This is a genomic window from Streptomyces sp. NPDC015131, from assembly GCF_043079975.1.
Taxonomy (GTDB): Bacteria; Actinomycetota; Actinomycetes; order Streptomycetales; family Streptomycetaceae; genus Streptomyces.
In genome coordinates this window covers 510,108-623,199 of the sequence record NZ_JBIBVB010000005.1, presented here as the reverse complement: position 1 = coordinate 623,199, position 113,092 = coordinate 510,108, and the positions used below count along the sequence as shown (strand labels likewise).

Here is a 113,092-nt window from a genome sequence, read left to right as displayed (position 1 = left end):
AGGTACGCGTGATTGACCCGGTTGTTCCGCAGGGCCTGCTGCAACGGGTCGGTGACATGCTCCTGCCCGATGACCTCGGCGAAGGACTCGGGGCGATAGCGGCGGTACAGCGCAAGGGACGACACCCTTACGACGATATCGGGCCCCACCGACAACCGGCCCGGCCCACCGGACCACCCCGCCCGCCCACGCAAACGCCCCCCACGCACCCGCCAGAGCCGACCTACCCTTGCTGCCTTCCGGCCCTGGGGGAGTTCAGTCAGATAGCGCCACGTGAGGGGCTGCGCCCAGCCTACCCGATCCCCGGCGGCCCCGGTCCACCCCCGACCCGCCCCGGACGCCCCCCGGGGATCGGGTTCGCGAGCACTCCTCAACGTCTTGTATTGTTTGCGGCGGAGGATTCGCCTAGAGGCCTAGGGCGCACGCTTGGAAAGCGTGTTGGGGGCAACCCCTCACGAGTTCGAATCTCGTATCCTCCGCCAGTGCCTCACCGGGCACGTTGTCGAAGGGCCCCACCGTTCGCGGTGGGGCCCTTCGACGTTTCCCAGACCTCTCATGGACTGGGACGAGCGCGCCGCGCAGTTGCGGCAGTGGACCAGGGGCGGGGGCGCGGGCGCCGCACAAGCCGTTGCTGGCTGCCTTTACGCCCTCGGGCGGTTCCAGCGGGACGCCGGGGGCGAGTTGCCGTAAAGCGCGGTCGAGGGGACCTCAAGCGGCCGCCGGACGAGTACGGTCCGGCCCACCGGACGACGCCCGCATCCGTTTCACCATCTGGTGAGTGACGGGGTGTGGGAGGTGCGCACCCGGCACGGGGCGGACAGGCTCCTCGACGGGGGCGTCCTCGGCCTCGGTGACGGGCCGCGCATCCTCGTCTCGCGGCGGTTCGCCGGCCGGAGCGCCGCCGCGCGGCAGCAGGTCACCGCGCTCGCGGGGCGGCCGCTCGTCGGGCCCCTGCCCGGTGCCCGGGCCGTCGCCGACGCGTACCGGGCCTGGCACACCGAGCAGGTCTTCCGCGCCCGGGCGCGTCGGCAGGGCGCCGGGCGGCCGGGTCAGACGGTGGAGTCGAGGTCCTTGGCGTAGAGGCCGATGGACCGGCGGTACTGGCGCACCGAGGGGTCCTCGCTCGTGGTGGCCAGCAGGTCCAGGAGGATGCCCATCGCCTCGTGGTGGCCGCCCGTGTTGTAGAGGGCCATCGCCAGGAAGGTCCGCAGGCCGCCGTCGTCCGGGTACTCGGCCACCCCGCGGCGGAGGGTCTCCACGGCGCGGGCGTACTGGCCGAGCACGCGGTAGGTGCTGCCCAGGCCCAGCAGGGCGCCGCGGCGGTCCTCGTCCGGGAGGCCGGGGGCGGTGGCGGCCAGGCAGCGCTCGTAGAAGGGGACCGCCTCGGCCTCCAGGCCCAGCCGGTCGTGGACGCAGGCGGCGCGGTACTGCACGCGCGCGTCGTCCGGGTTCCGGGCGGCCAGGTCGAGCAGTTCGCGGCGCGTCTCGTGGAGCCGGTCGTCTTCCGTCGTACTCATGCGCACATCGTCGCAGCGTCCGCTTCCCGGAGGGGCCGGAACCGCGAGGGAACGGATCGGGAAGCCGCCCCGCCAGACTCGCCGCGAGTCGACGGAGGAGGCCGGCCACATGACGGACACCCCGCCCGGCACCCCACTGGTGGGCACGCCCGCCGCCCGGGACGCGGGACCCCCGCCGGTGGGCACGCCCGCCGGCCTGGGGGCGGAGCGCGTGCTGATGGTGCTGCCCTCGGAGCGGCTGGTGCGCGCCGCCGCCGCGGCGGGGTGCCGGGTCTGGGCGGTGTGGGACCCGGCCCTGTGCCCGCCGGCGTACCCCGGCGCGCTGGCCCCGCACTGCGCGCGGCTGCTGCCGGCCGACCTCGGGGACGAGGCCGGGCTGCGCGCCCTCGTCGCCCGTACCGTCCGCGAGCACCGGATCACCCAGGTCCTGCACCTGGGCGGCGCCTCCGGTGTGGTCCCCGTCCTCGCCGAGGCCCAGGCCCTCGGGCTGGGCGGCAACCCCGCCGAGGCCCTGCGGCTGCTCGGCGACCGGGGCGCGATGCGGGACCTGCTGCGGAGCCACCCGCGGCTGCGCGTACGGGCCGAGCGGGCCGCCGGTACCGCCGCCGTCCGGGACGCGGTGGCGCGGTTCGCGGGCGCCCCCGTGGTGATCAGGTCCGCGCGTGTGCCGGGCGCCTGCCGGGCGGCGCTCGTCCGGGACGTGCACGGCCTCGACGGCTGGGAGCGGGCGGTGGCGGGCCGCGGCACCCCCGGGCCCTTCCTCGTCGAGGAGTACCTGCCCGGCCCGCAGTACGCCGTGGACACGCTCAGCGTCGACGGGATGCACCAGGTCGCCGGGATCACCGCCACCCGCACCACGGGGCCGCCGCGCTTCGAGACGGTCTCCCACACCCATCCCGCGCCGCTCGGCGACCGGGCCGAGGCGGAGATCCGGTCGGCGGTCTGCGCGCTGCTGGACCTCGCCGGGTTCGAGAGCGGCCCCGCGCACACCACGGTGGTACGGGCCCCGGCCGGCACCCGTGTCCTGTCCGCCCGGCCGGGGATCGGCGGGGACGGCATCCCCCGGCTCGTGGAACTGGCCGGCGGGACGGACCTGGAGGCGGAGGCGTTCCGCGCGCTGGGCGGCGGGCTGCTGCGCCCGACCGCCGCCCGCCGCACCGCCCTGGCCGGCTTCCTCCCGGAGGGCGCGGCGTCCGGTGAGTGCGCGGCCGCCGCGCTGCGGGCCCTGCCGTACGTCCACGACGTCGAGGTACGGAGCGGCCGCGCGCCCGTCCGGTCCCGCCGCGCCCTCCGGGTGGTCGTCACCGGCGACGGCCCCGGCGAGGCCGCCCGGCACCTGGCCGCCGCCCGGCGGCTGTGGGAGGCGGGCACCGGCCGGCGCCCCCGGCCCGTACGCACGGCACCGGCCGCGCCGTGAGCACCCCGCGATCGGCCGGGGCTCCCCGGAAGCCGCACGACCGACCCGTACGACCGACCCGCAGGAAACCGCACCAGGAAGGCGTCCGAACGCCACGATCCGGAGGACACACGACAGGTGGACATTCGCCAGCTCACGACCTTCCAGAGGGCCGCCACACTGCTCAGCTTCAGCCGGGCGGCGGCCGAACTCAACTACGCGCAGTCCAGCGTCACCGGACAGATCAGGGGGCTGGAGAACTCCCTGGGAGTCGAGCTGTTCGAGCGGCTCTCCGGCCGGCAGGTCAGGCTCACCCCGGCCGGGCAGCGGCTGCTGCCGTACGCGGAGAGACTGCTGTCCCTGGCGGACGAGGCGCGCGGGGCCACGGCCGGGCCGCCCGAACCGTCGGGCCAGCTGGTCATCGGCACCATGGAGACGCTCGCCACCTACCGGCTGCCGCCCGTCCTGGAGTACTTCCACCACCGGTATCCGGGGCTCCAGTTGGTGCTCAGGCCGGGCTCGGGGGCGGAGATCCTGCACGCCCTGCGGCAGGGCACCGTCGACCTCGGGCTGGTGATGTCGGCCGAGACGCGGCACAGCGGGGTGGACAGCGAGGTCCTCGGCCCCGAACCGCTGGTCGCGGTCGCCGGCCCCGGGCATCCGCTGGCCGGGCGCGCCCGGGTCACCTCGGCGGACCTGCGCGGGGTCCCTGTCCTGGCGCCGGAGTCCGGGCGCGGCCACCACCGGCTGCTGGCGGCGGAGTTGCGCGGCCGGCCGGGGGCGGGGGCCGGGGCGCCCGTACCGCTGCTGGAGTCGGGCACCGTCGAGTCGACCAAGCGGTGGGCGGCGGTCGGTCTCGGGGTCGGGCTGCTGCCCGCCGTGGCCGTACGGGAGGACCTGGCGGCCGGCACGCTCGTGGCGCTGCCCTGGAGCCCGCCCTTCGAGGTGTTCACCCAGCTCGTACGGCGCCGGAGCAGCTCCCCCACCCGGGAGATGCGGCTGTTCGCCGACCGGGCCGGGGCCTTTCTGGCCCAGGAGCAGAACGCCGCCGCGGCATGACCGGCGGCCGGCACCGGACCACGGGCGAAGCATCCCGCGCCGCCCACCCATCGGGATGTCCGAATTCCGGGTTGCCATAAGCCGATGAGGGATTCATTGACCGGCCCCGCGCCCGCTGATGAAATTGTCTCACCAACACGGACCGCCCCAAAAAGCGGAAATACCGTGACCGTGCTCGGCGAAAAAGGAGTCGACCATGAACACGCAGGCGATCACCACCGAGGCCCACCAGATGCTGACCGGTCTGTACGCCTCCGGCGCGCAGTTCGACGCCGACTGGAGCGGTGTCGACGACGCCACCGTGGCGAAGCTCCGCGAGGCCGCCGCCTCCGGCGACGAGGCCCTCCAGACGCTCCTGACGAACCTGGCGTTCACCAAGTTCGAGGGCGCCGACCAGGCCGCCCGCCTCTCCGCCTCGCTGGCCGGCATCAAGCAGGCCGCCGTCGCGGAGATCTTCGACGAGCTCCCGACCACCTCCATCGAGGACCTGCGCGCCGCCGCCGAGGCCGCGGGCTACGAGGTCGAGATCCTCGCCTGACGCGGCAGGGGGCGGCACGGTCCGGGCCCGGACACCACGTCCGGGCCCGGGCCGCCCCGGGGCCCGCGCCGATCCGGATTCGGAATTTCCAGAGAGCAGGAAAGCGCGCGGGAATTGTTTCCGGCCACCGCCCCGCCGCCGGCCGGCACCATGAAATCCGGCCGCCACGACGAAAGAAAGAGGGACCATTGTGAACGAGTCGTTCTCCATTGATGGACTGTGCTGGCAGGAAAACTGGCGTATCGAGAACGGGAACGATTCCTATGTCGTCCCCTTTCCGACTCTGCGGCCGGCCACCCTCGTCTTCCACGGCGAGACGAAGTTCAGCTACGGGCACTACGGGATCCACCTCGGCCAGGCGGACGTCCTGACCTTCCTCGGCCCGAGCACCGGGACCGTCACCGGCCACTTCATCGACTGCCGCGAGGGCTCCCCCACCGCCGGCGTCCGCGAGGTGCACACCTGGGCGCCCGGCTCGGCCCGCGCGCTCTACATCCCGCCGGGCGTGGCGCACACCTTCGACGGCCTGGAACACGTCAACACCATCAACTCCTACGAGCTGTTCCTGCCCGACCCCGAGCAGTGGGTGCACGGCACGCTCGACTGGCAGCCCGACGCGGACATCATCAACCTCCCGCTGGACGTCGCCGACGAGGACCTGCCGCTCTACCGGCCCAACTCCCACCCGGCCAGCGAACTCTGGTACGACATGGTCGCCGCCCAGCAGCGCGCGATGATCCCCAAGGTCGCGTACGAGTACCCGGTCACCCGCGACGTACGGCTCGCCGACGGCACCGTGCGCCGGGTGGAGCTGCGCCGGCTCGCCCAGCGCGACGCGCGGAAGAACTGGGAGCCGCTCGCCGACGTGTTCGGCGTCGGCTGGGTCCAGCACCCGGTCATCTCCTCCGGCCCCGAGTCCGGCTTCTCCGCCCTCCTGGACCGGCACCCGCTCTACTTCATCGACCACGGCGAGATTGGCTACACCCACGACGCGTACGGCATCCACCTGGGCCAGGAGGACCGGCTGACCTTCGCCGGGCCCCGCGACCAGGAGGTCACCCTCCACCTCATCGACACCCGGGTGGACTCGCCCACCTACGGGGCCGACGTCACCTACCGGTTCTTCCCCGACCCGGAGCGCTACCTGCTGATCCCGCCGGGGGTCGGCCACGCCTTCGAGCACCTGGAGAACGTCTACACGATCAACCGGCCGCGCACCCTGCTCCCCGAGGACGGCAGCGAGTACCAGCCGGGCAACGACGTCATCGACTGGCCGGTCGAGAAGCGCCCGATCCCCTCGCTGCGGGCCAACACCGTGCCGGCGGGCCGCGAGTACTACGAGGCCAGGGTGGCCGACCAGAAGCAGCTGCGGGCGCTGCCCGTCACCCACTCCACCCCGTCCGTGATGATGATCAAGGGCAAGGACGGCAAGGAGATCCGGGTCGCGCTCCGCAGGAAGGTCCCCGCCGCCTCCTGACGCACCCGCCCGCCCAAAGCCCCACGACCCGACCCGAGTTCTTCCTCTCACCCCTCCCACACCGTGGGCGCGGCCGCCGCGACACCGCCGGCCGCGCCCACGGCGCCACGCGTTGCCCGTCGCGCACCCCTCAGACGCCCTCCCGGAGTTGGGAATCCGATGCTGTCCCTGTCCACGTCACTCGCCCCGCTGCGGCACCGGAACTACCGGCTGCTCTTCGTCTCGTTCGTCATCAGCATGCTCGGGGACGGCGTCTGGCTGGTCGCCCTGCCCTGGGTCGCCATGGAGCTGGGCGGCGACAGCTCCGACCTGGCGATGGTGGTGGGAGCCGAGTCGGTCGGCCTCATCTCCTGCGTCCTGATCGGCGGCGCCCTCGCCGACCGCTACCCGCGCAAACGGGTCATCGGCTGGTCGTACGCGGCGGCCTTCACCGTCCTGGCCGCGCTCGCCGCCGTCCATCTGACGGGGCGTCTGGAGATCTGGCAGCTGGTCGGCGCGGCGTTCGTCCTGGGCGCGGCGGCGGCGATCAGCGGCCCGGCGTCCGACGCCTTCACCCCCGACCTGGTGCCCATGGACGCCCTGCACGCCGCGAACGCGCTGGAGTCGGTCGTCCGGTCCCTGGCCGTCCGGATGATCGGCCCGGCGGTCGGCGGCGTGCTCATCTCGCTGATCGACGCGCTGAGCATCATCGTGCTGAACGCGCTCAGCTTCGGTGTCGCGGCGGCGTGCGTGGCGATGATCGTCGTGCCCCGGTCGCACACCGCCACCGCCGACGAGGAGTCCGGGACCGGGACGGCCGGGGCAGGGACGGCCGGGGCCGACGGTGTCCCGTACCGCGAGGCGCTGCGGTATCTGTTCAGCGAGCGCTGGCTCTGGGTCCTCATCGTCTGGTCCGGGCTCGTCCTGCTGCTCCAGTCGGGTCCGCGGCAGGTCCTGCTGCCGTTCGTCATCCACAACGACCTGGGCGGCGACGCCCGCGACTACGGCACCCTGATCGCGGTCACCGGCATCGCCGCGGTGGTCGCGTCGATGCTGCTCGCCTCGCACCGGCCGCCCCGCGACTACCCGCGCCGGATGCTGCTGGCCTGGACGGCCGGCGCCGCCCCGCTCGCGCTGATGGTCTTCGTCCCGTCCTTCTGGATGCTGCTGCCGCTGGGCGCGATGTACGGGTTCTTCTCCACCGTCGGCAACGTCTACTGGTCGACCCTCGTCCAGACCTCGGTGCCCAGTGCCGTACGGGGGCGGGTCATCAGCATCGACTGGCTGGGGTCCCTCGCCCTCGTCCCGCTGTCGGCGGTCCTGGCCGGCCTGAGCCCGGACCGCTCCTTCGTCATCTGGCTGTTCGTGCTCGGCGGGGTCCTGCCCGTCCTGCTGACGCTGGCCACGGTGCGCTGGGTCGACCTGCGGTCGCTCGGCGCGGAGGACAAGCCCGCGGAGCAGCAGCCCGCGGAGCAGCGGGAGCAGGAGCAGGAGGAGCAGGCGCACGAGCGGGCCACCGTGACGACGACGTCCTGACCGGCGTACGGAAGAGGGGGAAGCGAAGGGGACCCGTTCGGGAACTCGCCCCAGCAGTATCCGGAGTGCCAGGAACAAGCCAAGGTACTGATCCGGAACGTACTGATCCAAGGGGTGGGACATGCGGAGCAAGGTGGCCAGAACGACGGCCGGGGCGATCGCCATGGTGTTCGCGGTCGCGGTGGGGGGTACGGCGACGGCGGCTTGGACCGCGTACGACGGACCGGCCTCCGGCGCGACCGCCCAGGTGCTCGCGGGCGACGAGGGGCCGTCCGGCCCGAAGCCCCGGCAGCCGCTCGCGCCCCGGACCGCCACCGGGGCGTAGGCCCGGGCACGGTGCGCCGCCGTCAGGCCCAGGCGCGGTGCGCGGCCGGTACGCCCAGGTCGTCCAGGAGCGCGTCGGCCGCGCGCCGGTGCTCCCCGGCCGCCCGGGTGTCCCCCGCCTCCTCGGCGGCGCGCGCCAGGCCCGCCAGCGCGCAGGCGGCTTCCACCCGGTAGCCGAGGTCCGTGCAGCGCCGCAGCGCGCTGGTGTGCAGCCGCAGCGCCCCGGCCGGGTCCCCGCTCCGGCGGTGGACCCGGCCCACGATGTTCTCGACCTCGGCGGAGCGCAGCCGCGCCCCCGAGCGGGCCACCAGGTCCAGCGCGCGGCCGGCGTCCGCGAGCGCGCGGTCCCGGTCGCCGAGCGAGAGCCGGGCCTCGGCGGCGAACGCCAGGGCCAGGGCGTGGTTCTCCGACCTGCGCGTCTCGTCGGCGAGCGCCAGCGCCCGTTCGAGCGTGTCCAGCGCCTCGCGCGCGTCGCCGGTGGCGAGGTGGGTGGCGGCCAGCTCGATCAGGGCCATCTTCTCGTTGTCGTACGAGCCGATCCGCCGGTTGATGGACACCGCCCGCCGCGCCGCCCCGGCGGCCTCGGCGAAGCGGCCGAACCAGCGGTGCACCGGGCTGAGGTTGGTCCAGCTCTCGGCCTCGCCGACCTCGTCGCCGCTCTCCCGGCGCAGCACCACCGCCCGTTCCAGGTACCGCTGGGCGGTGCCGAGGTCGCCGAGGGCGCTGTGCAGGAGGCCGAGCCGCCCGACGCTGATCGCCTCGTGCTGCCGGTCGCCGGTCCGCCGGGAGATCTCCAGCGCCTCGGACGCGGCGGCCACCCCGTCGGTGAACCGCCCCAGTCGCCAGTGCGCCACGGCCAGGTTGTTCAGGCTCAGGCTGAGCAGCGTGGGGTCGCCCAGGCGCCGGGCGGCGCGGACGGCGGCCACGCCCTGCGCCGCCTGCTCCTCCACCCGGCTGCGCGTATAGAAGTAGAAGGCCAGGTTCCGGGAGAGGTGGAGCGTGCAGGCGGGGTCGGCCACGTCCCCCGCCCGGTCCAGGGCCGCCCGGATCGCGTGCTGCTCGCGGTCGAACCACGCCAGCGCGTCGTGCGCGCCGGTGAAGACCGGCAGCTCGGCCGGCACCCTGACGCCCGTGGGGTAGCGCAGCCGGTCGGGGAACAGCACCGCGCACGCGGCCTCCGTCGCCCCCAGGTAGTACGGGAGGAGGCGGCCGGCCACGATCCCGGCGCCCTCCTCGTCGTCCCCGCCGCTCCCGCTCCCGGGAGTGCCGTCCCCGGAGGCGTCGTCCCCGGGGGTGCGCAGGGACCGGGCGAAGCTGCGGACCAGGTCGTGGAAGGTGTACAGCTCCTCCGTGTGCTGCTGGAGGAGGTGGACGTCCAGCAGGTGTTCCAGGACGCCCTCGACGTCCCGGGCCGGGACGCCCGCCAGCGCCGCCGCCGACCAGACGTCGATCTCCGTGCCCGGGTGCTGCCCGAGCAGCTGGAACACCGCCCGCTGCCGGGCCCCGAGCGCCTGGTACGACAGCTCCAGCGCGGCCGTGACGCTGCGCTGCCCGGCGCTCAGCTCGTCCAGCCGCCGGGTCTCGTGCCGCAGCCGCTCCACCAGGTGGCGCACGGTCCACCGGGGCCGGTTGCGCAGCCGGGCGGCGGCGATCCGCAGGGCGAGGGGCAACCGGCCGCACAGCTCGGCCAGTTCGGCGACGGCGTCCGGCTCGGCGGCGGTACGGGCGGAGCCGAGCGTCTCGGCGAGCAGCGCGGCGCTGTCGGCGGGCGCGAGCATGCCGATGGAGAACCACTCGGCGCCGTCGAGGTCCACCAGCCGGGCCCGGCTGGTGACCAGCACCAGACAGCCCGGCGACGCGGGCAGCAGGGGCAGGACCTGGGCGGTGTCGGCGGCGTTGTCCAGCAGGATCAGCACGCGCTTGCCGGCCAGCGCCGCCCGCCACACCCGGGCCCGCTCCTGCACACCCTCCGGCAGCGGCCGGTCGGGCAGCCCGAGCCCGCGCAGCAGGCTCTCCAGGGCGGCGCCCGGACCGTAGGGGCTCTCGGCGGGCGAGAAGCCGCGCAGGTCGATGTGGAGCTGGCCGTCGGGGTAGTGCGGGGCGAGCCGGTGGGCGGCGTGCACGGCCAGGGCGGTCTTCCCGGCGCCGCCCATGCCGTCGATGGCGATGACGCGCGTCGACTCGCCGCCGGGCCGGCGGGCGTGGGCGAGGAGCAGCTCCAACTCGTCGTCGCGGCCGGTGAAGTCGGGGAGGTCGTACGGCAGGGCCCGCACGCCCTGCGGCTGGTCGGGACCGGGCGCCGCGACGGGGCCGGGCGCCGCCACGGAACCCGGGGCCGCACCCGGACCGGCCGCCGCCACCGGACCGGCCGCCGCCACGGAACCCGGGCCCACACCCGGACCGGCCGCCGCCACCGGACCGGGCGCCGCCACGGGCCCTGGACCGGCCACCGCTACGGGCCCCGGGCCGGGCGCATCCCCCGCGTCCCCCGCACCCGCCGGGTCCCCGAGGCCCCGGGAGCCACCGACGCCTCCGGCGCCCCCCGCGCTCCCCGAGGGGACCGGGGCCGCACCGCCACTCCACAGGGGCGCCGCGAGCGACGGGTCCTCCCGGAGCATCCGCTCGTGCAGGGCCACCAGTCCCGCCCCGGGGTCGATGCCCAGCTCGTCGGCCAGCAGCGCCCGTACCGTACGGAACTCCTCCAGCGCCTCCGCGCCCCGGCCGGACCGGTGCAGGGCCAGCATCAGATGCCCCCGCAGCCCCTCCCGCAGCGGGTACTGGGACACCAGCCCGCGCAGGTCGCCCACCAGGTCCCCGGCCTCCCCCAGGGCGAGGCGCAGCTCGTAGTACTGCTCGGCGGCGGCCAGCCGGCGTTCCTCCCACACGGCCGCCGCCGCCTCGATCACCCGCCCGCCGCGCCCCGCCATCACCGGCCCGCGCCACAGCGCCAGCGCCCGGCCCAGCGCGTCGGCGGCCTCCCGCCGCCTCCCGAGCGGGACGGCCTCCCGCGCGGCGCGCAGTTCGCCGGCGAACTCGATCAGGTCCAGCTCCAGCACGGAGCTGTCGGCGCGGTATCCGGGGCCGTCCGTGACCAGGACCTCCGCGCCGCCCGGGACGCGCCGGCGCAGGTCGGAGACCGCCTTGCGCACCTGGTGCCCGGCGCTGGAGGGCGGTGTCTCGTCCCAGGCGGCCTCGACGAGCCGTGCGACGGGGACGACCCGCCCGTGTTCGAGGAGCAGGGTGGCGAGAACACGCTCCTGGATCACACCGCCGAGGCGCAGCCGCGTGCCCGCGTACCAGCCCTCCACCGTGCCGAGGACGTGAAAACGAAGACCTGCCCCCATGGCCACACGCGCCCCCCTCTCCTGGCGCGATCCTAGTGCGGAGGGTGCCCGTGGCAAGGGTGCGGACCCCCGGCTCGTCCGGTCCTGATCAGCGCAAACGAGCCGGGCGGTGCCGTCAGTCGCCGGTACGGGCCCGGCGGCGGCCCGCCGCGAGGACGGCGCCCGCGCCGACGGCCACGGCCGAGGCGGCGGCGAGGGCGAGCTCCGGCAGGGCGGAGGAGGAACCGGTGGCGGCCAGGCTGCCGGAGGTGGCCGTGGTGGTGCCGGTGGTGACCGGTCCGGTGGACACCGAGCCCTGGGCCTGGGGGCCGGGCGTGGCCGCCGGGGTCGCGGTCGGGCCGGGCGCGGGCGCCGCGGCGGTGACGTCGAAGGCGTACTCCAGCAACTGCGGCATCCGGCCGCACGACTCGTCGTCGTTGAGGTAGTCGGCGGCGAGGCCCACGGTGCCCGGGCCCGCCGGGGTCGCGGCGGGCATCTTCAGCCGCAGCCTGACGTCCGCGTGGGCGCCGGCCGCCAGCTTCTCGACGGCCCCGGCGAAGTGGTCGGCGTCCGCGTCCTGCCACGCGGGCGAGGCGGCCGTGGACCACTGGACGTCCAGCGGGCCGCCGGACGCCTCGGCCTCGACGTACGGCCAGACCTCGTCGAGGGTCCGGCCGGTGCCGTTGGTGACGCGGACGGTGAAGTCGACCGTCGTACCGGCCGGGATCTTCGCGGGCAGTCCGGTGGCCGCGACCGTGAGCCGGTCCTCGGGGACGCACGCGCCCGCCCCGGCCTCCGCCTTCGCGTCGGCGAGCGCCTTGTCGGCGGTCTCCTTGGCGGCGAGCGCCTTCTGCTTGTCCTCGCGCGCCAGGTGGATGCGCCGGGACGCGGCGACCATCGCGTCGCTCCAGGCGGTGCCCGCCTTCTCGGCGGCAGCGAGGGCCTCCGCCTCGGTCGTGGCGGCGGCCTCGGCGGCGGCCAGGGCGTCCGCCACGGCCTTGTCGGCGGCGGTACGTTCGGCCTCCGTGGCGGTGCCGGGCAGCGCGGCGAGCGCGGCCCGGGCGTCGGCGAGCGCGGTGTCGGCCGCCTTCCTCGCGGCGGTGGCGGTCGCGGCCTCCTTCTTGGCGTCCGTCCACGCCTTGCGGAGGGGCGCGTCGTCGGCCTGGAGGGCGTGGAGCGCCTGGAGCGCGGCGGCCTCGGCGGCGACCGCGTCGTCGTACGCCTTGCCGGCCGCCAGGGCGGCCTTCTCCAGCTCGGTCAGGGAGGGCTTGGCGGCGCCGGCGGCCGGGAGCGCCCGGCCGAGGGGCCTCTCCGCCGGGCGCGGCGCGGGCGAACCGGCGGCGGGTGAACCGGCCGCGGTCGGCGCGGTGGCCGTGGGCGCGGCGGGCGCCGCGTACGCGTCCGTCCGCGCGTCCGCCGCGGCGGCGGGGGTGGCGGAGATCAGGGCGGCGGGCGCGGTGACGGCGGCGACGACGGCCGTCGCGAGGATACGGCGGATCTTCACAGGAGCCCTTTGGTCAGGAGGGAAGCGGCTCGCCGTCCTGCGAACCGGCGATGATCGTATGACCGGTCCGGTGGCGGGTGAAGGCGTTTGTCGCCCCATTGGGCGCGCCTCCGTTCTCCCGCGAGCGACAAACACCGCCAAGCGGTGCAGTTGCCCTCCCCGTCCCGGGTGCTTCTGTGAGGCTTGTCATCACCTTTTCCGCATCCCGCCGTACATCCGGTGTCGAGAGCGCGGCACCGGCTCCGACGTCCCCTGTGAACGCGCGGAGAACCGCGAAGAGCATCGCGAAGAGAGAAGAGAGGAACGGACCACCATGAAGTACCTGGTGATGGTGCAGGGCACGCAGGCGGACTACGAGGCGATGAGCGGCAAGGCCTCCCCGGACAGCCCCGCCTGGAGCGAGGAGGACATGCGGAAGATGTTCGCCTTCATGGAGGACATCAACAACGACCTCGCCGAGTCCGGCGAGATGGTCGACGGCCAGGGGCTCGCCGAGCCGCGGCAGACCCGGTTCGTCAGCCTGGGCGAGGACGGCCGGCCCGTGATCACCGACGGGCCGTACGGCGAGACCAAGGAGCTGCTGGCCGGCTACTGGGTGCTGGACTGCGAGAGCCTCGACCGCGTCACCGAGATCGCGGCGCGGATCGCCCGCTGCCCGCAGCCCGAGGGCGCGCCCGAGTACCCGGTCGTCATCCGGCCGATCATGGAAGAGGGCCCGGAGCTGCCCGCGTAGCCCCGGTGGCGACCCCCTCCCCCCGGACCGAGGACCTGCTGCGCCACCACGCGCCGCAGGTCCTCGGCGCGCTCGTCCGCCGGTACGGGCACTTCGACGCGGCCGAGGACGCCGTGCAGGAGGCCCTGCTCGCCGCCGCGCGGCAGTGGCCCGGCAGCGGCGTGCCGGACAATCCGCGCGGCTGGCTGATCCGGGTGGCCGCGCGCCGCCTGACGGACCAGCTCCGGGCGGACGAGGCGCGCCGCCGGCGGGAGGAGCGGCAGGCCGCGCTCACGCCCCGGGACGCCTTCACCGCGCCCCCGCCCGGCGAGGGCCGCGCCCCGTCCGAGGACGACACCCTCACGCTGCTCTTCCTGTGCTGCCACCCGGAGCTGACGCCCGCCGCGCAGGTCGCGCTGACCCTGCGCGCGGTGGGCGGCCTGACCACCGCCGAGATCGCCCGCGCCCATCTGGTGCCCGAGGCGACGATGGCCCAGCGCATCAGCCGGGCGAAGCGCAGGCTGCGGGGCGTCCCCTTCCGCCCGCCCGGCCGCGAGGACCGCGACCAGCGGCTGGCCGCCGTCCTCCAGGTGCTGTACCTGATCTTCAACGAGGGCCATACGGCGACCTCCGGCCGCACCCTGCACCGCGCCGACCTCGCCCGCGAGGCGATCCGCCTCACCCGCGCGGTGCGCCGCCTGCTGCCGCGCGAGGGGGCGGTCACCGGGCTGCTGGCGCTGATGCTGCTCACCGAGGCCCGCAGCGCCGCGCGCACCGGTCCGCACGGCGAGCTGATCCCGCTCGACGAGCAGGACCGCACCCGGTGGGACCGGGAGGCCGTCGCGGAGGGCACCGCCCTGGTGGAGGAGGCCCTCGCGGAGGGGCCGGCCGGGGCGTACCAGCTCCAGGCGGCCATCGCCGCGCTGCACGACGAGGCGGAGCGGGCCGAGGACACCGACTGGCCGCAGATCCTGGCGCTGTACGACCTGCTCCTGCGCGGCGCCCCGGAGCCGGACCCGATGGCGGAGCTGGGCCGCGCGGTGGCGGTCGCCATGGTGGACGGGCCGGAGGCGGGCCTCGCCGCCCTCGCCGCGCTGGAGCCCCGGCTCGCGGGCCACCACCGGCTGGACGCGGTGCGGGCGCACCTGCTGGAGCGGGCGGGCGACACCGAGGGCGCGCGGGCCGCCTACCGGGCCGCCGCCTCCGGGACGCTCAGCGAACCGGAGGCCCGCTACCTGCGCATGCGGGCGGCCCGCCTGCGGGCGTAGGCCGTGTCGTGCGGGGCCTCGGCCCGCCTGCGGGCGTAGGCCGTGTCGTGCGGGGCCTCGGCCCGCCTGCGGGCGTAGGTCGTGTCCTGCGGGGCCTCGGCCCGCCTGCGGGCGTAGCGCCCGTCGTGCGGGGCTTCCCGCCGTGCGGGGCGCCGCGACCGGCGCGATGATCGGATCATGACCACCACGATCCACCTCGCACAGCAACCGGAGGCCGACGAACTGCTGGGCCGCAGCCCGCTCGCCGCGCTCGTCGGCATGCTCCTGGACCAGCAGGTGCCCATGGAGTGGGCGTTTTCCGGCCCGTTCACGATCGCCCGGCGGCTGGGCGGCGACGACCTGGACGCGCACGAGATCGCCGCGTACGACCCGGAGTCCTTCGCCGCGCTGCTGTCGGCGAAGCCCGCGGTGCACCGCTACCCGGGCGCGATGGCGAAGCGGGTGCAGCAGCTGTGCCGGTACCTGGTGGACGAGTACGGCGGGGACGCGGCGGCCGTGTGGGCGGATGCCGCCGACGGCCGGGAGCTGCTGGACCGGCTGCTCGCGCTGCCGGGCTTCGGCCGGCAGAAGGCGCAGATCTTCCTGGCGCTGCTGGGCAAGCAGTACGGCGTACGGCCCCGGGGCTGGCGGGAGGCGGCGGGCGCGTACGGCGAGGAGGGCGCGTACCGTTCGGCCGCCGACATCACGGGGCCGGAGTCGCTCGCCCGGGTCCGCGCGTACAAGCAGGAGGCGAAGCGCGCGGCGAAGACGGCGAAGACCGCGCCCACGTCCAAGGCGTCCACCGACAGGACCAAATCGACCACGAAGCCGGGAACTTCGGCGGCGGAGTGACATGTTCCCTGGCCAAACGTACGGAATGCGCCATGACTTGCGGCACATCTGTTCACAGGAGCGTGGGAGATCGCTAGCTTCCCTTCAACCTCGTTCGCACCGGGAAGGACCTCTGTGAACGCATCCCATCGCAGAGCCGTGGCCACCCTGGCCGCAGCCGCACTCGCGACCCCGCTCCTGCTGGCTTCCGCATCCCCCGCCTCCGCCGGACGGCACAACCCCGGCGAGGAGGCGGCGAAGGACGCCGCGAAGCTGTCCAGGAAGCTGGTCCGCGAGGCGTCCGCCAAGGACGCCTACCAGCACCTCCAGAAGTTCCAGCAGATAGCCGACTCGGCCGGCGGTCACCGCGCGGCCGGTTCGCTCGGGCACGACGCCTCGGCGGCGTACGTGTACCAGCAGCTCAAGAAGGCCGGGTACCAGGTCTCGTACCAGAAGTTCGAGTTCGTCTACACCCAGACCCAGGCCGAGAAGCTCGCGGTCGTCTCGCCCTCGCCGCGGGACGTCACCATCGGGGCGATGACGTACACCAAGTCGACGCCCGTGGGCGGCATCAAGGCCGGCCTCGCCGCCGTCCCGGCCCCGGCCGACGACACCACGCCCGGCTGCGAGGCCGCCGACTACGCGTCCGGCACCTTCACCGGCAAGATCGCCCTGATCAAGCGCGGCGGCTGCACCTTCGCCGACAAGCAGGCCCAGGCCGCCGCCGCGGGCGCGGTCGGCGCGATCGTGTACAACAACGTCCCCGGCGCCGTCGGCGGCACCCTCGGCGGCCCCGAGGCCGGCAAGATCCCGACCGGTGGCATATCCCAGGCCGACGGTGAGAAGCTCGTCGCCGACCTGGCCAAGGGCCCGGTCGAGGTGAACTTCGAGATCCGCCAGCTCCAGGAGAAGCGGACCACCAACAACGTCATCGCGGAGACCGCGCGCGGCAACGCCGCCAACACCGTGATGCTCGGCTCGCACCTGGACTCGGTCACCGCCGGCCCCGGCATCAACGACAACGGCTCCGGCTCCGCCGGACTGCTCGAAGTCGCCCTCGACCTGGCCAAGTCCAAGGAGAAGCCCACCAACAAGGTGCGCTTCGCCTGGTGGTCGGCCGAGGAGAACGGCCTGCTCGGCTCCGAGCACTACGTCGAGAACCTCAGCGAGCTCGACCGCAAGGAGATCAAGCTCTACCTGAACTTCGACATGATCGCGTCGCCGAACTACGGCCTGTTCGTGTACGACGGCGACAACTCGGACGGCGTCGGCGAGCCCGCCGGCCCCACCGGCTCCGCGCAGCTGGAGCGCGACATCAACGCGTTCATGGACAAGCGGGGCCTGCCGCACGAGGGCACCGACTTCACCGGCCGCTCCGACTACGGCCCCTTCATCGCGGTCGGCATCCCGTCCGGCGGCACCTTCACCGGCGCCGAGGGCCTCAAGACGGCCAAGCAGGCGGAGAAGTTCGGCGGCACCGCGGGCGTCGCGTACGACGCGTGCTACCACGCCAAGTGCGACGACCTGAAGAACGTCAGCATGCCGGCGTTCGACGCCAACGTGGACGTCATCGCCAACGCGGTGGGCGTCTACGCGCACGACCTCAGCTCGCTGCGCAAGCCCGTGGAGTTCGTCCCCACCGAGGGCGACGCGGGCAGCGGCGGCGGCCTGCACGACGGCCACGACCACGACGTGACCGAGTAACAGGAGAAATCGCCCGCACGGTACGACACGGGCACCCCGCGACGCCCCCGCCCGGCCCCAGCGGCCCGGACGGGGGCGTCCGTCGTCCCGGATCCCGCAGCACACCGGTGCCGCGAGGCTGCGCCGGTGGCCGCTCGCCCGGTAGGCTTTCCGTGTGATCTTCAAGCGCATCGGCAACGGGCGGCCGTATCCCGACCACGGCCGGGAAAGCACCCGGCAGTGGGCGGATGTCGCGCCGCGCCCGGTCCGCCTCGATCAGCTCGTGACGACCAAGGGCCAGCTCGACCTGGAAACCCTCCTCGCCGAGGACTCCACCTTCTACGGCGACCTCTTCGCGCACGTCGTGAAGTGGCAGGGCGACCTGTACCTGGAGGACGGGCTGCACCGCGCCGTGCGCGCGGCCCTGCAGCAGCGCCAGGTGCTCCACGCCCGCGTGCTCGAGCTGGACTGAACGACCCGGCACGATACGGACCGGTGACGCCCGGCGCGTACACCGCCCGACGGCCGCGCCCGGCGATGTCAGCCTTTCGGGCCCATTACCACCCGTCCGGCCCTCATCCGCTGATCGTTTAGTAGGCATAGTCACCGGGTCGCATTACGCTGCGCCCATGAGCATGCTCACTCCCCCCGGTATGGGCGGAAAATACCGCATCACGGGTGATGCCTACCCGCGTATGCGCCGCCCGCGACGCCGACGCCGGATCGTGGTCGCGGCCCTCGCCGCAGTGGTCGCCCTCGGCCTGGCCGGCTGGGGAACGCTCCAGCTCATCGACGTCTTCGGCGGGGGTGGCGGGGACGCCCGCGCGCGCACCGCGGCGGGCCCCGCGTGCAAGCCCCGCAAGGCGGCCGTCACCGCCGTGCACGTCCCGCTCAAGCCCGCCCAGATCACGGTGAACGTCTACAACGCGACGCCCCGCTCGGGCCTCGCCAAGTCGACCGCCGACGAGCTGAAGAAGCGCGGCTTCGCCATCGGCAAGGTGGGCAACGCCCCGGCCGCCTACGACAAGAAGGTCCCGGGCCCCGGGCTGCTGATCGGCGCCCCGGCGGCCGGCCAGAACGCCCTCCCGGTGCTGCGTACGCAGCTGAAGGGCGCCTCGCTCAAGAACGACACGCGCCCCACCGCCGACGTGGACCTGGTCATCGGCACGGCCTTCAAGAGCCTGACAGCACCGAAGGACGCGACCGCGGCCCTGACCGCCCTGGCCAAGCCCGCACCCGCGCCCTCCGGGAAGTGCTGAACGGCGCACCCGGACCGGCGCACCCGGACCACCGGACGGCCGGGCGGTCCGACCGCCCCGCGCGGCCGGACGGCCGGGCCCCGCGCCGGGGCGGTCCCGCGCCGCGTACTACTCGGCCGTCCCGTACATCCGGTCGCCCGCGTCACCGAGGCCCGGCACGATGTAGCCGTGCTCGTTGAGGCGCTCGTCGACCGAGGCCGTCACCACGGTCACCGGCGTACCGGCCAGCTCCCGCTCCATGACCTCGACGCCCTCGGGGGCCGCCAGCAGCACGACCGCCGTCACGTCGTCGGCGCCCCGCTTGATCAGCTCGCGGATCGCGGCGACCAGCGTGCCGCCCGTGGCCAGCATCGGGTCCAGCACGTACACCTGGCGCCCGGAGAGGTCCTCCGGCATCCGGGTGGCGTAGGTGGACGCCTCCAGCGTCTCCTCGTTGCGGATCATGCCGAGGAAGCCCACCTCGGCCGTCGGCAGCAGCCGCACCATGCCGTCGAGCATCCCGAGGCCCGCCCGCAGGATCGGCACCACCAGCGGCTTGGGGCTCGACAGCTTCACGCCCGTCGTCCGGGTCACCGGGGTCTCGATGTCGACCTGCTCGGTGCGCACGTCCCGGGTGGCCTCGTACGCGAGCAGGGTGACCAGCTCGTCGGCGAGCCGCCGGAAGGTCGGGGAGTCGGTGCGCCTGTCGCGCAGCGTGGTGAGTTTGTGCGCCACCAGCGGGTGGTCGACGACGTGGATCCGCATGTCCCCCACAGTAGCCCGCACTGGCATCATCCCCGGCCCCGGAGGGAAGGTGGGAGGGACGGACCCAGCCTGGGGGTGGTCGCGATGCCGGACGGGGAAGCGCCGGAGCGGAGGACGGACGGCCGGGCGCCGGACCGCCTGGAGAGCGATGCCGAGCGCCGGCGCCGCCGCGCCCAGTTCCTTCGCGAGCTGAACGAGGCCAAGGCCCTGCGCGACCGGGTGCAGCCGCGCCGGGCGCGGGCCGCGCGGATGCGGCAGCAGATGCGGATGCGGACCTTCCGCTGGTGACACGGACCGGGCACCGGACTCAGACTGGTGCACGACGCAAGACCGGAACACCCTTCCTGAGGGCCATGTATCTGCCACGATGCCGAGTGGGCGGGGCATTCAGGAGCGTGCCGCCCGATCGTCACACCTCTGATCAGTGGGAGAGTCACGGTGTACTTCGCCGCACTGCTCGCGCGCACCGAAGACGGGTGGGAAGCGAGCGACACAGAGCTCGACGATGTGGAGACCCTGTCGGATCTGACCGAGCTGGCCCGCGAGGCCTCGGTGGACGACGACACGGTGATCGTCTTCATCGAGCAGGAGGACGCATGGTTCGGCATCGTCCGCGTGGAGGGTGAGGACGACCCTCGGATCTACGTCTCCGACGGAGCGGCCGCCGCCCGCTCCGCGTACGGGGAGATCCTCACCAAGGAACTGCTGGGCGACGACCAGGACGACGACGGCCCCGACCTGGACGCGCTGGACCTCGACGGCACCGAGGACGGGGAGCCGGACGAGGACGACGACGAGGAGGAATCGGCGGTGACGGCCGGGGCCGTACCCGCGGAGCCGGTCGGCGACCGGCTGGTCCTGGCCGACCTCGGCATGTCCGAGAAGGAACTGCTGAGGCTGGACTCCGACGCCCTGTCCGAGATCGCGGACGCCCTCGGCGCCGCGGAGATCCTGGAGACCGTGCGCTAGACGTACGCCACGGCGCCTCCCGGAGGCCGCCGGCGGACCATGACATCCATCCATCCCACGACCTCCCTCCACCGCGCCGGCGCGGTGGACCGCACCGGATCCATGACACCCGACACCCCGACACCGCCCAACCCCCCAACCACACCCAGTTCACCGAGTTCACCGAGTTCACCGACAACACCCGTCGCACCGGACGCACCCACCGCACCGGACGCATCCGGCACCGTCGTGCCGGATCCCGTCCGGGAGCCGTGGCGGGCTGCCATGCGCCGGGCGATCGAGGAGGCCGGGCGGGCCGCGCTGGCCGGCGACGTGCCGGTCGGCGCGGTCGTCCTCGGCCCGGACGGCGCGGTGCTCGCCACCGGTCACAACGAACGGGAGGCGACCGGCGACCCGACCGCGCACGCCGAGGTGCTGGCGCTGCGCCGGGCGGCCGGGGCGCACGGGCAGTGGCGGCTGACCGGCTGCACGCTGGTCGTCACGCTGGAGCCGTGCGTGATGTGCGCGGGCGCGCTCGTCCAGTCCCGGGTGGACCGGCTGGTGTTCGGGGCGGCGGACGAGAAGGCGGGCGCGGTCGGCTCGCTCTGGGACCTCGTACGAGACCGGCGGCTCAACCACCGGCCCGAGGTGGTCCGCGGGGTGCTGGCGGAGGAGTGCGCCGACCAGCTCACCCGCTTCTTCCGCGACCGCGCGGCACCCTGACCCACGCCCCTGACGACGTTCCCGGCGCCGCCCCTGACGACGTCCCCGACAACGGATTTCTTCGTAGCGGCACCTGTGGGCTAAGCTCTCTCTCGGTAGCGTGTCCGAGCGGCCGAAGGAGCTCGCCTCGAAAGCGAGTGTGGCGTAACCCGTCACCGAGGGTTCAAATCCCTCCGCTACCGCTCTTGTACGTAGGGCCCCGGCGCATCGCGCGCCGGGGCCCTACGTGTGTGTCCGGGTGGTGGACGGGGGGAGCGGCATCGGGGGGACAAGCCGCTCCCCCCGATGAGAACCGGTCCCTCACGCCCGCGCCGCCCTGGGGGGAAGCATGCGGCGCGGACGGCCGCAGTGGGCCGGTTCACGCGCCCCGCGGTTCCTGCCGTGCCCGCGAGGCGCACCGTCCATCCTCCCTCCGGGCCGGTGCCGGGCGGACCGGCAAAGGGCCCGGACCGGCGGGGCCTTGGTCCTTAAAGGCTCGGTTAGACTCACCCGACCGCCGAGGGGATCACAGGGGAGAGACGGGGAGACCGGGTCGATGGTGCAGGCCAAGAAGATCACGCTGTACGTCGTCGTCGTCTTCGTGCTGTACACGATCATCAACTCCCCCGAACGTGCGGCCGACCTCGTGCAGGTAGGGTTCGAGGGCATTTCGAGCGCCGCGCAGGGCGTCGGCGACTTCATGACCCAGCTCGTCAACTAGGAGTCCCCGTGATCCGCCACCTGGTCCTCTTCAAGCTCGACGACGGGGTGCGGCGCGACGAGCCGCGCGTGGCCGCCGCCGCCCAGGCGTTCGAGGAGCTGGGCGGGCTCGTCCCGGAGCTGGAGTTCTGGGAGTGCGCCTGGAACATCACCGACCGGGACATCGCGTACGACTTCGCCATCAACTCGGCGGTCGCGGACAAGGACGCGCTCAAGCGGTACATCGAGCACCCGGCCCACCAGGCCGCCGCCGGTCAGTGGCGCGAGTTCGCCACATGGGTGATCGCCGACTACGAGTTCTGAGCCACCCCCGGCACAGCCGGACGCCGTCGCCGGCCCCGCCCCCGCGTCCGGAACGCGTCCTGGGCGCGTCCGTCCCATGAGCCCCGCACCGCTCGGTGCGGGGCTTTTCGGTGTCCCGGCACCCCCGAGCGCCGACAACACGACGTTATCAGGTGCTTGCACACAGTGGACATGTCTTGTGATGCTATGACCGCTTTTGACGGATGAGTTGACCGTAATTGACCGCGCGATCCTCCGCGCGATCCACCGCGCAAGCGACCGCGAAGGGGTGGCGTGAACGTGCCGGCCAGTACGACCCCTCAGCAGGTGCCGCCCCAGAACGAGCCGGAGGCCCGCACCGTGGCACAGGGGCGGGCCGCCGACACCCGAGCGCTCACCCAGGTGCTGTTCGGCCAGCTGAAGACCCTGGAGCCGGGCACCCCGGAGCACACCCGGGTGCGCGCGGCCCTCATCGAGGCGAACCTCCCCCTGGTGCGGTACGCCGCCGCCCGCTTCCGGTCCCGCAACGAGCCGATGGAGGACGTCGTCCAGGTCGGCACCATCGGGCTGATCAACGCCATCGACCGCTTCGACCCCGACCGGGGCGTGCAGTTCCCGACGTTCGCCATGCCGACCGTGGTCGGCGAGATCAAGCGGTACTTCCGGGACAACGTCCGCACCGTCCATGTGCCCCGGCGGCTGCACGAGCTGTGGGTGCAGGTCAACGGCGCGACCGAGGACCTGACCACGGCCCACGGCAGGTCGCCGACGACCGCCGAGATCGCCGAACGGCTGAAGATCTCCGAGGACGAGGTGCTGTCCTGCATCGAGGCGGGCCGCTCGTACCACGCGACCTCGCTGGAGGCCGCACAGGAGGGCGACGGGATGCCCGGCCTCCTGGACCGGCTCGGCTACGAGGACCCGGCGCTGGCCGGGGTCGAGCACCGGGACCTCGTCCGGCACCTGCTGGTCCAACTCCCCGAGCGCGAGCAGCGGATCCTGATGCTCCGCTACTACAGCAATCTGACGCAGTCCCAGATCAGCCAGGAGCTGGGCGTCTCGCAGATGCATGTGTCCCGGCTCCTGGCGCGCAGTTTCGCCCGGCTCAGATCCGCAAACAGGATCGACGCGTAACCTGATCGGGTAGACCCGTTCGGCCCCTGATCGAGCGACCCAAAAGCCCCACACCCCCTGTTTCCTGCGCATACTTGCCGCATTCTTGTCGACAAGTCACTACAGCGCGTTGCCGACATGTGACATTCTGCTGGAACCGCGTTTGCCGCAGTCTCGGCTCCGGTATTCAGGTGGAGGCTGCGTTCCTCCGATGGTCGTGGCCACGCGACCGTCCGCGACCTCAAGGGGGTGGCATGTCCGCAGAACAGGGCAGCTCGAAGGTGCTCACGCTCACGCCCGTGCCGGCGTCCGTGCCCGAGCCGGAGTCCGCGCCCGTGCCCGTGCCCGCGCAGAGCGGACCGGCCACGGCCCCCGACACGGCACCGCCGGCCCCCGAGGCCATCGACACCCGCACCCTGTCCCGCTCCCTGTTCCTGCGGCTCGCCGCGCTGGACGCCGAGGGGGTGGAGGGCCCGGAGCGCACCTATGTGCGCGACACGCTCATCGAGCTGAACCTCCCCCTCGTGCGGTACGCCGCCGCCCGCTTCCGCTCGCGCAACGAACCGATGGAGGACATCGTCCAGGTCGGCACCATCGGCCTGATCAAGGCGATCGACCGGTTCGACTGCGAACGGGGCGTGGAGTTCCCGACGTTCGCCATGCCGACCGTGGTGGGCGAGATCAAGCGCTTCTTCCGCGACACCTCGTGGTCGGTGCGCGTGCCGCGCCGCCTCCAGGAGCTGCGCCTGGCGCTCACCAAGGCGAGCGACGAGCTGTCGCAGAAGCTCGACCGCTCGCCCACCGTGCCCGAACTGGCCGCCGTGCTGGGGGTGTCCGAGGACGACGTGGTGGACGGCCTGGCCGTCGGCAACGCGTACACCGCTTCCTCGCTGGACTCGCCCTCCCCCGAGGACGACGGCGGCGAGGGCTCGCTGGCGGACCGGCTGGGCTACGAGGACACCGCCCTGGAGGGCGTGGAGTACCGCGAGTCGCTGAAGCCGCTGCTGGCCAAACTCCCGCCCCGGGAGCGGCAGATCATCATGCTGCGCTTCTTCGCCAACATGACCCAGTCGCAGATCGGCGAGGAGGTCGGCATCTCGCAGATGCACGTCTCACGGCTGCTGACGCGTACGCTCGCGCAGCTGCGCGAGGGGCTCATCTCCGACTGACGTACCGCGCGCGGTGATTGACGGCCCGTCACCCGGCCCGGGGGCCAACCCCCGGAGTCGGTGCGACGGGCCGTCGTCATGAACCGGACCGTCCGGGCCGCCGCGCACCGGCGCCGCCCGCGGGCCGGGCCGCCGCGAAAGAGGTCAGCGCGAAGGAAGTCAGCGCGAAAGAGGTCAGCGCGAAAGAGGCCGGCCGCGAAGAGGTCAGCCGAGCGCGAGCCAGGCGACCGCGGCGACGATCACCACGACCGCCACGATGCCGGCGATGAGACCGAGCCGCGGACCCGACTGGGCCGCCGCGGGCTGCCGCTGCTGCTGCGGGGCGCCCTCGTCGACGAAGGCGCGGAACATCTGGGTGCTGCCCGCGGGGTCGTAGTTGCCGTCGGGGCCCTGGGGGTTGTGTGCCATGGGTCAGGACCCTAGCGAACCTGCCCCCGCCGCCCAACCCTCGCCGTCCTTTGCCAGGACTTTAGGCGTCTTCGCCCGCTTTTCGTTTGCCTGTAGCAACCAACAGCTTCTATGGTTGCCCTAAGCAACAAGATGTGTGGGGGTGCCATGGCCGAACGGAGCCGGTACGAGGAACTGGCCCGGCATCTGAGCGCCATCGGCGCCGTCAAGCGCGGACTCTCCCGGGCCCTGCCCGCCGAGTGCCCGGGCGGATCGGCGGCCGTGCTGTCCCTGCTCGCCCACCACGGCGACATGCGGATGAGCCGGCTCACCGAGCTGCTCGCCGTCGACATGTCGGTCACCAGCCGCCATGTCGCGCACGTCGCCGACCGGGGCTGGATCGAGCGGCTGCCCGACCCGGACGACCGGCGCTCACGCATCCTGCGGCTGACCCCGGCGGGTCAGGACATGCTCGACGACCTCGGTCGCCGGACCACGGACATGTTCGCCCGCACGCTCCAGGATTGGTCCGACGACGACGTCGGACAGCTGACCGCACTGCTCGCCCGCCTCCGGGACTCCTTCGGGGACTGCCGGGCGCATGCCACCCGTACACCCGCGGACACATAAGTAAGGAAGTACATGGCTACGACCACACCGGCCGGTGTGCGGGGCGGCCACGCCAGGACCCACGAGGCCGGCGCGCCGATGACGCACCGGCAGATCATGGAGGCGCTCTCCGGGCTGCTGCTCGGGATGTTCGTCGCCATCCTGTCCTCGACGATCGTCTCCAACGCCCTGCCCGAGATCATCTCCGACCTCGGCGGCGGCCAGAGCGCCTACACCTGGGTCGTGACCGCCTCGCTGCTGGCGATGACGGCGACCACCCCGCTCTGGGGGAAGCTCGCGGACCTCTTCTCCAAGAAGCTGCTGGTCCAGATCGCCCTGATCATCTACGTCCTGGGGTCGGTCGTCGCCGGTCTCTCGCAGAGCGCCGGCATGCTCATCGCCTGCCGGGTCGTCCAGGGCATCGGCGTGGGCGGGCTGTCCGCCCTCGCGCAGATCGTGATGGCCGCGATGATCTCCCCGCGCGAGCGCGGCCGTTACAGCGGCTACCTCGGCGCCACCTTCGCCGTCGCCACCGTCGGCGGCCCGCTGCTCGGCGGCGTGATCACCGACACCGACTGGCTCGGCTGGCGCTGGTGCTTCTACGTCGGCGTACCCTTCGCGGTCATCGCGCTGATCGTGCTCCAGAAGACGCTGAAGCTGCCGGTCGTCAAGCGGCAGGTCAAGGTCGACTGGGCGGGCGCCTTCTTCATCAGCGCGGCGGTCTCGCTGCTGCTGGTGTGGGTGACCTTCGCCGGCGACAAGTACGACTGGGCGTCCTGGCAGACGTACACCATGGTGGGCGGGTCCGTCGTCCTCGGTGCGCTGTTCCTGCTGGTGGAGTCGCGGGCGAGCGAACCGATCATCCCGCTGCGGCTGTTCCGCAACCGCACCATCACGCTGGCCTCGCTGGCCTCGCTGTTCGTCGGTGTCGCGATGTTCGCCGGCACGGTGTTCTTCAGCCAGTACTTCCAGCTCGCCCGGGACAAGTCGCCGACCATGTCCGGCGTCATGACCATCCCGATGATCGCCGGACTGTTCCTGTCGTCCACCGTCAGCGGCCAGATCATCACCAAGACGGGCCGCTGGAAGGCGTGGCTGGTCAGCGGCGGTGTGCTGGTGACGGCGGGCCTCGGCCTGCTGGGCACCATCCGCTACGACACGGAGTACTGGCACATCGCGGTCTTCATGGCCGTCATGGGGCTCGGCATCGGCATGATGATGCAGAACCTCGTGCTGTGCACCCAGAACCAGGTCGCCCCCTCCGACCTGGGCGCGGCCTCCTCGGTCGTCACCTTCTTCCGGTCCCTCGGCGGCGCCATCGGCGTCTCGGCGCTGGGCGCGGTCATGGCCAACCGGGTCACCCACTACGTCCAGGACGGCCTGGCCGACCTGGGCCCGAAGGGCGCGGCCCTGGGCCACGGCGGCACGGGCGGCGGTGGCATCCCCGACCTGGACGCGCTGCCCGCGCCGCTGCGCACGGTGATGGAGACGGCGTACGGGCACGGTGTCGCGGACGTCTTCCTCTACTCCGCGCCCTTCGCCCTGCTCGCCTTCCTCGTGACGCTGTTCATCAAGGAGGTCGCGTTGAAGAGCCACGCCACCGGACCGGAGCAGGCCGGACCGGAGCAGGCCGGACCGGAGCAGGCCGGACCGGCGGCCCCGGTGCCGGCCCCCGCCCCGGCGGGCGCCGCCGCGGCACAGTCCGCCCCGGCACCCGAGGCCACCACCCACGAGATCCCCGCCGCGGCTCCCGCGGCGCCCGGCACCCCCGTCCGCGGCACCGTCCGCACGGCGGAGGGCACCCCGGTCGCCAGGGCCGCCGTGACGCTGATCTCCCTCGGCGGGCGCCAGCTCGGGCGGTCGGTCGCCCAGCCCGACGGCGGTTACGCGCTGGACGCGCCGGGCCCCGGCTCGTACGTGCTGATCGCCTCGGCCGACGGCTTCCAGCCGCAGGCGTCCACGGTCGTCGTGGCCGGGGAGCCGGTGGCGTACGACATCCTGCTGTCCGGCACCAGCGGCCTGGCGGGTGTCGTACGCGCCGCCGCCGGCGGCGAGCCGGTGCCGGGCGCCATGGTGATCGTCACGGATGTGCGCGGTGACGTGCTCGCCACCGGGACGACCGGCGCGGACGGCGGCTTCACCTTCGCCGAACTGGTCCCGGGCACGGTGACCGTGGCGGTGAACGCCGAGGGCCACCGGCCGCTCGCCCTCCCGGTCGAGATCGCCGGCCAGGGCGTGACCCGGGTGGAGGCGCTCCTCCAGTCCGGCGCGCGGCTCCTCGGCACGGTCCGCGCCGGGGCGGAGGGCCGCCCGCTGGCGGACGCCCGCGTGACGCTGGTCGACGCGGCGGGGAACGTCGTCGCGACGGCCACCACCGGGGAGGACGGCGCCTACGCGTTCGCCGACCTCGACGCGGGCGAGTACACCCTCATCGCGACGGGCTACCCGCCGGTGGCGGGCGCCCTGACGGTGACCGGCCAGGGCGTCGACGGCCACGACATCGAGCTGGCCCACCCCGGCGCGTAGCGGCGGCGGGGCATCGAGACCCCCGGCCGCGCGTCGAGCGGAGGCGCGGCCGGGCGGGGCGGCAGGCAGGGGACGGCCTGCCGCCCCCTTTTCGTACGAGGAGAGAAACGGGAATGGGACTGCACGCACAGGTACGGACGCGGGACGGCTGGGCCGTCCAGCACGCCGTGGTGACCGTCACCGACATGACTGGCGCGCAGGTGCTGCGGGCCGAGGCCGACCCCGAGGGCGTCGTCGCCACGGACGCGCCCCTGGCCCCCGGCCCGTACACGCTGATCGTCACGGCCGTCGGCTACGCCCCGGCGGCGTCGACCGCGCTGGTGACGGCGAGCGGGCGGGCCGAGGCCGGCAAGGTGGTCCTGGCGCGGGCGGGCGGCGCCGAGCTGCCCCCGCCGGGCACCTGGACGCTGGACCCGGCGCACTCGTCCGTCGCGGCGGTCGCGCAGCACTTGGGCATCTCCAGCGTGCACGGCCGGTTCACCGAGTTCGCCGGCCGCATCGAGATCGCCCCGGACCTCGCCGCGTCCCGGGTGGACGCGGTGCTGTCGGCCGCCTCCGTGGACACCGGCAACGCGCTGCGGGACAAGCACCTGAAGTCGCCGGACTTCCTGGACACCGAGGCGTACCCCGAGATCCGCTACACCAGCCACGGCCTGAGCCCCGCCGGCCCGGACCGCTGGACCGTGCACGGCGCGCTGTCCCTGCACGGCGTGGTGCGGGACGTCGACCTGGACCTCACCTACCTGGGCACCGGCCCGGACCCGTGGGGCGGCACGCGGGCGGCCTTCCGCGCGACGGCCGAGCTGCGCCGGGACGACTTCGCCATGAACTACAACCAGGTGGTGCGGGCGGGCATCTCCGCGATCGGCACCACGCTGCGGGTGGAGCTGGACATCCAGGCGGTACGGGGCGAGAGCCTGCCGCAGGGCTGAGCCCGGGCGCCGGACCGGGGCGGGCCGGGCCCCGGGCCTCGGGCCTCCGCGGCCTCCGCGGCCTCCGCGGTCTTTCAAGCGCCGCGCGGGGCTTTCGGGCGCCGCGCGGGCTTTCAGGCGCCGCGCGCCACCATGGCCTCGATCCCGGCGATCTGCACGTCCAGCGCGAAGTGGAAGTCCCGGTCCCGCATCTCCCCCACCGTGTCCCCGCCCCGGGCCTCCATCATCCGCTCGGCCTGGGCGAAGTCCTCCGCGTAGCCGGGCCGGAGGCGGATCGTCCCCATGGCGTTCTCGAAGTACTCGTCCTGGGTCATCCCGGCCTCGGCGCACCGCTGCCGGAAGTGGCCCTCGATGGTGCCGAAGCCGTACACGAACTGGAAGACCGACGCCATGGCCCCGGTCTGGAGGTGCATCGGCAGCCCGGTGTCACCGATCACCCGCTGGACGGTGCGGGCGAACCGCATCGAGTGCGGGCCGATGTTGAGGAAGTGCCCGAGCAGCGAGGACGCCCACGGGTGGGCGACGAGCAGCGCACGGTAGGAGGTGGCCAGCTCCCGGAGCCGCTCGCGCCAGTCCGCCTCCGGCGCGGCCGTTGCCCCGGCGGCGGCTACCGGGTCGGTGGCGGCGGCCAGTTCGCCCATCACCCGGTCGAGCGCCAGCTCCAGGAGGTCGTCCTTGGTGTCGACGTACCAGTAGACCGACATCGCGGTCACGTTCAGCTCGGCCGCGAGCTTCCGCATCGAGAACTTGGCGAGGCCCTCGGCGTCCAGGAGCCGTACGGCGGCGCCGGTGATCCTGTCGCGGTCGAGGCCGGACGGCTGCTCGGCCTTCCGGGACCTGACCGACCGGGGCGTGCCGCCCTCCAGCCACACGCTGCTCCGTCGCGCCGACGCCATGGGCTTTCCTCCTCGTTCCCCGCCCGATGCTATGCCCCTGCGGACGGCGTCCCGGCCGACGTCCCGGCCGACGTCCCGGCCCCTGCCTCCTGCGCCGGGGTGTCCTTCCGCTCCGCCCGGCGCAGCAGCGCCGCCGCCAGCAGGCCGCCGGCGAGCACCGCGACCGCGCCGACGAGCTGGCTGGTCTCCAGACCGGAGGCGAAGGCACCGGAGATCCGGGCCCTCTCGGCCGGCCCGTCGGCGGCGGCGAGCGCGGCGGGCAGGGAGGCGGCCGACACGGACACCAGCGCGGCGAACCGCGAGTTGAGCACCGCGCCGAGGACGGCGACACCGAGGCCGTTGCCGAACTCGGCGAGGGTGCCGTTGATCCCGGCGCCGACGCCCGCCTTCTCCGGCGGGATGGCGCTCATGATGGCGTTGGCCATGGCGGGCATGGACAGGGAGACGCCCGCGCCCATCACGACGAGCCCGAGCAGCATCCCGCCGTACCCGTGCGCCCCGCCGAGGACCGCGATGGCGGCGAGCCCGGCCGCGACCAGCGCCATGCCGAGGGCGATCGTCGCCGGCGTACCGAGCCGGGACAGCAGCCGCGCGCCGACCCCGGTGAGGTTGAGGACCACCACGGTCAGGGCGAGGGGCGCCGTGCGCAGGCCGGCGTCGAGCGGCCCGTACCCCAGCACGAACTGGAGGTGCTGGGTCAGCAGGAACAGCGAGCCGGTCATGCCGAAGGCGACCAGGATGGCGCCCGCGACCGCGCCGGTGAACCGCTGGTCGCGGAAGAAGTGCATGTCCAGCATCGGGTGCGGGGTGCGCAGCTCCCAGGCGGCGAACGCACCGAGGACCGCCGCGCCGAGGACCGCCGGGACGAGCACCTGACCGGAGGTCCAGCCGTGCTCGGGGCCCGAGATGATCGCGTACACGACCGCCGTCATGCCGACGGTGGACAGCAGGGCGCCGGGGAGGTCGGGCCGGTCGCCCTGGCGGTGCCGGGACTCCGGTACGAGCGCGGCGACGGCGACGAGGCCGACGAGCGCGACCGGGATGTTGATCAGGAAGATCGCGCCCCACCAGAAGTGGTCGAGCATGAACCCGCCGAGCAGCGGCCCGGCCGCGAAGCCCAGCGAACTGACCGTGGACCAGAGGGCGATGGCCTTGACGCGCTCGGTGTCGTCGAAGATCTGGACGACGACGGCGAGGGTGGTGGTCATCAGCAGCGCGCCGCCGACGCCCATGCCCGCCCGCGCGGCGATCAGCTGGCCGGAGGACTGGGCGAGTCCGGCCGCGAGGGAGCCGACGCCGAAGACCGCGAGGCCGGTGAGGAGCATCTTCCTGCGGCCGTAGCGGTCCGCGGCGTTGCCCGCGGTGAGGAGCAGTCCGGACTGGACGAGCGAGTAGGCGTTGATCATCCACTGGACGTCGGCGGTGGAGGCGCCCAGCTCCGTGGTGAGGGAGGGGATCGCCACGCTGAGGACGGTGTTGTCGAGCAGCACGGTGAGCTGGGCGAGGCAGATCACGCCCAGGATCAGCCAGCGCTGCGGGTGCCCGCCGCCGGTGGTGGCCGCGGGTGCTTTCCGGTCGTTCCCGGCGGTGGGGGCCGTCATGGACACTCCTTGTACGGCGTACGAGAGATTTCCCGTACACCGTACAGCGACAGCCTTACGCCGTATAACTTATTTTCCGCCACCCGGTCTCCCGGTCTCCCGGTCACGCGGCCACCCGGCCATCCGGCCGCCCGGCCGTCACCCGGTCCCGGTCACGCGGCCGGTGGGGCGATCATTCGCCGGGCTTGATCAGGTAGCCCGCGCCCCGCCGGGTGTGGATCATCGGCGGGCGCCCCGCGTCGATCTTCTTGCGCAGGTACGAGATGTAGAGCTCGACCACATTGGGCCGGCCGCCGAAGTCGTAGCTCCACACCCGGTCCAGGATCTGCGCCTTGCTCAGCACCCGGCGCGGATTGCGCATCAGGAAGCGCAGCAGCTCGAACTCCGTGCCCGTGAGATGGATGTCGCGCCCGCCCCGCCTCACCTCACGGCTGTCCTCGTCCAGCACCAGGTCCCCCACCTCCAGCAGCGACCCGGTCCGGCCCGCCACCGCTGCCCCGGACCGCCGGACCAGCCCGCGCAGCCGCGCCACGACGTCCTCCAAGCCGAACGGTTTGCCGACGCACTCGTCCCCGCCCGCCGTCAGCCCCGCGAGCCGCTCGCCGGCCTCGCCCCCGGCCGGGTCGCCCGCGGTCAGGAACAGCACCGGTACGCAGGGCAGTTCGCGCCGCAGCGCGCGCACCACGGCGGGCCCGTCCGTGCCGGGCGCGGTCAGGTCCAGCACGACGGCGTCCGGCCGGAACGCGCGCGCCGCGCCCGGCGCCCCGCCCGTACCGTCCTCCGCGGTGCGCACCTCCCACCCCTCGTACCGCAGGGCCATGGACAACAGCTCGGCGGGCGCGTCCTCGTGGCCGGCGACGAGCACCCGTACGGCGGTCCCGTCGGGCCTGAGCAGGTCGGTGCGCCCCTGGGGCGTGGAGACGGTCATGCCCCGACGCTGCCGGTGGCTCCTGAGAGAGTCCTTGCGCCTTTCTGTGAATTCACTGAGAAAGCGAGAGCCGGAACAGCCGGGCCGCGTTGTCGTGGCAGACCGCGCGCAGCCAGTCGTCGCCGAGGCCGAGCCGCTCCAGCGCGTGGAGCTGGTGGAGGTAGCCGTACGGGATGTTGGGGAAATCGCTGCCCAGCAGGATGCGGTCCCCCAGGTCCGCCAGCCGCCCCCGCTCGCCCGCCGGGAAGGGCGCCATCCGCTCGCTGAAGTCCGTGAACACCATGGTGGTGTCCAGCCGCACGCGCGCGTACCGCTCGGCGAGGTCCAGGAAGTCCGTGTACTCGGGCAGGCCCATGTGCGCGACGACCAGCCGCAGCCGCGGGTGCCGGGCCAGGACCCGCGCGACCGGCCCCGGCCCGGTGTGCGCGCCCGGCGCGGGCCCGGAGCCGCAGTGGATCACCACCGGCACGCCGGCCTCCGCGAGCAGCCCCCAGGCGCCGTCCAGCAGCGGGTCGCCGGGGTCGTACGCGCCGACCTGCACATGCGCCTTGAACACCCGGGCGCCCGCGTCGACCGCCTCGGCGACGTACCGCTCCACGCCGTCCTCGGGGAACAGCGTCGCCGTCCGCAGGCACCCCTCCACCCGCGCGGCGAAGTCCCCCGCCCACCCGTTGAGCCACCGGGCCATGCCCGGCTTGTGCGGATAGACCAGCGACGTGAAGCCCAGCACCCCGAAGTCCCGCAGCAGCGCGACGCGGCGGTCCTCCTCCTCGCGGTACGTGATCGGCCACGGCGTCCCGGTCAGCGGCCCCACGGCGTCGAAGTAGGCCCACACCTTGCGCAGGACGCGCTCCGGCATGAAGTGGGTGTGCACGTCCACCAGCCCCGGCAGCCCCAGCCGCCCCCAGAACGCCCTGACCTGCCGGGCCTCGTCCTCCCCGGCGTCCTCCACGGCACGGGCGGCGTACGGCGGTTGAGGACCGCTCACGGGGTGATCGCACATGCGGCCCACCCTGCGCCGGGGCCGGCCGGGCTGTCCACCCCCGCCCCTTCAGAAGAGCCCGTCCTGCACCCCGGTGCCGAGGGCGGTGACCGGCACGGTCGTCCCCGCGTCCGCCGCCCCCGCGACGAGCCCCCAGCCGGTCATCAGCCGGGTGTCGAGCACCAGCGCCCGCCCGTCGGGCGCCCGCAGATGCAGATCGGGCCCGGCCGCGGCGACGACCGTCCCCCGGACGCTCCCGCCGTCCACCAGCTCGGTGACCACCCCGTCGATCCGGTCCACGCCGCCGAGCCGGAACACCTCCGCGTGGTCCACCACCTCCGGCGCCACCGGCTCCAGCGTCTCGGCCCACCCGGGCACCGCCGCCGCCCGCCGGTACAGCGCCGTCACCTCCGCCGCCCGCTCCCGCGCCCCGGGCAGGTCCACCCGGGCGGCGCGCTTGGCGGCGTACGGGATCCGGTCGGGCACCCCCAGCGCCGAGCCGAGCACCTCCTCGGTCCGCCGCGCCGCCATCAGCGGCCCGCGCCCCAGCCACCCGTACGCCACGGCACCCTGCTCCAGCAGCCGCGCGTCGCCCCGCTCCTCGGCGGTGATCCCGACCTTCACCATCCCGGCCCCGAACCACGCCAGGTACACCCGGTACGTCCGGGGGTCGTCCGCCAGGGTGTCGGCCGCCACCGACCGCGCCCGCTCCAGCCGCGCGCACTCCGCGCACCGCCCCCCGGTGGCCCGCCCGGCCACCACGGCCCGCACCGGACACGGATTCCCCCGCGCCCCGGCGCACCCCCGCTCGCCCACGACCCCGAACCCGATCACCCGCCCGGCACCGACGGCACTGCTCCGCCCGCCCTCCCACACCAGCACGGGCCCACCCCCCGCCCCGCCCCACCGCAACCCCCGGCACCGCCACACCATGCGGCCACGGTACGACCCCGCGCGGGAGCCGGTGCCGGGGACGCGAGAGGCCCCGGATCTCTCCGGGGCCTCGTCCGGCCGGAGCTGTGGGGCTCCGCGGATCACGCGTCGGGGTTCATGCCCTGAGCCGTCTTCTTCAGCCGGTCGATCTGGAGCTTCGCGAGGCCGTTGTAGTCCGGCTTCGCCACGAAGGTGCCGTCACCGTTCACCACGGCGACGACGCTGCCGATCCTCATCATGACCACGGTCTCGCCGTCGGCGGCCTCGAACGCCTCGGTCTCCTCGGCGCCCGCCTCGATCTTGACCAGCTTCGCCTTCTGCCCGTCCTTCTCGGCCTTGCCGCGCTCCTCGGTGACCACGGCCTTGTAGGTGGCCCTGGCATCGTCCGGGCTCTGGAAGGCCATGATGCCGAAGACGACCTCACCGCTGTAGTCGGAGCTGTCGCCGCTGCCGCTGTCATCGGTGTCGAAGTCGGTGTAGCCCATGCTGAGCAGCCCACCGCAGTTGGCCTCGGTCGCTTCGCTGCACGCCTCGACGGCCTCGTCGCCGACCTCGACCTCGATGTCGTCGCCCCGGAAGCCCTCCGGGGCGCTCGCCTTGCTGGGAAGGGCGGTGCGGACCATGTCCGGCGTCAGCGTGACCGGCGGCTTGTCACCGTCCCCGCGGAAGGCGTCCAGACCGTCGTCCGAACCACCGCACGCCGTCAGTACAGCCATCAGCGCCACTCCGGCCACTATCCCCCGTGCTGCCTTGCTCAACGTCAACCCCTCGTCGTTGCTGCTCGTTTGACGTGGACACTCAAGCGCACAAGGCATGGGCACACCAAATGGGCGGGCAGCCGGCTGCCGGACCCGCCACGCAGCACGCCCGGCCCCACCCCCCGACAACGCGAGAGGCCCCGGATTTCTCCGGGGCCTCTCGCTTGCTGTGCACTCGGCAGGATTCGAACCTGCAACCTTCTGATCCGTAGTCAGATGCTCTATCCGTTAAGCTACGAGTGCTTGTGCTTCCCGGGCTTTTCTGCCCGGTCGGCGTTGCGGGAACAACATTACATGACCTGCGCCGTGACGCGAAATCCATTAGCTCCACCCCCTCTGACCTGCACAAACGCCCTTCGGGCGGCCATCTGGCGGTCGGCGCGGCCGGGGCGGGGGCCGAGTCGGGGGCCGGGCCCGGGGCCGGACGCGGGTCCCTCGGACGGGCGAAGAGGGTCAGGAACGGCCGAAGCCCCGGCCGTGGGGCCGGGGCTTCGGGTGGTGCTGCGGAGGCGGAGGGATTTGAACCCTCGATGGGCTTTAAGACCCAAACCGCATTAGCAGTGCGGCGCCATAGACCGGACTAGGCGACGCCTCCAGGGGTTGCCCGCACCCGCGCGGACGCGAGTGGTGCGTGCAGATGATGACACAGCTTTCGGCGGCGTCACCAATCGGTGTCCACCGTACTAGGCGAGCGGCACGCGGGGCAAAGGCGTTCCCCCCGCGCCCCCGGTGGCGTCCGGGTGCCAGGCGGCCGGGTTGCGCAACGCGGCGCGGGCTGGAGCGTTAGTGGGGTGAGGGATGCCGGGCATCCCGACGGATCCGTACCCCCCAGGAGTTCGTATGCTGCGCCGCCTCGTCCTCGCCTCAGCCGCCTCCCTCGCCGCCCTGGGTGCCGCCGCGCCCGCCGCCGTGGCCCTCGGGCCGCTGCCCGTGCCGCTGCTCGCCGGGACCGACACCCTCACCGTGACCGTGAACGACTCCGGCAACCCGATGGCGGACGGCACCTTCGACCTGAAGTGCGGGCTGCGGACCGCCGAGGGGAACCACCCCAGGCTGCAGGGCGCGTGCGACCGGCTGGACGAGCTGGCCGAACAGGGCAAGGACCCCTTCGCCCCCGTCGGCAAGGACCAGATGTGCACCCAGCAGCACGGCGGCGCCGCCACCGCGCACATCACCGGCACCTGGCAGGGCCGGCAGGTCGACGCCCGCTTCGCGCGGACCAACGGATGCGAGATCGCCAGGTGGGACACCCTGAAGCCGGTGCTGCCGATGGCCCGGTCGTAGAGGAACAGGCACACAACCGCCGCCGGGCCCACACCACCTGCCTTTAGACTCCCTCCAGTGACAGGCCGAGTGGGAGGAAGCGTCGTCGTGAGCAGCAGGCCATCCCGAGGCGCTGCTCGCCTCGCAGCCATACTCGACGCGCTGCCGGACGGGCTCGTACTCGTCAATTGCAACGGCACGGTCGTCAACGCCAACACCATCGCGCTGGAGATGTTCGAGGCGCCCGGGACGGCGCTGGTGGGGCGCGGGCTGCTCGACCTGCTGCCCGCGTTCGACTCCCGGCTGATCCCCGGCTCGATGCGCCGCCCCGAGGCCGCCGACGCGCGCGGGCGCACCAAGCCGGCCCGGATGATCGCCCGCCGCACGGACGGCAGCGAGTTCCCGGTCGAGGTGACCAGCGCGAGCCTGGAGGACGGGCGCGAGGCGTACGACTCGTACGGCAGCGCCTACACCGGCGACGAGCTGCTGATGCTCGTGGTGCGCGACCTCTCCGGGACCATCGACACCGAGGCCGAGCTGGCCCGCTCCCAGCGGCAGACCGAGATGATCCTGCGCGCCGCCTCCGAGGGCGTCGTCGGCACCGACACCGACGGGCGGATCGTGCTGGTCAACCCGGCCGCCGCCCAGATACTGGGGTGGCGCGCCAGCGACCTGGGCGGCAAGGAACTGCACCCGCTGATGCTGCACTCCAAGGCGGACGGGGAGCCCTTCCCGTTCGCGGAGTCGCCGCTGGCCGACACCCTGCGGTCCGGGCGCAAGCACCGGGTGCGCGGGCAGGTGGTGTGGGCCAAGGACGGTTCGCCGGTGCCGGTCGACCTGACGACCGCGCCGGTACGGGACGGGGACCAGCTCGTCGGCGCGGTGATGACCTTCACCGACCGGCGCCCCTACGAGGAGCAGGAGACCCGGCACGCCGCCGAGGTCGCCGAACTGACCGAGCGGCACACGGCGCAGGTCGCCGAACTGACCGAGCGGCACGCCACCGGGATGGCCGACCTCAGCGAGCGGCTCTCCGTGGAGGTCGAGCGGCGCGAGGAGCGGTACGCGGCGCTCGCCGCGCGGCACGCCCAGCTCAGCGCCGTCCTGGGCGAGTCGCTGCGCGGCCCGCTGGAGGAGCTGCGCTGCGAGCTGGGCACCCTGGCCGCCGACCCGGCCGGCCAGCTGTGGCCCGAGGCCAACCAGGTGCTGCACCACCTGGCCGCCGGGTACGCCCGGATGACGACGCTCGTCGACAACGTCCTGGGCTACCAGCGCCTCGACGTCGGCGAGGAGTCGCTGAGCAAGACCAAGGTGCTGCTCGACGCGGTGGTGGCCGCCGGTGTCGAGGGCGCGGTGGAGCTGATCGGCCCGGGGCGGGTGCAGTTCGCGGTGCACGCCCCGCCGATAGAGGCCGAGGTGGACGGGGTGCGGATCTCCACCGCGCTCGCCCATCTGATCGCGGACGTCGCGGGCGTGGACTCGACCGGCAAGGCCCGGCCGGTGCCCGGCGGCGGATACGCCGACTCGACGATCGTGGTCGCGGCGGCGCAGCGCGGTGATGTCGTACGGATCGAGGTGCGCGGCCCGTACGCCGGCGGCGACCCGGTCCACGAGCCGATCGTGCGCGGGATCGTCCGGGCGCACTCCGGGGTGCTTCAGACGCACGAGCTGCCGGGCATGCCGGGCAGCGCCTATGTGCTGGAGGTGCCGCTGGGCGGCGGCGCAGGGACGGTGAAGCCGGAGCCGGAGCCCGCCCGGATGGCCGCGGACGAGACCGGTGACGCACCCGCGGGTCCCCCGGCGGTGGCCGCGGCCCCGATGGTGCCCGCGCAGCAGACGGGTGACACCGCCGGTGACACTGCCGGCGGGGTGCCGTCCGGTGGCGGCGGGCGCCGGCGTGCGCGGCGCGCTTCGACGGACGCGTTCCTGGCGCCCGGCGACAGCCCCGTGCGGGCCGAGGACCCGGTGGCGGCCCGCCCCACGGGCCGGCGGCGCGGGCGGCCGAGCCCGGCGGAGGCCGGCGCGGTGGTGCCCGGGGCGCTGCCCCCGGGAGCGGTACCGGCCGGGGCGCCGGCCGAGGGCGCGGTCGTGACGGCCGCGGAGAGCGCACAGGGGCGTGCCGCGCTGGGCGAGACGGTGCCGCCGCAGGGCGTGCCCGCCGACGCGATGCCGGTCCCGCCGGGCGGGCGGCGGGCGCGGCGGGGCGGCGAGGGCGCGATGCCCGCGCTCCCCGCGGGCGCGAGCGCGCCGTCGCCGGGCGCGTCGTCCCCGGGCGCCTCGTCCCCGGGAGCCGGTACGAGCGCCTCGGGCGCCGGGTCGGCCGCACCGGGTGGCGGGTCGGCCGCACCGGGTGGCGGGTCGGCCGCACCGGGTGGCGCGCTTCCGGCGGGCGCCGGGGTCACTGGGGTCACCGGGGCCCGGGGTGACGCTCCGGCACCGGGCGCCACGCCCGACGCACCCGTACCCGTACCCGCCGCTGTGGCCGCGCCCGGGGCTCCCACCGCCGAGGACCGTGCTCCGGGCGGCGAACCGGCCGGGGGCCGCCGTGCCCGCCGGGCGCTCGGTGCCGCCCAGGACCGGACCGCCCAGGCGGCGCCGCCCGAGGGCGGGGCCCGTACCGCGTTCGCGCTGCCGCCCGCCGAGGCGGACCGGCGCCCCGAGCCGCCGTACCCGGGCGGCCCCGCCGGGGACGGCCACCACGCACCCGTACCGACCGCGCCGGACGCCGGGCACGCACCGCCGCAGCCGCACCCGGTCGAGGCGCCCGCGCCCACCGGACGCCGGCGGGCCGTGCAGGAGACCACCGCCGGAACCGGCGCAAGCACCGGGACCGGGACGGACACCGGCACCGGATCCGTACCGCTGCCGCCGGAGATGCCCGCGCCCACCGACCCGGGCGCCTCCAACGGCCGGGGCCGGGCCTTCAGCGTCCGCACCCTGGGCCAGGGCGTGCCCTTCGCCCAGCAGATCGCCCAGCAGCAGTCCTCGGGCTCCGGGCGGCGGCGCAAGCTGGCCACGCCCCCGGCGGAGGACGACCGCCCGGGTGTCACCCCGGGTGCCGTCCCGGCCGCCGGGCCCGACACCGCCGCGCGCCCGCACCCCCAGACCCCGGCACCGGCCACGCCCACGCCGCCCCGGCTGGGCGCCCCGGCGGAGGGACGGGCGTACGAGATAGGAGCACCGGACGAGGGCGCGGCCGAGGGCCCCGAGCCGCTGGACGGTCCGGGCGGCGCGGTCGAGGTGGCCAACGAGCCGCCGCCGCTGCCCGTCGACGACGAGCTGCCCCCCGAGCCGCTGGACAACCCGCGCCGGCTGCTGGTGTGGCCCGCGCCGGACGTCTCCACCCAGGAGGCGCTCAGCGAGCGCGGCTACCGGCCCGTCATCGTCCACTCCCGGGAGGAGGTGGACGCGCAGATCGCCGCGTTCCCGGCGGCGCTGTTCGTCGACCCGCTGACCGGGCCGATCACCCGCACGGCGCTCCAGTCGCTGCGGCAGGCGGCGGTGGCGGCCGAGGTGCCGGTGCTGCTGGCGGCGGGCCTGGGCCAGGCGACCCGGGAGGCGGCGTACGGCGCCGATCCCGCCGTACTGCTGAAGGCGCTGGCTCCCCGGGACAGTGAGCAGCACCCGTCGCGGGTCCTGCTGATCGAGGAGCAGGAGGAGATCGCCCTGGCGCTGGCGGCGACGCTGGAGCGGCGCGGGATGCAGGTCGCGCGGGCGGCCACGGACGGCGAGGCGGTCACCCTGGCGGCGCAGACGCGGCCGAACCTGGTGGTGATGGACCTGATGCAGGTACGCCGCCGGCGCGCCGGGATCATCGACTGGCTGCGGGCCAACGGGCAGCTGAACCGTACGCCGCTGGTCGTCTACACCTCGGCGAGCCTCCAGCGGGCGGAGCTGCCGAAGCTGTCGTCGGGCGAGACGGTGCTGTTCCTGGCGGAGCGGTCGACCAGCGCCGAGGTGCAGTCGCGGATCGTGGACCTGCTGGCGAAGATCGGCACCAACTGACGTACGGCGCATGGCATGTTGAAGGGGCGCCCCGAGGCCCGGGGCGCCCCTTCAACATGATCAGAGCTGTGTGACGTCCAGCTCGCCGGTCGCGTACTGCTTGCGGATGACCTTCTTGTCGAACTTCCCCACGCTCGTCTTCGGCACCGCCGGGACGATCGCCCAGCGCTCGGGCAGCTGCCACTTGGCGATGGACCCGGCGAGGAAGGCGCGCAGCTCCTCGTACCCGGCGGTGGCGCCCTCCTTGAGGACCACCGTCGCCAGCGGGCGTTCGCCCCACTTGTCGTCGGGGACGGCGACGACCGCCGCCTCGGCGACGTCGGGGTGGGCCATCAGCGCGTTCTCCAGCTCCACCGAGGAGATCCACTCGCCGCCCGACTTGATGACGTCCTTGGCGCGGTCGGTGAGGGTGAGGTAGCCCTCCGGGCTGATCACTCCGACGTCGCCGGTCTTCAGCCAGCCGTCGGCGGTGAACTTGTCCTCGGGCCGCAGCGGTTCGCCGGCCGCGCCGCCGTAGTAGGCGCCGGCGATCCACGGGCCGCGCACCTCCAGCTCGCCCGCCGACTCGCCGTCCCAGGGCAGGATGTCGCCGCCGGGCCCGGCGAGGCGGGCCTCCACTCCGGCGGGGAAGCGGCCCTGGGTGATGCGGTAGGGCCACTCCTCCTCGGCGGTCAGGCCGGCGGGCGGGTTGGCCATGGTGCCGAGCGGGGACGTCTCGGTCATGCCCCACGCGTGGCAGAGGCGGACGCCGAGCTTGTCGTACGCCTCCATCAGCGACGGCGGGCAGGCGGCGCCGCCGATGGTGACGGTCGACATGCAGGAGATGTCCCGGGGGTTGGCGGTCACCTCGGCGAGCAGGCCCTGCCAGATGGTGGGGACGGCCGCGGCGTGCGTGGGCCGCTCGCGCTCGATCATCTCGGCGAGCGGGCCGGGCTGGAGGAAGCGGTCCGGCATGAGCATGTTGACGCCGGTCATGAAGGTCGCGTGGGGCAGGCCCCAGGCGTTGACGTGGAACTGGGGCACGACGACCAGGGTCGTGTCCTTGTCCGTCAGCCCCATGGACTGGGCCATGTTGACCTGCATGGAGTGCAGGTAGATGGAGCGGTGGGAGTAGACGACGCCCTTGGGGTCGCCGGTGGTGCCGGAGGTGTAGCACATGGCGGCGGCGGCGCGCTCGTCCAGCTCCGGCCAGGCGTAGTCGGTGGGGCGGCCGGCGATGAGGTCCTCGTACTCGTGGACGGTGGGCGCGGCGCCGTCGAGGAGCGAGCGGTCGCCGGGGCCGGACACCACGACGTGCTCGACGGTCGGCAGGTGCGGGAGCAGCGGGGCGAGGAGCGGCAGGAGGCTGCCGTTGACGAGGACGACCCGGTCGGCGGCGTGGTTGACGATCCACACGAGCTGCTCGGCGGGGAGCCGGAGGTTGAGGGTGTGCAGCACGGCGCCCATGGAGGGGATCGCGAGGTACGCCTCGACGTGCTCGGCGTTGTTCCACATCAAGGTCGCCGTCGCCTGTCCCTCGTCGACTCCGAGGTCGCGCAGGGCGTGGGCGAGTTGCGCGGCGCGGGCGCCGATCTCGGCGTAGCTCCGCCGGTGCGGCTCCGCCTCGCCGGTCCACGTGGTCACCGTCGACTGTCCGTGGATCCTGCGTCCGTGCTCCAGGATCCGGCTGATCAGAAGCGGTACGTCCTGCATCGTGCTGTGCACTGCATCCTCCTGGGGGCGCCGTCGCCACGTCGCGACGAGGTGGGAAGATTCTGCGCACATACCACGCGGTATGTCACTACCCGGGCGCCCGCGGAACGCCCCGGGAAGGCCCCCGTTCTGCGGATTTCGCAGCTCCGCTTCAGCGCACCGGGCACAGCTCGGGATCGTCGCGCAGCTTGCCGAGCGCCCGGGACACGGCGCTCTTGACCGTGCCGACGGAGACCCCGAGCACCTCGGCCGTCTGGGCCTCGCTGAGGTCCTCGTAGTACCGGAGCACCACCATCGCACGCTGGCGGTCGGGCAGCCGCATGACCGCCCGCCACATCGCGTCGCGCAGCACCTGCTGCTCGGCCGGGTCGGGCTCGGGCAGCCCGGCGGGCTCGGGCAGGTCGTCGCAGGCGAACTCGTCCACCTTGCGCTTGCGCCACTGCGAGGTGCGGGTGTTGAGCAGGGCCCGGCGTACGTAGCCGTCCAGCGCGCGGTGGTCCTCGATGCGCGCCCAGGCGACATACGTCTTGGTCAGCGCGGTCTGGAGCAGGTCCTCGGCGTCGCAGGGGTTGGCGGTCAGCGACCGGGCGGTGCGCAGGAGCACGGGCCCCCGTGCCCGTACGTACGACGAGAACGACGGATAGGAGGCGTGCCCGGCGGCGGCCGTGGAGGCGCCGGTGCAGACGGGCGCTGTTCTCGTCCCAGTAGTCGCGGTCATAGGTCCACGCTATGAGCGGGCGCCGCGCGGGGGATCGCCCACAGGTGCCGAACCGGGGTCCCCCTGAGGTTGTAGGGCCGCGCCCGGCCACACCTCCTGTGGGTGGAGGCGCCGGAGCGGGCGGATCAGGGTCCGCCGGTGGTGGCGGGAGCGGGTACGGGGGGTACGGGTACCGGGGCCCGCGCAACGGCGGACGGCCCCGGCCCCCGCCCATGGGGCCCGCGCAACGGCGGGCGGCCCGCGCGCCGGTACCGGAGTACCGCCGCGCGGGCCGCCGCCCACCTCTTCCTCACGGTGCGGGGGGGGGCCCCACGACCCCCTTCGGCCCCCGCGGGCCGGTCCGCTCCGCCGTCCGCCGGCCGCCGGGGTTCCGGAAACACCGGGAGTACCGGGAGTACCGGGAGTACCGGGGTTCCGGAAGTGCCGGCCTACCAGAAGTAGCTGAAGTCCACCGCCGGGGTGCTCTGGCCGACGACCGTGAAGCCGGGACCGTTCACATTCGTGGTGTTGCTCTGGTTCGACCCGCCGCCGTTGGCGACCTGCTGGCCCGTGTGGGAGTTGCCCGCGTTGCTGCCGCCGACACCGCTGCCGCTGACCGACGCCGCGGACGCGTTGGATCCGTCGTTCGCGAGACCCCCGGTGTCGGCGTGGGCCACTCCCGCGAAGAGACCGGCGGCGAGGGGCAGGGCGGCGACGGCGGCGATGACGCGAGCGGTACGGATGCTTGCCATGAATGTCCTCCAGGAGCCACGTGCGTAACTTCGGCTTGTTCCGGGGCAGTTGGCCGACCGCCTCGGCGAGTTCTCGACGTCGTGGTTCCAGAGTTGCCCACCGGATCCCCGGCGAACCAGCCCGGACCGCCACTTTCCCTCGCAAGCGTGAGGACATGTCGATAAACCACCTCAGCGACCGGAAATGCCCAGCTCAGGGCTTGATCGCGCCACCGGTGGACGCGAGGAGGGGGCGCCGGGGGCGGTACGGGGGCCGGAACCGGGGCGCGTACGGGCGAAGAATCGTTCAGGCGCTTTTCCGGCCAATTCGGCCCCCTTTCCTCGGTCGAACTTCTGTACGACCATGGGTCCATGGCCGCTGCATCACGGCGTACCACCACCCTCGCCCTGGCCCACGCGCTGGCCGCCGCCGAGCGCGGGCTGCCCGTCTTCCCGCTGTCGCCGACCAAGCTCCCCGCGCTGCCGTCCCCGCACCGGGAGGCCCCCGGGCCGGTGCCCTGCCGCGGGGAGTGTGGCCGGCCCGGGCACGGCGTCCACGACGCCACCACCGACCCGGCCGCCGTCCGGGCGCTGTTCGCCCTCGCGCCCCGGGCGACCGGCTACGGCATCGCGTGCGGACGCCCGCCGCACCACCTGATCGGCATCGACCTCGACACCGACCCGGCCGTCCTGCGGCGCCTGGCGCGGGCGCACGGCTTCACGATCCCGCGCACGGTCACCGTCCTCACGCCCCGCGGCGGACGGCACCTGTGGCTGAGCGGCCCGCCCGGCGCCGCCGTGCCGAACTCGGCCGGGCGGCTGGCCCCCGGGGTCGACGTGCGCGGCGCGGGCGGGTACCTGGCGGGGCCCGGCTCGGTCACGGCGCGCGGCGCGTACCGGCTGGTCCCCGGGAGCGCGGTCCTCCCGCCGGCGCCCTGCCCGCCGGCGCTGCTGCGGCTGCTCAGGCCGCCGTTGCCCCGCCGCCCCCGCCCGGACCGTTCCGGCTCACCGCAGGGGCGCGGCCTGGTCGGGTTCGTCTCCGCCGCCGCGCCGGGCGAGCGCAACAGCCGGTTGTTCTGGGCGGCCTGCCGGGCGTACGAGAACGGGATCGGCGACGCCCTCGCGGACGCGCTCGCCGGCGCCGCCGTACGCACCGGGCTCACCGCCCGCGAGGCGCGGGCCACCGTGGCATCGGCGGCCCGGTTCACGGCGGCGGCCCCGTACACCACAGCTCCGCACACCACGGCCCCGGACGCCATGGCCCCGCACACCACGGCCCCAGGCGCCACGGCCCCGTCCAGCACAGCCCCAGGCACCACGGCCCCGCACACCACAGCCCCGGGTGCTCACGACAGCAGCAGGTGACCGGCGAGCACGGTGATCAGCGTGCTGGAGGCGAGGGCGGTGACGAGCCGCCCCCGGCTGCCGGTCAGCGCCCGGCCCAGCAGCGCGCCGCCCCCGGCGAGCAGCAACTGCCAGCTGGCGGACGCGAGGAAGGCGGCGAGCACGAACAGGGCCTGCTCGACCGCGCCCGGCGCCGCCCCGGCGCTGCGGCCGCCGATGACGAGGGCGGTGAAGTAGACGACGGTCATCGGGTTCAGCAGGGTGATCCCGAGAAGGGTGAGGTACGCGCGCAGCGGCCCGACCGGTGTGCCGTCGTCCCGCCGCGCGGCCCGGCGCCCCCGGTGGCGGGCGACCGCCGAGACGGCGCCGTGCACGGCGAGGGCCACCAGCAGGGCGGCCGACGCCCACCGCAGGGGCGTCGCGAAGGGCTGCACCAGGGGCACGAGCACGCCCCCGCCGAGGGCGGCGACCAGCGCGTACAGCCCGTCGGCGGTCGCGACGCCCAGTGCGGCCGCGGCGCCGACGCGCAGGGAGGTGCGGGCGGTGAGCGCGACGAGGTAGGCCCCGACGGCCCCCACCGGTACGGCGATCCCGTACCCGGCGAGCGCCCCGGCGACCAGCGCCCCGATCACGGGACGGCGGCGGCCGGCTCCCACCTCGGCCCGCGGCGCTGTCGCCCGTACGACGACCGGCGCACGGCGGAGGGCGACAGGGAGCGGGTGCGAGAGGTCATGGCGCGATGCTGGCGCGCCGGCGGGGTCACCGGCAAAGGGATTTCCGGCTTTCCGCTCCGGAAAATCTTCACTTGCCACAACGGAAACTCACCCACTACTGTTTCCGTCATGGAAACCAACGGGGAAACCATCCGTCCGACCGCCGAGCAGGCACTCGCCGCCCTGGCGGCCACCGAGGAGGTCAGGACCTCCACCACCGCCCTGTCCGCCACCCCCTGGCCGCGCTGGTTCGCGGTCGCGCTCACCGTCTACATCGCCGCGATACCGCCGCTGTACGGAGGCACCCTGGCCGAACCCGCCTGGCTGATGCCCCGCGCGGCGTGGAGCATCGCCCTGGTGGCGACGACGGGCTCGTACCTGGCCCTGTTCGCAGTGGCCGCCGCCAACTGGCGCAGGAAGACCGGCGTGGCGCTCCGCTTCGACGTCCTGCCCAAGCGGGTCACCCTGCCCCTCGCCACGGGCCTGCCCGCGATCCTGCTGGGCTCCGCCCTGGTCTTCCGCTCCACCGGCGAGCCCCTCTGGCTGTTCGCCGCCTCCGCGATCGGCGCCGCCGTCTCGGTCGGCTTCCACCTCACCTTCGTACGCCTGCACCGGAGGGCCTCGTGAGCGCCACCGGCCCGGACCCCATGGCCGGCTTCGACACGACCATCCACGCCCCCAACCGCCTGCGCATCTGCGCGCTCCTGGACACGGCGGACGAGGCCGAGTTCAGTACGGTGCAGACGCAGTTGAACGTCTCCGCCTCGGTGCTCAGCAAGCACGTCACGGTCCTCATGGACGCGGGCTACGTGGAACAGCGCAAGGCGGTCCGCGACACTCGCCAACGCGTCTGGCTCCGCCTCACCCGCCCGGGCCGCACGGCCTACCACGCCCACCTGACCGCGCTGAGAGCCATCGTCGGCACCCCCGCCCCCGAGTGACGGCGCCGCAGGCGTCGAGAGGAGCCGCAGCGATGCAGTGGAAGATCCACGGGGAACGACCGGTCTACGAGAACCCCTGGGTGAACGTGTGGCTCACCGACATCGAGACCCCGGACGGAAACCGCTGGGAGCACCATGTCGTCAAGCTCCGTCACCTGGCCGTGGCCGCCGTGGTCAACGAGCGGCGCGAGGTCCTGATGATGTGGCGCCATCGCTTCATCACGGACGCCTGGGCATGGGAACTGCCCATGGGCCTGGTCGAGATGGGCGAGACCCCCGCCGAAGCAGCCGCGCGCGAGGTCCTGGAGGAGACCGGCTGGCGGCCCGGCCCGGTCACACCACTCCTCTACGCCGAGCCGGCCAACGGCATAACCGACTCCCAGCACCACGTCTTCCGGGCCGACGGGGCGACGTACGAAGGCCCGCCGACCGAGAAGAACGAGTCGGACCGGGTCGAGTGGATCCCGCTGGCCGACGTCCGAGGCATGATCGACCGCCGCGAGATCGTCAGCAGCGGCTCCCTCGTCGGCCTGCTCTACGTCCTCATGGACGAGGCGACCCGCTGACCAGCCCCGGCGGCCCCCCGGGCACCGCGCATGCCGAAGACCTCCGACCGGTGGTGCCGGGCAGAGGTCTTCGACTCGCGCGACGGGTGCGGGCGGCTCGAACCAGCCCGCGAAGGAAACGATCAGCGCTTACGGCGCAGGGCGCCTGCCCACCATGCGGCCAAGGCGGCCCCGGGAACGGCAACGAGCGCGAAAATCAACAAGGCCCGGCCGAGTTCACCGCTGGGCGAGGTCATCTGATCGTGGATGAGCAGCCCCAGGAAGAAGATGAAGATCGCGGCCAGAACCCCGACCCGTGTCGACGACTGACGACTGCTCATCGGACCCGACCTCTTAGTAGCACTTCGCGCCGCGCGCCTTGCCCGTGTAGGTGAACTTCATCTCCACCCCGTGCTTGCACTTGGCGATGCCCTCGGCGCCGAGGGTCGCAATGTAAGTGTAGACACCAGCCGCGACGGCGCCTCCGATACCGCCGGTGATGGCCCCGATGATGCCGGCCGCGGTGGCGGCGCTGCCGTAGTTGATGGCGGTGGCCTGAGACTTGCTCAGCTTCACGTAGACGTACCAGCCGAGGGAAACACCTCGTGCGACCTTCTTCGGCCCCTCGCCCTGGCTCTCGTCCGGGATGTCACCGCGTACGACCGTGACGACAGTCGAGTTCTTGAAAGCCTCGACCGCTTCCTCGTAGGTGTAGCCCTGAGACGCCAGGTCGAGGAAAGCCCCGCCCTGACTGTCGGTGGCGACGACCTGCGCGGGCCGCTCCGCCGGCCGCTCCATAGCGGACGCTGTCGGGGCTATGGTCGCCAGGGTGGCGCCGGCCAGCAGCAACGCGCACGTGGTGGTGAACGTGCGTGACGTGGAAATGGACAAACTTCCCCCAAAGATGTGCGCGGTGGTGCCGCGCTGTCTCTTTCCAAGCGCGGAGGTCAGCCGCGCGTGGACGGACCATGAGGATCACACAAAGATCACCATGGATCGCCCAAGTACCCGCACAAGGGTTCATATTCGGCCGAGTACGCCAACCTGATCCCTCCGCTCCCCATACTCACCAGTCCGGCCCTGGCCCGCTTGGGGACCAGCTCAAGATGGCTCAAATGCCCTGGTAGTCAGCTTGTGGCCGTCCAGGTCTTCAACGCGACCGGCCAGACGAGTGGGCCCACGGTGAACATCCGGGGGGCAGTCTCCGAGCGCCACACGTCCACGGCCGGATCCTCAGCCGTCGCCGCGCCCGGTTCTCCGCAGGAGGACAGGAGCCAGCCACCGGCCGACCACCGCGCTCACGGTCACGGACAGCGCGAAAGAGAGCGAGTCGTCCCACGAGTTGCCCATCGCCCCATGCCACACCACCGCAGAGAGCCCGAACACGGCACCCGTGTATGCCAGCACTGCAAGCCACCGCACGCACCGGGAGCGGTGCCACAGCGCAGCAAGAGTCTCACCACGCGCTCGCCGACGACCCATCATGAGTCAGCGAATACCCGCTCCCCACTACGCCAAGGGCGGTCCCCGAGCCGCCAGGAACACGGGACCGCGCTCCTCCACCGGCCCGGTGCGGACCGGGGCCGGCTCCAAGTCGACCACGGCAGGGCTTGGCGTGTGTGTGGCACCCGAGCGATCCGACGGGATCTACCGCCGTGGCCCTTGGCAGACGAGCATGCCGCCCAGGCACGTCACGCGAAACGCGCCCTCTGCCTGAATGGTCTCGTTGACCCGCTCCCGCGCGCGCTCGATCGTCTCCCGGAACGGAACGCCCATCTTGTCCGCCCAGGCTTCGTACGAGGCCAGGTGCGCGACGACCGGTTCAGCGTCGGTCACCTCGATCACTCCGGGAAGGGGGATCGTACGGATGTCGCCGAAGACCGTACCGAGGATCGCGGGCGCGTCCTCCAGGGTGAAGCGAGCAGAGAGCTGCACTCGGGCCGGGCCCTCCTGGATGCCCAGCACATCGCCCGCGGCCCGGCGCCAGAGGTGCTCCAGTTCCCGCTTGTCGGTCCTGCTGTTGGTGGAGACGATCGCGATTCCGCCGGGCGCGAGTACACGGCCCAGCTCTCGCACGGCCTGGGCCTGGTCCTCGACGTGGTAGAGCATGTGCAGCGCAAGGACCGCACCGAGGGCTCCATCCGCAACGGGCAGTTGCTGGACGTCCGCGACGGCCGCTCCCGGAATAGCACCGAGGATGCCGCGAGAGACGTCCATGGGAAGCACCACCAGGTCGGGACGCTCCTCCCGCACCCGGGCGACGAACTTCCCGTTTCCGCACCCCACGTCCGCGACCGCACCGCGCACGCCGGCCAGTTCGTCCACAACGATGCCCGGCAGGTCGTGGCTGGGGGTCTGCCATTGGTAGAGGGACTGACGGGCGGCCAAGTGCTGACCCGTGCCGTACGCCTTGGTCGAAAGGAGGCTGCGATCGGTGACCAAGTGATCGTGCGCGGGCTGGGCGGTCATCGGGGCTCCGTAGGATTGCTGACGAGAGCGGGCCGGACGGTCACCTCGTAAATGTGCGCGCGGAGATCGACTGCCGACTGTGCGCCACGGTACGGCTACCTGCCAAGGAGCGCGGCCAGCCAGACTGCGGAGCCTGATGAAGATGCCGGGCCGTGTATCCCTTGGCGTGCCGGATCTGCTCATCGCCCCCGACGGCCAAGAGGGTGGACGGTGGTCCCGGCGTAGGCCCACTGCTTGGCCTCCGGGCACGAGAAGACCCCCGGCATCTCGTCCCGCCCCGCAGCGCCGCGGGGCGCGGGAGGCGTTCCGGCGCGTCTGCCAGTTGTGAGTCTCGCAGCACGCGGTGAGGCGCTGGAGGCGAACCCAGGGTGAGACACGGTGAGCACAGAGGGCGGGCCCCGGGATCCGGGGCCCGCCCTGTGACTTGCTGCGCGGTGGGTGTGGGATTTGAACCCACGGTGACTCGCGCCACGACGGTTTTCAAGACCGTTCCCTTAGGCCGCTCGGGCAACCCACCCGTGCCCCGGGGGTGGTGCTGTGGGGCGGCTACAGCCTACCGGGTCGGGTGGGGGGCTCAGGGGGGTGATTCCGCCCAGACCGCCGGGCCGCCACCCTGCCAGTGGATCAGGGGCGTGGTGGCCACGTCGTCGGGGCCCAGGTCCAGGCCCGTGCGGCCGAGCAGGTCGACCAGGTCGGCCACGCTGTGCGCGATGCCCAGGGTGGTGTCGTCGGCGCTGATGGTGCGGCCGCCCGTCGGGGTGGGCGGGGACACGGTCACGGGCGGCGGGGTCGCGGTCATGGACCCACTGTGCGGCCGTACCCGGCTCCGGGCACGCCGGGAGCCGGGTACGGGTGACGGCGGGCGGTCAGTCGCTGTCGCCCTTGCGCTCGCCCAGCGTCACGTCGACCGTCGACGACCGGCCGTCCCGCTCGAAGGTGAGCGTCACCTTGTCGCCCGGCCGGTGGGTCCAGATCTCGCTGATGAGCGTCGGGCCGCTGTCGATGGTCCGGTCGCCGAACTTGGTGATCACGTCGCCGGCCTTCAGGCCCGCCTTCGCGGCCGGGCCGCCCGGGACCACCGCCGGCGTGCCGTCCTCGCCCTGGGCGGCGATCCGGGCGCCGCCGCTCTCCTCCGCCATGTTCACCGTCGCGCCGATCACCGGGTACACCGGCTGGCCCGTCTTGATCAGCTGGTCGGCGACGCTCTTGGCCTGGTTGACCGGGATGGCGAAGCCGAGGCCGATGGAGCCCGCCTGCGAGGGGCCGAGCCCGCCGCTGCCGGCCGACTGGATCGCGGAGTTGATGCCGATCACCGCGCCGCGCGCGTCCAGCAGCGGGCCGCCGGAGTTGCCCGGGTTGATCGACGCGTCCGTCTGGAGCGCGCTCATGTACGAGTTGCCGCCGGAGCCCGTGCCGTCCCCGGACGCGACCGGCCGGTTCTTGGCGCTGACGATGCCGGTGGTGACCGTGTTGGACAGCCCGAAGGGCGCCCCGATCGCGATGGTCGAGTCGCCGACGGCCACCTTGTCGGAGTTCCCCAGGGCCAGCGGGGCGAGGCCCGACGGGGCGTTCTTCAGCTTCAGTACGGCGACGTCGTAGCCCTGCGCCCGGCCGACGACCTCGGCGTCGTACTTCTTGCCGTTGGAGAAGGTCGCCGAGAGGGTGCCGCCCTCGGCCGCGGAGGCCACCACGTGGTTGTTGGTGAGGATGTGGCCCTCCTTGTCGTACACGAAGCCGGTGCCCGTGCCGCCCTCGCCCTCGGCGCCACCGCCGGAGCCGCCCGACTTGGCCTCGATGGTGACGACGCTGGGCAGGGCCTTGTTCGCCACCGCGGCGACCGTGCCCGGCTCCCGCTTGAAGCCGGCCGGGGACTCGCCCGCCGCGACGGTGGTCGAGCTGGACGAGGAGTCATTGCGCTCGGCCGCCCAGTAGCCGACGCCCCCGCCGACGCCGCCCGCGACCAGGGCGGCCACCAGGGCGGTGGCGATCAGCCCGCCGGAACGTTTGCGCGGCGGCTCGGGGGCCGGCGGGTACGACGCGCCCCAGCCCGCCGGGGGCGGCGGGGGCGGCGGCGGCCAGCCGGTGCCGGGCGGGACCGGGGGCGTGTGGTGCGGCATTACCTCGGGGGCGTGCGCCGGGGCGTGCGGGGGCGTGTGGTGCGGCATGGCCTCGGGGGTGTGCGCCGTGGCGTGCGGGGGCGGCGTACGCGGCGGTTCCGGCGCCGCCGGGCCCGTACCGCCGTGGGCGCCCTCCGCCGGCGCGGAGGACGAGGGCGGCACGGGAGGCGTGGACGGGGCGGAGGGTGCGGACGGGACCGCGTCGCCCTCGTTCTCAGTGCTCACAGCTCGTTCTCCTCGGGTCCACGTGTCGTCTGCGTCGTCTGCGTCGTCCGGGCGGTCCGGGGCGGCCGCACACAGGTGTCTCCAGTCAGCTTTTCCCACCGCCCGTCAGGCCACTGTAAGCCGGACCTGTGCGTCTTCGGGCCATCCTTTATTTACGACAAAAAGGATGCCTGTCGAAGAGGGCCGAACAGCGGTGGCACCATGTCGCGGTGACCCACGCACGGCAGCACACGATCCAGGTCGTCGCCCACCGCGGCGCCTCCGAGGACGCCCCCGAGCACACCCTGGCGGCGTACATGAAGGCCATCGAGGACGGCGCCGACGCCCTCGAGTGCGACGTACGGCTCACCGCGGACGGCCACCTCGTCTGCGTGCACGACCGCCGCGTCAACCGCACCTCCAACGGCCGGGGCGCCGTCTCCACCCTGGAGCTGGCCGACCTCGCGGCGCTGGACTTCGGCGCCTGGAAGGACCCGAACGAGAGCCCCGACTGGGGCGACCCCCAGTTCACCTCCGTCCTCACCCTCGAACGGCTCCTCGCGCTGGTGGCGGACGCCGGGCGGCGCATCGAGCTGGCCATCGAGACCAAGCACCCCACCCGCTGGGCCGGACAGGTGGAGGCGAAGCTGGTGGAGCAGCTGGAGCGGTTCGGCCTGGCCCGGCCCCGTACCGGCACCACCACCCCCGTACGGATCATGAGCTTCTCCGCCCGCTCCCTGCACCGGGTGGCTGCGGCGGTTCCCGAGGTGCCGACGGTCTACCTGATGCAGTGGATCACCCCCCGGGTGCGGGACGGGCGGCTGCCCGCCGGGTCCCGGATCGCCGGGCCGTCCATCCGGATCGTCCGCAACCACCCCTCCTACATCGCCCGGCTCCGGCGGGCGGGCCACCGCGTCCACGTCTGGACGGTGAACGAGCCGGAGGACGTCGACCTGTGCGCCCGGCTCGGGGTGGAGGCGATCATCACCAACCGCCCCCGGCAGGTCCTGACCCAGCTGGGACGCCTGTAACTCCCGTACTCCCGCGCCGGTTTCCCCTGGCGGGCTGCCTCGGCGGGCGTGCTCGGCGGGCGTGCTCCGGCGCGTTCGGCGCCGGCCGGGCCGTCCCGAGTGCCTCACCGCACACCGGTTGGCCGGTTTCCGGTCCAGTCCATTGGGGCATTCACTCCGTGGCGTGGGGGCAAAGGAGGTCTCGGGGGTGGCGTTGGTGGTGGCACAGGAGGTGCCCACGTCGTCGAGCATGGCCGTACCCCATGGTCCTGCGGGCGTGGGTGAGGCGCGGCACCGGATGCGGGAGCAGCTGAACCGCAGCGGTGTGGCCGAATCGGTCGTCGACGACGCCGTACTGGTCCTTTCCGAACTGCTCAGCAACTCCTGCCGGCACGGCAGGCCGCTGGGCCGGGGCGTGGAGGTCGGTGACGGCGACATCCGCGCCGCCTGGCGCGTGGACGCGCACGGCGGGCTGACCGTCGAGGTGACGGACGGCGGTGGTCCGACCCGGCCCGTTCCGTCGACGCCCTCGGTGACCGCGCGCGGCGGCCGGGGGCTGAACATCATCAGTGCGCTGGCCCAGGACTGGGGCGTGCGTGACGGCGCGGCCGGCGAGGTGACGGTCTGGGTGGTCCTCACGGGCGGCCACCGGCGCGACGACTTCGCTACGCGCGTCACCGCCCCGGCGTTCGACATCCTGGACGCGTACGGCGTCTACGACGCCCACGACGAGGCCGGCTGAGGCACGGCACCGGGCCCGGCCCCGCGCCGCCCCGGGCATGAGCCCGCTTCGGGCCCGGCCTCGCGCCGCCCCGGGCATGAACCCCGCTCCGGACCCGGCCCCACGGCGTTCCGGACGGGCGCCCGCGCCGCTCCGGAGGTGAGCTACGCGCCTCCGGACGCCGGCCCCGTGGCGCTCCGCCGTCGGGGACGGGCGGGGGCGGCTAGGCTCGCGGCCGACACAGCAGTGCCGCACCGCCGTTACGGGAGAAGTCGAACCATGGGCAAGAAGCGTCCCCAGACCAAGGCCGGGAAGCCGCAGGCGACCGACACCACGATCCCGGTCGTCGGGGCCCGTGAGCCCTGCCCCTGCGGTTCGGGCCGCCGCTACAAGGCGTGCCACGGCCGGGCCGCCGCGCACGCGGTGACCGAGCTGGTCCAGCGGCCCTTCGAGGGGCTGCCGGGCGAGTGCGACTGGGTGGCCTTGCGGGAGCTGGTCCCCGCCGCGACCGCGCCGCTCCACCTGAAGGACGGGCTGCCCGAGGGCGTGCCGTCGGTGTCACTGGCGACCGTCCTGCCCATGGCGTGGCCCGCGCTGCGCCGCGACGACGGCTCGGTGCTGCTCGCGCTGCAGAACGACACGTCCTCGGGCGACCTGAGCCGCGACCTCGCGGACACCCTCCAGCGCGCGCTGGCCGCCGCGCCGGGGACGCCGGTCGCCGCCCAGAGGGTGCCGGCGGACGGGCCGCGCCTCCAGGACCTGCTGGACCCGGCGGCGGGCTTCGAGCCGGTCGTCCACTCCGGTTTCGAGTTCTGGGTGCCGGACGCGGAGCAGAGCGCGTCGCCGGAGGTGGCCGCCTCGCTGGAGCGGGCGAACGCCGCCGCGATCCCGACGGTCAAGCTGTCCGGCGTGGACGCCGCGTACTGGTGCGAGACGCCGGAGAAGAACCACCTGCGCTGGGTCATGCCGCACCCCGAGGAGCGGCTGCTCGACGCGTTGGCCCGGCTGCACGCGGCCGGGTCGTCCTCGCTCGGCGAGGGGACGCGGCTGGTCGGCTCCTTCCGGGCGCACGGCCTGGTGGTCCCGGTGTGGGACCTGCCGACCGGGATGGGCGCCGACGAGTGCGAGAAGCCGGCGGCCGAGTTCGCCGAACGGCTGGCGGGCGCGCTGGCGGCCGACACGCCGCTGACGGCGGAGGAGCGGCGGGCCCGGGGCGGTCTCACCAACCGCCAGGTCACGCTGAGCTGAGGCGCCCGGCGGGCCTCCCGGACACCCCGTCCGGGAGGCCGGTGATCTCCGCCACAATGACCGGTACTCGTCGGTAATTCCCTGTCCGAATACCTGAGATCGAATTTGCTCACAGCCGATCTCTTGTTACGGTGCTGGAAGCCCGGTCGCTGGTGCATCCCCCGTCGCCAGCGACCGGGCGCTTTCATACGCGCGGAATGCGATCTTCCGCTTACCGCCCTCAACTCGGCGCGGCGCCCGGTGAGTTGCTCCCGGACCGCAGCAGGAGCGGACTTTCCCCGTCCTCCGCGAACTCCGCCACCGCCGTGTATTCCTCCGCCGGCCCGCGCGACGGCTCCCGGGGCGTCTCGCACACTCCCGGCTCGTCGTCCGCCGGCACCTCGCAATGCGCTTGTACGGTGCGGCCGCCGGGGCCCATCAGGGTCAGTACGGCGGTGAGTTCCCCGCCCGTCGCGTTGCGGTAGTAGGTGCGCGCCCAGGTGTCCGGCCCCTCGGTCAGCACGCACGTCTGCGCCTCGACCCCGTCCGGCGAGGCGACCTCGGGCCCGCACCCGGCACGGCCCCCGAAAGCCGGCCCGGACGACGACTCGGACGACGACTCGGAAGATGACTCCGAAGACAGCTCGGAGGGCGGCGCGGAGGCCCGCTCCGACGACGGCGCGGACGGTGGGGCGCCGTCCACCGCACCGATTCCGGCCAGAAGCGCCTCCGTCCCCGGCCGCGCGTCCGGACTGCCGGCCGGACGGTCCGCCGGGCTTCCGGCAGGGCCCGCGGAGGCGGCCAGCGGCAGCAGCGCGGTGAGCACCACGACGGTCCCCAGCCCGATCACGCGGCGATTCATGGGACCCCACCTGTCCGACGACGCGGGTTTCTTGACGGTGAGGCGACGATAGCGGCGGGGGGCCGCCGATTCCGGGGCCGTGCGCCCGATTCCCGTACAACGGGGCCCCGCCTACACCCGTACGAGTGACAGCGGGGCCGGAGGGACGTCAGTAGCGCAGCCGGCTCCCGCCGTCCGGCGCGCTCGTGCTCGCCGCCACCAGCGCGTCCACGACCGCCTCGACATCGGGCAGCCAGGGCGTCGCCGACCCCGCGAGGGGGGCCCGCTCCCAGCGCACCTGTCCGGTGCCGGTCTCCGAGGGCGGCAGCACCAGATAGCCGCCCTCCCCGTGGAACCGCAGCGAGCTGGGCACGCAGTCCTTCGCGTACAGCAGGTCGCCCAGCCGTTCGAGGGTGTACGGGGCGACCAGCAGCGACCAGCGGGTGGGCGTGGCGATCACCGGGCCGAGCCGCATCTCCCTCCGGTCCAGCTCACCGAGCGCCCGCGCGCCGGCGACGGCGGGCAGGCTCACCGCGCACGGGGCGCGGCCCCCGGTGGCGAGCAGCACGGGGGCGTCGGGGCGGTTGCCCCACCACCAGCGGATCATGCGGGCGTCGGTGGAGGCCGCGAGCAGCCCGGGGTCGAAGGGGTGTGCGCCGGGCACCACGCAGTCGGGGTCGGGGCAGGCACAGCCGCGTTCCCGCGCGCCGCGGCCCCCGGCCGCCTTCAGTCCCACGCCGGGGAGCACGGGCCAGCGCCACGCGCCGGCGCACAGGAGCGCCGCGTCCAGGTGGGCCGGCCGCTTCTCGCGCCAGAACCGGAGCCTGCGTCGCCTTCCGAGGATCTCGCGCATGAGCGCTCGTTCCTTTCCGTTGAACGCCGAGGTCATCCACATCACACAACAGGTGTGCGTCACTTCACTGTGCGTACGGTCCGGCGCGGCGAGGACAACCGCCGTGCCGGGGCCGGCGTGGGGACCGGCCTGTCTTCACCCGCGGCAGGGAACACCGCCGGAGACCGCCGGGCGTGTGCCGGGCCATGGCCCGGGCCGGCTGTCCGTCCGTTCGTCCATTCAACGCGTGGCGAGGGGGTGGCGCGCCCATGGCGCGCACTGGCTGTTCCGCTTGCTGCGCCGGTTCCGCTGTTCCTCGTCCCGTGGCCGGGGCTCGGGGCACGGCTTCCAGGGTCAAGGACGCCAGGGCTCCCCGCCGGGTTCCGGAGCCGTCCCAACTGCCTCCGGACGACACCGATTACGTACCCAGCACGCTGGGAACGACGCCCCCGCCGGCCGCGCCCGGCGGCGCCGCCACCGGGACGTGCCCCGTGTCGAACGGGGCTCAGTCGACCGCAAATCCTGTTCATGGGGGGCATTTTTGAGCCACATTGGCCCTCAGGTAAATACCCCGCGTCAGGCCCGTGACAATGCTGGACATCTCCTCACTTGTGCGTGTAGATGTGGGTGCAGTGACAGCGGCGCAGATTGACATGGGGGTTTGCGATGCTATCCAGCGAAACGCACCCGTCGAAGCTCCGGCTGCCATGAGCGCCCCTCACCTGCCGAAAGTGGCTGGAATCGATCCCGCTGTTCCGGCGCCCGCGCACACTGCCGAGCCTCTCCCCGACCTCCCCGCCCCGCCGGCCGCCCCCGGCGTGATGCTCCAGGACAAGCTGGCGGGCTGGGTCTCCGACCTCACCACCCTCCACGAACTCACCGAGCGCCTCAGCCGTACGGGCACCCTCGACGACGCGCTCCGGGAGCTGCTGCGCGCCGGTGCCGCCCTCGTCGGCGCGCGCCGCGGCATGGCCGTCCTCGAACCGGCCGACGGCCTCGGCCCCGCCACCACCCTCGGCCTCGGCCTCGCCCACGCCGACCTCGGCACCATCGAGACGGTGCCGCGCAGCGCCACCGCCCACGGCCGCTTCCTCGACGGCACCGCCGACGGGCCGGCCGCCGGGGCCCGCCCCGGGCCGGTGGCCGTCCCCGACCTCTTCGCCGACGAGGCGCTCGACCCCCGCCACCGCGAGGTCGCCGCCCGCCTCGGCTACGCCGCCAGCTACGCCGTCCCCCTCGCCACCGACGCCGCCGGCCGGCTGGGCGCGGCCGTCTGGCTGTACGACGAGCCCGCCGAGCCCACCGAGGGGCGGCGCCACCTCGCCGGCCTGTACGGGCGGTACGCCTCCGAGCACCTGGCCCGGCTCCTGGAGCTGGAGCGGGCGCGGGACCGGATGGCCACCATCGCCGAGGAGCTGCTGCCGAGCCGGCTGCCGCGCGTCCCGGGCGTCCAGCTCGCCGCCCGGCACCGGGCCGGGGAGCGGGGCGGCGGCGACTGGTACGACGCGCTGCCGCTGCCGGAGGGCGCGCTGGGCCTGGCGGTCGGGTCGGTCTCCGGTTCGGGGCCGAGCGCGCTGGCCGCGATGGGCCGGCTGCGCGCCTCGCTGCGCGCGTACGCGGTGATGGAGGGCGAGGACCCGGTCGCCGTCCTGTCCGACCTGGAGCTGCTGCTGCGGCTGACCGAACCGGCGCGCTCGGCGACCGCGCTGTTCGCCTACGCCGAGCCCGCGCGGCGCGGGATCGTGCTGGCGGGCGCCGGGCACACCCCGCCGCTGATCGTGGGGGAGCGGCGTACCGAGTACGTCGAGACCTCGCTGTCGGCGCCGCTGGGCATGCTCGCCTGCTGGGAGGCGCCGAGCGTGGAGATCTCCCCCGAGCCGGGCGAGACGGTGCTCCTCTACACGGACGGGCTGCTGCGCCGCACCGGGGACTCCATGGACCGGGCGTTCGCGCGGCTGCACGCGGCGGCGGCGTCCGTGCCCGGCGCGGACCGGGCGGACCCGGGCGCGATCGCCGACCATGTGCTGCGCACGGTCCTGCCGGACGGCGGGCCGGGCGACGAGGACGTGGTCCTGCTGGCGGCCCGCTTCGCCTGACCGACTGAGCCCGGGCGGGCGACACCGGGCGGAGGACGCCGGGCGCACCGCCGGGCGGGCGACACCGGGCCGGGACGTCGGGCGGGCGACGCGGGCGGGGGCCTCGGGCCGGGGGGACGTAAGTCCCTGGGGCGGTCTTCCGCACGACCGTACGATGGGGACGGCACCCCTGCTCGACCACAGTCGGGAGCTCGGGGACATCGTGTGTCGTACCTACAGGAGGCGGACCGTGGCCGAAGAGCTCACCCCGGCTGCAAGTGACCCTGCTGCCGCAGCGGGCCCGGACGAGTCGGAAGAGCCGATCAAGCAGCGGAAGAACGGCCTGTACCCGGGCGTGTCCGACGAGCTCGCGGAGAACATGAAGTCCGGCTGGGCCGACACCGAGCTGCACGGCCTGGCGCCGATCCCCCAGGCGGCGCACACCGCCGCCCGCCGCGCCGCGCTGTCCGCGCGCTTCCCCGGCGAGCGCCTGGTGATCCCCTCGGGCAACCTGAAGACCCGCTCCAACGACACCGAGTACGCCTTCCGGCCGTCGACGGAGTACGCCTACCTCACCGGCGACCACACGCACGACAGCGTGCTGGTGCTGGAGCCGGCGAAGGCGGGCGGCCACGACGCGACGATCTACCTGCTGCCGCGCTCCAACCGGGAGAACGGCGAGTTCTGGCTGGACGGCCAGGGCGAGCTGTGGGTGGGCCGCCGCCACTCCCCCGCCGAGGCGGAGCAGCTGCTCGGCATCCCGGCCAAGGACGTGCGCGAGCTGTCCGCCGCCCTGGCCGAGGCCACCGGCCCGGTGCGCCAGGTCCGCGGCCACGACGCGGGCATCGAGGCGGCCCTGACCGACAAGGTCACCGCCGAGCGCGACGAGGAGCTGCGGGTGTACCTCTCCGAGGCGCGCCTGGTGAAGGACGACTTCGAGATCGGCGAGCTCCAGCGGGCCTGCGACGCGACCGCGCGCGGCTTCGAGGACGTCGTCCGCGTCCTGGACAAGGCCGAGGCGACCAGCGAGCGCTACATCGAGGGCACCTTCTTCCTGCGCGCCCGCGTCGAGGGCAACGACATCGGCTACGGCTCCATCTGCGCCGCCGGCCCGCACGCCACCACCCTGCACTGGGTGCGCAACGACGGCGCGGTCCGCTCCGGGGAGCTGCTGCTGCTGGACGCGGGCGTGGAGACGACGACGCTCTACACGGCGGACGTCACCCGCACCCTGCCGATCAACGGCCGCTTCAGCGACCTCCAGCGCAAGATCTACGACGCGGTGTACGACGCCCAGGAGGCGGGCATCGCGGCGGTGCGGCCGGGCGCCGGCTACCGCGACTTCCACGACGCCGCCCAGCGCGTGCTGGCCGAGCGGCTGGTGTCGTGGGGCCTGCTCGGCGACATGGACGTGGAGAAGGTGCTGGAGCTGGGCCTCCAGCGCCGCTGGACCCTGCACGGCACGGGTCACATGCTGGGCATGGACGTCCACGACTGCGCCGCCGCGCGGACCGAGACGTACGTGGACGGGGTCCTGGAGCCGGGCATGTGCCTGACCGTCGAGCCGGGCCTGTACTTCCAGGCGGACGACCTGACCGTGCCGGAGGAGTACCGGGGCATCGGCGTCCGGATCGAGGACGACATCCTGGTCACCGAGGACGGCAACCGGAACCTCTCGGCCGCGCTGCCGCGCCGGTCCGACGAGGTCGAGGCGTGGATGGCGAGCCTGAAGGGCTGACCCCGCGGAGCTGTGACGGGCCCCTCGCCGGTACGCCGGCGGGGGGCCTTGTCGGTACGCGGGCGGGGACTTCGCCGGTACGCCGGCGGGTGGCCTTGCCGGTACGCCGGCGGGGGGCCTTTGCCGGTACGCGGGCGGGGGCCTTTGCCGCGCGTGCGTCAGGAGGCCACCAGCGGGGCGTCCGTACGCCACTTGACGATCTTGTCGAAGCTGACCACCGCTCCGCCGCGCCCCGATCTGTTGCCGAAGTGGACGTGGTCGGCCAGCTCCTCGATGAGCCGCAGCCCCCGGCCGTTCTCCGCCTCCAGGGGCGGCCGGCGCACCGCGGGGGCGGGCCCGGCGGGGAAGCCCGGCCCCGAGTCGGCCACTTCGATGCGGCACTTCTCGCCGTCCAGGTAGGCGGTCACCCGGTACTCGGCCGACACGTCGCCGGTCCCCGTCCGGCCGCCGTGCTCCACGGCGTTGGCGCACGCCTCGGTGAGGGCGAGCGAGAGGTCGTAGGAGATCTCCGGGTCGACGCCCGCGGTCTCCATGGTGCCGAGGAGGAGACGCCGTGCGAGCGGGACGCTCGCGGCCTCGCGCCGCAAATGGAGTGACCACCAGATGCTCATGCTCCAGCCTCCTGGCTGCGGCTCGACATACCGATACGTATTGCCCCCGCCCACCGGTCGTAAGCGCCGCGTTGACGCGACAGGCCCCGTTCGGCGGATATGCGTAGCCCGGACGCCGGTGTATGTCGGGGCGTGTCGGGCGGTGTCCGTCCCTGTCGGGTCGTTGCGGACTCCCGAGACGAAACGGTGACCTTCCGGACCTGCCGTGTGGTAGTGAGGCGCGCAGTGCGATGATGGCCCGGCCATGTCTGCCCCTTCCGCTGGTCCGCGACTGCTGAGGGCCGCGGTGTTCGCCGCGGTCTGCCTCGTGCTGTCCGCGCTGGGGCATGTGCTCGCGGCCTGCGAGACGGTCCCCTGGTGGACGCTGGCCCTCGGTTTCCTCGGTGTGCTGGTGCTGACGGTGCCGTTCGCCGGGCGCGAGCGCTCGTTCCCGGTGATCGTCACCGCGCTGGCCGCCGGCCAGCTCGGGCTGCACGCGCTGTTCGGGCTCGGGCAGCGACAGCACCTCTCCGTGGGTATCGGCGACCGGGCGGACGACGCACTCATCCGGATGGCCGCCAAACTGGTGTGCGGGGCGGGCGCGTCGGCGCTGACCCCCGCCGACGCCCGGCGGATCGTGACCCGCGCCGGGATCGACCCGGCCGGTGCCGCGGCGCACGCCGTCCACCCGGGCCATGCGGCCGAGTCCGCCGCCGGGGTGTGGCCGAGCCTGCCGATGGTGCTGGGCCACCTGCTGGCCGCCGTGGCGACCGGATGGCTGCTGCGCCGCGGCGACCAGGCGCTCATCGGGCTGGGCCGGCTGTCGGCGCAGGGCGCCATGGGGCTCGCCGAGGGGGCGCTCGTACGCTCCCTGCGCGCCGCCCTCGTCCTCGTACGCGCCCTGGTCGCGGGGCTGCCCGCGCTGCCCTCGGGCGGACCGCGGCCGCGCCGTACCGACGACGACGCTCCGCCGGCCGCGGCGGACGCACTTCAGCACACGGTGATCAGGCGCGGCCCCCCGGCCGTATGGAGTTACGCCCTCGCCGCCTGACACGGCACCGCTCCCGCGGGAGTGGCGCCGTGATGCGCCCGTGCGCATGCGTCCACCGTTCCGCTTCTCCTGGAGTGTTCCGTCATGAACGCCTCTTCCCTCCGCCGCTCCCGCGCCGCCCTGGCCGGCGGCCTCGCCGTCTCCTCCGTGGTCCTGCTCTCCGGCACCGCCTTCGCGCACGTGAGCGTGCAGCCGCAGGGCGACGCCGCCAAGGGCGGTTACGCCACCGTCAACTTCAAGGTGCCGAACGAGCGCGACAACGCCTCGACCGTGAAGCTGGAGGTCACCCTCCCCACCGACACCCCGATGGCGTCGGTCATGCCGCAGCCCGTCCCCGGCTGGAACGTCACGGTCGCCAAGGCCAAGCTCGCCAAGCCCCTCGAGGTGCACGGCAAGAAGATCACCGAGGCCCCCTCCAAGATCACCTGGACCGCCGCCGGTTCGAAGATCGGCCCCGGCCAGTTCCAGCAGTTCCCGGTCTCCATGGGACAGCTGCCGGAGAACGCCGACAAGCTCGTCTTCAAGGCCCTCCAGACGTACGACAACAAGGAGGTCGTGCGCTGGATCGAGGAGCCCGAGGATGGGGCCCCCGAGCCCGAGACGCCCGCTCCCGTCCTGACCCTGTCGGCCGCCAAGGACGACCACCACGGCGGCGGCGCGGCCACCGGGGCCGGCACCAAGAGCGACGACAAGGGCCACGACGACGGCGCCGGTGACGCGAAGGAGACTACGGCCGCCGCCGGCTCCAGCGACACCACCGCCCGGGTCCTCGGTGTCGTCGGCATCCTCGTGGGCGCCGCCGGTGTGGCCTTCGGCGTCCTCGCCGGCCGCCGCCGCTCCGCCTGACGGCCGCCCCGGACACCCGGGCCCCGGAATCCACAGAGAGAACCTCCATGCACACCAGCAAGCCCGGCGGGCGGCTCCGGCCGCGCCGCCGCACCCCCGCGCTCGCGGCCGCGCTCGCCGCCGTGTCCGCGCTCACCCTGTCGGCGTGCGGCGACGGCGGCAAGGACGGCTCCGCCTCCGGCTCCGCCGCCGAGGTGCACGTCGAGGCGTCGCCCGACAAGGCGGCCACCGTCCTCGACCGGCCCTTCGAGAAGCCGAACATGGTCCTGAAGGACACCAAGGGCAAGCCGTACGACCTGCGCGAGCGGACCAAGGGCAAGCCGACGCTCATCTACTTCGGCTACACCCACTGCCCCGACGTCTGCCCCCTCACCATGAGCAACATCGCGCTCGCCTACAAGGAACTGCCCCCGGCGGACCGCGAGAAGCTCCAGGTCGTCTTCGTCACCACCGACCCCGAGCGGGACACCCCCGCCGAGCTGGGCAAGTGGCTGCCCGGCGCGGGCGACCCGGCCTTCACCGGCCTCACCGGCGACTTCCCCACCATCCAGGCCGGGGCGCGCCAGATCGGCATCGGCATCGACCCGCCGAAGAAGGAGAAGGACGGCTCGGTCGTCTCCATGCACGGCGCGCAGGTGATCGCGTTCTCGCCCAGAACCGACCAGGGGTACGTCGTCTACGACGACGACACCACCGCCGAGGACTACGAGAAGGACCTGCCGAAGATCATCAAGGGGGAGAACCCGTGACCCGCCGCACCACCCTGACCACCCTGTCCGCCGCCATAGCGCTCGCCGGGTCGATGGCCCTGGGCGGCTGCTCCGCGGGCGACGGCGAGCCGGAACTCGAGGTCGGCGGGGCCTTCATGCCGCAGCCCGTGGGCGACATGGCCGGCGGCTTCCTCACCATCACCAACTCCGCCGGCACCGCCGACCGGCTCACCGGGGCCACCAGCCCGCTCTCCGACGACGTCCAGATCCACGAGACGAAGGACCAGAAGATGCGGCAGGTGAAGTCCCTCGACATCCCCGCCAACGGGGAGCTGAAGCTCGAACGGGGCGGCAACCACCTCATGTTCATGGGCATCAAGAAGCAGCCGAAGCAGGGCGAGAAGGTCCGCGTCGAGCTGCGTTTCGAGAAGTCCGGCCCGATGGAGGTCGACCTCCCCGTGGAGGCGGCCACCCACAACCCGGCGAAGCACTAGGGGGCCGGACATGACGGCCACCGCCCCGCGCTTCGGAACAGCCCACGTACTGCGGCTGCTGCTCGTCACCGCCGCGCTCCTCGGCACCGTGTTCTCCGGTACGGCGAGCGCGCACGCCGCGCTGACCGGCAGCGACCCGAAGGACGGGGCGGTGGTCGCCACCGCCCCCAAGGGCGTCACGCTCACCTTCTCCGAGCAGGTCGCCATGGACGACGACTCCATCCGCGTCCTGGAACCGAGCGGCAAGCGCGCCGACACCGGCGAGCTGCGCGACCTGTGCGCCGGAGCGATCGTCAAGTACGGCGTGAACCTCAACGCCGGGCTGCCGGACGGCACGTACACCGTCGCCTGGCGGGCGATCTCCGCCGACAGCCACCCGATCTCCGGCGCGTTCACCTTCTCCATCGGCGCCCCGTCGCAGACCACCGTCGCGCTGCCGAAGGAGGAGGCGGGCGGTGGCCTCACCGGGGTGCTCTACGACATCGCCAGGTACGTCTCGTACGCCGGCTACACCGTGCTCGCGGGCGGCGCCGCCTTCATCCTGCTCTGCTGGCCGCGCGGGGCGTCGGTGCGGTCCCTCCAGCGGCTCGTGGTCCGCGGGTGGGTGACGCTCACGGCGGCCACCCTGGCCCTGCTCCTGCTGCGCGCCCCGTACACCGGCTCGGGCCGGCTGGCCGACGCCTTCGACCTGGCCGCGCTGGGCGGCGTCCTGGAGACCAAGACCGGTGCGGCCCTCATGTCCCGGCTGCTGCTGCTCGGGGCGGCCGCGCTGTTCGTGGCGGTGCTCTTCGGCGCCTACACCCGCCGGGAGGACGAGGGCGAGAAGAAGGACCTCACCTTCGGGCTCGCGATGGGCGGCTCGGTCGTGGCGGCCGGGATCGCCGGCACCTGGGCGCTCTCGGAGCACGCCTCGGCGGGGCTCCAGCCCGGCATCGCCATGCCCGTCGACATCCTGCACCTGCTGGCGATGGCCGCCTGGCTGGGCGGACTCGCCGCGCTGCTGGTGGCCCTGCACCGGGAGCCGACGATCGAGCGGACGGCGGTGGAGCGCTTCTCGCGGGTCGCGTTCGTCTCCGTGGTGGTGCTGGCGCTGACCGGGACCTACCAGTCCTGGCGGCAGGTCGGCTCCTGGTCGGCGCTGACCGGCACCGACTACGGCAGGCTGCTGCTCCTGAAGCTGGGGCTGGTCGCCGTGCTGCTGGGGGTCGCGTGGATCTCCCGCCGGTGGACCCGCCGGCTGACGGAGGCGCCGGCCGTCGCGGACGCGGGTACGGAAGACGCATCTGACGACGGCGTTGAGGAGGACGCGGGTACGGAGGACGCCTCGGCGGAGGGCTCGGACAACGTCCCGGTCGGTGCTCCGGAGGACCCCGAGCGCGCCGCGCAGCTCGCCCGGCAGCGGGCCGCCGTCGCCACCGCGCGCGCCCGGCGGGCCCGGGACGCCGACCCGGGGCGGGCCGGGCTGCGCCGGTCGGTGCTGGCCGAGGCCGGCGTCGCCGTGGTGCTGCTCGCCGTCACGACCGTGCTGACGACCACGGAACCCGGCCGTACGGAGGAGGAGGCGGCCCGCACCGCGCCGGGCGCGTCCTCGCCCGCCGTACCGGACCGGCCGCTCGACCTGACGCTGCCGTTCGACACGGGCGGCGCGGTGAACGGCAAGGGCGAGGTCCGCCTCACCCTCGACCCCGGCCGCTCGGGCCGGAACACCCTGCACGTGTACGTCACCGGCGCGAACGGCCGGCCCCTGGACGTCCCCGAGCTGAAGGTGTCCTACACCCTGGAGTCGGAGCAGATCGGGCCCGTGCCGGTCGTCCCGGAACGGGTCGCGGCCGGGCACTACTCCTCGTCCACCGTGCAGGTCCCGATGCCGGGCGAGTGGAAGCTCCAGGTGAAGGTCCGCACCTCGGACATCGACCAGACCACCCTCGACAAGAACGTGAAGATCGGCTGACCGTGAACGACGACCTCCACATCTCCCGGCGCTCGCTGCTGGGCACCGTCGGGGCGGCCGGCGCGACCGGGCTGGCCCTGGGCGCGGCCGGTGGCGCCGCCGCGCACGCCGTCACCGCGGACCCGCCCGGCACCGCGCTGGCGACCGTGGGCTCCACCTCCGTGCCGTTCCGCGGTACGCACCAGGCGGGCATCCTCCAGCCGTTGCAGGCGCGCGGGCACCTGGTCGCCTTCGACCTGGCGCCGGGCGCCGGGCGCAAGGAGGCCGCCGCGCTGATGCGCCGCTGGTCGGCGGTGGCCGAGCGGCTGATGGCGGGCGAGCCGCTGGGCGAGGGCGACACGGGCGTCGCCCTGGACGCCGGACCGTCCTCGCTGACCGTGACGTTCGGCTTCGGGGCCTCCTTCTTCGACCGTACGGGGCTGGTGGCGCGGCGCCCGGAGGAGCTGGACCCGCTGCCCGCGTTCTCGTCCGACCGGCTGGACCCGAAGCGGTCGGGCGGCGACCTGTGGGTGCAGATCGGCGCCGATGACGCGCTGGTCGCCTTCCACGCGCTGCGGGCGGTGCAGAAGGAGGCGGGGGGCGCGGCGCGGGTGCGCTGGCAGATGAACGGCTTCAACCGCTCGCCGGGCGCCACCGCGCACCCGATGACGGCCCGCAATCTGATGGGCCAGGTCGACGGCACGCGCAACCCCAAGCCGTCCGAACCGGACTTCGACAAGCGGGTGTTCGTCCCGGCCGGCGGGGAGCAGCCGTGGATGGCGGGCGGGTCGTACGCGGTGGTGCGGCGGATCCGGATGCTGCTGGACGACTGGGAGAAGCTGCCGCTGAGGGACCAGGAGCGGGTCATCGGCCGCCGGAAGTCGGACGGGGCGCCGCTGACGGGCGGGTCCGAGAGCACCCTGATCGACCTGGACCGCACGGGGCCGGACGGGAAGCTGGTCGTCCCGGACGACGCGCACGCGCGGATCGCGGCGCCGGAGCAGAACGGCGGCGCGGCGATGCTGCGGCGGCCCTTCTCGTACCACGACGGGATCGCGGCGGACGGGACGCCGGACGCGGGGCTGCTGTTCATCGCCTGGCAGGCGGACCCGCACCGGGCGTTCGTCCCGGTGCAGCGGAAGCTGGACCGGGGGGACGCGCTGTCGCCGTTCGTCCGCCACGAGGCGAGCGCGCTGTTCGCCGTGCCGGGCGGGCCGGGCGCGGGGGAGTACGTGGGCGAGCGCCTGCTGGGGGCGTAGGGCCGCACGGGGAACGGGGCCGGGCGCCGCGCATTAGGGTGACGGTATGTCGGCCACTCGCTATACGTATCTCGGTCCCGCGGGCACCTTCACGGAGGCGGCGCTGCGCACCCTGCCGGAAGCCGCCACCCGGGAGCTGGTCCCGATGGTCTCGGTGGCCGCGGCGCTGGACGCCGTGCGCAACGAGGAGGCCGCCGCCGCCCTCGTACCGATCGAGAACTCGGTGGAGGGCGGGGTGACGGCGACGCTGGACGCGCTGGCGTCCGGCGAGCCGCTGATGATCTACCGCGAGGTGCTGCTGCCGATCGCGTTCGCGCTGCTGGTGCGGCCGGGCACGTCGCTGGCCGACGTCAAGACGGTGACCGGGCACCCGGTGGCGCAGCCGCAGGTGCGCAACTGGCTGCGGGCGAACCTGCCCGAGGCGGTGTGGGAGTCGGCCGCGTCCAACGCGGACGGGGCCCGGCTGGTGCAGGAGGGCCGGTACGACGCGGCGTTCGCGGGGGCCTTCGCCGCCGCCACGTACGGCCTGGAGGCGCTGGTCACCGAGATCCACGACGCCGAGAACGCGGAGACGCGCTTCGTGCTGGTGGGCCGCCCGGCGCGGCCGGCGGCGCCCACCGGGGCGGACAAGACGTCGGTGGTGATCTGGCAGCGCGAGGACCACCCGGGTGCGCTGCTGGAGCTGCTCCAGGAGTTCTCGGCGCGCGGGGTCAACCTGATGCTGCTCCAGTCGCGGCCGACCGGCGCCGGGATCGGCAACTACTGCTTCGCCGTCGACGCCGAGGGCCACATCGCCGACCGGCGCGTCGCCGAGGCGCTGATGGGGCTGAAGCGGATCTGCGCGCAGGTGCGGTTCCTCGGCTCGTACCCGAGGGCGGGCGCGACGGCCGCGGACGTGTCGCCGCTGCGGCCGGGGACGTCCGACGCGGAGTTCACGGCGGCGTCGGACTGGCTGGCCCGGTGCCAGGACGGGCGGATCTGACCAACGGGCCCGCCTGGTCCCACCAGCACCGGGAGGCGCTTGTCGGCTCCGGTGGGCGCCGTCCACAGCGGCGGGCCGGTTATCCACAGGGCGGCTTCTCGACCTGGGGACAAGTCGACATCACAACCGGACAGAGTCGACATATCACCACGGTCGCTCCGGGCGGGACGGAGGGTGGCGGCATACGCGCGTCACCTCAATGTCACCCCAATTCCGCCGGGCAACTCTTTGGAGCGAGAAATTCCCACCCGAATGAGCGTGTGGTCCGGGTTTGGTAAGGGAATCCAGGGCGATGGTCCGCCATGAGGAATGATCAATTCCCTGATCCACAGCATCGGCGCACAGCCTGTGGATAACTTGCCCGGAAGGCCAGGCGCCTGTGGACAACGCGGGGACGGCACAGGGGACGGCGCGGGGGGGACGGCACAGGGGCGGTACCGGGGGCGGCGCAGGGGCGGCACCGGCCGCCGCCCGGCGGGGCGGGCGGAATTCCGGGCCCCTTTCCCGGGATCACTCCGGGGACCACCCAGGATTAATTTCCGGCATTACGGGCAAAACGACACGGTTGCCCACACCCGGCATATCGGCTGGGGTGGCGGCCGCCCCCACCGGTAGCCTGGTGGGGTGATTGACCTTCGCCTGCTCCGTGAGGACCCCGACCGTGTTCGCGCCTCCCAGCGCGCCCGTGGAGAGGACGTCGGCCTCGTCGACGCCCTGCTCTCCGCCGATGAGCGGCGCAGGTCGTCCGGCGTCCGCTTCGACGAACTCCGCTCCGAGCAGAAGGCGCTCGGCAAGCTGATCCCCAAGGCGTCGCCGGAGGAGCGCGCGGAACTGCTCCAGCGCGCCGAGCAGCTCAAGACCGACGTCAAGGCCGCCGACGCCGCCCAGCACGAGGCCGAGGACGAGGCCAAGCGCCTGCTGCTGCGCCTGGGCAACCTGGTCCACGAGGACGTGCCGGTCGGCGGCGAGGAGGACTTCGTCGTCCTGGAGACGCACGGCACCGTGCGGGACTTCGGCGCCGAGGGCTTCGAGCCCAAGGACCACCTGGAGCTGGGCGAGGCGCTGGGCGCCATCGACGTCGAGCGCGCCGCGAAGGTCTCCGGCTCGCGCTTCTACTACCTGACCGGCGTCGGCGCGCTGCTGGAGCTGGCGCTGGTCAACGCGGCGATCGCGCAGGCGACGGAGGCCGGGTTCGTCCCGATGCTCACGCCCACGCTGGTCCGCCCGCGCGCCATGGAGGGCACCGGCTTCCTCGGCCAGGCCGCGGAGAACGTGTACCACCTGGAGAAGGACGACTACTACCTCGTCGGCACGTCCGAGGTGCCGCTGGCCGCGTACCACATGGACGAGATCCTCGACGCGGACAAGCTGCCCCTGCGCTACGCCGGCTTCTCGCCCTGCTACCGGCGCGAGGCCGGGACGTACGGCAAGGACACCCGCGGCATCTTCCGCGTCCACCAGTTCGACAAGGTCGAGATGTTCTCGTACGTCGCGCCCGAGGACGCCGAGGCGGAGCACAAGCGCCTGCTGGACTGGGAGAAGCGGTGGCTGACCTCCCTGGAGCTGCCGTTCCAGGTGATCGACGTGGCCACCGGCGACCTGGGCTCCTCGGCCTCGCGCAAGTACGACTGCGAGGCGTGGATCCCCACCCAGGGCAAGTACCGCGAGCTGACGTCCGCCTCCAACTGCGACAGCTTCCAGGCCCGGCGCCTGTCGGTCCGGATGCGCGACGGCAAGAAGATCCAGCCGCTCGCCACCCTCAACGGCACGCTCTGCGCCGTCCCGCGCACGATCGTCGCCCTGCTGGAGAACCACCAGCAGGCCGACGGCTCGGTGCGCGTGCCTCCGGTCCTGCGCCCGTACCTCGGCGGCCGGGAAGTCCTGGAGCCGGTCGCCAAGTGACCCCGTTCCCCTACAAGCTGGTCGCGACCGACCTCGACGGGACGCTGCTGCGCCCCGACGAGACGATCTCGCGGCGCACCCGGGACGCGCTCGCCGCCGCGACGGCGGCGGGCGCCGCGCACATCGTCGTCACCGGCCGGTCGGTCCCCTGGACCCGGCACATCCTGGACGACCTCGGTTACGACGGCCTCGCGGTGTGCGGCCAGGGGGCGCAGGTCTACCACGCGGGCGAGCACCGGCTGCTGACGTCCGTGACCCTGGACCGCCAGCTCGCGGGCCTCGCCCTGTCCAAGCTGGAGGCCGAGGTGGGCCCGCTGGCGCTGGCCGCCAGCCGGGACGGGCTCGACGGCGAGGTCCTGATCAGCCCCGGCTACCGGGTGCAGGAGGGGCCGCTGCCGTACCTCCCGTACGAGGACCCGGCCGAGCTGTGGTCCGCCCCGCTCAACAAGGTCTACATCCAGCACCCCGAGCTGGACGACGACGCCCTCGCCCTGGCCGCCCGGCGGACCGTCGGCGGTCTGGTGGACGTGGTGATGGCGGGCGCGGGGATCGTCGAGATCCTGCCGCTGGGGCTGAGCAAGGCGACCGGACTGTCGCTGGCCGCGCGCCGGCTGGGCGTGAAGGGCGCGGACACCATCGCGTTCGGCGACATGCCGAACGACATCCCCATGTTCGCCTGGGCGGCGCACGGGGTGGCCATGGCCAACGCGCACGACGACCTCAAGGCCGTCGCCCGCGAGGTCACGGCCTCCAACGAGCACGACGGCATCGCGGTGGTGCTGGAGGAGCTGCTGCGCGGCCGCGACGGCTGACGGCGTCGCCCGTACGGGCCCGAAAGGGCTCGGCCCCCGGGCCCTGCTTAAGGGCCCTGCTGACGGACCGGAGGGGGCGGCCCGCGCGTCATGAACGCGCGCTCGAAGCGGCCGCCCCCCGGTGCCGTCCCCGGCAGGACCGGGGTGCTCCTCAATGTGCCCCGTACGCACGGCGCCACGCCACCGGATTTCCCGGGGGTGCGGCTTTCCGGAGGCCCGGCTGTCCCGGCTGTCCGGAGACCCGGCTGTCCGGAGGCCCGGCTGTCCCGGCTGTCCGGAGGGCCGTGGCGCCGTCGCCCGGGCGTCAGAAGTTGATCATGTGGCCCGCGAGACCGTGCACGGCCTCCTTCACCGCCTCGCCCAGCGTCGGGTGCGCGTGCACGTTCCGGGCGACCTCGTGGACCGTGAGGTCCCACTGCTGCGCCAGGGTCAGCTCGGGCAGCAGCTCGGTGACGTCCGGACCGATCAGGTGGGCGCCGATGATCTCGCCGTACTTCGCGTCGCTGATCAGCTTCACGAAACCGGTGGTGTCCCCGAGGCCGTGCGCCTTGCCGTTCGCCATGAAGGGGAACTTGGCGACCTTGACGTCGAAGCCCTTCTCGCGCGCCTGCTCCTCCGTCCAGCCGAAGCTGGCGATCTGCGGCTGGCAGTAGGTCGCGCGGGGGATCATCGGGTAGTCGAGCTCCATGGTCTCGGCGTCCGCGATCGTCTCGGCCGCCACTACGCCCATGGCCTCGGCGGTGTGCGCCAGCATCAGCTTCGCCGTCACGTCACCGATCGCGTAGATGTGCGGCACCGACGTCCGCGCCCGCCCGTCGACGTCGATCGCGCCGCGCTCGGTGAGCTTCACACCGGTGTTCTCCAGGCCGTACCCCTCGACGTTCGGCGCGAAGCCGATGGCCTGGAGCACCTTGTCGGCCTCCAGCACCCGCTGCCCGCCGTCCTTGCCGGTCACGGTCACCCGCACCTGCTCGCCGGACTCGTCGATCGACTCGACCCGGGTGGACGTCAGCACGTCGATGCCGAGCTTGCGGTACTGCTTCGCCAGCTCCGCCGAGACGTCCTTGTCCTCCAGCGGCGCGATCCGGTCGAGGAACTCGACGATGGTGACCTTCACGCCGTAGTTGTGCAGCACGTACGCGAACTCGACGCCGATCGCGCCCGCGCCGGCGATCACGATGGAGCGCGGCAGCTCCTCGGTGAGGATCTGCTCCTCGTACGTCACCACCCGCTCGCTGCGCCGGGTGCCCGGGAGCAGGCGGGGCGTGGCGCCGGTGGCGATGATGCAGTGGTCGAACGCGATCGTGGCCGTCGTGCCGTCGCTCTGCTCCACCCGCATCGAGTTCGCGTCCAGGAAGGTGCCCCGGCCGGTGAACTCGGTGATCTTGTTCTTCTTCATCAGGAAGTGGACGCCCTTGACCCGGCCGTCCGCGACCGTCCGGCTGCGCCGGAACGCCTCGCCGTAGTCGAAGGACACCTCGCCGTCGACCTTGATGCCGTACGTCTTGGCCTCGTGGGTGAAGAGGTGGGCCAGCTCGGCGTTGCGCAGCAGCGCCTTGGTGGGGATGCAGCCGACGTTCAGGCACACACCGCCCCAGTACTTCTCCTCGACCACCGCGACGCGCTTGCCCAGCTGGGCGGCGCGGATGGCGGCGACGTAGCCGCCGGGGCCAGCTCCGAGTACGACGACGTCGAAGCGGTCTGACATGGCTTGCTCCCCAGGGTGTGAGTGAGTGCGGCTGTGCCCACAGTAATCCCGGAGGCAAGTTGTAGGATGACTGGGCAACCGGGCGGATGAGTGGGACGGAGTAGAGGACGGATGGCACTGAAAGCCGCGGGACGGACCTCCCTCGTGGACACCGTCGTCGAGCAGCTCCGGGCCGAGCTGACGGACGGCGCCTGGGCCGTCGGCGACCGCCTCCCCACCGAGCACGAGCTGGCCGAGCAGCTCGGCGTCGGCCGCAACACCGTCCGCGAGGCCGTCCGCGTCCTCGTCCACGCCGGGCTGCTGGAGTCCCGCCAGGGCAACGGCACCTTCGTACGCTCCACCGCCGACCCCGCCGCCGTACTGCGCACCGTCCGGGCCGCCGGCGCGCTGGACGTCCTGGAGCTGCGGATCGCCCTGGAGACGGAGGCGGCGCGGCTCGCCGCCCAGCGGCGCGACACCCACGACCTGCTGGGGCTGCGCGCGGCGCTGGCGACCCTGCGCGCGGAGGGCGACCGGGACGCGGACGCCGACATGGCCTTCCACCGCGCGGTGGTCGAGGCCACCCACAACACCGCGTTCACCGAGGTCTACCGCTTCTTCTCGGTCCAGGTCCACGAGAGCCTCGTCGCCTCCCTCGGCGACCGCGAGATGCCCGCCATCGACCTCGACGCCCACGAGGCGCTGGTCGAGGCGATCGAGGCGGGCGACCCCGACGCGGCCGGGGCGGCGGTCCGCGCACTGCTGCACGCGCCCCTGGAGACCGTCCGGGCGATCGTCGCCGCCCGCTGAACTCCCCGTAAATCCCCCGCTGTACACCCCCCGCTGTTTCGAAAGGTGCTGTGAACGTGGCACGCCCGCAAGCCGATCGGTCGCTCCTGCTCGACGCGGAGGGCCCGGTCCGGCCCTCGCCGGAAGGCGCCGCCGCGCGGCGGGCGTTGCTCGCCCACCCGGTGCTGCTGCTCACCGGCATCGTGCTCGCCTCGCTCAACATGCGCGCGGCCCTGGCGAGCGTGTCCCCGCTGGTCGGTGAGATCAGCGCGGCCCTCGGGCTGTCCTCGACGGCGACGTCGCTGATCACCTCGGTCCCGGTGCTGTTCCTGGGCGCCGGCTCGCTGGCCGCGCCCTGGCTGGGCCGGCGCCTGGGCACCGAACGGGTGCTGCTGGGCGCCCTGTTGCTGCTGGCGGCCGGCATCCTCGTCCGCGTCCTGCCGTCCGTGTACGCGCTGTACGGCGGCGGGGTCCTCGCCGGGACGGCCATCGCGCTGCTCAACGTCCTGATGCCCGGCCTGATCAAGCGGGACTTCCCGGACCGGGCCGCGTCGATGACGTCCGTCTACACGGGGTCGATGATCGCGGGCGCCACGGTCGCGGCGGCGGCGTCGGTGCCGCTGGAGCGGGCGTTCGGCGGCAGCTGGCAGGGCTCGCTGGCCTTCTGGTCGCTCCTGGCGGCCGTGGCGGCGGTGGTCTGGCTGCCGCAGGTGCTGATCGCCCGGGGCCGGACGGGGCACGAGGTGCCGGTGGCGTCAGGGGCGGCGGCGGGGCACGGGCGCGGGGTGTGGCGCTCGGCCCTGGCCTGGCAGGTCACCCTCTTCATGGGCCTGCAGTCGCTGTGGACGTACGTCCTGATCGCCTGGCTGCCGACGATCTTCACCGACCAGGGCATGAGCCGCTCCACGGCCGGTGTGGTCTTCGCGTTCAACAACCTGGTGCAGGTCGCGGGCGCCTTCCTGGTGCCGCTGCTGGCCGGCCGGATGCGGAGCCAGCGCCCGCTGGTCGCCCTGGTCACCTCGCTGGTGGCGGCGGGGTACACGGGGCTGATGGTGGCCCCGGTGGCGGGCGCCTGGCTGTGGGCGGCGGTCCTGGGCGTGGGGCAGGGCGGCGCGGTGGGCCTGGCCCTGACGCTGATCGTGCTGCGCAGCGGGGACGCGGTGACCGCGGCGCGGCTGTCCGGGATGGCGCAGACCGTCGGCTACCTGCTGGCGGCGGCGGGGCCGCTCGCGGCGGGCGCGGTCCACGAGGCGACCGGCGGCTGGACGGTGCCGATCGCCCTGGTGCTGTGCGCCTGCGCGGTGGCCCTGGGCGTGGGGCTGCTGGCGGCTCGCGACCGCAGGGTCTGACCGCTCAGTCCCGCCCGTCCCCCCTGCGGCGGCGCCACCCGAAGAGGCCCCCGCCGCGGCGGGCGCGGTCGGCCCGGCGGGCGCGACCGGCCCGGCCGGCTCGGCCTGCCCGGCTGAAGAACCATCCCGCGGGCGGCTCGTCGGAGCGCCAGGGCTCCGGCTCGGGCGGCCGGCCGCGCCAGCGCGCCGCGAGCATCCTGGCCCGGGCGGACGGTTCGGTGGTCCCGGCGGAGCGGATGAAGTCGTGGTCCAGCTCGACGTCGTCCCAGCCGTTCCGGCGGGGTGCGGTGCCCGGCGCGTCCGGGGCGTCCTCGCCGTCCCGCCCGGCGTCCCCGTCTCGGTGTCCGTGGTCAGCGGCCATGGGTGCCTCCTCCGTACGGCAAGTGTGCCCGCCCCTCCGTCAGCCCGGCGTGAAGGCCGGGGGCCGTGGCCGGGGAGCCGACGGACGCGGCCGGTGGTACGAGGGAGGGGCCCGGCACGCGCGCGTACCGGGCCCCTCGGGGCGCGCTGCTCCGCTACCGCGGGCGGCCCTCCGTGGCCGTTCCCGGCGGCTACTCGGCGGGAGCGGTGCCGGTCCGTGGCCGCGGCCGCCGCTCGGCGGGAGCGGTGCCGGTTACTCCTCGCCCGCCAGCGTGAGCGTGCGGAGCTTCTGGCCGGCGTACCAGGTCGCCGCCACCGTCACACCCGCGAGCAGCGCCACCGCCGCCGGCAGGCTCACGTCCGAGGCGACCAGCCCGCCGCCGGTGACCTTCTCGGCGACGGCCAGCGCCCACTGCTGGACGCTGAGGGTCTTGGCGCCCGCGATCAGGCTGCCGAACAGGGTCTCCCACACCAGCGCGTACACCAGGCCGATGACGACCGCGTGCCGGCTGACCGTGCCGAGCAGCAGGAAGAGCGCGCTGTACGCGATCGAGGCGACGAGCGCGGCGACGGTGTGGGCGACCGCCACCTGCTGTCCGTTGCCGTTGAGGATCATTCCGGCGACGAAGGTCGGCACCGCCGAGAAGACCATGGTCACGGCGACGGCCACGATGAGCTTGGTGAAGATGATGGTGGGCCGCTTCACCGGCTTGGCCAGCAGGTAGACGATGGACCCGTCGTCGATCTCGGGCCCGATCGCGCCCGTACCGGCGATGACACCGATCAGCGGCACCATGGTGGCGAGCGCGAACCCGCCGAGGACGTCGGCGGCGACCTGGTCGTCGGCGCCGTTGAAGGCGCGTACGGCGGCCGCGATGAGCAGCAGCAGACCGGGCAGGGCGAAGAGGATCAGGGCGCGGCGGCGGCCGAGGAGGGCGCGGTAGGTGAGCCGGGCGACTGTGGGGTTGTACATGGTCGAGGGCTCCCTTCAGGCCGCGACGAGGTACGAGAAGACCGACTCCAGGGACTCGTCCGAGGGCGAGACCGTCAGCAGCCGGATGGAGTGCTCCCGGGCGACCCGCGGCAGCAGCTCGGTGAAGCGCGCGAAGTCGACGGCCTGGATGCGCAGGGCGCCCTCCGTCACGTCCACCTCGATGCCGGCCGTGGACGGGTCGGCGATCAGCGCGGCGGCCAGGGCCCGGTCGTCGCTGGAGCGGACGAGGTAGCGGTGCGGCCGGTCGGTCATCAGGCGCCGGATGCGGCGGAAGTCACCGCTCGCCGCGTGCCGGCCGGCGACGATCACCTCGATGTGGGAGGCGAGTTGCTCGACCTCCTCCAGGATGTGCGAGGAGAACAGGACCGTGCGGCCCTCCGCGCCCATCCGCCGCAGCAGGTCCATGAGCTGCATCCGCTGGCGCGGGTCCATGCCGTTGAACGGCTCGTCCAGCAGCAGCACGGAGGGGTCGTGGACGAGGGCCGAGGCCATCTTCACGCGCTGCCGCATGCCCTTGCTGTACGTGGCGATCTTGCGGTCCTGCGCGTACTCCATCTCCACCGTGGCCAGGGCACTCTGAGCCTCCGCCCCGCCCAGGCCGTGCAACTCGGCGTTGGCGACGACGAATTCGCGGCCGGTGAGGAAGTCGTACATCGCCTCCCGCTCGGGCACCACGCCGATCTCGCGGTAGACCGCCTCATTGCGCCAGATCGGCTTCCCGTCGAGGGTCACCGAGCCGGTGGAGGGGGCGAGGAACCCGCCCATCATGTTGATGAGCGTGGACTTGCCGGCGCCGTTGGGGCCGAGCAGGCCGGTCACCCCGGGGCCGATGGTCATGGTGACGTCGTTGACGGCGACGACGTTGCCGAACCACCGGGAGACGTGGTCGATGTCGATGGTGGTCACAGCCCGACCTTTCGGTAGCGGCGCAGCAGGACGGCGTAGGAGCCCGCGATGAGGGCGAGGGTGACGAGGAGGTACACCACGCCCGCTCCGGTGCCCGGCCCGGCCTCCCCGGGGAAGGACGACGTGGCGCCGAGGAAGGCGGTCTGCACCCCGTCGACGAGCGTGATCGGCGAGAAGAGGCCCAGCCAGCTGACCGCGCCCGTGTTGGCGGTGCCCACGGCGATCGCCTGGAGGGTGGAGACGGCGCCGTACGAGATGGTGACGGCGGCGATCACGGCGGCCACCCCGAAGCCGCGGCGTGGGGTGAGCGCGGCCAGGACGAGGCCGATGCCGCCGAAGAGGAGCGAGAGGAGAGCCACGGAGACCAGTCCCTGGGCGAATCCCTTCGTCTGGTCGGTGAAGTCCATCTTCGCCAGCAGGGACCCGATGTAGAGGATGAGCAGCGGCGAGGCGGTCAGGACGAACAGCGCCGACGCCATGGCGCCGTACTTGGCCAGCACGTAGTCGACCCGCTCGATGGGGCGGGAGAAGTACAGCGGCACGGTCTTGAAGCGGAGGTCGCGGGAGACGGACTGGGGCGCCTGAGCGGCCAGGTAGAGCCCGATGACGGCCTGGGTGAAGATCGCGTACCGGGTGTAGTCCAGCGGCAGGTCCTCCAGCTTGGTGGCGACCGCGACGGCGACCACGACCAGGGCGGGGATGCACATCACCGCGAAGAGGATCATCGGCAGCACCTTGGACTTGGCGCTGCGGCCCAGTCCGTACGCGCCGCGCAGCGACTGCGAGAACAGCGAGCGGCGCGCGTAGGACCGGCCCAGGCGGGGGCCGTCGTAGTCGCGGTAGCCGATGTTGTGGATCCGCGTCTCGGTGCGCGCACCGGGGGTGGTGGGCGTGCTCATCGGGTCGGCACCTCCTGCGCCGGGTTCGTGCCGGCTTCCGTGCCGGGCCGGCCCGGGCGGAAGACCTCGGCGATGTGGTGGCGGCGCTGTTCCATGCGGACGAGGCCGAGTCCCAGGCCGGCGACGGTGTCGCGGACCAGGTCGTACGTCGCCTCGCCGGTCGCCTCCAGCAGCAGGACGTGCCCGGCGCCGGGCAGGCCGTCCTCCACGCGCGCGTGGAGGGTGACCCCGGCCGCGGTGAGCGCCTCGCGCAGGGCGGCGGTGCCGTCGGGGTGCGCGTCGGTGTCGGTCACCTCGACGGCGAGCGTGGTGGTCACCTGGGTGAAGTCGCTGGTGGAGCTGGAGCGCAGCAGCGCCCCGCCGTCGATCACCACGACGTGGTCACAGGTGCGTTCGAGCTCGCCCAGCAGGTGGGACGTGACCAGGACCGAGATGCCGAAGTCGGTGTACACCCGGCGGATCAGGCCGAGCATCTCGTCGCGCCCGACCGGGTCGAGGCCGTTGGTCGGCTCGTCCAGGAGGACCAGCTGCGGGTCGTGGACCAGCGCCTGGGCCAGCTTCACGCGCTGCTTCATCCCGGTCGAGTAGCCGCCCATGGGGCGGTAGCGCTCCTCGTACAGCCCGACGTGGCGCAGGGTGTCGGCGGTGCGCTCGCGCGCGGCGGCGGGCGGGAGGCCCGACATGCGCGCCATGTGGACGACGAACTCGGTGGCCGACACGTCGGGCGGCAGGCAGTCGTGCTCGGGCATGTAGCCGACCCGCTCGCGGATGGCGGCGCCGCTGGTGGCGACGTCGAGGCCGAGGACCTCGGCCCGTCCTTCGGTGGCGGGGGACAGGCCCAGCAGGATCTTGATCATGGTGGACTTGCCGGCTCCGTTGGCACCCACCAGTCCGGTCACACCGGGCCCGATGTCCAGGGAGAGCCGGTCGAGAGCGGTCACCCGGGGGAACCGCTTGCTGAGGCTTTCGGTCGCGATCACAGTCACGGCTTCGACGGTAGTGGTCCAGGACACACCGGTCGTCAGACCTGGCGGCTGGATCGGCGTCCGACTCCAGGCGTACGAGCCCGTAGGGGCATGGCCCGTGAGGACGGGCCGGCGTCGGGGGCGGCGCGGCCCCGGGGTGCGGGGCGGGGGCCGGTTCTCCACAGGCGGCGCACGGCTCTTGACGCAGCCGCCGGGCATTGTCACATTCATCAGTGGCACGTTACGGGCGGGTAGGAAGCGCCGGCGGACGTACGCGCCCCGGCACGGACGGCACCACGGCACCACGGCACCACGGCACCACGGCACCACGGCACCACGGCACAGACGGCAGCAGGTCGGCAGCGCGGACGGGCGGGTGGGCATGGCCTCGGTGAGGACGACGAAAGCGGCGCCGCTTACGGCGGCGTCGGGTACGGCGTCGGGTACAGCGGCGTCGCGTGCGGCGGAACGGGACGCGGAGCTGCGCGGCTTCCGCGAGGTGCAGCGGCTGGCGTACGCCTGCGCGGAGGAGGTCGCCGCGCAGCTCGCGCCGGGCGTCACCGAGCGCGAGGCGGCGCGCATGCAGCGGGCGTGGCTGCGCGAGCGCGGTGTGCGGGACTGGTTCCACCTGCCCTTCGCGTGGTTCGGCGACCGCACGGCGTTCACCGGCTTCCGGATTCCGCTCCAGTTCTTCCCGACGGACCGGCGGCTGGAGCCGGGGATGCCCTTCATCCTCGACATGGCACCCGTGTACCGGGGCTTCACGGCCGACATCGGGTACGCGGGCTGCCTGGGCCTCAACCCCCTGCACGACCGGCTGCTCGCGGACCTGCGCGCGCACCGGGAGCTGATCCTGCGGGAGGTGCGCGAGCGGCGCCCGCTGCGGGAGATCTACGAGGACGTGGACCGGCTGATGGTCCGGCAGGGGTACGCCAACCGGCACCGCGCGTACCCCTTCGGCGTCGTCGCGCACAAGGTCGGCCGGGTGCGGGAGAGCCGCTGGGCACCGACCCTGTTCGGCTTCGGCACCCGGGCCCTGAGGGGGCTGGCGAGCGACGCCCTGCACGGGCACCGCGAGGGCTGGTCGCCGCTGTGGTCCCCGTACCGCTTCTCCGACCACCCCCCGGCGCCGGGGCTGTGGGCGGTCGAACCGCACCTCGGATTCCGGGGTACGGGCGCGAAGTTCGAGGAGCTCCTGGTGGTCACCGACTCCCGGGACCCGGAGCAGAGCGCGTTCTGGCTGGACGACGATCTGCCGCACGTGCGGCGCTGGGAGGGGAACCGATGACGGCGGCGAACGGGCCGGGGCCGGCGGGCGCGCGGGAGCGCCGGGTGCGCACGGGCGGGGTCGAGTTGTGCGTGGCCGAGCTGGGGGACACGGCACGGCCGACCGTGATGCTCCTGCACGGATACCCGGACTCCAAGGAGGTGTGGTCGGAGGTCGCCGAGCGGCTCGCCACCCGCTTCCACGTGGTGCTGTACGACGTCCGGGGGCACGGGCGCTCCACGGCGCCGGAGCCGCTGCGGGGCGGCTTCACGCTGGAGAAGCTGACGGACGACTTCCTGGCCGTGGCGGACGCGGTGAGCCCGGACGCGCCGGTGCACCTCGTCGGGCACGACTGGGGGTCGGTGCAGGGCTGGGAGTTCACCACCGTCCGGCGCACCGAGGGGCGCGTGGCGTCCTTCACCTCGATCTCGGGGCCCTCGCTGGACCACTTCGGCCACTGGATCAGGCAGCGGATGACCCGGCCCACCCCGCGCCGGGTCGGCCAGCTGCTCGGGCAGGGCGCCCGGTCCTGGTACGTGTACCTGCTGCACACCCCGGCCCTGCCCGAACTGGCCTGGCGGGGCCCGCTCGGCAAGCGCTGGCCGGGGCTGGTGCGGCGCTTCGAGAAGGTGCCGGCCGACGGCTACCCCACCCCGTCGCTGCCGGTGGACGCGGCGCACGGCGCCTGGCTCTACCGGGACAACGTGCGGGCGCGGCTGCGGCGACCGCGCGCCGACGCCTTCGCCCACGCGCCCGTGCAGCTCGTCACGCCCACCGGTGACGTCTTCCTCTCGGAGCGGCTGTACGACGACCTGGGCGTGTGGGCTCCGCGCCTGGTGCGCCGCACCCTGCCGGCCCGCCACTGGGTGCCCCGCTCCCGGCCGGACCTGCTGGCCGCCTGGATCACCGAGTTCGTGACGGCGCAGGAGGAGCCGGGCGGGGAGGTGCCGGAGCCGGTCGCGTCGGGGCGCCGGTACGCGGACCGGTTCGGCGGCCAGTTGGTCCTGGTCACGGGCGCGGCCGGCGGCATCGGGCGGGCCACGGCGTTCGCGTTCGCCGAGGCGGGCGCGCGCGTGGTGGCGGTCGACGTGGACGCCGAGGGCGCCGCCCGTACGGCCTCGATGGCCCGGCTGATCGGGGCGCCGGACGCCTGGGGCGAGGCGGTGGACGTCTCCGACGAGCAGGCGATGGAGAAGCTCGCCGAGAAGGTCACCGCCGAGTACGGCACGGTGGACGTGCTGGTCAACAACGCCGGGATCGGCCTGTCCGGGGCCTTCCTCGACACCACGAGCGAGGACTGGAGGAAGGTCCTCGACGTCAATCTGTGGGGCGTCATCCACGGCTGCCGGATCTTCGGCCGGCTGATGGCCGCGCGCGGGCAGGGCGGCCACATCGTCAACACCGCGTCGGCCGCCGCGTTCCAGCCGTCCCGGATGCTGCCCGCGTACAGCACGTCCAAGGCGGCGGTGCTCATGCTCAGCGAGTGCCTGCGCGCCGAGCTGGCGGGCCGGGACATCGGGGTCACGGCGGTCTGCCCGGGCATCGTCAACACCGGGATCACCTCGACCGCGCGGTTCGCCGGGGTCACGGCCGGCGAGGAGAAGCGCCTCCAGCGCAGGGCCGCCAGGCTGTACGGGCTGCGCAACTACCCGCCGGAGAAGGTCGCCGACGCGATTCTGCGGGCCGTGGCGGACAACGAGGCGGTGGTGCCGGTGACACCGGAGGCGCACGGCGCCCGGCTGCTGTCCCGGCTGGCCCCGGGGGCGCTGCGGGCGCTGGCCCGGCTGGAGCCGAAGCTGTGAGTGCGCCCCGGTCCCGCCCCCGGCCCGGGCCCCGGCCTCCGGCGGACGGGGCGGAGTACCGGATCGAGGACCTGGCGCACCGCAGCGGCGCCACGGTCCGGACCATCCGCGCCTACCAGGATCGGGGGCTGCTGCCCACACCGGAGCGGCGCGGCCGGGCCAATGTGTACGGCGAGGCGCACCTCGCGCGGCTGCGGCAGATCGCCGACCTGCTGGAGCGCGGCTACACCCTGGCGTCCATCAAGGAGTTGCTGGAGGCGTGGGACGCGGGCCGCGGCCTGGGCGGCGTCCTGGGCCTGGTCGCCGAGGTGGACGGCCCGTGGACCGACGAGGAGGCGGGCCGGATCACCCGGGAGGAGCTGGACGCCGCCTTCGGTGGGACCCCGGGCGAGGAGGCGGTACGGGAGGCGGTGGAGCTGGGCGTCCTGGAGCGCGTCCCGGGCAGGGACGACGAGTTCGTGGTGCCGAGCCCGCAAGAGCTGGCCGTGGCGGCCGAGTTGTACGCGGCCGGAGTCCCGCTGCTCTCGATCGCCGGGCATCTGCGGGAGGTTCGCGGCCAGGTCGAGCACATCGCCACCCGGTTCCTGGAGTTCACCATGGAGCATGTCTTCACGCGGTATCTGGGACATCAGCCGCCCACGGACGACGAGGCGGAGGAGGCGGCGGAGCTGGTGCGGCGGCTGCGCCCGCTCGCCCAGCAGACGGTCGACGCCGAACTGGCCCGCGCCATGCGCACGTTCGCCACCCGTCACCTCCGGCAGAGCCTCTCGCCCGGGCCGGCCGGATCGACGGCCCAGGAGCCGAGCGGAACGCGGGCCGTGCCCCTGCCCGACCGGACGATCCGCGCCGTACAGGCCCTGGTTGGGCCGGAGGACACTCCGGCGTTCATCACGGCGGCGACGGAACGGGAGGTGCAGGCACGGAGGTTGGATGCGCTGGCGCCAACCACACGGAAAAGTAGTCATATTGGCTAAAAGCCATGGTTTCACAGGGTAGTTGTCCACAGAATAATCAATTCCTCTGTGGATAACGCGAGTTGCTTGTGGATCAAACCTCGGCGCCGAAATTTCCCTGGCGTCGCCGACGTGATTCCTGCCACCCTGACGGAACCATGAACGACACGAGCGGCAGTCACGGCATGAGCGGCACAAGTGGCACAAGCGGCAGTCACGGCACGAGCGGCACCGGACGGGCGGGGGACGCCGACCGGCGCACCGTAAAGGTGTCGAAGTACCTCTCCCGGCACCTGCGCCACCAGCCGGAGCGCATCGGGCTGGTCCTCGACGCCAACGGCTGGGTCGCCGTCGACGACCTGCTGCGCGCGGCGGCGGAGCACGGCATGCCGATCAGCCGCACTGAACTGGATCATGTGGTGGCCGTCAACGACAAGCGCCGCTTCACCGTCGAGGGCGGCCGGATCCGCGCCAACCAGGGCCACACCGTGGAGGTGGACCTCGCCCTGCCGGCCGCCGAACCGCCCGCGTACCTCTACCACGGGACCGTGGCCCGCGCCCTTCCGGCGATCCGCGCCGAGGGGCTGCGCCCGATGGCCCGCCACCACGTCCACCTGTCGCCGGACCGCGAGACGGCGACCCGGGTCGGCGCCCGGCGCGGCCGGCCGGTGGTGCTCTCCGTGGACGCCGCCGCCATGCACCGGGACGGCCACACCTTCCGGGTGAGCGCCAACGGGGTCTGGCTCACCGACGCCGTCCCGCCCGCCTACCTGCGCCTCCCCGGCGCGTAGGGCACCCGCGCCGCCCGGTCAGGCCCGGGACCGGTTGGTCAGGCCCGGATCACCGAGCTGCGCCAGGGCCTCGGTGGCGATCCGCTCGTACACCGCCTCGTCGGCGGCGAACATCGTGTCCGCGATGGGCGCGTGCACCACGATCTCGGTGAAGCCCAGCTCGCGGTGGCGGCCGGCGAAGTCCACGAAGGCGTCCAGCGACTCCAGCGGACGGTCCGGGGTGAAGCCGGTCAGCAGGACGCGCTCCAGCTTCCCCGCGTCCCGGCCCTCCGCCGCGCACGCCTCGCCCAGCCTCGCCACCTGCCCCCGCAGCGCCTCCCACGACTGCTCCGGCGTACCCGCCTCGAACAGCTTCGGGTCCCCGGTCGTCACCCACGCCTGCCCGTGCCGGGCCGCCAGCCGCATCCCGCGCGGGCCCGTCGCGGCGACGGCGAACGGCAGCCGGGGCCGCTGGACGCAGCCCGGCACGTTCCGCGCCTCGTCCGCCGAGTAGAACGCCCCCCGGTGCGACACCGACGCCTCCGTCAGCAGCCGGTCCAGCAGCGGGACGAACTCGGCGAACCGGTCCGCCCGCTCGCGCGGGGTCCACGCCTCCTGCCCGAGCGCCGTCGCGTCGAAGCCATTGCCCCCGGCGCCGATGCCCAGCGTGACCCGGCCGCCGGAGACGTCGTCCAGCGAGATCAGCTCCTTGGCGAGCGTGACCGGGTGCCGGAAGTTGGGCGAGGTCACCAGCGTGCCCAGGCGGAGCCGCTCGGTCGCGGTCGCCGCCGCCGTCAGGGTCGGTATCGCGCCGAACCACGGCCCGTCGCGGAACGGCTCCCGCCACGACAGGTGGTCGTAGCTGTACGCGGTGTGGAAACCCAGCCGCTCGGCCCGCAGCCACGCCTCGCGGCCACCCTCGTGCCAGCGGCGGATGGGGAGAATCACGGTGCTCAGACGCATACGACGAGCCTACGGTGTGCCTCCGACACCCACTCGCGGTGCCTCCGCCCCCACCCACCGGCTCAGATGTGCGGCTATCCGCACGCCCGTGCACCCGGTACGGGACAATGGCCGGGTGACCTCAGCGACCTCTCCCCCCTCCCGGCCCCCCGTCCCAGGACGCCCCCGGCTGATCGCCACCGATCTGGACGGAACGCTTCTGCGCGACGACAAGTCCGTCTCCCACCGGACGGTCGCGGCGCTCGCCGCCGCCGAGGAGGCGGGGATCGAGGTCTTCTTCGTCACCGGCCGCCCCGCCCGCTGGATGGGCGTCGTCAGCGACCATGTGCACGGCCACGGCCTGGCCATCTGCGCCAACGGCGCCGCCGTCGTGGACCTGCACTCCGGGGGCCGGCTCCTGGAGGTCCGCCCGCTGGAGCGGGAGACCGCCCTCGACGTCGTCCGCACCCTGCGCCGCGAGGCGCCCGGCACCCACTTCGCCGTCGAGCTGACCACCGGCTTCCACTTCGAGCCGGACTACCCGCCGCTCTGGCGCGACCCGGCCGCCACCGTCGCCCCGGCCGAAAAGCTGCTGCACGAGGACGAGCCCGGGTCCGGCGCGCCGGTGCTGAAGCTGCTCGCCCACCACACCGACCTCACCCCGGACGGCTTCCTCGCGCTGGCCCGCACCGCCGCCGGCGACCGCGCGAGCATCACCCGCTCCAGCCCCAGCGCCCTGCTGGAGGTCAGCGGCCTCGGCGTCTCCAAGGCGAGCACGCTCGCCCTCTGCTGCGCCGAGCGCGGGATCTCCGCCGACGAGGTGGTGGCCTTCGGGGACATGCCGAACGACATCGAGATGCTGTCCTGGGCGGGCCGGTCGTACGCCATGGGGAACGCGCACCCGGACGTCGTCGCCGCCGCCTCCGGCCGTACCGTCGCCAACAACGACGACGGTGTCGCCCGGATCATCGAGGACATCCTCGGCGCGACCGCCTGACGCGGCGGCGGTGGTGGCGTGGCCGGTCATGGCGTCGGGCCCAGCCGGACCCCGTGCTCGGCCAGCCAGCGCACCGGGTCGACCGCCGAGCCCATGTACGGGGTCAGCCGCACCTCGAAGTGGAGGTGCGGTCCCGTCGAGTTGCCCGTGTTGCCCGAGCGCCCGATCGGCTGACCGGCCGCGACCGGCCGGCCCGGCGTCACGGCGGGCGCGGCGAGGTGGGCGTACTGCGAGTACCAGCCGCCCGCGTGGCGCACCACCACCTGGATCCCGAACCCGCCGCCGCAGGACACCGACTCCACCCGCCCCGCGCCGATGGACCGCACCGGCGTGCCGACGGGCACCGCGAAGTCCTGCCCCGTGTGCCGGTGCGCCCAGTGCGCGCCCGCCCGGGCGAAACCGGCGGACAGGGCATACCCCTCCACCGGCGCCACCCACCGCCCGCCGCCACCCGCACGCGGACCGCTCCCCGAACCCGCCCCCGAGCCACTCCCCGAACCCGCCCCCGGGCCACTCGCCGTACCCAGTGCCGGGCCGCTCGCCGCACCCGCCCCCGAGCCGCTCCCCGTACCCGGTGCCGGGCCGGCCGGTGCCGCTCCCCCGCACCGGCCCGACGCCGCCTTCTGGTCCGCCTCCGCCTGGAGCCGCCACTGGGCCCGCTCCAACCGTGTCTCGACGCCTTTCCGGATCGCGGCCAGCCGCCTGCTCCGGGCGTCCAGGTCCCGCCACGCCGCCCGGGCCTCGCCCTCCGCCCGGGCCAGCCGCCCCTCCGCCTCCCTGGTGCGCCGCATGAGCCGGTTCACCACCCGGTCCGCCTGCCGCGCGACCTGTTCCGCCCGGATCACCTCGTCGGCGTCGTCGCCCAGCAGCAGCCGCGCCGCCAGCCCCGCCGAGCCGCCCGACCGGTACTGCGCCCGGGCCACCTCGCCCATCCGGTCGTTGAGCCCCGCCAGTTCGCGCCGCTTCACGGCCAGCGCCCGCTGGAGGCGGCCGGCCAGCGTCCGCTGCACGGCCGCCGCGCGCCGCCCCTGCTCGTACGCCTCGGTGGCGCGGGCGGCCTCGTCGTACAGCCGCGCCACCTCGGCCGCCGCCCCGCCCCGCCCTCCGGCATCGGCGGCAGCGGCGGGCGCGGGGTGGGGGAGCAGGGCCAGCAGGGCGGCCAGCGCCACGAGAACCATCCTGGGATGGTGGCGGCCGGCGCACCGGAAGTCGGGGACCCCAGCGGGCCCGTACCGCCGACCGGACGACCACCGTTGCGCCGCCCGGGCTAGCACCCCGGGCACGGCACGGGGGCCTTGGGCGTCACGTACGGGGCTGGAGCGGCGCCTCCCAGATCACCGTCGTACCGCCGCCGTCCTCGCCCAGCCCCGGCCCGCACCGGCTGGAACCACCCAGCGACTCGGCGCGCCGGGCGAGGTTGCGCAGGCCGCTGCGCCGGCCGCCCTCGGGGATGCCGACGCCGTCGTCCGCGACGGTCAGCCGGACCCCGTCCGTGCCGTCCGGGAGCCGGGCCGTGGCGTCCACGACGACCTCGATCCGGTGGGCGCGGGCGTGCCGGAAGGCGTTGGAGAGCGCCTCGCGGAGCGCCGCCACCAGGTTCTTGCCGGTGAGTTCGCCGACCGCCGTGTCCACGGGGCCGGTGAAGCGGTGCGCGGGCGTGAAGCCCAGGGGCACGGCCGCCGTGTTGATCTCCCGCAGCACCCGGGTGCGCAGGCCCGAGGGGGCCTCCGCCGGGCCCTGCTGGAGCGCGAAGACGGCGGTCCGGATCTCCTGGATGGTGATGTCCAGTTCGTCCACGGCCCTCTCCACACCGTCCCTGACCTCCGGCGCGAGGGGTGTGCGCTGGGCGCTCTCCAGCATCATCCCGGTGGCGAAGAGGCGCTGGATGACCAGGTCGTGCAGGTCCCGCGCGATGCGGTCGCGGTCCTCGTACACCGCCAGCCGCTCCCGGTCGCGCTGGGCCTCGGCCATCATCAGCGCCAGGGCGGCCTGGGAGGCGAACTGGGCGGCGAGGACGCGTTCCGTCTCGCTGAACGGGCGGGCGCCCCGGGCGCGCGGGGTGGCGAGCGCGCCGAGGACACGTCCGCCGCTCTTGAGCGGCAGCAGCATGCTGGGCCCGAAGCGCCGCCCCAGGCCGGTGACCATCCGGGGGTCGGTGGCCGCGTCGGCGACGAAGACCGCCTCGCCCGCCAGCAACCGGTCGACCACCGGGCTCTCCGGCGGGACGACCACGCCGAGCACCGCGGACCGGTCGTCGTCCCGGGCCCCGGCCGGGCCGCCGCCGGCAGCCCCGGCGGGCCGTTCGCCGGCGGCGACCGCGACGACCTCCAGGCCCCCGCTGCCGTCGGCGGCGGGCAGCAGGACGATCCCGGCGCGGGCGCCGGCCAGCCTGCGGGCCTGCTCGGCGACGACGGTGAGCGCCTCGTCGGCGTCCCCTCCCGACAGCAGCGCCGTGGTGACGGCCACCGAACCGTCGATCCACCGCTCCCGCTGCCGCGCCGCCTCGTAGAGCCGGGCGTTGCCGAGGGCGATGCCCGCCTCGGTCGCCAGCACCCGCACCAGGTGCAGGTCGTCCTCGTCGAACGCGGCCCCGCCGCGCTTCTCGGCGAGGTAGAGGTTGCCGAAGATCTCGCCCTGGACGCGGATGGGTACGCCGAGGAAGCTGCGCATCGGCGGGTGGCCGGCCGGGAACCCGGCGGCGCGCGGGTCCCCCGTCAGATCGGCGAGCCGGATGGGCCCGGGCTCGCGCAGGAGCGCGCCGAGCAGTCCGGCGCGGCCGTCGGGGCGGCGGCCGATGCGGCGCGCGACCTCCTCGGGAATCCCGTACGTCACGAAGTCCGACAGGCCCTCGCCGTCCTCGGCGACGACCCCGATGGCGGCGTAGCGGGCGTCGGCGAGCCGGGCGGCGGTCTCGCAGATCCGGTCGAGGGTGGAGTGCGGTTCGAGGCCGGTACCGACGGACCGCATGGCGTCCAGCAGGCGCGGGACGCGGGCGGTGAGTGCCGTCGGCAGGTCCGTCATGCCCCGAGCGTAAGCAGCAGGTCCGCCGCACGCTCGCGCTCCAGCATCCGGCGCAGCGGGCCCTCCGCCGCGGCCAGTTCGGCGTACGGTCCGCGCTGCACCGCCCGGCCCTCCTCCAGCACCACGACCTCGTCGACCGCGTCGAGACCGTGCAGCCGGTGCGTGATCAGCACTGTCGTACGCCCCTCGGTGGCCCGCAGCAGGTCGTCGGTGAGCGCGTCGGCCGTGGCCAGGTCCAGGTGCTCGGCCGGCTCGTCCAGCACCAGCACCGGGAAGTCGGCGAGCAGCGCGCGGGCGAGCGAGAGGCGCTGGCGCTGACCGCCCGACAGCTGCGCGCCGTGCTCGCCGACCAGGGTGTCGAGGCCCTCGGGCAGAGCGTCCACCCAGTCCAGCAGCCGCGCCCGGTCCAGCGCGGCGCGCAGGTCGTCGTCGCTCGCGCCCGGCCTGGCCAGCCGCAGGTTCTCGCGCAGTGAGCTGTCGAAGGTGTGCGCGTCCTGGGCGCACAGCCCCACCAGGCGGCGCACCGCGTCACCGTCGAGCCCGGCCGCGTCCACCCCGCCGATCCGGTACGTCCCGTCGCGGGCGTTCAGGAACCGCAGCAGCACCTGGGCAAGCGTGGTCTTGCCGGAGCCGGACACCCCGACGACGGCGACCCTCCGGCCCGCGTCCAGCCGCAGCCCGAACTCCGCGAGCGCGTCCCGGTCCTGGTCCGCGTACCGCGCCGTGATCCCGCGCAGCTCCAGCGGGAACGCCCCGGCGGGCGCGGAGCGCGGCTCCCGCGGTTCGTGTACGGGGACGGGCGCGTCGAGCACCTCGTACACCCGCTCCGCGCCGCGCCGGACGCGCTGGCGGTACTGCACGGCCAGGGGCAGTCCGGCGACCGCCTCGAACGCGGCGAGCGGGGTGAGGACGACCACGGCCAGTTCCACGCCGTCGAGCCGGCCCTCGCGCACCGCCCGGACGCCCACCAGGGCGGCCGCCGCCACGGTCAGCCCGGTGACCAGCGCGATGAGCCCGCCGCCCAGGGCGGTCGCGGCGGCCTGGCGGGTGGCGATCCGGGTGAGCGCACCGTCCGCCGCGCGGGCCCGGTCGAGCCGGCGCGGCAGGGCGCCCGCCACCGTCAGCTCGGCGCAGCCGCGCAGGAGTTCCGCCACCCGTCCGGCCAGCGCCCCGCGCACGGGGGCGAGCCGCTGCTCGGCCCGGCGGGCGACGGCACCGCTGAGCAGCGGTACGGCGACGCCCGCGACGAGCAGCCCGGCCGCCAGGACCGCCCCGGCCTCCGGCAGCAGCCATGCGGTGAAGCCGACGGCCCCGGCGCCCACCACGGCGGCGGCACCGGCCGGGAGCAGCCAGCGCAGCCAGTAGTCCTGGAGGGCGTCCACGTCGGAGACGAGCCGCGCCAGGAGGTCGCCGCGCCGCACCGACCGCAGCCCGGCCGGTGCGATCCGCACCAGCCTGCGGTAGACGGCCACCCGCACCTCGGCAAGCATCCGCAGCACGGCGTCGTGCGACACGAGCCGCTCCGCGTACCGGAAGACGGCCCGCCCGATGCCGAAGGCGCGGGTCGCCGTCACGGCGACCATCAGGTAGAGCACCGGCGGCTGTTCGGAGGCGCGGGAGATCAGCCAGCCGGAGACGGCCATCAGGCCGACGGCCGACCCGAGGGCGAGGCTGCCCAGCAGCAGCGCGAGGACCAGCCGGCCGCGCAGCGCCCCGGCCGTCGCCCGCACCCGCGCGAGCACACCACGCTCCGGAACGCCCGCGCCGCCGGTGCCGCCCGCGCTGTCTGCGCTGCCCGCGCTGCCGATGCCGGTTGCCGCACCGGAGCCGCCGGTGCCGGTGGCCGCACCGGAGCCGTCCGCGCCGCCGGTGCCGGTTGCCTCACCGGAGCCACCGGTGCCGTCCGTCGCGCCGGAGCCGCCGGAGCCACCGGCGCTGCCCGCGCCGCCGGAGCCGGTTGCCGCACCGGAGCCGCCGGTACCGCCGATGCCACCCGCGCCGCCGGAGCCGTCCGTCGCGCCCGCGCCGCCCACCGCACCGGTGCCGTCCGGCCCGGGCGTGGCGGCCGCCTCCCGCGCGCCGTCGGCCCGCTGCGCGCCCTCCGGCTCCTGGGCGTCGCCCGGTATCCGTCGCCGGCCGCCCACGAGGGCGAACGCGGCGTCGAGCGCGTCCACCCCGCGCGGCGCGTCCGCCCCGGCGGCGGCCGGCGCACCGGGGGCGGTGCCCCGCAGGGCGACGACCCGGTCCGCCACGGCGAGCAGCGCCGGACGGTGGACCACCAGCAGAACCGTGCGCCCCCGCGCGAGGCGGCGCACCGCGTCCACCACGGCCGCCTCCGTCTCGCCGTCGAGCGCCGCCGTGGGCTCGTCGAGCAGCAGCAGCGGCCGGTCGGCGAGGAACGCCCGTGCCAGGGCGAGCCGCTGGCGCTGGCCGGCCGACAGACCGGCACCGTCCTCGCCGAGCACCGTCGCGGCGCCCTCGGGCAGCGCGTCCACGAACGCCGACGCGCCGGCGTCCCGCAGCGCCCGCGCCACCGCGTCGTCATCGGCGTCCGGCCGGGCGAGGCGGACGTTCTCCGCGATCGTCCCGGCGAACACGTACGGCCGCTGGGGCACCCAGGCGATCCGCTCCCGCCACCGCTCCAGGTCGATCGCATCCAGGTCGACCCCGCCGAGACGCACCGCACCCCCGTCGCCCGCCGGTGCGGCGAAGCCCAGCACCACGTCCAGCAGCGTGGACTTGCCGGCCCCGCTCGGCCCGGTCAGGGCGACCGTCTCGCCCGGCTCCACCACCAGCGACGCCCGGTCCAGCGACGGCTTGGCGCGCCCGGCGTGCCGTACCGTCACGTCCGCCAGTTCGATCCGTACGGAGGCGGGCTCCTGGCCCCCGCGTCCCCCGGCGGGGGCCGGCGTCTCCAGTACGGCGAAGATCTCCTCCGCCGCCGCCACGCCTTCCGCCGCCGCGTGGTACTGGGCGCCGACCTGCCGCAGCGGCAGATACGCCTCGGGCGCCAGGATCAGGATGACCAGCCCGGTGTAGAGATCCAGGTCGCCGTGGACGAGCCGCATACCGACGCCGACCGCGACCAGGGCGACCGACAGCGTCGACAGCAGCTCCAGCGCGAACGACGACAGGAAGGCGATGCGGAGGGTCCGCAGCGTGGCCTGCCGGTACTCGGACGTGATCGTGCGGATCGACTCCGCCTGCGCCTTGGCGCGGCCGAACACCTTCAGCGTCGGCAGCCCCGCCACCACGTCCAGGAAGTGGCCGGACAGCCGGGACAGCAGCTTCCACTGCCGGTCCATCCGGCTCTGGGTGGCCCACCCGATGAGCACCATGAAGATCGGGATCAGCGGCAGGGTGCCGACGATGATGGCTGCCGAGACCCAGTCCTCGGTGACGATCCGCGCCAGGACGGCCACCGGTACCACCACCGCCAGCCCGAGCTGCGGCAGATAGCGCGCGAAGTAGTCGTCGAGCGCGTCCACCCCCCGGGTGGCCAGCGCCACCAGCGAACCGGTCCGCTGCCCTCTGAGCCACCCCGGACCCAGCTCGGCCGCCCGTTCCAGCAGCCGGCCGCGCAGTTCGGACTTCACCGCCGCGCTGGCCCGGTGGGCCGCCAGCTCGGTCAGCCAGGAGACGGCTCCCCGGCCGGCCGCGACGACGGCCAACAGCGCCAGCGGGGTCACCAGGTCACCGGCGCCCAGGCCGCGCTGGAAGGCGCCCACCACCACCTCGGCGATGAGCATGGCCTGGGCGACGACCAGCGCCGCTCCCAGCACACCCAGCACTACCACCGCCGCCAGGAACAGCCGGGTGGACCGGGCGTACCGGAGCAGTCGCGGGTCGATCGGTTTCACGTGAAACATCCCCTACTAGTGCGCGGCGTCGGCGATGTGCTGCGTACCGATGCGCTTGCGGAAGACCCAGTAGGTCCAGCCCTGGTAGAGCATCACCAGCGGTGCGGCGATCGCCGCGCACCAGGTCATGATCTTCAGGGTGTACGCGCTGGAGGCCGCGTTGCTGACGGTCAGGCTCCAGTCCGGGTTCAGCGAGGACGGCATCACATTCGGGAAGAGCGTCAGGAAGAGCATCGTCACCGCTGCCGCGATGGTGACGCCCGACAGCGCGAACGACCATCCCTCGCGGCCCGCCTTGATCGCCCCGACCGCTCCCAGCAGCGCCACGGCGGCCACCGCCATGGCGACCAGGCTCGTCCCGTCACCGCGCGTGGCCTGGAGCCAGCCGAGGAAGGCCAGCGACAGCACCACGGTGACGGCGCCCAGGCCGAGCGCCAGCTTCCGCGCCCGGACCCGGATGTCGCCGACCGTCTTCAGCGCGGTGAACACCGTGCCGTGGAAGGTGAACAGGGTCAGCGTCACCAGCCCGCCCAGCAGCGCGAACGGGTTGAGCAGGTCGACCAGGGTGCCCACGTACTCCTTCGAGGCGTCGATCCGCAGGCCCCGCACGATGTTCGCGAAGGCGACACCCCACAGGAACGCCGGGATCAGCGACGTCCAGAAGATCGCCTGCTCCCAGTTGTGCTGCCACTTCTCCTCCGGGCGCTTGGCCCGGTACTCGAAGGCGACACCCCGGACGATCAGGCAGACCAGGATGACCAGCAGCGGCAGGTAGAAGCCCGAGAAGAGGGTGGCGTACCAGTCCGGGAACGCGGCGAAGGTCGCCCCGCCCGCCGTGAGCAGCCAGACCTCGTTGCCGTCCCAGACGGGCCCGATGGTGTTGATCAGGACACGCTTCTCGACCCGGTCGCGGGCGAGCAGCTTGGTCAGGACGCCGACCCCGAAGTCGAAGCCCTCCAGGAAGAAGTAGCCCGTCCACAGGAAGGCGATGACGACGAACCAGATGTCGTGGAGTTCCATGCCTCAGCTCCAGTCTCGTACGTGCTCGTACCGGCTCAGTACGAGAAGGCCATGGGCCGGTCGACTTCACGGTCGGGATTCTCCGGGTCCCGGTCGTGGCCGCCGATCCTGGTGGGCGGGTTGAGGTCGGCCTCCGTCAGCTCGGGCGGGCCGGCCTTGACGTACTTCACGAGCAGCTTGACCTCGACGACGGCGAGGATCGCGTACAGCGTCGTGAACACGATCATGGAGATGAGCACCTCGGCCTGGGACACCCCGGGCGAGACCGCGTCACGGGTGCGCAGGACGCCGTAGACCACCCAGGGCTGGCGGCCCATCTCGGTGAAGATCCAGCCCCAGCAGTTGGCGATGAGCGGGAAGGCCAGCGTCCAGAGCGCGACCAGCCAGTAGAGCCTGGTCAGCTTGGGGCTGAGGGCCTTCCGGAAGAGCACCAGGTGGGGCACCTCGTCCTCGCCCACCCGCATCCGGGCGGGCAGCAGGAACCGCTTGCGGGTCAGCCAGAGCCCGAGGAGCCCCAGCGAGAAGGACGCCATACCGAAGCCGATCATCCACCGGAAGCCCCAGTAGGCGACGGGGATGTTGGGCCGGTAGTCGCCGGGGCCGTACTTCTCCTGCAGGGCCTTGTTGGTGTCGTTGATCCCGGGCACGTACGACTCGAAGTCGCTGTGCGCCAGGAACGAGAGCAGGCCCGGGATCTCCACGGCCACCTTGTTGTGGCCCTTGTCGACGTCCCCGACCGCGAAGACCGAGAACGGCGCCGGCTTCTCGCCCTCCCAGAGCGCCTCGGCCGCGGCCATCTTCATCGGCTGCTGCTCGTACATCACCTTGCCGAGGAAGTCACCGCTGATCGCGGTGAACATGCCGCCGATCACCACGGTGACCAGGCCCAGCCGCAGCGAGGTCTTCATCACCGGGATGTGCTTCTTGCGCGCGAGGTGGAAGGCCGCGATGCCGACCATGAAGGCGCCACCGGTGAGGAACGCGGCGGACATGGTGTGGAAGACCTGGGTCAGCGTGGTGTTCTGGGTGAGGACCAGCCAGAAGTCGGTGAGCTCGGCGCGCCCCGTCTTCTCGTTGATCTTGTACCCGACCGGGTGCTGCATCCAGGAGTTGGCCGCCAGGATGAAGTAGGCCGACAGGATGGTGCCGATCGACACCATCCATATGCAGGCCAGGTGGATCTTCTTCGGCAGCTTGTCCCAGCCGAAGATCCACAGGCCGATGAAGGTGGACTCGAAGAAGAAGGCGATCAGCGCCTCGAAGGCGAGCGGCGCCCCGAAGACATCACCGACGAACCGCGAGTAGTCGGACCAGTTCATCCCGAACTGGAACTCCTGCACGATGCCGGTGACCACACCCATCGCGATGTTGATCAGGAACAGCTTTCCCCAGAACTTCGTGGCCCTGAGGTACTTCTCCTTCCCCGTCCGCACCCAGGCCGTCTGGAGACCGGCCGTCAATGCGGCGAGAGAGATCGTCAGGGGAACGAAGAGAAAGTGATAGACGGTCGTGATGCCGAACTGCCACCTCGCCAGCGTCTCTGGCGCCAGAGCCAGGTCCACGTCAGCTTCTCCTTACGGCCTACGTCCTACGGTCCGGACGTCCTCGCTTCGCTCGCCGATTCCGGTGGATCTTGGGAGGAACCCGGCGCGCTTGTGAATGCGTTCACAATCACAAGCTATTATGACTCAAACGAAATCCGTACCGGAAGGCGGGGGGCCTCTTTCGCGAAACTTCAACATCTTGTTGAATTCCGCGCATGCAGATCCGTATCTCCTGGCCCGCCGGCCACCTCACCGCCACACTCGACGAGACCCCCACGAGCAAGGCGCTCGCAGGGGTCCTGCCGATCACGTCCACCGCCCACACCTGGGGCGAAGAGGTCTACTTCGAGACACCCGCCTCGCCACCGCTGGAGTCGGACGCCCGGCAGGTGGTCGAGCCCGGCACGGTGGCCTTCTGGACCGAGGGCGACGCGCTGGCCCTCCCCTACGGCCCCACCCCGATCTCGCGCGGCGACGAGTGCCGCCTGGCGAGCCCCTGCAATGTGCTGGGCCGCGTGGACGGCGACCCCCGCGTCCTCGCCACCGTCCGCTCCGGCGACCCGATCCGCGTCGAACTGGCCTGACACCCGTCCTCCGGACACCCCACCGGGCGGGCGCCCCGCACAGCGACCGCCCGGAGGCCGTGCCCCGCTCAGCAGGACACCCGGAGCCGCTCCTCCCGGAAGGCTGCCGGGCCCTGGAACCGCTCCTCCCGGAAGGCTGCCGGGCCCTGGAACCGCTCCTCCAGGAAAGCTGCCGGAGCCTAGAACCGCTCCTTGCGGAAGGCCTCGGCCGCCCGCAGGAAGATGTCGTTCGCCTCGGACTCGCCGATGGTGACCCGCACGCCCTCCCCGGCGAAGGCCCGCACCACCACGCCCGCCTGCTCACAGGCGGCGGCGAAGTCCACGGTCAGCTCACCCAGCCGCAGCCAGACGAAGTTCGCCTGGGTCTCCGGGACCGTCCAGCCCTGACCCACCAGCCCCTCGGACACCCGCTGCCGCTCGCAGACCAGGGACCCCACCCGGCCCAGCAGCTCGTCCTCCGCGCGCAGCGAGGCGACGGCCGCGTCCTGGGCGAGCTGGCTCACACCGAACGGCACGGCGGTCTTGCGCAGGGCGGCCGCCACCGGCTCATGGGCGATCGCGAAGCCGACCCGCAGCCCGGCCAGCCCGTACGCCTTGGAGAAGGTGCGCAGCACGGCGACGTTCGGCCGCCGCCGGTAGATCTCCACCCCGTCCGGCACCTCGGTGTCGCGGATGAACTCGCGGTAGGCCTCGTCCAGCACCACCAGCACGTCGGACGGCACCCGGTCGAGGAACCGTTCCAGCTCCGCCCGGCGCACCACGGTGCCGGTGGGGTTGTTGGGGTTGCAGACGAAGATCAGCCGCGTCCGGTCGGTGATCGCGTCGGCCATCGCGTCCAGGTCGTGCACGTCTCCGGGCGTCAGCGGCACCTGGACCGGCGTGGCCCCGCTGACCTGCGTGATGATCGGGTACGCCTCGAAGGACCGCCACGCGTAGACGACCTCGTCACCGGGGCCGGACGTGGCCTGGACGAGCTGCTGCGCCACGCCCACCGAACCGGTGCCGGTGGCCAGGTGCGTCACGGGCACCCCGAAGCGCTCGGCGAGTTCGTTCATCAGCCCCGTGCAGGCCATGTCCGGGTAGCGGTTGAAGGCGGAGGCGGCGGCCAGCGCGCTCTCCATCACCCCGGGCAGCGGCGGATAGGGGTTCTCGTTGGAGGACAGCTTGTACGCGACCGGTCCCTCGGCCGCGGCGGGCTTGCCCGGCTTGTAGGTGGGGATGCCGCCCAGTACGGCGCGCAGCTTCGGGCTCGTCTCGCTCACTTGGGTCCTCCTCGACCGACGTACCACCAATACTGCTCACCCTATGAGGATTCCGCCGCGCTGCGAATGGCCGATTGCCACCAGTCCCGCGCCACCCCGGCCGACCGCGCCGCGCCGGTGCCTCCCCCGCAACCGATACGCCCCGGAGCACCCCACCGCGTACCCTTCGCACACCTTCGCCCCCTCTGCGCGCCCCCTCCGCTCCCTCCCCGTGCACCTCTCGTGCCACCGTTCATGCCGCCCGCGTAAGAACAGGGGCGCTCGCCCGCGATTTGCGCGCCCCTGGCTCGCGCCGTGGCGCGCGTCCCCCGTAGAGGTGAGTTGAGACCTCACCGAAACCGCGCCCATGTGGCAGGTCCATGCGTGCCGACGACAGATGGCGAAAGGGTTTTTCCCCCAACAGCCTTGCAATCCCTGGGGATCAGGGGGTGGCGACCGTGCAGAATCGTGCCTGTCAACGCGTGAATATGCGAACGGCTCTACCGCCCGCAGTCGCCCTACTATCGGCTCGCCATGACAGCAGCAGGGAAGCACCAGGTGAGCCGGGCACAGACCCGGGGAAGCCGGCAAGGGCGCGCGGGCATCCGGGATGTGGCCGCCGCAGCCGGGGTCTCCATCACGACTGTCTCCGACGCGCTCAACGGCAAGGGCCGGCTCCCGGACGCCACCCGCCGCCATGTCCGCGAGGTCGCCGACCGGCTGGGCTATCGCCCGTCGGCCGCGGCCCGCACGCTCCGTACCGGCAAGTCCGGCCTCATCGGCCTGACCGTGACGACCTACGGGGATGAACCTTTCACCTTCACCGAGTTCGCGTACTTCGCCGAGATGGCCAGGGCCGCCACCTCCGCCGCGCTCGCCCGCGGCTACGCCCTGGTCATCCTGCCCGCCACCTCCCGCCATGACGTCTGGTCGAACGTCGCCCTCGACGGCACCGTCGTCATCGACCCCTCCGACCACGACCCGGTGGTCACCGAGCTGGTCCGGCAGGGCCTGCCCGTCGTCTCGGACGGCCGCCCGGCCGGCACCCTCCCGGTCACCGCCTGGGTGGACAACGACCACGAGGCCGCCGTCCTCGATCTGCTCGACCACCTCGCCGACGCCGGCGCCCGCCGGATCGGCCTGCTCACCGGCACCACCACCGACACCTACACCCGCCTGTCCACCACCGCGTACCTCAACTGGTGCGAGCGCGTCGGGCAGGACCCGGTCTACGAGGCGTACCCCGCCCACGACCCCTGTGCCGGGGCCGTCGCCGCCGACCGGTTACTGGCCCGCCCGGACCGCCCCGACGCGGTCTACGGGCTGTTCGACCCCAACGGGACCGACCTACTGGCGGCGGCCCGCCGCTACGGCCTGCGCGTACCCGACGACCTGCTGCTGGTGTGCTGCAGCGAGTCGACCGTGTACGCCGCCACGGAACCGCCCATCACCACCCTCTCCCTCAAGCCGCGCCGGATCGGCACCGCGGTCGTCCAGCTCCTGATCGACGCGATCGAGGGCATCGACGCCGACCGGCCCGTCGAGCAGGTGATACCGACCGAGCTGATCGTCCGGACGTCCTCGCAGCGGCGGCCCCCGCGGACGACCGTCAGCCCGCCCCGGTCCCCGTCACAGCAGTGACCGGGGTGTGACGCCGGGGGCGACCGGTACCGCCTCCGGTCAAGCCCACGGGCAAAATTCCCCAATTGGGGGCCAATCGGCCGGTGAACCCGGGGAGCACCCGGATTCACCACCCCTGGTGCGTCACAGAGCACAACGCTCATTCCTATGATGGGCGGACGACACCGCGGACCGCCCCGACCAGGCCGGTCCGCCAGGTGTAGGGCGTCGCGACGGTGGTGGAGGGGTCGATGACTCAGGGGGCCGGTCAAGGACCCGTGGTGCGGACGGCGACGTTGCGCGACTTCCGCGTACCGCCGTACGCCCAGGTGCCCGTGCAGAGTCATTCCGTGCACGCCGCCCACCCGGGGAACGCGTTCCCCGAGGGCGAGCTGCCGGAGGGCTACACGCCGACCGAGCGCGACCTGCCGGTGATCAACCGCGGGGACACCGTCCAGGTGACCGTCGACCCCGAGCAGAGCGCCCCCGAGCAGGTGCCGGCCGCCGCTCCCGCCGCCGAGGGCGGCCCCGGCCCGCTGTACGTGGTGGGCGATGTCCATGGCTACCTGGACGAACTGCTCGCCGCCCTGCACCAGCAGGGGCTGATCGACTCCGAGGGTCACTGGGCCGCCGGCAACGCCCGGCTGTGGTTCCTCGGCGACTTCACCGACCGGGGCCCCGACGGGATCGGCGTCATCGACCTGGTCATGCGGCTGTCCGCCGAGGCCGCCGCCGCCGGCGGCTACTGCAAGGCGCTGATGGGCAATCACGAACTGCTGCTCATCGGGGCCAAGCGGTTCGCGGACACCCCGGTCAACTCCGGCGCGGGGACGGCCACCTTCCAGGCTGCCTGGCTGCTCAACGGCGGTCAGAAGAGCGACATGGACCGCCTCCAGGACGTCCACCTCCAGTGGATGTCCCGGCTCGACGCCGTGGTGGAGGAGGACGGCCACCTCCTGGTGCACTCCGACACCACCGCCTACCTGGACTACGGCTCCACCGTCGAGGACGTCAACGACACGGTCCACGAGATCCTCACCCGCAACGACGCCGACGAGTGCTGGGACCTGTTCCGGAAGCTGACCAAGCGGTTCGCCTTCCGGGACGACGGCGGCTCCACGGCGGTCCGGGAGCTGCTCGCGGCCTACGGCGGTGAGCGCATCGTCCACGGCCACAGCCCGATCCCCTACCTCCTGGGCGAAGTCGGCTCCGAGGACGGCGAGGACGGCGGCGGCCCCTCGGTGGAGGGTCCTCACGTCTACGCGGACGGGCTGGCCATCGCGATGGACGGCGGAGTGACCATGGCCGGAAAGCTGCTGGTCGTCCAGCTCCCGCTGCCCGACTAGAGCGTGACGCAGCGCAGTCGGGCACGTCGATTTCCGGAAATCCTCTGTCACCCCTTGCCGCGGCACCTCTACCATCGGTACTTCCGTAGCAGGCTCTCCTCCGTTTCTGCCCGACTGCCCGTTCCACACGGGTAGACAGGGCCCCACGGAGCATCGGGGGATGCACATGAAAAGCGCTCCGCACCTGCTGACCGAGGACCGCGCCGAGTACGAGCGCATCCTCGACGAGGCGCTGCGCACCGCGCACGACCGTCCGGATCTCGCCGGGATCGGGCAGCGGCTCAACACCGAGCAACTGCGCACCATGGCCCTCAACGCGACAGCGCTGATCGCCGCGGCGGCCGCCGCGGAGTACGACCACTTCGTCACCGTGCGCGCCGACGCCCGCAGACCCGTGGGGGTCATCGACTCCGTGCTCGGCCCACCCGACGAGGTGGGCGGTCCGGGAGCCGGCGCCGGTGTGGTCGTCACCGTCCTGGCACCGGTGCTCGCGGGCACGGCGGCGGTCATCTTCCTGCTCGTCGGATACGTGCTGAAGGCGCTGGACCCGCCCCCCGCGTTCGCGGACTCGCTGCTGGCGGCCGGCTGGTTCTTCGGGGCCGTGACGGCGGCGAGCATCCTGGCCGCCGCGATCGGGCTGCTGATCGCGGCCCGCCGCAACAGTGCCACCCAGGTCCCGGCCCAGGAGCCGGGCGGTGACCTGCCCGACGAAGTGGCCCGGGCGCGGGAGGCATGGCGGCACGCCCTGCTGGAGCGGGGCATCCTGCCGTTCCTGCGCGAGGCCCTGGCGGACCCGGAAGCGGACCCCCATCCGGCGGCCCCGCCGCGCCACTTCGGCCGGCTCCCGAAGGTGGGCTACAGCGGCCCGGAGTTCTCCAGCCCCAGCGAGGGCGAGGCACGGCCCCGCCCGGCGTTCACCAGTCCGGACTTCACCAGCCCGGACTTCGGCGGCCCCGAGCACCGGCCGGACCCCGAACCCCAACCGGACTAGGGCCCGCAGCTGCGGGCCCCCTGCCGGCCGGCCCGCCCACGGGATCCCGGCCGGCTCGCCCACGAGATCCCAGCCGACTCGCCCGCGGGGTCCCGCCGCGCGGTCCGGGCTGTTTCACGTGGAACGAACGCATGTTTCACGTGAAACAGCCCTCGCGGACGGATGTGGTTCAGTCCGCCATCGGCAGATAGACCCGGTTGCCGGCCGCGGCGAACTCCGCGGACTTCTCCGCCATCCCGGCCTCGATCTCCTGCTCCTTGAGGTCGCCCCCGTGCTCCCGCCGGATGTCCTGCGAGATCTTCATCGAGCAGAACTTCGGGCCGCACATCGAGCAGAAGTGCGCCGTCTTGGCGGGCTCCGCCGGAAGCGTCTCGTCGTGGAACTCCCGCGCCGTGTCCGGGTCCAGCGCCAGGTTGAACTGGTCCTCCCAGCGGAACTCGAACCGGGCGTCCGACAGGGCGTCGTCCCACTCCTGTGCGCCCGGGTGCCCCTTCGCCAGGTCCGCGGCGTGCGCGGCGATCTTGTACGTGATGACGCCGGTCTTCACATCGTCCCGGTTCGGCAGACCCAGGTGTTCCTTGGGCGTGACGTAGCAGAGCATCGCGGTGCCCCACCAGGCGATCATGGCCGCGCCGATGCCCGAGGTGATGTGGTCGTAGGCCGGGGCCACATCGGTGGTCAGCGGGCCGAGCGTGTAGAACGGCGCCTCCTCGCAGATCTCCTGCTGGAGGTCGATGTTCTCCTTGATCTTGTGCATGGGGACGTGCCCCGGGCCCTCGATCATGGTCTGGACGTGGTGCCGCTTGGCGATCTGGTTCAGCTCACCGAGCGTCCGCAGCTCGGCGAACTGCGCCTCGTCGTTGGCGTCCGCGATCGAACCGGGCCGCAGCCCGTCGCCGAGCGAGTACGTCACGTCGTACGCGGCGAGGATCTCGCACAGCTCATCGAAGTTCTCGTAGAGGAACGACTCCTTGTGGTGCGCCAGGCACCACGCGGCCATGATCGAGCCGCCCCGGGAGACGATGCCGGTCTTGCGGCGGGCGGTCAGCGGCACATACCGCAGCAGCACACCGGCGTGGACGGTCATGTAGTCCACGCCCTGCTCGGCCTGCTCGATGACCGTGTCCTTGTAGATGTCCCAGGTCAGCTCCTCGGCCTTGCCGTCGACCTTCTCCAGGGCCTGGTACAGCGGCACGGTGCCGATCGGCACGGGGGAGTTGCGCAGCACCCATTCACGGGTGGTGTGGATGTTGCGGCCGGTGGAGAGGTCCATGACCGTGTCGGCACCCCAGCGGGTCGCCCAGGTCATCTTCTCCACCTCCTCCTCGATCGAGGAGGTGACCGCCGAGTTGCCGATGTTGGCGTTGACCTTCACCAGGAACCGCTTGCCGATGATCATCGGCTCGATCTCCGGGTGGTTGACGTTCGCCGGCAGGACCGCGCGGCCGGCCGCGATCTCCTCGCGCACCACCTCGGGGGAGACGTTCTCGCGGAGCGCGACGTACTCCATCTCCGGTGTGACCTCGCCCCGGCGGGCGTAGGCGAGCTGCGTCACCGCCTGGCCGTCCCGGCCCCGGCGCGGCTGGCGCGGGCGGCCGGGGAACACGGCGTCGAGGTTGCGCAGCCCGCCGCGCGGCGAGGTGTGCTTGATCCCGTCGTCCTCGGGGCGGACCGGACGGCCCGCGTACTCCTCCGTGTCCCCCCGCCCGATGATCCAGTTCTCCCGGAGCGGGGGCAGACCACGGCGGACGTCGGTCTCGACGTTCGGGTCGGTGTACGGCCCGGACGTGTCGTACAGCGTCACGTCCTTGCCGTTGGTGAGGTGCACCTTGCGGACCGGCACCCGGAGGTCGGGGCGCGAGCCCTCGACGTACCCCTTATGCCATCCGATGGACTTCCCGGCCTCGTCGTTCTGGTTCGAGGCAGGCGTGCGTGCGTCCTGAACGGTCATCGTGACCTACTCCCTACGCCGGCATTACCCGGTAACAGGTTCGGCGGTCGACGCAGCGGTCTCCGTACCCCTCGTACGGATGTCAGCGCCCTCTCAGCCCGGTGCTCCGAGCTCCCGCGTGTACAAATGTGCCACCACGCTAGCGCCCTCCCGGCCACGCTGAACAGAGGGCCCCTGCCGTTCTTGCGATGATCGGTCGGTGACTTCTTCGCAGCAGCCCCCCGAGCCGACCGGACAGGCACATGGTCATACGCCGAACCATGCCCATGCGCACGTCCACAGTCATGGCCCCGCCGCGCCGGTCTCCCGGCACCTGCGCAAGGTCATCGCCGCGGTCCTGATCCCCTTCGCCACGGCCGTCCTGGTGGGGCTCGCCGTCCTCTGGCCCGGTGGCGCACCGGCCCACGAGCGCACCGGGGTCGGCTTCGACCGGCAGACCGAGCAGGGCACGGTGGTCCGGGTCGACCGGGTCGACTGCAAGGACGTCAACGCCGCGCAGGTCCCGCCGACCGGCGACACGACCACCCCCGAGGGGCGCGAGGCGGTCAACGCCCAGCAGGGGCAGTGCGCCAAGGCCACGGTGGAGGTCACCACCGGCAAGGACAAGGGCCGCACCTTCGTCGAGGTCGTCCAGCCCGACGCCCCCCGCCAGCTGGAGGAGGGCCAAGGAGTGGTGGTGGCCTACGCGCCCGACGCCCCCCGCGACCTCCAGTACTCGGTCACCGATGTGAACCGCAAGGTGCCGATGCTGCTGCTCGCGGGCATCTTCGCGCTGGCGGTGGTGGCCGTGGGACGGATGCGCGGGGTGATGGCCCTGGTGGCGCTCACGGTGAGCTTCGCCGTCCTGACGCTGTTCATCCTGCCCGCCATCCTCCAGGGCTCGAACCCGCTGCTGGTGGCGGTGGTCGGATCGAGCGCCATCATGCTGATCGCGCTCTACAGCTGTCACGGCCTGACGGCGCGCACCTCGGTGGCCGTGCTCGGGACGCTGATCTCGCTGCTGCTGATCGGGCTGCTCGGCTCGCTGTTCATCGACTGGGCCTCACTCACCGGCAACACCGACGACAACACGGGCCTCATCCACGGCCTGTACCCGAACATCGACATGTCCGGCCTGCTGCTGGCCGGGGTCATCATCGGTTCGCTCGGTGTCCTGGACGACGTGACGGTGACGCAGACCTCGGCGGTGTGGGAGCTGCGCCAGGCGGACCCCACCATGGGGCCGCGCGCCCTGTACCGCGCCGGTATCCGGATCGGCCGCGACCACATCGCCTCGGTGGTGAACACCCTCGTCCTCGCCTACGCGGGCGCGGCGCTGCCCCTGCTGCTGCTCTTCTCGATCGCGCAGAGCAGTGTGGGGACGGTCGCCAACAGCGAGCTGGTCGCGGAGGAGATCGTACGGACCCTCGTGGGGTCGATCGGCCTCGTGGCCTCGGTGCCGGTCACCACCGCGCTGGCCGCCCTGGTGGTCTCGGCCGACCGGCCGGACCGGGCGGCACCGGCTCCGGTACGCGGCGGCAGGGGCCGGCGGCGCAAGAAGTAGCCCGCGGTACGAGGAGAACCGGCCGCCCGAAGGACCCGGCCCGCCACCCGTCACGCGCCGGGCACCCGTCACGCGCCCGGCACCCGTCACGCGCCCGCCACCCGCCACGTGCCCGGCGCCGTCCACCGCGCACCCGTCTCAGCCGGCGTTCTCCTCGGCGAGGATCCGGCCCAGGGCCTCCTCCAGGTAGTCCTCGAAGTCACCGAGCGCCCGCTCCTGCCCCAGCGGCACCAGCTTGTCCGTACGGTCGAGGAAGGCCACGAGGGGCGGCGCGCTCGACCGGAACAGCGCCCGGTCGGCCCCGACCTGGAGCCGGATGCTGACGTCGGCGAGGTCCTCGGGGCCGGTGGGCGCGATGTGCACATCGCCGTCGCCGGAGGGCCCGTTGATGCCGTCGAGCAGCAACTCCCTGCCGAAGGCCCAGGTCACCGGCGCGTCACCCGGCAGGTGAAACGTCATCCGGACGGCGAACGGATCTCTCGTCTCGTACCCCAGCTCGACCGGAATCCGGAAGGAGAGCTCCTCCGAGACGACGAAGCTCATCAGGACCTCGGCTTGAACCGACTCGCGCATCTGTACCCCGCAATGGCTGAAAGCAGTGGTGAACAACGGCTGATGAAGATCGGTGAGAAAAGCGGCGGGTAAATCGGCCGGTAATGATCCGTGCCGGCCTCTTGACGCAATCGTCCTGTACGCACTACAGGATCACAAGGAGTGATTTTTCAGATACTGATAGACAACGCAACCGAGTTGACGAGGTTCCCCACCTCCCGGCGCAGCCGGTCCACCGTGGGCAGCAACCGGTGCTCCTGGCAGGAGGGCACGGAAATGGCCAAGGTCGCGGCGGCGGAACCCGCCGAGAGGGGGATGGCCGCGCAGACCGTGCCGAGCGCGTATTCCTGCCGCTCCACCACAGGTCGCACCTGGTCGGCGCCCCTGAGCCTGCTGAGCCGGCCGAGCAGCGCCCCCTCGTCACGGACGGTGTACGGCGTGATCGGCCGCACCGGATGGCGGTCCAGGTGGTCCTGGCGGGCGGGCTCGTCGAGCTGGCTCAGCAGGCACTGGCCGATGGCGTGGGCATGGCCCGTCGCACGGAAGTCGGCCCACTCGTCGACGGCGGGTGCCCCGGGCGTGTCGGACACGGAGACGATCTCGATCTCCCCGTCGCGGTAGACGGCGAAGTACACCGGCACACCGAGGGTGTCGCGCCAGTGCGCCAGCGAGCTCTCGATCTTGCTGCGACGATTCTGCAGTGCTCCGCCGCGCACCAGCCGCTCCACCGCGTCACCGAGGACGAACACCCCGCCCTCCCGGCGCAGATAGCCCTCGTGGGTGAGGGTGCGCAGCAGGTGGTACGCGGTCGGCAGCGGCAGCCCCGCCTCCCGGGCCAGTTGCTTGGCGGGCGCGCCGTCGGCGTGCGACCCCACCGCCTCCAGCAGGCGCAACGCCCGCTGTACGGACCCGATCAGGGTCGGCCGGGGACCGGCGGGAGACGCGGGGGCGGGGACGGACGCGGAGACGGGGGCGGAGACGGGGGCGGGAAAGCCGGCACTACGGGGAGGGCCGGCGGAGTGCGGTGCCGTGGCCATGGTCACCCCCAGGCGTTTCGCCCAGTGCAGCCGTACGAACCGCTGGCAGGGCGTTGGGAAACCCCTGGATTCCAAGGGCAGCGGAGACTCGCCACTCTAATGGCAGGCTCCGGCCGGGGTGAGGTTTCGCCCGGGGGGTTCCCCCTGGCGGGCTAATGCCCGCGCGCGTGGCCGGTGGGGCCGGGGGTCACCAGTCGCCGCGTGACGACGAGGACGACATGAACTTCCGTACGACGTAGATGAGTCCGCCGACGAGCACGGCGAACAGCAGCACCTTGAACAGCAGGCCGATCAGCAGGCTGAGCACCGTACCGATCAGGCTGCCGAAGACCACCAGCACGACGACCGGTATGGCGACCCACTTCACCCACCAGGGCATGCCCGCGAGAATGTTCCGAACCGCCGCCATCGTCCTACCTCGTCTCGTGACACTGCTCTCATGACACCGACTGCCCTTGCTCACCGTCGATGCTAGGCGCAGGGGAGCCCATGGCGGGCCGCCCGGACCCCCCGCTCTCCCCTGATCCGTCCCCTAGGGACCGCCCGGGACCGCCCGGGATGGCCCGGAACCAGCGGGCGGACCGGCGGGCGGGACCGGCGGGCGGGACCGGCGGGCGGGACCGGCGGGCGGGACCGGCGGGCCGGTCAGCCCTCGGGAGGGGAGAAGACCACCATCACCCGCAGGTCCTCGGTGACATGGTGGAACTTGTGCGGCACCCCGGCCGGCACGTACACCACGCTGCCCCGCCCCACCTGGGTCGTCTCCGTGCCCACCGTGATCGCGGCGCGCCCGCTCACCACGAAGTAGACCTCGTCCTCCTTGTGCGGCTGCTGCGGATCGAGCCGGCCGGCATCGAGCGCGTACAGGCCCACCGACATGTTCCGCTCGCGCAGGAACTGGAGGTACGCCCCGTCGTTGGCGACGCGCTCCGCCTCCAGTTCGTCCAGCCGGAATGCCTTCATCGTCCGTCCGCCCCTGCACTCGGTCCGATCACGTCTGCCACGATCAGACACATGATGAATTTTGTAGTCAAGACGATCGCGAACGCGGCCGCCCTGGCAGTGGCGATCTGGCTGGTGTCCGGGATCACCCTCACCGGTGACAGCACCGGCAAGCAGGCCCTGACCCTGATCCTGGTGGCCCTGGTCCTCGGTGTGGTCAACTTCCTCGTCAAGCCGGTCGTGAAGCTGCTCACCCTGCCGCTGTTCATCCTCACGCTCGGCCTGTTCACGCTGGTCGTCAACGCGTTGATGCTGCTGCTGACGTCGTGGCTGGCCGACGTGCTGGACCTCAGCTTCCACGTCGAGGGCTTCTGGACCGCCGTGCTCGGCGGCTTGATCATCTCCATTGTCTCCTGGGCCATGAACGTCGTTCTCCCCGACGGGAGGGACGCGTGACGCGCGGCGACGGCACCCGGGCGGTACGGGCGGGACTGCCCGAGCCCGAGCCGTACGCGCCCGCCCTGCCCGGCCCCGTGTTCGCCGCGCACTACCACCTGCCCGGCGAGCCGACCGGCCCGTACACCTACGGCCGCGACGAGAACCCGACCTGGACCCACCTGGAACGGGCCATCGGCGAACTGGAGGCTCCTGGCCCCGGTGGTACCGAGGCGGAGACGGTCGTCTTCGCCTCCGGCATGGCCGCCGTCTCGGCCGTCCTCTTCTCCCAACTGCGCACCGGCGACGCGGTCGTGCTGCCCTCCGACGGCTACCAGGCGCTGGCACTGGTCCGCGAGCAGCTGGAGGCGTACGGGATCGAGGTCCGCACCGCCCCGACCGGCGGGGACGCGCAGCTCTCGGTGCTGGAGGGCGCGCGGCTGCTGTGGATCGAGACCCCGTCCAACCCCGGCCTGGACGTCTGCGACGTCCGGCGCCTGGTGGCCGCCGCGCACGCCACCGGGGCGCTCGTCGCGATGGACAACACGCTCGCCACCCCGCTCGGCCAGCGCCCGCTGGAACTGGGCGCCGACTTCTCCGTCGCCAGCGACACCAAGGGCCTGACCGGGCACGGTGACATCCTGCTCGGCCATGTCACCTCCCGCGACGCCGCACTCGCCGCCTCCGTACGGCGCTGGCGGAAGATCGCCGGAGCGATCCCGGGGCCGATGGAGGCCTGGCTCGCCCACCGGTCGCTGGCCACGCTCGCGTTGCGCGTCGACCGGCAGTGCGCGACCGCGCTGGTGCTCGCCGAGGCGCTCGCGGCGCGCGACGACATCACCGGCGTACGCCATCCCGGGCTGCCGGACGACCCGTCGCACGAGGTGGCGGCCCGGCAGATGCGGCGCTTCGGGTCGGTCGTCTCCTTCGTGCTGCCCGACCGGGAGCGGGCGGAACGCTTCCTGGGCGCGCTGCGCCTGGTGGACGACGCGACCAGCTTCGGCGGGGTGCGGTCCACGGCCGAGCGGCGCGGGCGGTGGGGCGGGGACGCGGTGCCCGAGGGCTTCATCCGCTTCTCCGTCGGGGCCGAGGACCCCGAGGACCTGGTGGCGGACGTGCTGCGCGCGCTCGACGAGGCACGGTGAGCGGAGCCCGTACGGCGAGAACGGACCGTACTCGGCGAGGCGAACCGTACGGCGAGAACGGAACCGTACGGCGGGAACGGACGGTCCGAGCCTCCCCCCTCATGGCTCGGACCGGCCGCTCCCCCGGTGCGGATGACCGCGTGTACAAGGCTAGTTGACTCTGTGTCAGTGTCCAATCACCCTGGCGACAGGGACCTATCGACTTATTTATAGTTGGACGGTCGGCCCCGGGGCGCCGTCAGCCCGGCACGGCCGAGGGGCGAGAGGGGGTGACGCATGGACCTGGCCCTGCTGCGTACGTTCGTCACGGTGCACCGAGCCGGCTCCTTCACCCGGGCCGCCGCTCTGCTGGGCCTCTCCCAGCCGGCCGTGACCAGCCAGATCCGCACGCTGGAACGGCAGCTCGGCCGCCCGCTGTTCCTGCGCCAGGCCCGTGGCGTCACCCCCACCACCATCGGCGACGAGCTGGCCCAGCGCGCGGCCCCGCACCTCGACGCCCTGGTGGAGATCGCCGAGACCGGCCTCGACGCCGAGTCCGGGGTGCGCACCCTGCATCTGGCCGGGCCGCCCGAGTTCACCTCCGTCCGCGCGCTGCCCGCCCTCACGCCCCTGGTCTCCCAGGGCCTCGCCCTGCGCGCCTCGCTCGTCCCGGCCGCCGAGGAGGTCCTCGACGGGCTGGCCGCGGGCCACCACGACCTCGCGATCGCCACCGCCCGCCCCCGCGGCGGCCTCCTCACCGCCACCCCCCTCTGCGACGAGGAGCACGTCCTGGTGGCGTCCCCGCGCTGGGCGGCCCGGCTGGGGTCCGGGGTCCTGTTACGCAAGGGCGCCGTCGTCCTGGAGCAGCTGCCGGTGGTCGAGGTCCACGAGTCGCTGCCGTTCGTCGCGCGCTACTGGGCGGCGGTCTTCGAGTCGAAACCGGCCGCCGCCGCCACCGTCGTCGCGCCCGACCTCCGCGCCGTACGGGAGTCCGCGGCCTCGGGCGCCGGGCTCGCCGTGCTGCCCCGCTACCTGTGCGAGGACGACCTGGCGGCCGGCCGGCTGGTGGCCCTGCTCGACCCGCCGGTGCCGCCGCTGCGCACCTACTTCATGGTCGTCCGGACCGGCACGCTCGCCCTGCCCCACATCGCGCGGGCCCACGAGTCGCTGCTCCGCGCCGCGACCGGCTGGTGACCGGTGGTGGGGGGAGCGGCCCGGAGGGTTTCAGGAGGGGCTTCCCGGGCCATTTTCAAGCCATGACCGAACGTCCCGTGGTCAAGCGCACCGCACGCGCCATCCTGCTCGACGGCGACGACCTCGTCCTGATCAAGCGCACCAAGCCCGGCGTCGATCCGTACTGGGTCACACCGGGCGGCGGGGTGGAGCCCGATGACGCGACCGTCGTCGACGCGCTGCACCGGGAGGTCCACGAGGAGCTGGGCGCCAAGATCAAGGACGTGGTGCCCTGCTTCGTGGACACGGTCGAGCACATCGTGGACGGCGGGGTGTCCGGCGTGAAGGTGCAGCACTTCTTCGTCTGCCGGCTGGAGTCCATGGACCCCTCCCTGCGGCACGGGCCGGAGGTGGACGAGCCGGTCGGCGAGTACGAGATCGTCCGGGTGCCCTTCAGCCGGGTCGGGATCGCCGCCGTCCACCTCGTACCGCTGTCGCTGCGCCACTACCTGGACGGCAACATCGAGGGCGTACGGGCGATGCACGCGCCCGACCTGGGCTGACCACCGCTCGGCGCGCCGGCCGGCCCCGTCAGCCGGCCCCGTCAGCTGGCCCCTCGGTCGGCCGCCGCGGCGCCCGGGCCCTCCCGCTCAGTCGGCCGCCGCCACCAGCTCTTCGAGCGAGTCGTGCCGAATCCGCTCGTAGGGCACCCCGACGCCCCTGAGCGCGTCGACACCGCTGCGGATCATGCCGACCGGACCCGAGAGGTACGCGTCGTACTCGTTCCACGGCCCGTACTCGCGCACCACGTCCGGCAGCTGGGTCTTGCCGTCGATGATGGCGCGGACCTCCAGCCACGGGTGCGACTGCTGGAGCCGCAGCATGGTGTCGATGTCGTACAGGTCGTGATCGGTGCGCGCCCCATAGAACACCTCGACCGGCCGCCGAGCGCCGCGCTCGGCGACGTCCTCGACCAGCGCCTTGATGGGCGCGATCCCGGTGCCGCCGCCCACGCAGAGCAGACCGTTGTCGGTCGAGTGGTCGACGGTCATCGAACCGGCCGGCGGCCCCAGCCGCAGCACGTCGCCGGGGCGGGCGTGGTGCACCAGGGCGTTGGACACCCAGCCGGCCGGAACGGCCTTGACGTGGAAGGACAGCAGCCCGTCCGGGCGCGGCGCGGAGGCGAAGGAGTAGTGCCGCCAGATGCGCGGCCACCAGGGGGTCTCCAGGCTCGTGTACTGGCCGGCCAGGAAGGGGTACGGCTGGTCGGGGCGGACCGTGATCACCGCGATGTCGGGCGTCCGCAGGTCGTGCGAGACCACCTCGGCCTGCCACCAGGCGGGGGCGTGGCGCTCGTTCTCGGCGGCGGCGTCGATCATGATCTGGGAGATCTGGGTGTACGTCCGGACCCAGGCGGCCTCCGTCTCCTCGTCCCAGGTCGTCGTCGCGTACTTGCTCAGCGCGCCGATGAGCGCCTCGCCGACGGCCGGGTAGTGGGAGGCGTCGGTGCCGTACTTGCGGTGGCCGCGCCCGAGGTGCTGGAGGTAGTCGGTCAGCACCTCCGGGTTGTCCATGTGCTCGGCGGCGGTGAGCAGCGCCCGCAGCAGCCGGTCGCGCTGGGCCTCCATGGCGGCAGGGAAGAGGGCCCGCAGCTCGGGGGTACGGGTGAAGAGCAGGGCGTAGAAGTACGAGGTGACCTTGTCCGCCATGGGCGCCACTTCGGCGAGCGTCCGCCGGACCCGCACCGCGTCGGGCGATCCGGTGTCGGGCGATCCGGCCTCGGACGGGTCGGCGTCGGACGGGTCGGCGTCCAGCGGTCCGGCGTCGGACGGAGCGGCGTCCAGCGATCCGGCGTCGGGCCATCGGGCGTCGAAGGGGGTCTCGGCCGCACCGGGCGACGCGGCCGGTACGGCCGGTTCGGCTTGTGAGGCTGATTGGGCTCGTACGGCTGGTTCGGCTTGTACGGCTGGTTCGGCTTGTACGGCTGACGCGACGGTCTCGGGCGCCGGGTCGTGGGGAGCCGCACCGCGGGGCGCCCGGGCGCCGGGTGCCTCGTCCGGCAGGGGCCGCCGGGGGAGGCCCGGTGCGACGGTCGCGGGACGGCCGCCGAGCGGTCCGCTCATACCGCTGTCCGGCCGGCGTACGGGGCCGGTGTGGCCCTTCGGCTCGTCGTACCGAGCGCGCGGGGGCTCCGGCTGCGCGGGCGAGCCCGGGGCGTCGGCGGGGGCGTGCCCGGGCGCCGGAGTCGCCGTCGGCTCGGTGGGGCGTTCATGCACGGGTCGTGCCGGGGCTTCGGCGGTCCGAGCCGCTGCGGCGCCGACCATGCGTATCGAGGTGAGCGGGCGCCGCCGGCCGGCTATCCGCTCCTGGCCGGCTATCCACTCCTGGTCACCGGCCGATGCGCCCGGGCGGACCGCCCCGGCGTGGACGGGCTCGGTCGCGGGGTCGCCGCCGTGGGCTGACCCGGCCCCTTCGGCCGCCTGGGGCTGGGGGGCGTTCTCGGCCTGATGGGCATGGGGGGATTCAGCGGGCCGGGAAGTCACCGGCTTGCGCGGAGTGAACCAGCCACCGCCTCCGCCGTTGTCCTCGGAAGTGCCGTTGTCGGCCGACGTGGTGGTCGGAGCGTCCATAGAGTGCCTCGCCTCGAACATCTTTCGGTCGGTCTGTGCACTTCCGCCTGCCCGGAAGTCGCGTCAATTCGCCGCTCTGCCTCGTACACGCTGCCCGCCGCCCACAGTAGCCCTCGGCCCAGCTGGGGGTCCGGGGGGAGTGCGCCTGCCCGTGGCCGAAACCGTGATGGTCGTGGTCGCAGCATGGCAGCAGATTCCGGCCCGTCGGAGTGTGAGGGGAAAGCCCGGATTTCGACCTCGAATTTCGTTAGGCTGCGATACCTGCCGTGTCCCTGAACTCACCGCGCACGAGTACCCGTTCATGGGCTCCGCGGAGTATGCCTCCCCTGTCAGCGCCTGGGCACGTCCGGACAGATGATGGTCCGCGTTGATCACCACCGCTACCGGGGGTCGTCGCGAGGATCGCCGCGTCGGACATGGAATCACTGGATGTGACATACGCGTCCAGTTCCCCCTCGAACTCTGCACAGAGTCGGTTCGTGATCTTCACCTTCTCTGGCGAGGAGCGTCGTGTTTCACGTGAAACATTGCGCGGCTTGCGCTGACGCGCGGCTGGGCGACTGCCCGGCTGCCCTCCTGCCCGGCTCTGAACAGACCTGTCCCCCTGGCCGGAAGACCCGCGCCAGGGGGACGGTCGTGGCGAAACACTGGGGATGCGGGGCCCTGACGAGCCTGACCCCTAGGACTCGATGCGCCGGCTGAGAGCCTCCACCGCCGCGGTGGCGAACTGGTGGTCCTGCTCCGGGGCGCCGCCGCCCACGCCGATCGCGCCGATCAGCGGGCCGTCGCGGTGGACGGGCACCCCGCCCGCGATGAAGAGGAGCGGCCGGTCGAGGGCCGTGGGCAGCGTGTGGAAGGGACCTCCGGGCTGCACGGCGTCGACCAGGTCGGCGGTGGGCGCGTCGAGCTGAAGAGCGGTGAACGCCTTGCGGGTGCTCGTCTCGCCGGCGATCAGGACGGCGCGGTCGTCGCGGCGGAAGGCGAGCAGGTGGCCGCCGGCGTCGAGGACGGTGACCGCCACGGCGACTCCCGCCTCTTCCGCCGCGTGCCGGGCGTTCTCGATCAGGGCCTCCGCGTCCTGTGTGGTCAGCGGGGCGACGGCGAGGGTGCTGGTGCTCATGAGGGGTGGCTCCTTGCTACAGGGGTGGTACGGAGTGGGAGGCAGTGGGCCGCCGGGCCTTCGGGGTCTGCGGCCCGGGGGTCAGTGGTGGCCGGCGGGGACTGCGGCCGGCTCGGGCGCGGCGCCGGTGACGATCCGGCTGTCCCGGCGCGTGTCGCGGCGCTCCAGGGCGCTGGACAGGATGGCCAGCGCCAGGGCGGAGGCGGCCAGGACGGCGCCGACCCAGTTCGGGGCGGTGATGCCGAGCCCCGCCGCGATGACGACACCGCCGAGCCAGGCGGAGAGGGCGTTGCCCAGGTTGAAGGCCCCGATGTTCACCGCG

General features: G+C 73.5%; 102 protein-coding genes, 5 tRNA genes, 1 other RNA gene, 3 pseudogenes and 1 riboswitch (2 of these 112 only partly in view). Of the genes and pseudogenes, 61 read left to right on the top strand and 50 right to left on the bottom strand.

Translation table 11 applies throughout. From position 1 onward, the window contains the following. Together ACF08D_RS23035 and ffs are read right to left on the bottom strand one after the other, a co-directional pair. Positions 1-125: the beginning of a DNA polymerase III subunit gamma and tau gene (locus ACF08D_RS23035; RefSeq protein WP_392224672.1), read on the bottom strand. It extends 2,275 nt beyond the left edge of the window; the window shows 125 of its 2,400 coding nt (coding positions 1-125); it begins with the start codon at positions 123-125; its stop codon lies beyond the left edge, outside the window. 64 nt (positions 126-189) lie between these two features. Continuing rightward, positions 190-286: signal recognition particle sRNA small type (ffs, locus tag ACF08D_RS23030), an RNA gene on the bottom strand. 108 nt (positions 287-394) lie between these two features. Here ffs and ACF08D_RS23025 point away from each other — a divergent pair. Then, positions 395-482 (top strand) — tRNA-Ser (locus ACF08D_RS23025). Positions 483-555: 73 nt separating this feature from the next. After that, a pseudogene (locus tag ACF08D_RS23020) lies at positions 556-1,080 on the top strand (hypothetical protein). On the opposite strand, the gene ACF08D_RS23015 reads toward ACF08D_RS23020, so the two are convergent. After that, positions 1,050-1,517, bottom strand: coding sequence for a tetratricopeptide repeat protein (locus ACF08D_RS23015; protein WP_392224670.1), 468 nt, complete (start codon positions 1,515-1,517; stop codon positions 1,050-1,052). The pseudogene ACF08D_RS23020 and the gene ACF08D_RS23015 sit on opposite strands and share 31 nt — an antisense overlap. A 109-nt stretch (positions 1,518-1,626) precedes the next feature. Here ACF08D_RS23015 and ACF08D_RS23010 point away from each other — a divergent pair, with 109 nt between their 5' ends. From ACF08D_RS23010 to ACF08D_RS22985, 6 genes are all read left to right on the top strand, one after another. Further along, a complete protein-coding gene (locus ACF08D_RS23010) occupies positions 1,627-2,934 on the top strand; it encodes an acetyl-CoA carboxylase biotin carboxylase subunit family protein (protein ID WP_392224668.1) in 1,308 nt (435 codons plus the stop codon). 117 nt (positions 2,935-3,051) lie between these two features. Continuing rightward, positions 3,052-3,972 carry a LysR family transcriptional regulator gene (locus ACF08D_RS23005; protein WP_392224666.1) on the top strand — a complete coding sequence of 307 codons (921 nt, stop codon included), beginning with the start codon at positions 3,052-3,054 and terminating at the stop codon, positions 3,970-3,972. Between the two features lie 196 nt (positions 3,973-4,168). Continuing rightward, the gene (locus ACF08D_RS23000) at positions 4,169-4,510 is read left to right on the top strand and encodes a hypothetical protein (protein ID WP_392224664.1); all 342 of its coding nucleotides are present in this window, start codon (positions 4,169-4,171) and stop codon (positions 4,508-4,510) included. A 190-nt stretch (positions 4,511-4,700) separates the two neighbouring features. Beyond that, entirely contained in the window at positions 4,701-5,987 is a 1,287-nt protein-coding gene (locus ACF08D_RS22995) for a hypothetical protein (protein ID WP_392224662.1), read from the top strand. A gap of 159 nt (positions 5,988-6,146) precedes the next feature. Continuing rightward, positions 6,147-7,502 (top strand): MFS transporter, encoded by a 1,356-nt coding sequence (locus ACF08D_RS22990; protein WP_392224661.1) that lies wholly within the window; start codon positions 6,147-6,149, stop codon positions 7,500-7,502. Positions 7,503-7,623: 121 nt separating this feature from the next. Beyond that, positions 7,624-7,827: a hypothetical protein gene (locus ACF08D_RS22985; protein ID WP_392224659.1), complete on the top strand. Its 204-nt coding sequence runs from the start codon at positions 7,624-7,626 to the stop codon at positions 7,825-7,827. 22 nt (positions 7,828-7,849) lie between these two features. Here the strand turns inward: ACF08D_RS22985 and ACF08D_RS22980 are convergent, their stop codons facing one another. Together ACF08D_RS22980 and ACF08D_RS22975 are read right to left on the bottom strand one after the other, a co-directional pair. Further along, positions 7,850-11,170: a BTAD domain-containing putative transcriptional regulator gene (locus tag ACF08D_RS22980; RefSeq protein WP_392224657.1), complete on the bottom strand. Its 3,321-nt coding sequence runs from the start codon at positions 11,168-11,170 to the stop codon at positions 7,850-7,852. Positions 11,171-11,285: 115 nt separating this feature from the next. Continuing rightward, the gene (locus ACF08D_RS22975) at positions 11,286-12,653 is read right to left on the bottom strand and encodes a hypothetical protein (protein ID WP_392224655.1); all 1,368 of its coding nucleotides are present in this window, start codon (positions 12,651-12,653) and stop codon (positions 11,286-11,288) included. 313 nt (positions 12,654-12,966) lie between these two features. Between ACF08D_RS22975 and ACF08D_RS22970 the strand changes: the two genes are divergently transcribed. Together ACF08D_RS22970 and ACF08D_RS22965 are read left to right on the top strand one after the other, a co-directional pair. Further along, positions 12,967-13,386, top strand: a complete 420-nt coding sequence (locus ACF08D_RS22970) for a YciI family protein (RefSeq protein ID WP_392224653.1) — start codon at positions 12,967-12,969, stop codon at positions 13,384-13,386. A 5-nt stretch (positions 13,387-13,391) separates the two neighbouring features. Further along, the gene (locus ACF08D_RS22965; protein ID WP_392224651.1) at positions 13,392-14,633 is read left to right on the top strand and encodes an RNA polymerase sigma factor; all 1,242 of its coding nucleotides are present in this window, start codon (positions 13,392-13,394) and stop codon (positions 14,631-14,633) included. On the opposite strand, the gene ACF08D_RS22960 is transcribed toward ACF08D_RS22965, so the two are convergent. Further along, positions 14,597-14,812: a hypothetical protein gene (locus tag ACF08D_RS22960; protein ID WP_392224650.1), complete on the bottom strand. Its 216-nt coding sequence runs from the start codon at positions 14,810-14,812 to the stop codon at positions 14,597-14,599. The two genes, ACF08D_RS22965 and ACF08D_RS22960, sit on opposite strands and share 37 nt — an antisense overlap. Between ACF08D_RS22960 and ACF08D_RS22955 the strand changes: the two genes are divergently transcribed. The 4 genes from ACF08D_RS22955 (at position 14,811) to ACF08D_RS22940 (ending at position 18,385) form a co-directional block, all read left to right on the top strand. Then, the gene (locus ACF08D_RS22955; protein WP_392224648.1) at positions 14,811-15,464 is read left to right on the top strand and encodes an HhH-GPD-type base excision DNA repair protein; all 654 of its coding nucleotides are present in this window, start codon (positions 14,811-14,813) and stop codon (positions 15,462-15,464) included. The two genes, ACF08D_RS22960 and ACF08D_RS22955, sit on opposite strands and share 2 nt — an antisense overlap. Before the next feature lie 138 nt (positions 15,465-15,602). Further along, the gene (locus tag ACF08D_RS22950) at positions 15,603-17,147 is read left to right on the top strand and encodes a M28 family metallopeptidase (protein ID WP_392224749.1); all 1,545 of its coding nucleotides are present in this window, start codon (positions 15,603-15,605) and stop codon (positions 17,145-17,147) included. Positions 17,148-17,301: 154 nt separating this feature from the next. Then, entirely contained in the window at positions 17,302-17,598 is a 297-nt protein-coding gene (locus ACF08D_RS22945) for a type II toxin-antitoxin system VapB family antitoxin (RefSeq protein WP_003999914.1), read from the top strand. 157 nt (positions 17,599-17,755) lie between these two features. Continuing rightward, on the top strand, positions 17,756-18,385 hold the full coding sequence (locus ACF08D_RS22940; protein WP_392224646.1) for a LytR C-terminal domain-containing protein: 630 nt from the start codon (positions 17,756-17,758) through the stop codon (positions 18,383-18,385). Positions 18,386-18,493: 108 nt separating this feature from the next. Here the strand turns inward: ACF08D_RS22940 and upp are convergent, their stop codons facing one another. Then, positions 18,494-19,129: a uracil phosphoribosyltransferase gene (upp, locus tag ACF08D_RS22935; RefSeq protein WP_156693473.1), complete on the bottom strand. Its 636-nt coding sequence runs from the start codon at positions 19,127-19,129 to the stop codon at positions 18,494-18,496. Between the two features lie 84 nt (positions 19,130-19,213). Between upp and ACF08D_RS22930 the strand changes: the two genes are divergently transcribed. The 8 genes from ACF08D_RS22930 (at position 19,214) to ACF08D_RS22895 (ending at position 24,063) form a co-directional block, all read left to right on the top strand. Beyond that, a complete protein-coding gene (locus tag ACF08D_RS22930) occupies positions 19,214-19,417 on the top strand; it encodes a hypothetical protein (RefSeq protein ID WP_392224644.1) in 204 nt (67 codons plus the stop codon). Between the two features lie 150 nt (positions 19,418-19,567). Further along, positions 19,568-20,098, top strand: a complete 531-nt coding sequence (locus ACF08D_RS22925) for a hypothetical protein (protein ID WP_392224642.1) — start codon at positions 19,568-19,570, stop codon at positions 20,096-20,098. A gap of 264 nt (positions 20,099-20,362) precedes the next feature. Then, positions 20,363-20,800 carry a tRNA adenosine(34) deaminase TadA gene (tadA, locus tag ACF08D_RS22920; RefSeq protein WP_392224747.1) on the top strand — a complete coding sequence of 146 codons (438 nt, stop codon included), beginning with the start codon at positions 20,363-20,365 and terminating at the stop codon, positions 20,798-20,800. A gap of 94 nt (positions 20,801-20,894) precedes the next feature. Further along, positions 20,895-20,982 (top strand) — tRNA-Ser (locus tag ACF08D_RS22915). A 353-nt stretch (positions 20,983-21,335) separates the two neighbouring features. Beyond that, complete coding sequence (locus ACF08D_RS22910; protein WP_392224640.1) at positions 21,336-21,500, top strand: hypothetical protein; 165 nt, start codon at positions 21,336-21,338, stop codon at positions 21,498-21,500. Positions 21,501-21,508: 8 nt separating this feature from the next. After that, entirely contained in the window at positions 21,509-21,802 is a 294-nt protein-coding gene (locus ACF08D_RS22905; protein WP_392224638.1) for a Dabb family protein, read from the top strand. 273 nt (positions 21,803-22,075) lie between these two features. After that, positions 22,076-22,915: an RNA polymerase sigma factor SigF gene (locus ACF08D_RS22900; RefSeq protein WP_392224637.1), complete on the top strand. Its 840-nt coding sequence runs from the start codon at positions 22,076-22,078 to the stop codon at positions 22,913-22,915. Positions 22,916-23,148: 233 nt separating this feature from the next. Next, complete coding sequence (locus ACF08D_RS22895; RefSeq protein WP_392224635.1) at positions 23,149-24,063, top strand: SigB/SigF/SigG family RNA polymerase sigma factor; 915 nt, start codon at positions 23,149-23,151, stop codon at positions 24,061-24,063. Between the two features lie 204 nt (positions 24,064-24,267). Here the strand turns inward: ACF08D_RS22895 and ACF08D_RS22890 are convergent, their stop codons facing one another. Then, positions 24,268-24,471 (bottom strand): hypothetical protein, encoded by a 204-nt coding sequence (locus tag ACF08D_RS22890; protein WP_392224633.1) that lies wholly within the window; start codon positions 24,469-24,471, stop codon positions 24,268-24,270. Positions 24,472-24,618: 147 nt separating this feature from the next. Between ACF08D_RS22890 and ACF08D_RS22885 the strand changes: the two genes are divergently transcribed. The 3 genes from ACF08D_RS22885 to ACF08D_RS22875 all read left to right on the top strand — a co-directional run bounded on the left by ACF08D_RS22885 (position 24,619) and on the right by ACF08D_RS22875 (position 28,517). Then, positions 24,619-25,080, top strand: a complete 462-nt coding sequence (locus tag ACF08D_RS22885; RefSeq protein WP_392224631.1) for a MarR family winged helix-turn-helix transcriptional regulator — start codon at positions 24,619-24,621, stop codon at positions 25,078-25,080. 12 nt (positions 25,081-25,092) lie between these two features. Continuing rightward, on the top strand, positions 25,093-27,585 hold the full coding sequence (locus ACF08D_RS22880; protein WP_392224629.1) for an MFS transporter: 2,493 nt from the start codon (positions 25,093-25,095) through the stop codon (positions 27,583-27,585). A gap of 113 nt (positions 27,586-27,698) precedes the next feature. After that, entirely contained in the window at positions 27,699-28,517 is an 819-nt protein-coding gene (locus tag ACF08D_RS22875; protein WP_392224627.1) for a YceI family protein, read from the top strand. Positions 28,518-28,630: 113 nt separating this feature from the next. Here ACF08D_RS22875 and ACF08D_RS22870 read toward each other — a convergent pair whose 3' ends face one another. The 8 genes from ACF08D_RS22870 to ACF08D_RS22835 all read right to left on the bottom strand — a co-directional run bounded on the left by ACF08D_RS22870 (position 28,631) and on the right by ACF08D_RS22835 (position 35,210). Then, positions 28,631-29,446, bottom strand: a complete 816-nt coding sequence (locus ACF08D_RS22870) for a TetR/AcrR family transcriptional regulator (protein WP_392224745.1) — start codon at positions 29,444-29,446, stop codon at positions 28,631-28,633. After that, a complete protein-coding gene (locus tag ACF08D_RS22865) occupies positions 29,443-31,014 on the bottom strand; it encodes a DHA2 family efflux MFS transporter permease subunit (protein ID WP_392224625.1) in 1,572 nt (523 codons plus the stop codon). Before ACF08D_RS22865 ends, ACF08D_RS22870 begins: the two co-directional genes overlap by 4 nt. A 172-nt stretch (positions 31,015-31,186) precedes the next feature. Continuing rightward, positions 31,187-31,942 carry a response regulator transcription factor gene (locus ACF08D_RS22860; protein ID WP_392224623.1) on the bottom strand — a complete coding sequence of 252 codons (756 nt, stop codon included), beginning with the start codon at positions 31,940-31,942 and terminating at the stop codon, positions 31,187-31,189. 52 nt (positions 31,943-31,994) lie between these two features. Beyond that, entirely contained in the window at positions 31,995-32,945 is a 951-nt protein-coding gene (locus ACF08D_RS22855) for an amidohydrolase family protein (RefSeq protein ID WP_392224621.1), read from the bottom strand. A 48-nt stretch (positions 32,946-32,993) separates the two neighbouring features. Further along, on the bottom strand, positions 32,994-33,857 hold the full coding sequence (locus ACF08D_RS22850; protein WP_392224619.1) for a DUF2797 domain-containing protein: 864 nt from the start codon (positions 33,855-33,857) through the stop codon (positions 32,994-32,996). A gap of 101 nt (positions 33,858-33,958) precedes the next feature. Continuing rightward, positions 33,959-34,573, bottom strand: coding sequence for a hypothetical protein (locus tag ACF08D_RS22845; protein ID WP_392224617.1), 615 nt, complete (start codon positions 34,571-34,573; stop codon positions 33,959-33,961). A gap of 212 nt (positions 34,574-34,785) precedes the next feature. Beyond that, positions 34,786-34,858, bottom strand: a tRNA-Arg gene (locus tag ACF08D_RS22840). Between the two features lie 261 nt (positions 34,859-35,119). Further along, positions 35,120-35,210, bottom strand: a tRNA-Ser gene (locus ACF08D_RS22835). 245 nt (positions 35,211-35,455) lie between these two features. Here ACF08D_RS22835 and ACF08D_RS22830 point away from each other — a divergent pair. Together ACF08D_RS22830 and ACF08D_RS22825 are read left to right on the top strand one after the other, a co-directional pair. Beyond that, positions 35,456-35,899, top strand: a complete 444-nt coding sequence (locus tag ACF08D_RS22830) for an SSI family serine proteinase inhibitor (RefSeq protein WP_392224615.1) — start codon at positions 35,456-35,458, stop codon at positions 35,897-35,899. A gap of 87 nt (positions 35,900-35,986) precedes the next feature. Then, positions 35,987-39,883 carry a PAS domain-containing protein gene (locus tag ACF08D_RS22825; RefSeq protein WP_392224613.1) on the top strand — a complete coding sequence of 1,299 codons (3,897 nt, stop codon included), beginning with the start codon at positions 35,987-35,989 and terminating at the stop codon, positions 39,881-39,883. Between the two features lie 60 nt (positions 39,884-39,943). Here ACF08D_RS22825 and ACF08D_RS22820 read toward each other — a convergent pair whose 3' ends face one another. From ACF08D_RS22820 to ACF08D_RS22810, 3 genes are all read right to left on the bottom strand, one after another. Beyond that, positions 39,944-41,587 (bottom strand): long-chain fatty acid--CoA ligase, encoded by a 1,644-nt coding sequence (locus ACF08D_RS22820; RefSeq protein ID WP_392224611.1) that lies wholly within the window; start codon positions 41,585-41,587, stop codon positions 39,944-39,946. A gap of 139 nt (positions 41,588-41,726) precedes the next feature. Then, the gene (locus ACF08D_RS22815) at positions 41,727-42,293 is read right to left on the bottom strand and encodes a SigE family RNA polymerase sigma factor (protein ID WP_392224609.1); all 567 of its coding nucleotides are present in this window, start codon (positions 42,291-42,293) and stop codon (positions 41,727-41,729) included. A 428-nt stretch (positions 42,294-42,721) separates the two neighbouring features. After that, positions 42,722-43,024: a hypothetical protein gene (locus ACF08D_RS22810; RefSeq protein WP_392224607.1), complete on the bottom strand. Its 303-nt coding sequence runs from the start codon at positions 43,022-43,024 to the stop codon at positions 42,722-42,724. A 351-nt stretch (positions 43,025-43,375) separates the two neighbouring features. Here ACF08D_RS22810 and ACF08D_RS22805 point away from each other — a divergent pair. After that, positions 43,376-44,215 (top strand): annotated as a pseudogene (locus ACF08D_RS22805) (bifunctional DNA primase/polymerase); the annotation flags it as partial. A gap of 134 nt (positions 44,216-44,349) precedes the next feature. On the opposite strand, the gene ACF08D_RS22800 reads toward ACF08D_RS22805, so the two are convergent. Then, a complete protein-coding gene (locus ACF08D_RS22800) occupies positions 44,350-44,979 on the bottom strand; it encodes a LysE family transporter (RefSeq protein ID WP_392224605.1) in 630 nt (209 codons plus the stop codon). 210 nt (positions 44,980-45,189) lie between these two features. Here ACF08D_RS22800 and ACF08D_RS22795 point away from each other — a divergent pair, with 210 nt between their 5' ends. Genes ACF08D_RS22795 through ACF08D_RS22785 form a run of 3 tightly spaced genes read left to right on the top strand, consistent with a single transcriptional unit; the run spans position 45,190 to position 46,567 of the window. Continuing rightward, the gene (locus ACF08D_RS22795) at positions 45,190-45,687 is read left to right on the top strand and encodes a hypothetical protein (protein WP_392224603.1); all 498 of its coding nucleotides are present in this window, start codon (positions 45,190-45,192) and stop codon (positions 45,685-45,687) included. Further along, the gene (locus ACF08D_RS22790) at positions 45,684-46,001 is read left to right on the top strand and encodes a transcriptional regulator (protein WP_392224601.1); all 318 of its coding nucleotides are present in this window, start codon (positions 45,684-45,686) and stop codon (positions 45,999-46,001) included. Before ACF08D_RS22795 ends, ACF08D_RS22790 begins: the two co-directional genes overlap by 4 nt. Before the next feature lie 32 nt (positions 46,002-46,033). Continuing rightward, positions 46,034-46,567 carry an NUDIX hydrolase gene (locus ACF08D_RS22785; protein WP_392224599.1) on the top strand — a complete coding sequence of 178 codons (534 nt, stop codon included), beginning with the start codon at positions 46,034-46,036 and terminating at the stop codon, positions 46,565-46,567. Between the two features lie 122 nt (positions 46,568-46,689). On the opposite strand, the gene ACF08D_RS22780 is transcribed toward ACF08D_RS22785, so the two are convergent. The 6 genes from ACF08D_RS22780 to ACF08D_RS22755 form a co-directional block, all read right to left on the bottom strand. Continuing rightward, positions 46,690-46,887, bottom strand: a complete 198-nt coding sequence (locus tag ACF08D_RS22780) for a hypothetical protein (RefSeq protein ID WP_392224597.1) — start codon at positions 46,885-46,887, stop codon at positions 46,690-46,692. Positions 46,888-46,900: 13 nt separating this feature from the next. Beyond that, positions 46,901-47,437, bottom strand: a complete 537-nt coding sequence (locus ACF08D_RS22775; RefSeq protein ID WP_392224595.1) for a hypothetical protein — start codon at positions 47,435-47,437, stop codon at positions 46,901-46,903. Positions 47,438-48,193: 756 nt separating this feature from the next. Further along, positions 48,194-49,015 (bottom strand): class I SAM-dependent methyltransferase, encoded by an 822-nt coding sequence (locus ACF08D_RS22770; RefSeq protein ID WP_392224593.1) that lies wholly within the window; start codon positions 49,013-49,015, stop codon positions 48,194-48,196. Positions 49,016-49,447: 432 nt separating this feature from the next. After that, a tRNA-Ser gene (locus ACF08D_RS22765) sits at positions 49,448-49,532 on the bottom strand. Between the two features lie 57 nt (positions 49,533-49,589). Next, positions 49,590-49,814, bottom strand: coding sequence for a hypothetical protein (locus ACF08D_RS22760; RefSeq protein ID WP_392224591.1), 225 nt, complete (start codon positions 49,812-49,814; stop codon positions 49,590-49,592). A 67-nt stretch (positions 49,815-49,881) separates the two neighbouring features. After that, the gene (locus ACF08D_RS22755; protein ID WP_392224589.1) at positions 49,882-51,357 is read right to left on the bottom strand and encodes a S1C family serine protease; all 1,476 of its coding nucleotides are present in this window, start codon (positions 51,355-51,357) and stop codon (positions 49,882-49,884) included. 209 nt (positions 51,358-51,566) lie between these two features. On the opposite strand from ACF08D_RS22755, the gene ACF08D_RS22750 reads away from it, so the two are divergent. The 3 genes and pseudogenes from ACF08D_RS22750 (at position 51,567) to ACF08D_RS22740 (ending at position 54,315) form a co-directional block, all read left to right on the top strand. Beyond that, positions 51,567-52,367 carry a glycerophosphodiester phosphodiesterase gene (locus tag ACF08D_RS22750; protein WP_392224587.1) on the top strand — a complete coding sequence of 267 codons (801 nt, stop codon included), beginning with the start codon at positions 51,567-51,569 and terminating at the stop codon, positions 52,365-52,367. A 99-nt stretch (positions 52,368-52,466) separates the two neighbouring features. Further along, positions 52,467-53,088 (top strand): annotated as a pseudogene (locus tag ACF08D_RS22745) (ATP-binding protein). A gap of 258 nt (positions 53,089-53,346) precedes the next feature. Then, positions 53,347-54,315 carry a DUF5926 family protein gene (locus tag ACF08D_RS22740; protein ID WP_392224585.1) on the top strand — a complete coding sequence of 323 codons (969 nt, stop codon included), beginning with the start codon at positions 53,347-53,349 and terminating at the stop codon, positions 54,313-54,315. 220 nt (positions 54,316-54,535) lie between these two features. Here ACF08D_RS22740 and ACF08D_RS22735 read toward each other — a convergent pair whose 3' ends face one another. Together ACF08D_RS22735 and ACF08D_RS22730 are read right to left on the bottom strand one after the other, a co-directional pair. Then, positions 54,536-55,156, bottom strand: coding sequence for a hypothetical protein (locus ACF08D_RS22735; protein ID WP_392224583.1), 621 nt, complete (start codon positions 55,154-55,156; stop codon positions 54,536-54,538). Between the two features lie 148 nt (positions 55,157-55,304). Beyond that, positions 55,305-55,988, bottom strand: coding sequence for a bifunctional DNA primase/polymerase (locus ACF08D_RS22730; RefSeq protein ID WP_392224581.1), 684 nt, complete (start codon positions 55,986-55,988; stop codon positions 55,305-55,307). 569 nt (positions 55,989-56,557) lie between these two features. Between ACF08D_RS22730 and ACF08D_RS22725 the strand changes: the two genes are divergently transcribed. Further along, positions 56,558-58,063, top strand: coding sequence for a PP2C family protein-serine/threonine phosphatase (locus ACF08D_RS22725; protein WP_392224743.1), 1,506 nt, complete (start codon positions 56,558-56,560; stop codon positions 58,061-58,063). A gap of 229 nt (positions 58,064-58,292) precedes the next feature. Then, complete coding sequence (locus tag ACF08D_RS22720; protein ID WP_392224579.1) at positions 58,293-59,780, top strand: aminopeptidase P family protein; 1,488 nt, start codon at positions 58,293-58,295, stop codon at positions 59,778-59,780. Between the two features lie 158 nt (positions 59,781-59,938). On the opposite strand, the gene ACF08D_RS22715 is transcribed toward ACF08D_RS22720, so the two are convergent. Then, a complete protein-coding gene (locus tag ACF08D_RS22715; protein ID WP_392224577.1) occupies positions 59,939-60,391 on the bottom strand; it encodes an ATP-binding protein in 453 nt (150 codons plus the stop codon). Between the two features lie 244 nt (positions 60,392-60,635). Here ACF08D_RS22715 and ACF08D_RS22710 point away from each other — a divergent pair, with 244 nt between their 5' ends. The 9 genes from ACF08D_RS22710 to ACF08D_RS22670 all read left to right on the top strand — a co-directional run bounded on the left by ACF08D_RS22710 (position 60,636) and on the right by ACF08D_RS22670 (position 70,356). Then, positions 60,636-61,421: a hypothetical protein gene (locus ACF08D_RS22710; protein ID WP_392224575.1), complete on the top strand. Its 786-nt coding sequence runs from the start codon at positions 60,636-60,638 to the stop codon at positions 61,419-61,421. An 84-nt stretch (positions 61,422-61,505) separates the two neighbouring features. Further along, positions 61,506-62,267 (top strand): YcnI family protein, encoded by a 762-nt coding sequence (locus ACF08D_RS22705; RefSeq protein WP_392224574.1) that lies wholly within the window; start codon positions 61,506-61,508, stop codon positions 62,265-62,267. A 47-nt stretch (positions 62,268-62,314) separates the two neighbouring features. Continuing rightward, positions 62,315-63,016 (top strand): SCO family protein, encoded by a 702-nt coding sequence (locus ACF08D_RS22700; protein WP_392224572.1) that lies wholly within the window; start codon positions 62,315-62,317, stop codon positions 63,014-63,016. Further along, complete coding sequence (locus ACF08D_RS22695; protein ID WP_392224571.1) at positions 63,013-63,471, top strand: copper chaperone PCu(A)C; 459 nt, start codon at positions 63,013-63,015, stop codon at positions 63,469-63,471. The genes ACF08D_RS22700 and ACF08D_RS22695 overlap by 4 nt, the downstream gene beginning before the upstream one ends. Before the next feature lie 10 nt (positions 63,472-63,481). Continuing rightward, positions 63,482-65,422 carry a copper resistance protein CopC gene (locus tag ACF08D_RS22690; RefSeq protein ID WP_392224569.1) on the top strand — a complete coding sequence of 647 codons (1,941 nt, stop codon included), beginning with the start codon at positions 63,482-63,484 and terminating at the stop codon, positions 65,420-65,422. Further along, positions 65,419-66,660, top strand: a complete 1,242-nt coding sequence (gene efeB / locus ACF08D_RS22685) for an iron uptake transporter deferrochelatase/peroxidase subunit (RefSeq protein ID WP_392224741.1) — start codon at positions 65,419-65,421, stop codon at positions 66,658-66,660. The genes ACF08D_RS22690 and efeB overlap by 4 nt, the downstream gene beginning before the upstream one ends. Positions 66,661-66,706: 46 nt before the next feature. Further along, on the top strand, positions 66,707-67,642 hold the full coding sequence (gene pheA, locus ACF08D_RS22680) for a prephenate dehydratase (RefSeq protein WP_392224567.1): 936 nt from the start codon (positions 66,707-66,709) through the stop codon (positions 67,640-67,642). 624 nt (positions 67,643-68,266) lie between these two features. Then, positions 68,267-69,544, top strand: coding sequence for a serine--tRNA ligase (gene serS / locus ACF08D_RS22675; RefSeq protein ID WP_392224565.1), 1,278 nt, complete (start codon positions 68,267-68,269; stop codon positions 69,542-69,544). Continuing rightward, complete coding sequence (locus ACF08D_RS22670) at positions 69,541-70,356, top strand: HAD family hydrolase (RefSeq protein WP_392224564.1); 816 nt, start codon at positions 69,541-69,543, stop codon at positions 70,354-70,356. Before serS ends, ACF08D_RS22670 begins: the two co-directional genes overlap by 4 nt. Positions 70,357-70,660: 304 nt before the next feature. Here ACF08D_RS22670 and lpdA read toward each other — a convergent pair whose 3' ends face one another. Continuing rightward, positions 70,661-72,064 carry a dihydrolipoyl dehydrogenase gene (gene lpdA / locus ACF08D_RS22665; RefSeq protein WP_392224562.1) on the bottom strand — a complete coding sequence of 468 codons (1,404 nt, stop codon included), beginning with the start codon at positions 72,062-72,064 and terminating at the stop codon, positions 70,661-70,663. 111 nt (positions 72,065-72,175) lie between these two features. On the opposite strand from lpdA, the gene ACF08D_RS22660 reads away from it, so the two are divergent. Continuing rightward, positions 72,176-72,853 carry a FadR/GntR family transcriptional regulator gene (locus ACF08D_RS22660; RefSeq protein ID WP_392224561.1) on the top strand — a complete coding sequence of 226 codons (678 nt, stop codon included), beginning with the start codon at positions 72,176-72,178 and terminating at the stop codon, positions 72,851-72,853. Between the two features lie 50 nt (positions 72,854-72,903). Continuing rightward, positions 72,904-74,181, top strand: coding sequence for a CynX/NimT family MFS transporter (locus ACF08D_RS22655; protein ID WP_392224559.1), 1,278 nt, complete (start codon positions 72,904-72,906; stop codon positions 74,179-74,181). A 4-nt stretch (positions 74,182-74,185) separates the two neighbouring features. On the opposite strand, the gene ACF08D_RS22650 is transcribed toward ACF08D_RS22655, so the two are convergent. The 5 genes from ACF08D_RS22650 to ACF08D_RS22630 form a co-directional block, all read right to left on the bottom strand. After that, entirely contained in the window at positions 74,186-74,542 is a 357-nt protein-coding gene (locus ACF08D_RS22650; RefSeq protein WP_392224557.1) for a hypothetical protein, read from the bottom strand. Positions 74,543-74,794: 252 nt separating this feature from the next. Then, positions 74,795-75,514, bottom strand: coding sequence for an ABC transporter permease (locus ACF08D_RS22645; protein ID WP_392224555.1), 720 nt, complete (start codon positions 75,512-75,514; stop codon positions 74,795-74,797). Positions 75,515-75,529: 15 nt separating this feature from the next. Further along, positions 75,530-76,441 (bottom strand): ABC transporter ATP-binding protein, encoded by a 912-nt coding sequence (locus tag ACF08D_RS22640; RefSeq protein ID WP_392224553.1) that lies wholly within the window; start codon positions 76,439-76,441, stop codon positions 75,530-75,532. Beyond that, the gene (locus ACF08D_RS22635; protein WP_392224552.1) at positions 76,438-77,340 is read right to left on the bottom strand and encodes an ABC transporter permease; all 903 of its coding nucleotides are present in this window, start codon (positions 77,338-77,340) and stop codon (positions 76,438-76,440) included. Before ACF08D_RS22635 ends, ACF08D_RS22640 begins: the two co-directional genes overlap by 4 nt. Then, positions 77,337-78,326: an ABC transporter ATP-binding protein gene (locus ACF08D_RS22630; protein WP_392224551.1), complete on the bottom strand. Its 990-nt coding sequence runs from the start codon at positions 78,324-78,326 to the stop codon at positions 77,337-77,339. The genes ACF08D_RS22635 and ACF08D_RS22630 overlap by 4 nt, the downstream gene beginning before the upstream one ends. A 460-nt stretch (positions 78,327-78,786) precedes the next feature. Here ACF08D_RS22630 and ACF08D_RS22625 point away from each other — a divergent pair, with 460 nt between their 5' ends. From ACF08D_RS22625 to ACF08D_RS22610, 4 genes are all read left to right on the top strand, one after another. Further along, positions 78,787-79,593: a M24 family metallopeptidase gene (locus ACF08D_RS22625; protein ID WP_392224740.1), complete on the top strand. Its 807-nt coding sequence runs from the start codon at positions 78,787-78,789 to the stop codon at positions 79,591-79,593. Beyond that, positions 79,590-81,374, top strand: coding sequence for an SDR family oxidoreductase (locus ACF08D_RS22620; protein WP_392224549.1), 1,785 nt, complete (start codon positions 79,590-79,592; stop codon positions 81,372-81,374). Before ACF08D_RS22625 ends, ACF08D_RS22620 begins: the two co-directional genes overlap by 4 nt. Next, positions 81,371-82,348, top strand: a complete 978-nt coding sequence (locus ACF08D_RS22615; RefSeq protein WP_392224547.1) for a MerR family transcriptional regulator — start codon at positions 81,371-81,373, stop codon at positions 82,346-82,348. Before ACF08D_RS22620 ends, ACF08D_RS22615 begins: the two co-directional genes overlap by 4 nt. Before the next feature lie 137 nt (positions 82,349-82,485). Further along, the gene (locus ACF08D_RS22610; RefSeq protein ID WP_392224545.1) at positions 82,486-83,118 is read left to right on the top strand and encodes an RNA 2'-phosphotransferase; all 633 of its coding nucleotides are present in this window, start codon (positions 82,486-82,488) and stop codon (positions 83,116-83,118) included. Positions 83,119-83,136: 18 nt separating this feature from the next. On the opposite strand, the gene ACF08D_RS22605 is transcribed toward ACF08D_RS22610, so the two are convergent. Next, positions 83,137-84,060 carry an LLM class flavin-dependent oxidoreductase gene (locus ACF08D_RS22605; protein ID WP_392224543.1) on the bottom strand — a complete coding sequence of 308 codons (924 nt, stop codon included), beginning with the start codon at positions 84,058-84,060 and terminating at the stop codon, positions 83,137-83,139. Between the two features lie 115 nt (positions 84,061-84,175). Between ACF08D_RS22605 and ACF08D_RS22600 the strand changes: the two genes are divergently transcribed. Further along, positions 84,176-85,036: a Cof-type HAD-IIB family hydrolase gene (locus tag ACF08D_RS22600; RefSeq protein ID WP_392224542.1), complete on the top strand. Its 861-nt coding sequence runs from the start codon at positions 84,176-84,178 to the stop codon at positions 85,034-85,036. 26 nt (positions 85,037-85,062) lie between these two features. On the opposite strand, the gene ACF08D_RS22595 is transcribed toward ACF08D_RS22600, so the two are convergent. From ACF08D_RS22595 to ACF08D_RS22575, 5 genes are all read right to left on the bottom strand, one after another. Then, a complete protein-coding gene (locus tag ACF08D_RS22595; protein ID WP_392224541.1) occupies positions 85,063-86,214 on the bottom strand; it encodes a M23 family metallopeptidase in 1,152 nt (383 codons plus the stop codon). A gap of 124 nt (positions 86,215-86,338) precedes the next feature. Then, positions 86,339-88,057 (bottom strand): GAF domain-containing protein, encoded by a 1,719-nt coding sequence (locus tag ACF08D_RS22590; protein WP_392224540.1) that lies wholly within the window; start codon positions 88,055-88,057, stop codon positions 86,339-86,341. Further along, positions 88,054-91,926, bottom strand: coding sequence for a thiol reductant ABC exporter subunit CydD (gene cydD, locus ACF08D_RS22585; protein ID WP_392224539.1), 3,873 nt, complete (start codon positions 91,924-91,926; stop codon positions 88,054-88,056). Before cydD ends, ACF08D_RS22590 begins: the two co-directional genes overlap by 4 nt. Positions 91,927-91,932: 6 nt before the next feature. Beyond that, positions 91,933-92,937 carry a cytochrome d ubiquinol oxidase subunit II gene (cydB, locus tag ACF08D_RS22580; RefSeq protein WP_392224538.1) on the bottom strand — a complete coding sequence of 335 codons (1,005 nt, stop codon included), beginning with the start codon at positions 92,935-92,937 and terminating at the stop codon, positions 91,933-91,935. A 35-nt stretch (positions 92,938-92,972) separates the two neighbouring features. After that, positions 92,973-94,499 carry a cytochrome ubiquinol oxidase subunit I gene (locus ACF08D_RS22575; RefSeq protein WP_392224537.1) on the bottom strand — a complete coding sequence of 509 codons (1,527 nt, stop codon included), beginning with the start codon at positions 94,497-94,499 and terminating at the stop codon, positions 92,973-92,975. A gap of 197 nt (positions 94,500-94,696) precedes the next feature. Between ACF08D_RS22575 and ACF08D_RS22570 the strand changes: the two genes are divergently transcribed. Next, on the top strand, positions 94,697-95,065 hold the full coding sequence (locus ACF08D_RS22570; RefSeq protein WP_392224536.1) for a cyclophilin-like fold protein: 369 nt from the start codon (positions 94,697-94,699) through the stop codon (positions 95,063-95,065). 179 nt (positions 95,066-95,244) lie between these two features. Here the strand turns inward: ACF08D_RS22570 and hisC are convergent, their stop codons facing one another. Then, positions 95,245-96,327, bottom strand: a complete 1,083-nt coding sequence (gene hisC, locus ACF08D_RS22565; RefSeq protein WP_392224535.1) for a histidinol-phosphate transaminase — start codon at positions 96,325-96,327, stop codon at positions 95,245-95,247. A gap of 513 nt (positions 96,328-96,840) precedes the next feature. Between hisC and ACF08D_RS22560 the strand changes: the two genes are divergently transcribed. The 3 genes from ACF08D_RS22560 (at position 96,841) to ACF08D_RS22550 (ending at position 100,263) form a co-directional block, all read left to right on the top strand. Next, positions 96,841-97,947: a LacI family DNA-binding transcriptional regulator gene (locus tag ACF08D_RS22560; protein WP_392224534.1), complete on the top strand. Its 1,107-nt coding sequence runs from the start codon at positions 96,841-96,843 to the stop codon at positions 97,945-97,947. Between the two features lie 215 nt (positions 97,948-98,162). Beyond that, a complete protein-coding gene (locus ACF08D_RS22555) occupies positions 98,163-99,272 on the top strand; it encodes a metallophosphoesterase (RefSeq protein WP_392224533.1) in 1,110 nt (369 codons plus the stop codon). Positions 99,273-99,432: 160 nt separating this feature from the next. Beyond that, the gene (locus ACF08D_RS22550; RefSeq protein ID WP_392224532.1) at positions 99,433-100,263 is read left to right on the top strand and encodes a hypothetical protein; all 831 of its coding nucleotides are present in this window, start codon (positions 99,433-99,435) and stop codon (positions 100,261-100,263) included. Between the two features lie 169 nt (positions 100,264-100,432). On the opposite strand, the gene thiC is transcribed toward ACF08D_RS22550, so the two are convergent. After that, on the bottom strand, positions 100,433-102,214 hold the full coding sequence (gene thiC / locus ACF08D_RS22545; protein WP_392224531.1) for a phosphomethylpyrimidine synthase ThiC: 1,782 nt from the start codon (positions 102,212-102,214) through the stop codon (positions 100,433-100,435). After that, a riboswitch (TPP riboswitch) is annotated at positions 102,208-102,342 on the bottom strand. Its footprint overlaps the gene before it by 7 nt. A gap of 71 nt (positions 102,343-102,413) precedes the next feature. Between thiC and ACF08D_RS22540 the strand changes: the two genes are divergently transcribed. Further along, positions 102,414-103,757 (top strand): YibE/F family protein, encoded by a 1,344-nt coding sequence (locus tag ACF08D_RS22540; protein WP_392224530.1) that lies wholly within the window; start codon positions 102,414-102,416, stop codon positions 103,755-103,757. A 138-nt stretch (positions 103,758-103,895) separates the two neighbouring features. Here ACF08D_RS22540 and ACF08D_RS22535 read toward each other — a convergent pair whose 3' ends face one another. The 4 genes from ACF08D_RS22535 to ACF08D_RS22520 form a co-directional block, all read right to left on the bottom strand. Beyond that, on the bottom strand, positions 103,896-104,330 hold the full coding sequence (locus ACF08D_RS22535) for an SsgA family sporulation/cell division regulator (protein WP_392224529.1): 435 nt from the start codon (positions 104,328-104,330) through the stop codon (positions 103,896-103,898). A 149-nt stretch (positions 104,331-104,479) separates the two neighbouring features. Continuing rightward, complete coding sequence (locus tag ACF08D_RS22530) at positions 104,480-105,346, bottom strand: IclR family transcriptional regulator (protein WP_392224528.1); 867 nt, start codon at positions 105,344-105,346, stop codon at positions 104,480-104,482. Positions 105,347-105,533: 187 nt separating this feature from the next. After that, positions 105,534-105,755, bottom strand: coding sequence for a DUF5326 family protein (locus ACF08D_RS22525; protein ID WP_392224527.1), 222 nt, complete (start codon positions 105,753-105,755; stop codon positions 105,534-105,536). A gap of 236 nt (positions 105,756-105,991) precedes the next feature. Further along, a complete protein-coding gene (locus ACF08D_RS22520) occupies positions 105,992-106,309 on the bottom strand; it encodes a cupin domain-containing protein (RefSeq protein WP_392224526.1) in 318 nt (105 codons plus the stop codon). Positions 106,310-106,360: 51 nt separating this feature from the next. On the opposite strand from ACF08D_RS22520, the gene ACF08D_RS22515 reads away from it, so the two are divergent. The 4 genes from ACF08D_RS22515 to ACF08D_RS22500 all read left to right on the top strand — a co-directional run bounded on the left by ACF08D_RS22515 (position 106,361) and on the right by ACF08D_RS22500 (position 109,583). Then, positions 106,361-106,744: a phage holin family protein gene (locus ACF08D_RS22515; RefSeq protein WP_392224525.1), complete on the top strand. Its 384-nt coding sequence runs from the start codon at positions 106,361-106,363 to the stop codon at positions 106,742-106,744. After that, positions 106,741-107,868 carry a cystathionine gamma-lyase gene (locus tag ACF08D_RS22510; RefSeq protein WP_392224524.1) on the top strand — a complete coding sequence of 376 codons (1,128 nt, stop codon included), beginning with the start codon at positions 106,741-106,743 and terminating at the stop codon, positions 107,866-107,868. The genes ACF08D_RS22515 and ACF08D_RS22510 overlap by 4 nt, the downstream gene beginning before the upstream one ends. A 276-nt stretch (positions 107,869-108,144) precedes the next feature. Beyond that, positions 108,145-109,041: a LysR family transcriptional regulator gene (locus tag ACF08D_RS22505; protein WP_392224523.1), complete on the top strand. Its 897-nt coding sequence runs from the start codon at positions 108,145-108,147 to the stop codon at positions 109,039-109,041. Between the two features lie 62 nt (positions 109,042-109,103). Further along, positions 109,104-109,583 (top strand): NUDIX domain-containing protein, encoded by a 480-nt coding sequence (locus ACF08D_RS22500; RefSeq protein WP_392224522.1) that lies wholly within the window; start codon positions 109,104-109,106, stop codon positions 109,581-109,583. An 87-nt stretch (positions 109,584-109,670) separates the two neighbouring features. On the opposite strand, the gene ACF08D_RS22495 is transcribed toward ACF08D_RS22500, so the two are convergent. The 3 genes from ACF08D_RS22495 to ACF08D_RS22485 all read right to left on the bottom strand — a co-directional run. Next, positions 109,671-111,143 carry a globin domain-containing protein gene (locus tag ACF08D_RS22495; protein WP_392224521.1) on the bottom strand — a complete coding sequence of 491 codons (1,473 nt, stop codon included), beginning with the start codon at positions 111,141-111,143 and terminating at the stop codon, positions 109,671-109,673. A 1,186-nt stretch (positions 111,144-112,329) separates the two neighbouring features. Then, positions 112,330-112,770 carry a heme-binding protein gene (locus tag ACF08D_RS22490; RefSeq protein ID WP_392224520.1) on the bottom strand — a complete coding sequence of 147 codons (441 nt, stop codon included), beginning with the start codon at positions 112,768-112,770 and terminating at the stop codon, positions 112,330-112,332. Between the two features lie 81 nt (positions 112,771-112,851). Continuing rightward, positions 112,852-113,092 carry the 3' portion of an MFS transporter gene (locus ACF08D_RS22485; RefSeq protein WP_392224519.1) on the bottom strand. The gene runs 974 nt beyond the window's last position, so only the last 241 of its 1,215 coding nucleotides appear in the window; the start codon falls outside the window, past its right edge — the gene reads right to left on this strand; its stop codon occupies positions 112,852-112,854.

Bases quoted from the DNA above. Each gene is read 5' to 3' on its own strand.
- ACF08D_RS23015 (WP_392224670.1), bottom strand. From the start codon at position 1,517: ATGAGTACGACGGAAGACGACCGGCTCCACGAGACGCGCCGCGAACTG.
- ACF08D_RS23010 (WP_392224668.1), top strand. From the start codon at position 1,627: ATGACGGACACCCCGCCCGGCACCCCACTGGTGGGCACGCCCGCCGCC.
- ACF08D_RS23000 (WP_392224664.1), top strand. From the start codon at position 4,169: ATGAACACGCAGGCGATCACCACCGAGGCCCACCAGATGCTGACCGGT.
- ACF08D_RS22990 (WP_392224661.1), top strand. From the start codon at position 6,147: ATGCTGTCCCTGTCCACGTCACTCGCCCCGCTGCGGCACCGGAACTAC.
- ACF08D_RS22985 (WP_392224659.1), top strand. From the start codon at position 7,624: ATGCGGAGCAAGGTGGCCAGAACGACGGCCGGGGCGATCGCCATGGTG.
- ACF08D_RS22980 (WP_392224657.1), bottom strand. From the start codon at position 11,170: ATGGGGGCAGGTCTTCGTTTTCACGTCCTCGGCACGGTGGAGGGCTGG.
- ACF08D_RS22970 (WP_392224653.1), top strand. From the start codon at position 12,967: ATGAAGTACCTGGTGATGGTGCAGGGCACGCAGGCGGACTACGAGGCG.
- ACF08D_RS22955 (WP_392224648.1), top strand. From the start codon at position 14,811: ATGACCACCACGATCCACCTCGCACAGCAACCGGAGGCCGACGAACTG.
- ACF08D_RS22960 (WP_392224650.1), bottom strand. From the start codon at position 14,812: ATGATCCGATCATCGCGCCGGTCGCGGCGCCCCGCACGGCGGGAAGCC.
- ACF08D_RS22940 (WP_392224646.1), top strand. From the start codon at position 17,756: ATGAGCATGCTCACTCCCCCCGGTATGGGCGGAAAATACCGCATCACG.
- upp (WP_156693473.1), bottom strand. From the start codon at position 19,129: ATGCGGATCCACGTCGTCGACCACCCGCTGGTGGCGCACAAACTCACC.
- ACF08D_RS22930 (WP_392224644.1), top strand. From the start codon at position 19,214: ATGCCGGACGGGGAAGCGCCGGAGCGGAGGACGGACGGCCGGGCGCCG.
- tadA (WP_392224747.1), top strand. From the start codon at position 20,363: ATGCGCCGGGCGATCGAGGAGGCCGGGCGGGCCGCGCTGGCCGGCGAC.
- ACF08D_RS22910 (WP_392224640.1), top strand. From the start codon at position 21,336: ATGGTGCAGGCCAAGAAGATCACGCTGTACGTCGTCGTCGTCTTCGTG.
- ACF08D_RS22895 (WP_392224635.1), top strand. From the start codon at position 23,149: ATGTCCGCAGAACAGGGCAGCTCGAAGGTGCTCACGCTCACGCCCGTG.
- ACF08D_RS22890 (WP_392224633.1), bottom strand. From the start codon at position 24,471: ATGGCACACAACCCCCAGGGCCCCGACGGCAACTACGACCCCGCGGGC.
- ACF08D_RS22885 (WP_392224631.1), top strand. From the start codon at position 24,619: ATGGCCGAACGGAGCCGGTACGAGGAACTGGCCCGGCATCTGAGCGCC.
- ACF08D_RS22880 (WP_392224629.1), top strand. From the start codon at position 25,093: ATGGCTACGACCACACCGGCCGGTGTGCGGGGCGGCCACGCCAGGACC.
- ACF08D_RS22875 (WP_392224627.1), top strand. From the start codon at position 27,699: ATGGGACTGCACGCACAGGTACGGACGCGGGACGGCTGGGCCGTCCAG.
- ACF08D_RS22865 (WP_392224625.1), bottom strand. From the start codon at position 31,014: ATGACGGCCCCCACCGCCGGGAACGACCGGAAAGCACCCGCGGCCACC.
- ACF08D_RS22860 (WP_392224623.1), bottom strand. From the start codon at position 31,942: ATGACCGTCTCCACGCCCCAGGGGCGCACCGACCTGCTCAGGCCCGAC.
- ACF08D_RS22855 (WP_392224621.1), bottom strand. From the start codon at position 32,945: ATGTGCGATCACCCCGTGAGCGGTCCTCAACCGCCGTACGCCGCCCGT.
- ACF08D_RS22850 (WP_392224619.1), bottom strand. From the start codon at position 33,857: ATGGTGTGGCGGTGCCGGGGGTTGCGGTGGGGCGGGGCGGGGGGTGGG.
- ACF08D_RS22845 (WP_392224617.1), bottom strand. From the start codon at position 34,573: ATGGCTGTACTGACGGCGTGCGGTGGTTCGGACGACGGTCTGGACGCC.
- ACF08D_RS22830 (WP_392224615.1), top strand. From the start codon at position 35,456: ATGCTGCGCCGCCTCGTCCTCGCCTCAGCCGCCTCCCTCGCCGCCCTG.
- ACF08D_RS22815 (WP_392224609.1), bottom strand. From the start codon at position 42,293: ATGACCGCGACTACTGGGACGAGAACAGCGCCCGTCTGCACCGGCGCC.
- ACF08D_RS22810 (WP_392224607.1), bottom strand. From the start codon at position 43,024: ATGGCAAGCATCCGTACCGCTCGCGTCATCGCCGCCGTCGCCGCCCTG.
- ACF08D_RS22795 (WP_392224603.1), top strand. From the start codon at position 45,190: ATGGAAACCAACGGGGAAACCATCCGTCCGACCGCCGAGCAGGCACTC.
- ACF08D_RS22785 (WP_392224599.1), top strand. From the start codon at position 46,034: ATGCAGTGGAAGATCCACGGGGAACGACCGGTCTACGAGAACCCCTGG.
- ACF08D_RS22780 (WP_392224597.1), bottom strand. From the start codon at position 46,887: ATGAGCAGTCGTCAGTCGTCGACACGGGTCGGGGTTCTGGCCGCGATC.
- ACF08D_RS22770 (WP_392224593.1), bottom strand. From the start codon at position 49,015: ATGACCGCCCAGCCCGCGCACGATCACTTGGTCACCGATCGCAGCCTC.
- ACF08D_RS22760 (WP_392224591.1), bottom strand. From the start codon at position 49,814: ATGACCGCGACCCCGCCGCCCGTGACCGTGTCCCCGCCCACCCCGACG.
- ACF08D_RS22740 (WP_392224585.1), top strand. From the start codon at position 53,347: ATGGGCAAGAAGCGTCCCCAGACCAAGGCCGGGAAGCCGCAGGCGACC.
- ACF08D_RS22735 (WP_392224583.1), bottom strand. From the start codon at position 55,156: ATGAATCGCCGCGTGATCGGGCTGGGGACCGTCGTGGTGCTCACCGCG.
- ACF08D_RS22730 (WP_392224581.1), bottom strand. From the start codon at position 55,988: ATGCGCGAGATCCTCGGAAGGCGACGCAGGCTCCGGTTCTGGCGCGAG.
- ACF08D_RS22725 (WP_392224743.1), top strand. From the start codon at position 56,558: ATGCTGGACATCTCCTCACTTGTGCGTGTAGATGTGGGTGCAGTGACA.
- ACF08D_RS22715 (WP_392224577.1), bottom strand. From the start codon at position 60,391: ATGAGCATCTGGTGGTCACTCCATTTGCGGCGCGAGGCCGCGAGCGTC.
- ACF08D_RS22710 (WP_392224575.1), top strand. From the start codon at position 60,636: ATGTCTGCCCCTTCCGCTGGTCCGCGACTGCTGAGGGCCGCGGTGTTC.
- ACF08D_RS22705 (WP_392224574.1), top strand. From the start codon at position 61,506: ATGAACGCCTCTTCCCTCCGCCGCTCCCGCGCCGCCCTGGCCGGCGGC.
- ACF08D_RS22700 (WP_392224572.1), top strand. From the start codon at position 62,315: ATGCACACCAGCAAGCCCGGCGGGCGGCTCCGGCCGCGCCGCCGCACC.
- ACF08D_RS22690 (WP_392224569.1), top strand. From the start codon at position 63,482: ATGACGGCCACCGCCCCGCGCTTCGGAACAGCCCACGTACTGCGGCTG.
- pheA (WP_392224567.1), top strand. From the start codon at position 66,707: ATGTCGGCCACTCGCTATACGTATCTCGGTCCCGCGGGCACCTTCACG.
- lpdA (WP_392224562.1), bottom strand. From the start codon at position 72,064: ATGTCAGACCGCTTCGACGTCGTCGTACTCGGAGCTGGCCCCGGCGGC.
- ACF08D_RS22660 (WP_392224561.1), top strand. From the start codon at position 72,176: ATGGCACTGAAAGCCGCGGGACGGACCTCCCTCGTGGACACCGTCGTC.
- ACF08D_RS22650 (WP_392224557.1), bottom strand. From the start codon at position 74,542: ATGGCCGCTGACCACGGACACCGAGACGGGGACGCCGGGCGGGACGGC.
- ACF08D_RS22645 (WP_392224555.1), bottom strand. From the start codon at position 75,514: ATGTACAACCCCACAGTCGCCCGGCTCACCTACCGCGCCCTCCTCGGC.
- ACF08D_RS22635 (WP_392224552.1), bottom strand. From the start codon at position 77,340: ATGAGCACGCCCACCACCCCCGGTGCGCGCACCGAGACGCGGATCCAC.
- ACF08D_RS22620 (WP_392224549.1), top strand. From the start codon at position 79,590: ATGACGGCGGCGAACGGGCCGGGGCCGGCGGGCGCGCGGGAGCGCCGG.
- ACF08D_RS22610 (WP_392224545.1), top strand. From the start codon at position 82,486: ATGAACGACACGAGCGGCAGTCACGGCATGAGCGGCACAAGTGGCACA.
- ACF08D_RS22605 (WP_392224543.1), bottom strand. From the start codon at position 84,060: ATGCGTCTGAGCACCGTGATTCTCCCCATCCGCCGCTGGCACGAGGGT.
- ACF08D_RS22595 (WP_392224541.1), bottom strand. From the start codon at position 86,214: ATGGTTCTCGTGGCGCTGGCCGCCCTGCTGGCCCTGCTCCCCCACCCC.
- ACF08D_RS22590 (WP_392224540.1), bottom strand. From the start codon at position 88,057: ATGACGGACCTGCCGACGGCACTCACCGCCCGCGTCCCGCGCCTGCTG.
- cydD (WP_392224539.1), bottom strand. From the start codon at position 91,926: ATGTTTCACGTGAAACCGATCGACCCGCGACTGCTCCGGTACGCCCGG.
- cydB (WP_392224538.1), bottom strand. From the start codon at position 92,937: ATGGAACTCCACGACATCTGGTTCGTCGTCATCGCCTTCCTGTGGACG.
- ACF08D_RS22570 (WP_392224536.1), top strand. From the start codon at position 94,697: ATGCAGATCCGTATCTCCTGGCCCGCCGGCCACCTCACCGCCACACTC.
- ACF08D_RS22560 (WP_392224534.1), top strand. From the start codon at position 96,841: ATGACAGCAGCAGGGAAGCACCAGGTGAGCCGGGCACAGACCCGGGGA.
- ACF08D_RS22550 (WP_392224532.1), top strand. From the start codon at position 99,433: ATGCACATGAAAAGCGCTCCGCACCTGCTGACCGAGGACCGCGCCGAG.
- thiC (WP_392224531.1), bottom strand. From the start codon at position 102,214: ATGACCGTTCAGGACGCACGCACGCCTGCCTCGAACCAGAACGACGAG.
- ACF08D_RS22535 (WP_392224529.1), bottom strand. From the start codon at position 104,330: ATGCGCGAGTCGGTTCAAGCCGAGGTCCTGATGAGCTTCGTCGTCTCG.
- ACF08D_RS22530 (WP_392224528.1), bottom strand. From the start codon at position 105,346: ATGGCCACGGCACCGCACTCCGCCGGCCCTCCCCGTAGTGCCGGCTTT.
- ACF08D_RS22525 (WP_392224527.1), bottom strand. From the start codon at position 105,755: ATGGCGGCGGTTCGGAACATTCTCGCGGGCATGCCCTGGTGGGTGAAG.
- ACF08D_RS22520 (WP_392224526.1), bottom strand. From the start codon at position 106,309: ATGAAGGCATTCCGGCTGGACGAACTGGAGGCGGAGCGCGTCGCCAAC.
- ACF08D_RS22515 (WP_392224525.1), top strand. From the start codon at position 106,361: ATGATGAATTTTGTAGTCAAGACGATCGCGAACGCGGCCGCCCTGGCA.
- ACF08D_RS22505 (WP_392224523.1), top strand. From the start codon at position 108,145: ATGGACCTGGCCCTGCTGCGTACGTTCGTCACGGTGCACCGAGCCGGC.
- ACF08D_RS22500 (WP_392224522.1), top strand. From the start codon at position 109,104: ATGACCGAACGTCCCGTGGTCAAGCGCACCGCACGCGCCATCCTGCTC.
- ACF08D_RS22495 (WP_392224521.1), bottom strand. From the start codon at position 111,143: ATGAGCGGACCGCTCGGCGGCCGTCCCGCGACCGTCGCACCGGGCCTC.
- ACF08D_RS22490 (WP_392224520.1), bottom strand. From the start codon at position 112,770: ATGAGCACCAGCACCCTCGCCGTCGCCCCGCTGACCACACAGGACGCG.